Consider the following 115343-nt stretch of genomic DNA (forward strand, 5'->3'; position numbering starts at 1 on the left):
GGCAAAAGCAGTTCCGAATCCAAAGCACACGGCAATGATCACAGCGATATCACAACCCTGATTTCCGGTGGAACCGAAATAGAAGGTGATATTCGTTTTCGCGGCAATGTTCATGTTGAAGGCACCATCAAAGGCAATATCACTTCCGACAGCGGCATGTTGCAGCTGGTAAAAGGTAGCTCTGTAACCGGCAATATTCGTGCAGCTGATGTTCGTATCGACGGTCTGGTAAACGGCGATGTTTATGCGTCCGAGCGCCTGGAGCTGTCCCGCAACGCTGAAATCAATGGCAACATTTATTACGACGTAATGGAAATGGTAGCTGGTGCTGCCATTAACGGTCGCATGGAGCGCATGCACAAAACCGGTGAACTACTGCCTAAAGGCGATGAGGCAGAAAAAGAAAACACTAAAAAAGTTGGCAAAGAGAAAGTCAAACAGCTGAAAACTGCCTGATTTTACGACGGATGGTGTTCTCTGTCAGAATCGCCTCTGATGATTCACTGAGAGCCCCATCCAATACGCTGATAGTTCTGACCAGTAGAATCTCCCTCTCGGAATTCGCTATAAACACTATACTTACCCACTAATTAACACCTCCAAACATACGTTTTCGTACCAATAAAACCCCAGTTTCAATAATGGATTTATCGCATATAAGTTTTGTTCCAACTATGCAAAAACCAGCTAAATTTCATATTGTCTCAACCTTAATACTCCTGAATTCGTATCATAAGTGCATAACCTCTGTAACCAGAGGATTGTTTCAGAACCTTTGAAGTGAATCAGAACTCAGGGGTATTCTGTAAAGCAACCAAACCATACAGAGGAAGCCAAGGATGGCCTATACACACCTGAGCTCTGAAGAGAGATATTATATCGAAACTGAACTCAAAAATGGGACTTCACAAAACAAAATTGCTAAAAAGCTTGGCCGTTCACAGCCTACCGTGTCGCGAGAAGTAAACCGCAATAAAGGGCAAAGAGGGTACAGGCACCAACAGGCTAATCGCACAGCTCGGCAGCGGCACAAAGATAAGCCAAAAGCTATTAAGCTGACAGACGACATTAAACAACGTATTTCAAACGATATCCGTTCAGATTGGAGTCCTGAACAAGTGGCTGGAAGGCTTGAAAAGGACGGTGTAATCAAGCTGCATCATGAGACGATTTATCAATTTGTAGCGGATGATAAACGGCGCGGAGGCTCGCTCTATAAGCACTTGAGGCACCAGAAAAAAACTTATCGAAAGCGATACGGTTCAGCTCATAACCGAACCGGTATACCAAATCGGGTTGGCATTGAAGAACGCCCCGAAGTGGTCAACAACAGAGAGCGAGTTGGTGACTGGGAAGCTGATACTGTAATAGGTAAAAATCATAAAGGAGCCATCGCTACATTAGATGAACGAAAAACCAAGCTTCGCCTTGCTGTCCCTCTACCAGGCAAGAAGGCAAAAGCGGTTAAACAGGGAATAATTGACGTACTCAAGCCTCTGAAAAGGTTTGTAAAGACAATAACATACGACAATGGAAAGGAGTTTGTTCAGCATGAATCAATTGCCAAAGCTTTAAAATGTGACAGCTACTTTGCTGCCCCCTACCATTCTTGGGAAAGAGGCCAGAATGAGAATGCTAATGGTTTGCTAAGGCAGTATTTCCCCAAGTCGATGGAGCTTAATGGCGTGACAGAAAAAGATGTCATCATTGCAGTGGATAAGCTGAACAACAGGCCAAGAAAGTGCCTGGGCTACAAGACTCCTTATGAGGCATTTAAAGAGTCAACTGGAATAGATGCAAGAAAAGTCATGGGTTATGCACTTATGACTTGAATTCAGGACTTAATAGATAGTTGGACTTATAATGAAAGTTATCAACCAGTTCCTAATCGCTTTAGTTGTTGTTCCGTTGTCGTTTTTTCCAAAAAATCTCTACGCGGGAGATCAATATTTCTGGCTGGCGCGGGTACTGCCAAACTTGAGAACTATCGCAACAGCACTGGTTAGAGTTTCTCCCCAGGATTTACAGTCAGCCACTTCGCTTCAAGCCAGAGCTTTTTATCTGAATGGTATGCAAACAGCCTCAAGATCACCTGGTTCAGTCGGTCGAGTCCTGGGAATAAATGATTTAGTGCGTCAGGACTGGTCAGTACTTCCGCAACAGAGCATAGATGTTAATTCGGAGACTGGACGTACTTCTTCAAACTACTTTACCCCTCAACAACCAGTGAACCATTTCAGCACATCACTGGCTGGTAGCCTTTTCAGCATAATAGGAAGTAACTTACCCCATCAACCATTACTATTTGGTGCCGGTGTGCACAGCGTCCCTTTTTCTACAGTGCTACCCATCAGACCATTATTTGATCAGCCAAGGATGTTAGAACTCACTCCCCCGGGTACTAACCACCCAATCATCGTGGATTTACAACCTTTAACTGATAATTCTGCTCGTTTACGTCCACAATCATCATTGGCCGAGGCAATCGAACACGCCTTACCTTCCAGGGCTGAAAGTTCGCATCAAGCTGCTACAAACAACCGTCACGCTTTGTTAAGCAATTTGTTGATGCAACTTAGCACTGGAGGAACATCTGGAGGTACATCTGGAGGTACATCTGGAGGTACAAATGGTCTGCTGTACTTCTCCCGCCCCCATGGGGCTTACCTGCACTCGCCGAATCACGGTCAACATTTATCCGTCCTTGTGCCCCACGATACAGTAATCAGTCTCGGCCTGATTAATGGTGCAACAGGAGACAACACAAGGCATCTAGAACCTGATCACTGGGGCGAACCGGATTAACGCGCCCTTTTCTTTCCTGACCGACGAGAAGTTGGTTGTGCCGCAGAGGATTTTCCGGAAGGCCGGTGACATGATTGACATCCTCCTCGCCGTAAAGAGGGTGTCTTAAAGTAAGGGGTTTTACGTTTAAAGTGATAAATCCCCAGCTTATATAATGGATTTATCGCATATAAGTTTTGTTCCAACTGTGGAAAAATCCACCTATCCTTCATATCTCCACTCAAAAACAGAGGAGCCGATTTGAACGCTTATACCCAGGCTGAACAGTTAATTGCGTCTTCCAACACCGACGCAGCGCGTCCGTATACCGTTTACACCGAACGTAATATTGACATGATCGAGCAGTTCCGTCAGTTGCCTGAAGCCATGCAGTTCGAAATCAAGGTTGTGGCCAGTGTTATGCCGTTCCGCGTAAACGAATATGTTGTGAACGAACTGATCGACTGGAACGATATCCCTGACGATCCGGTTTTCCGCCTGATGTTCCCGCAGAAGGAAATGCTGAAAGCAGGCGATTTTGATCTGATGGCAGAGCTGCACGCTGCAGAAGCCAGCCGTGCAACCATCAAAAAAGCAGCCCACGAAATTCAGCTGAGCATGAACCCGCACCCTGCCGGTCAGATGGCTATGAACGCTCCTATGGTTGACGGCAAGCCGGTTCAGGGCATGCAGCACAAGTATCGTGAAACCGCACTGTACTTCCCAAGTCAGGGCCAGACCTGCCATAGCTACTGTACTTTCTGCTTCCGCTGGGCGCAGTTCATTGGTGACAGCGACCTGAAAATGGCTGCGACCGAAGCGTCCACCATGCACGCTTACCTGAAAGAACACAAAGAATTGACCGACCTGCTGTTCACCGGTGGTGATCCGCTGGTTATGAAGACCAAGCTGGTAAAAGAATACCTGGAGCCTCTGCTGCAGCCAGAATTCGACCACATCAAAAATATCCGTATCGGTTCCAAGACACTGACCTTCTGGCCATACCGCTTTACCACTGACGACGATGCACAAGAGTTGCTGGCGCTGTTCAAAAAGATGGTAGACGGCGGTAAGCACCTGGCGTTTATGGCGCACTTTGACCACTACGCAGAGCTGAAAACCGACGTATGTAAAGAAGCCGTTAAACGAATCCGTGCCACTGGCGTCAACATTCGCGCCCAGGCTCCCCTGACCCGCCACATTAACGACAATTCTGATGTATGGGTTCAGAACTGGCAGACTCAGCTGTCCATGGGCATTATTCCTTACTACTTCTTTGTAGCCCGTGACACCGGTGCCAAGCATTACTTCGAAATTCCACTGTACAAAGCGTACGAAATCTTTCAGGCAGCCATCATCCGCATGTCTGGCCTGGGTCGTACTGTTCGTGGGCCATCCATGAGTGCGGGTCCTGGTAAAGTAGAGATCACCGGCATCACTGAAATCAACGGAGAGAAAGTATTCGTTCTGCGCTTCCTGCAGGGGCGTAACTCAGAGTGGTGCTACCGCCCGTTCTTTGCTAAATACGACGAAGAAGCGACCTGGCTGGACGACCTGAAGCCAGCCTTCGGCGAAGAAAAATTCTTCTTTGAAGATGAATACAAAGCAATGTGTAAGGCTCGCGGCGTCTAATAAAGTCGTAAGGGGAGCGGCAATAAAAAGATTACCAACCATTTGTCATTCCCACGAAAGTGGGAATCCACCACGAGCAGTGGATCCCCGCCTGCGCGGGGATGACGTTGGGATGTTCTACGTTGCTACTCCCCTTACCGGTGATTCAGGCCGTATGAATTACCGGGGGTTAAAGCAGCTGTGAAATAACAAAACCTATGATGACCAGTGTACCAACCCCAAGTGCAAACAGGTCCCAGAAGGGCTTGCGATATTGCTCAAGCTGTTTAACCCGGTAAAGGCCCGCGATAGGCAGGAAGAAGATAATAATGGCCATCATCGGAGCAACGACAGCTTCCATAATGCCCAGAATGCTCCAGTTCCCCACGCCAGCCACCCAGCAACTTAAAGCAATGATAAACAGGCTGATTCTGTGAACATGACCTACTGATACTACCTTGCCAAGACGAAAAGACCGGAATCCCTGGCTTAACAGGCCATTCATAAGCTCTATCACACCCAGAAAAAAGCCGAAGAACGAGGTCATAATCGCAACAAAGGCAATCAATGGTGTGACCGTTGAAAAAAACCGGTTACCCGGCTGGTTAGCCAGAATAGAAAGCGTTGGAAGGTTTTCAGCCTTCGCCTGTGCCAGTTGTTCAGGCGTCAATGCCATTACACAGGAAAAAACAAAGAACAGGGCAATAGCCAGAAGTATGGATGCACTGCGCATGTGAATGCTGTCGGTCTTGCGAATACAGGCATGAAGGTCAGGATTTTTCTGCCGGTATGACCGGGCAAAAGTAGAGCAAACCGGAGCATGATAAAACGAGAAGACCAGTACCGGGAGTGCCAGCAGGAAGGTTTCCGCCCCTTTTTGCAGAGAAACCGGCTGCATCAGATAATCCATTCGCCATTGTGGAATGAGATAAACCGCAATACCAAGCAGCACAATGGTTAATGGTAATACCATTCGCCGGAACAGGCTCAGCAGTCTCTGCTCAGTTCCCAGTAAGGCTCCCACCATGGCAACCACCAGAATAAACACTGTCAGGGAGCGTGAAGGTTCAGCCCAGTTCAGCTGGTTGACCAGAAAGCTGACCGTCACATTACTGATACCGATGGTATAGAGCAGCAAAACCGGGAACATCGACAAGAAACAAACCAGCATCAACCATTTCGCGACGGACGAACCAAAAGTGTCTTCAACATGAGCTGAAAAGTCATTGCCTGATTGTCTGGAGGCCAGACAGAACCGGGTCAGGGTGCGATGCGTCAAATACACCATTGGTCCACTGATCAGAGCCATCAGCAGCAGGGGCCAGAAGCCGCCAATGCCTGCATTAATAGGAAGGTACAGCAAGCCAGCGCCAATGCCGGTGCCCACATGGCTGAACATCCAGCCAGTATCTTTCGCTGTCCAGCGCAGGTGTTCATCTGGCTCGCCAACAGGCGATTCAAGACTTTGATCAGACATAGGCCTCCCGGCATCTATCGACAAATACCGGAACAGTATAGACAGTCTTGATGGATGAATGGTTATTAAAAAAACGGACAAATCCAATATTCGCTAATAAGACTTATGCAGACACCATTGACAATCAGCTTCAACCTTATTTCTTTAATAGCGTTCCTGAGGGTGATAAGAGCAAAAACCAACGCATAAGCAGGGGTATCAAAATAAATAAATATATTACTTTTATTTTAGAAAAATAATTCCATGCAAATCTTTTAAAAAAAAATTCCACTAATTTTAAATAGTCAACTATAAAAATATTGTTACATGAAACCAATATGTTTTAGTAATGAATCAATTTATCAGAACCTGTACTCTTTTTTATACGACATATTACAAATACAAGATGCACCTATTTCAACAATAAAGCCTTTGTTTTTCAATTTAGGAGACGTCCACATGAAAACAAATTTTTTTGCTGCTTCTTTTGCAACGTGCATTCTTGCTGGAATGATTGGAGATATCCATGCAAACCCTGCTCCCTATGAGAGTAGTGGAGACCCTGCCCCCTATGACAGTAGTGGAGATAAAGAAGAAAAGAAATTTACTGAAGAGTTTGAGTATCTGAACAATTTAGGATTAGCCAAGAAGAAAAAAATCAATGACTTGAACGATTATGACCATGAGGCTATCCGGCAGATGCTTTTATCCTCAGAATCTCTTGAGCCTGAGCTTGTATTTGTCGAGCCTGAAATGATCAGAGGAGTTCTGAACGATGTTATCAACAAGCATAAATCCAAGCCCAAGGGTGTTCTGCTGTTGTTGAAAGGGCCGGAATATAATATAGATGATCAGATTTTATTGAGTAATACATTTGGTATTGTTGGACTTACTTCATTTCAAGATGAATACTACCAGGCACCTGTAAAACTCAGAGTTCACCAAGGCGATATGACTGACAATGCTTATCCTTTGTTTACTTTTGATAACAGCAGTGGCATTTTCTACGCTGATTATATTGAGATAGAGTCAATATATACCAGAAGTCGTTCAATAAACCAGGAACATTCAGGCTTAATTCGTATTAATGCAGCAAAAGGTGTCTATTTAAGGTACAGTAACTTGACATCAACCAGTGCGCATCATGAATTACTGGATATAGACTGCGGCATTGGTAATGGATCTACAGACATCGGTATTTACTCAAATTATTTTGATATGGAAGGCTATGATATGGCGTCCATATCCGTTGGGTGTGAAAAAAACACTCACACATTTAATAACATCTTAATTAATAATACGTTTATTGTTAACTACAAGGATATTCCAACTCTCAATCCAACTTCACGTAATTCAACAAGCCCTTTTCCAACAACGAGCACTTCAACAACCCCACATACAACCGAACATCATCACGATGAAATTCATGAGTTGGATGTTGCTTATGTTGCAAGTGGCAATGCACAATTATCATTCAAAGACAGCGTTTGCAACAATATAGTTTATAGCGAAAATGGAGACTTATATGAAAGTGATGCAGTGTCTTCTCATGGTCTGAGGCTGATAGGCAACGCAAAAATTATTGGTGATAATTTTTTCACATTGCAATTTAATCATCACCAGGTAATGGCTTATTCACAATGCCCTTCATTTGTCTATAGTATTCCAAGAGAATGTCCGGAAGGTGGTATGCATACAGATATTCCAAAACCTTATGATCAGTTCTTACCAGATAAAACCACTCACACAAATGAATGGTTTGCTAGTTGTAAAGCGGCTCCAAATACCCAACCCCGTAGTAGTTCTGGTAGAAGTTATTCATCGTTGGCGATGGGACTAAGCAATACTTTTTCATTCCTTGCCGGAATCGCAGCTACAATGATTACTCAATTTGTTATCTATAAAGCCAGAAGCCACACAACGGCAAGTGATGGCAACGCCCAACTTATTGATCAAACCTCAATCGGCGGGAGTCGTGCAGATCTATAAATGCTAAACAACTGTCCTGCGCAATAGTGCAGGATAGTATTTATATCCCTGACAGGTCTGATACAAAAGATATGGAGAAGGCTCTCCTCCTCCATATCCGTCGATTCGCTGGTCAATGTATGAAAACGTCACCACTCAGGCATTCACAGACCACCCTCAAACCCCTGCTGACGCCAGGCTTCATAACTGACAATCGCCACTGAATTGGAAAGGTTTAAACTGCGGTTTTCCGGACACATGGGAATTCGCAGCATGTTTTCCTGCTGCAATCGGGCTCTGACGTCATCGGTCAGACCGTGGGTTTCTGCACCAAACAGCAATACGTCACCGGGCTGATAGTCAACCTGATGGTAGTGCCGCTTTCCTTTTGTCGTGATCGCCAGTATACGGCGCTCGCCCATCGCTTCAGCAAACGCATCAAAGTCACTGTGAAGGGTAATGCGCTCCATATCACGATAATCCAGTCCGGCACGTCTGAGCTTTTTTTCTTCAAGGTCGAAACCCAGTGGTTCAATCAGGTGCAGTTGACAGCCATTATTCGAAACCAGCCGGATGATATTGCCGGTATTCTGCGCTATTCGGGGTTCAAAGAGTGCTATATGGAACATGTGGATAGTATGTCACTGACTAAAAAGGGAAGCTTAAATGATAACGCCGCTATAAGCAGCCTCGATCCGATAAGCTGCCCGATAGGCAGCCTTGAACAGATGAAAAATTTCATGGCATTAGGTAAGGCGGGGCTATTGCCCCGTCCTTCCCACAGAACCGTGCGTACGGACCTCGTACACGGCTCCTGCACTCTCTATCCCTTAACAATAAGGGGCAAGAACGCCCGTTTTAACGCCTTCCAAATTGAACAACTTTATCTCATTGAACCAGTTGTTCGGCATGGCTAAATGCGACAGGGGACTGCACGCATTTCTCCATGAACGCATTTTGATGTACTTAAATGGTGGCTTGTAACCCAGTTGCTTCAGCCGACGATGCAGCTTCGCTGGTTTCTTCCACTGTTTCAGTTGTAAACATCTCAGCCTGCGCCTCATCCATCCTGTCAGCCGTTTTAATTCACGACTACAGTTCGCTATCCTGAAGTAATTAGCAAATCCTCGTATCACAGGGTTCAGTTCTCGGATTACTCCTTCAAGGTTCGTTCCCCGATTCCTTTTCGTGATTCGCTTTACCTTTGCTTTCAGTGCGTTGAGCTTCTTTTCCTGTATGCGCGTATAGCTGCTCAGGATTTCAACTCCCAGAAATTTCACACCCTCGCCGCTATGGGCTATGTGTGTTTTATTCTGGTTGACCGTCAGTTTCAGGTCTTGCTCCAGTACTTTGGTCGCCACTTTCAGAGCGTTTTCTGCCGCTGCTTTGGAGCCACACAGAATCAGGATATCGTCCGCATAGCGGACAATCCTGTGCTTGCGTCGCATCATTTCCTGATCAAACGCATCAAGATAGACGTTTGAGATTAAGGGACTGATCACTCCGCCCTGTGGACTGCCTGTTTCCGTGGCTTCCAGTTGATAGCCAACCATCACCCCGCTTTTCAGGAACATTCTGATCAGGTTCAGGATGCTTCCATCTGCCACTTTGTGCCTGAACGCCTTGAGAATTAACTCGTGGTCGAGTCGGTCAAAGCATTTGGACAAGTCCATGTCCACCACCCAGCGTCTGTCGTACTTCCGTATGAACAGGGTCGCCTTGGTAATGGCTTGATGGCAGCTTCGATTCGGTCTGTACCCATAGCTGGACGGGTGGAAGTCCGGATCAAAGATCGGGGTCAGGATATTTAGAAGTGCTTGTTGGACGATTCGGTCTTTTACTGCGGGGATTCCCAGCAGACGCTTTCCACCGTCTTCTTTGTCGATTTCTACACGCTTTACCGGTAGCGGTTTGTAGCGCTTTTCCCGCAATTCAAGCAGTAACTGTTCAAGATTACCACGCAGATTCGAGGCGTAGTCGCTCAGGCTCTGCCCATCTATTCCGGCCGCACCTTTCGCTTTCCATACCTTTTTGAATCCGTTGTAAAGCGCTTCCATCGTCAGCAAGCGCCCATACAGGCTATAATATACTCTCATCAGTTACTGTCTCACGACAGACAGATTGCGCCATCCTTCTACTGTGGCCGGATTCTTCATGGACATTCACAGGCGTTCTGGCTCAAGGCAATCTACCTGCTACCTGTCCTTTACTCCCGAGCGCGGCTCTTTCTTTTAGCAGGATTGTTCCCAACCTCACCAGCCGAAGATGTCCTGCCTCGTCAGGCAGCTTGTGCGCTCACAGTGTCATTCCTGCGGTCTGACTGTTCTTTAAGAATGCTTCACCCCTTCGCAACATCTGCCGCTTTTGACGACACATGCCCTACAGTCACTCTGGCTGTAGTCATTCCGGTTTTGCCCTCCGAACGGTTACCCGCCTTCACAGGCCGGAATTTCATCACTACTACAGGATCATCTGCCACCTCACACCACTGTTACCCTTGAGTTTCCTCTTGCGATAACAGCCCCTGAGATTCAGAGATTGATGCCAGGCTTCCCCAGTTACTAAACGGTTCCCTGTCAGAAATGCCACCCTCAAGCACAGAGTTGGGACTGACTGAGTATCGGGCTTTGCGCTATTTCGCACGCTTGCCGCTCCCAACCTGCCGAATCAGGTTCGCTTGCGCTGTGTACCTCTGACTTCCTATGGCTTCCTTCAGACCCAACCGTTGGCCAGTTACGCCCTTGCCATTCAGATTGCCTTCCCCTCAGTCGGGGCGGCTCAGGCTTCTTTCAGCCTGACGGGTTTGCCCGCTTCGCTGGGCAAACATTAGGTAAGGCGGGGCTATTGCCCCGTCCTTCCCACAGAACCGTGCGTACGGACCTCGTACACGGCTCCTGCACTCTCTATCCCTTAACAATAAGGGGCAAGAACGCCCGTTTTAACGCCTTCCAAATTGAACAACTTTATCTCATTGAACCAGTTGTTCGGCATGGCTAAATGCGACAGGGGACTGCACGCATTTCTCCATGAACGCATTTTGATGTACTTAAATGGTGGCTTGTAACCCAGTTGCTTCAGCCGACGATGCAGCTTCGCTGGTTTCTTCCACTGTTTCAGTTGTAAACATCTCAGCCTGCGCCTCATCCATCCTGTCAGCCGTTTTAATTCACGACTACAGTTCGCTATCCTGAAGTAATTAGCAAATCCTCGTATCACAGGGTTCAGTTCTCGGATTACTCCTTCAAGGTTCGTTCCCCGATTCCTTTTCGTGATTCGCTTTACCTTTGCTTTCAGTGCGTTGAGCTTCTTTTCCTGTATGCGCGTATAGCTGCTCAGGATTTCAACTCCCAGAAATTTCACACCCTCGCCGCTATGGGCTATGTGTGTTTTATTCTGGTTGACCGTCAGTTTCAGGTCTTGCTCCAGTACTTTGGTCGCCACTTTCAGAGCGTTTTCTGCCGCTGCTTTGGAGCCACACAGAATCAGGATATCGTCCGCATAGCGGACAATCCTGTGCTTGCGTCGCATCATTTCCTGATCAAACGCATCAAGATAGACGTTTGAGATTAAGGGACTGATCACTCCGCCCTGTGGACTGCCTGTTTCCGTGGCTTCCAGTTGATAGCCAACCATCACCCCGCTTTTCAGGAACATTCTGATCAGGTTCAGGATGCTTCCATCTGCCACTTTGTGCCTGAACGCCTTGAGAATTAACTCGTGGTCGAGTCGGTCAAAGCATTTGGACAAGTCCATGTCCACCACCCAGCGTCTGTCGTACTTCCGTATGAACAGGGTCGCCTTGGTAATGGCTTGATGGCAGCTTCGATTCGGTCTGTACCCATAGCTGGACGGGTGGAAGTCCGGATCAAAGATCGGGGTCAGGATATTTAGAAGTGCTTGTTGGACGATTCGGTCTTTTACTGCGGGGATTCCCAGCAGACGCTTTCCACCGTCTTCTTTGTCGATTTCTACACGCTTTACCGGTAGCGGTTTGTAGCGCTTTTCCCGCAATTCAAGCAGTAACTGTTCAAGATTACCACGCAGATTCGAGGCGTAGTCGCTCAGGCTCTGCCCATCTATTCCGGCCGCACCTTTCGCTTTCCATACCTTTTTGAATCCGTTGTAAAGCGCTTCCATCGTCAGCAAGCGCCCATACAGGCTATAATATACTCTCATCAGTTACTGTCTCACGACAGACAGATTGCGCCATCCTTCTACTGTGGCCGGATTCTTCATGGACATTCACAGGCGTTCTGGCTCAAGGCAATCTACCTGCTACCTGTCCTTTACTCCCGAGCGCGGCTCTTTCTTTTAGCAGGATTGTTCCCAACCTCACCAGCCGAAGATGTCCTGCCTCGTCAGGCAGCTTGTGCGCTCACAGTGTCATTCCTGCGGTCTGACTGTTCTTTAAGAATGCTTCACCCCTTCGCAACATCTGCCGCTTTTGACGACACATGCCCTACAGTCACTCTGGCTGTAGTCATTCCGGTTTTGCCCTCCGAACGGTTACCCGCCTTCACAGGCCGGAATTTCATCACTACTACAGGATCATCTGCCACCTCACACCACTGTTACCCTTGAGTTTCCTCTTGCGATAACAGCCCCTGAGATTCAGAGATTGATGCCAGGCTTCCCCAGTTACTAAACGGTTCCCTGTCAGAAATGCCACCCTCAAGCACAGAGTTGGGACTGACTGAGTATCGGGCTTTGCGCTATTTCGCACGCTTGCCGCTCCCAACCTGCCGAATCAGGTTCGCTTGCGCTGTGTACCTCTGACTTCCTATGGCTTCCTTCAGACCCAACCGTTGGCCAGTTACGCCCTTGCCATTCAGATTGCCTTCCCCTCAGTCGGGGCGGCTCAGGCTTCTTTCAGCCTGACGGGTTTGCCCGCTTCGCTGGGCAAACAAAAAAGTAAGGAGGCACAAGGCCTCCTCACACAGCAAACGCTGTTATTTATTTAGAACGGCTGGCACGCTTACGCTCATGCTCCTTCAGGAACTTCTTGCGCAAACGAATGTGGTTAGGTGTTACCTCTACCAGTTCATCGTCATCAATGAACTCCAGAGCCTGCTCCAGAGAGTGACGAATCGGTGGCGTCAGCTGAATGTTTTCATCAGAGCCGGAGGCACGGACGTTAGTCAGCTGCTTACCTTTAGTCGGGTTAACCACCAGATCGTTATCACGGTTATGCAGACCAATAATCTGGCCCTCATACACGTCAACATTAGGCGGCAGGAATAAACGACCACGGTCTTGTAGATTCCACAGGGCATAACCCAGCACCTTGCCGTTGACCATGGAAACCAGCACACCGTTCTGGCGATGAGTCACTTCACCGTCTTTTACGACACCGTAGTGATCAAAGACATTGGTCAGGATACCGCTACCGGACGTCATGGTCAGGAACTGGGAACGGAAACCGATCAGGCCACGGGCTGGCATGACGAATTCCAGACGTACACGACCTTTGCCGTCTGGTACCATATTGGTCAGTTCAGCTTTACGCAGACCCATCTCTTCCATCAGGGAACCCTGATGTTCTTCTTCGATGTCAATCACCACCTGTTCGTATGGCTCCTGTTTGACACCGTCGATTTCGCGTACCACTACTTCAGGGCGGGAAACACCCAGTTCGAAGCCTTCACGACGCATGGTTTCAATCAGAACAGACAGGTGCAGCTCACCACGACCCGATACTTTGAACTTGTCGGCGCTGTCGCCTTGTTCTACCCGCAGGGCAACGTTGTGCAGCAGTTCCTGCTCCAGACGATCCTTAATATTACGGGAAGTCACATACTTGCCATCCTGACCAGCAAACGGAGAGTCGTTAACCTGGAAGGTCATGCTAACGGTTGGCTCATCCACAGTCAGTGGTGGCAGCGCTTCAACATTATCCGGGTGGCACAGGGTGTCAGAGATATTCAGTTTGTCGATACCGGTCACGCAGACGATATCACCCGCACGGGCCTCTTCTACATCAACACGCTCCAGACCAAGATGGCCCATCACTTTCAGAATTTTGGCGCTGCGTACCTTGCCATCTGCACCAATCAGCTTGATCGGAGTGGAAGGCTTCAGAGTACCACGGGTGATACGACCCACACCGATAACACCCAGGAAGCTGCTGTAATCCAGGGCAGACACCTGCATCTGGAAAGGTGCGTCAACATCCACCTTGGGCGCCGGTACGTTGCGGGTAATCATTTCGAACAGTGGCGTCATGTCTTCCGCCATATTCTCAGGGTCATCACCGGCAATACCGTTCAGGGCAGAAGCGTAAATGATCGGGAAATCCAGCTGCTCTTCAGTTGCACCCAGACGGTCAAACAGGTCAAACACTTCATCCATTACCCAGTCAGGACGGGCGCCCGGACGGTCAATCTTGTTGATGACCACAATTGGGCGCAGTCCCTGCTCAAACGCCTTCTGGGTCACAAAACGCGTCTGGGGCATTGGGCCATCTACGGCGTCGACCAGCAGCAATACGGAGTCCACCATGGAGATAACCCGTTCGACTTCACCACCGAAGTCGGCGTGTCCCGGCGTGTCCACAATATTGATGTGGAAATCCTGCCAGTTGATCGCCGTATTTTTCGCCAGGATGGTAATGCCGCGCTCTTTTTCCTGATCGTTGGAATCCATGATGCGCTCAGCACCCTGATCCTTGCGACCCAGAGTACCGGACTGTTGTAGCAGTTTGTCTACCAGCGTCGTTTTACCGTGGTCAACGTGCGCTATGATGGCTATATTGCGAAGTTTTTCTATCACTTTCTTTCTCTCATCAAATCTCGTTTACAGTTCCTGCCTGAATAACACGGGCCACTTCTTCAGCGTCTATATTATTGGCCTGTTCCGCATACACCGAGGGGAAGGTGTTATTTTCAAGCAGGTAAGCCACATCGACCTCGTAACGGGCCATGTGACAGAAATTCCTTAAGCACAACTCTTTTTTCAGAGCGCCGAAGCTAAAGCGCATATCGGCAATATCGATCAACCCGAGAGTACCATCGGGCTGCTGCACAATATTGCCCAGGTGTGCTGAGCGAAAATACACGCCCAGCCTGTGCATTCTGGCGATCAGTCGGGCATTGTCTGCCAGTAACTGCTGTCTCTGCTGTTCGCTGACCAGAGGCAGCGCCTGCCGCAGGGTCTTGCCCGGCAACGGCTGATAATGCACTGCGGTTCTTGCAATAGACGGTATACGGTAGCAGTTAATTATCTTTACCGTCGGAATATTCAGTTGATGCAGCCTGTCGGCATTTCGTGCAAAACGAACAGAATAGGGCAGGAACCGGGCAGAACTGAACCGGCTTTTTACCATAAACAGTTTCAGGAACGAGCCATCGTTCAGACGCAGGACTTTATCACCATCCCCATCGCGCTCGATAACTTCTGCGCCCTTGCGCAAGGTCTGAAAATCCCTGTCAGAAAGTCGCTTGCCAAACAGCCGCCGCATCACCTGATATTTACCTGCAATCACCGGGGAAATTAAAAAGCGCTGAATATTAACGCATACCGATGAAAAATGCTCATTACAATCGTTATGAAAGCGTTAAAATGGATTTGCCTGGCAGCTGGGTACGCCTGCAGGCGCCGTAGTCACCCCCTCCCATCCCCATTGCACATTTGTGCTAATATTCCCCGCTTGCGGCTTTTTCATAGTCTTGACTCGGTTTGCATTGAGCAATGCTATGACTTCATCCACAATAGCGAACTCGTTAACTGATTGATTTTTAATGGCCATGTCAGAACCAGCCAAGGCCAGTGGCCTGCAGATTTATCTGCGGCTATTGTCCTATGTAAAGCCCTACACCGGCTTCTTTGTTATCAGCCTGCTCGGCTACGCCCTGTTTGCATTAAGCCAGCCCGCCTTTGCCCGGCTGCTGGAATACTTTGTAGAAGCCCTGGAAGGCAGCCATGCCACCATCAGCAAAGACCTGAGTGGATTTGTACCCATTGAAGTGTTTGCTTCGGCAGCACTGATACCAGCCGTTATGACCGTTATTGCGATTTTGCGCGGTATCGGCTCTTTTATGGGTAACTACTACCTCGCAAAAGTGGGTATGAATATCGTTCATGACCTGCGCTGTCTGATGTTCAACCACATGATGCAGCTGCCTAATGAATATTTCGACAACAATAACTCCGGTCATCTCATAGCCCGTATCACTTACAATGTTGGCATGGTGACCACTGCCGCCACTGACGCCATCAAGGTGGTGGTTCGTGAAGGCTTGACCGTGGTTTTCCTGATTTTGTACCTGTTGATGACAAACTGGAAGCTGACGCTGGTATTCTTTGCTGTGGGTCCTCTGATTGCATTGGTCGTGACAACGGCCAGCAAGCGTTTCCGTAAGCTGAGTTCAAAAATTCAGGACTCTATGGGTGACCTGACTCATGTCAGCTCTGAAAGCATTAATGGCTACAGAGTTGTACGGGGCTTTGGTGGCGAAGACTACGAAAGAGATCGTTTTAGAGGAGCCAGTACCAAAAACACCCGACAAAGCCTCAAAATGACCAAGGCTTCGGCTATTCACACGCCAACCCTGCAACTGCTGGTTAATTCTGCCCTTGCGATCCTGTTCTTTCTGGTACTCTGGCTGAAGGGTGATGCAACCACTGCCTCTCTGGTCAGTTTTGTGACCGCAGCTGCCCTGCTTCCGAAACCGATTCGTCAGCTCAGTGAAGTCAATGCCAATATCCAAAGGGGTATTGCCGCTGCTGAAAGTATATTTAAAATGGCGGATGAAACGCCTGAGCCTGACCACGGCTCCTTCACCTCAGAGAAAATTGAAGGCCGCCTGGAATTCAAAAACGTTACCTTCCAGTACCCGAATGCTGACCGCCCTGCGTTGGACAATATCAGCTTTACCGTAGAACCCGGTCAGACCATAGCTCTGGTGGGTCGATCCGGTTCGGGCAAAACCACTCTGGCTAATCTGGTACCCCGCTTTTACAATCACGGGCAGGGGCAGATTCTGCTGGATGGCACCGATGTCGAAGACTTTTCCCTGAGAAACCTGCGCAGCCATATCGCCCTGGTTGACCAGAATGTCACCCTGTTTAACGACACGGTCAGCCAGAACATCGCCTATGGCTTGCTAGATAAAACCAGTGAAACCGACATTAAAGCGGCTGCCGATGCGGCTTATGCCAGCGAGTTTGTGGCTAACATGCCAGAAGGTTTTGATACTCTGGTCGGTGAAGACGGTGTACTGCTCTCCGGTGGTCAGCGTCAGCGGCTGGCGATTGCCCGGGCGATTTTGAAAGACGCCCCGGTGCTTATTCTTGATGAAGCAACCTCGGCGCTGGATACTGAGTCCGAACGCCATATACAGGCAGCGCTGGAAGAAGTGATGAAAGGGCGAACCACGCTGGTCATTGCCCACCGCCTGTCCACCATTGAAAACGCCGACCGGATCCTGGTGATGGATAAGGGCCAGATTGTCGAAACCGGCAACCATGCCGAACTGCTGGCCCAAGGTGGTCACTACGCCAAGCTGCACAAACTGCAGTTTAAAGAAGATCAGGAAGCCCTGCTGGAAGCGCTGTAATTACATACGCCAGCCTGATACTGTTTTAACCTTGTTCGATATATGGGAGCTGGTCAATACGATCAGCCCCTCGCCTTTCAAAGGCAAAAATGAAAGTGGAATACACTGAATGAAATTGACTCTGCCCCGTTTCGACCAGGCCCGGGTCCTGGTGGTTGGCGACGTAATGCTGGACCGCTACTGGCATGGTGCGACTTCACGAATCTCTCCGGAAGCACCAGTACCGGTTGTCCGTATTGGTCAGGAGGAAGACCGTCCGGGTGGCGCGGGTAACGTTGCCCTGAACATTGCCTCTCTGGGAGCCCCTGCATGGCTGATTGCAGCCACCGGTGATGACGAAGCGGCTGATGCCCTGCAAACCCGGCTGAAAGCAGCGGGCGTTTTCTGTGACTTTGCCCGTATACCGGATGCCCGGACCATCACCAAACTGCGCGTTATCAGCCAGCACCAGCAGCTGATTCGCCTGGATCATGAAGAAGCGTTTCACAGCCTGAGCAGCGACATTCTGGAAGAGAAAACCGCAGCCCTGCTGGATAACATAGATGCTGTGGTACTGTCTGATTACAACAAAGGCACACTGCAAAACCACCAGCAACTGATTTGCACAGCTCGCACCCGCAACATTCCGGTTCTGGTTGACCCTAAAGGTACTGACTTTGAGCGTTATCGCGGAGCCACTGTGATTACGCCCAACCTGCAAGAGTTTGAGACGGTGGTCGGTCACTGCAAAGACGAACAGGAGCTGGTCGACAAAGGTCACAAGCTGATGCAGGAGCTGGAGCTGGAAGCCATGCTGATCACCCGCAGTGAGCACGGTATGACCCTGATCTGCAAAGATCGTCAGGAAGTTCACCTGCCTGCCCGAGCCCGGGAAGTGTTCGATGTGACCGGTGCTGGCGACACGGTTATTTCTACTCTGGCGGCAGCGCTGGCAGCGGGTTCCGAGCTGCCTCAGGCTGCGGCCATTGCCAACATTGCGGCAGGCATTGTGGTGGGCAAACTCGGTACGGCCACCATCAGCATGCCCGAGCTGCGTCGTGAAGTGAACCGGGAGTTAGGTGCAGAACGCGGCATTGTCACCACAGACCAGCTGATGATTGCCATTGAAGATGCCCGCGCCCACGGTGAAAAAATCGTCTTTACCAATGGTTGTTTCGATATCATCCATGCCGGACATGTGGGTTATCTGGAACAGGCACGCAAGCAGGGTGACCGTCTGGTGCTGGCCATCAACAGTGATGACTCTGTTAAGCGTCTGAAAGGCGAAGGGCGTCCAATTAATACCGAAGATCGTCGTATGGCGGTGCTGGCAGGCCTCGAAGCGGTAGACTGGGTCGTTAGTTTCAATGAAGACACTCCGGAAAACCTGCTGCGCATAGTCAAACCCGATGTACTGGTAAAAGGTGGAGACTACAGCATTGACGAAGTGGTCGGCGCAGACATCGTTTATGAATACGGCGGCGATGTAAAAGTGCTGGCGTTTCTGGATAACTGTTCAACAACCGCTATTGTTGAAAAAATCCGTACGGATCAGTCAGTAGAAGAAACGGCATAAACTGATAGCGGGAAGATAACGGATCTTCCCGCTACTCGAAAGCAGAACGGTTCTCACTGCCCGGGGGGCAATCACAACCCTCTTCTCTTGTTTCCCGGTGATCATTACCCATTGTTTCTAAAGGTATATCTCCCAAGACAACCTCACCGGCAGGCACAAGGCTCAACCTTTGGGCTGGAACAAACGCTACTGCAGAGTCCTGCCGCTGAGCAGATATGAATACAGGATGCCACTCCCTTGCCCAGGTCATGAAGCTGGTCGATAAGTTTATGTTTTGAACCAGCTGACGCGTACCTCTTTTTTGATCAATGTCGTTTATATAGCTCACCAGCATAAAGTTTATTCGGGTGCGTGCTTCGTCTCGTTCATCTTCTATGTTGATAAATCTGAGTTCCAGAGATAAATCTGAGGCAGCAATACGATTTCTGAGCATCTCAAAATCTCTGATCATCTTAATTATCCAGTAAGGCCCTCTATTAGGGCGAAAGAGTGCAGAGCTGATTAAAAAGTACCGAGGGGTGGTGCAGTTTTGCCTGTCGAAATTGGCGTTCCTGTATACTGTTGCAAGATTATGACTGAGCAGAATCTCGATTATCTGCCAATACTCACCGGACAAATAACCGGAGTATTCGTCACTTGGCCGCTGCGTGCTTCTTGTTGCTCTATTTGATTCAACATCCTCAGAAACACTATCGATCCTCCGACTTATGATTTGATTCGAGAAAAGACGCACAGTACCAGCATCGTATGACATTCTTACATTTTCATGTACAAGATCATTCAGGTTTATATAAACTCCCTGAGAATAACCAACCTGAAAAACCAGAGTGTTACAGCCGTTCCAGCCTGCCTCTAAAAATCGGGTAAGAAGAATTTGCAGTCTGCCCCTTCTGTAACTGTTGCTGTCTGAATAACGCTGACTACCCTGAGTACTGCACTCCTGTTGAGATATTTCGCCCTCAGGGTCTGAGCTGTCGGGGGCGAACAGGCCTGAAAACACGAGAGTTAACATATTTTCTACAGGCCGCCTTATGCTTCGGGACTGGTGTCGCCAACCACTGATAACACCCTCTGCCAGCAGACTGTCTGCCAGAGAACAGGCGTTGTCTATTGTTGAGGCGTCAGGGGTTGAAAGGCTTGTGATAAAGTGAACGTACAGGTCAAACTGATTGCCTTCATTCACGTAATTTACCCCAGATACCCCAGATACCCCAGATACCCCAGATACCCCAGATACCCCGGATACCCCGGAAATTTCCTGAATACTGGAGCGGGCCAGCTCCCCTTCAATCAGTTGCAGTGCAGGCAGCACTGTTCTGGCTAGCTCGACACCAGGGTCGACCCTGTACACACCATTACTATTGGGTTCACGGTCTGTTCCTGCGGACTCGTTCGGATTGTGGAGATACAGAGTACTCATCTCCGGACCGCCCAGAATATTGAATACAAAATGCCCCAGTGTGTCTGCTGCCTCAACGGGCTCTACCGTGTATCTTGGCAGCCCCACCACAGTAAAAGAACCAAACGACAAAAAAGTGGAGTGCTGTTGTAACCAAACCCTATTGAGGTGAACTTCCCTGCCTTCTATAAAAGCATGGGTTTTTATGTAAAAGCTAACTCTTTCACCCGATGTGCTGGTATAGGATATTCTGTAGTAAAACGCATAAAGAGAGCTTGAGATCAAGCAGGGCAGGATAAGCCAGATCAGCCTGTAAATTGCTTTTTTTATTTTTCCTGAGCGCAACATCCGAAATGAGCCCTCGAAAAAAGATGATTAACCAAACCTGCCAAAACAGTGGTTGCCGAAGGTAGTTGAAATTTCCGGCCTATATCAGAATTTCTAATCTGACACCGGCCGGAAAATCGTTTAAAAACCGCGAACTCTATTTCTCAAAACTCTGGCACAGGTTTCAACATTTTCCCTAAGGTGTTTGGGATTAATCGTTCCGATAATCGCCGAAGCAACTGCCGGATGACCAAACACCAGCTCCATGCTTTTCTCAACCGGGTCTTCACCTTCCAGGCAGGCATGCCCACTGGCCAGTGCCTTTTTGACCAGAATGCCTTTGTCGTGTTTTGCGGCATAGTCCAGAACCGGCTTTTCAGCCTGTTCATTAAGGTTATAAGTCACCATGGCCATATCGGACTGCTCCAGTGCCATAATACCGCCGTCTATTGTTTTGGTGGACATTCCGGTGGCACGAATCAGACCCTCTTTCTTCAGGTCTGACAGCACTTCCAGACAACCATACTGCTGAATAATATTGACATCATCGCCACTGGAATGAACCAGTACCATATCAATATAATCGGTCTTCAGTCGTTTAAGGCTGCGCTCAATACTGAAGCGAATGTACTCCGGTGAAAAGTCAAAGCGGGACTCACCCTCAATAAACTCTTCACCCACCTTGCTGCAAATCACCCAGTCCTGACGCTGGCCTTTCAACAGTTTGCCCAGTCTTTCTTCACTGGTGCCGTAGGCTGGTGCCGTATCCAGCAGATTAATGCCCAGGGACCGGGCCAGAGCCAGCAAATCGCTGGCTGCGTGGTCGTCAGGAATCTTAAACCCTCTCGGGTATTTCACCTGCTGGTCACGTCCCAGCTTGACGGTGCCAAAGCCAAGAGGCGACACCGCAATATCAGTACCGGCCACAGGCCGGACTGGTAACAGGGGGTCAGTCAAAATGCTTGCTCCAGAACTGTTCACAGACTTGAGGATGTTTCAGGTTTGCTGGCAGTGCAAATTCCTCATTGCCTGAAGGTTGAATACTGTCTGCACCAAGAAGATGACCGACTTCGTCCGCAAGGTTCGGAGCCAGCGCCAGCTTGGTCGGCCAGGTGACAATGCCATTGCCCATCGGTTGACAGAAGGCGGCATCCGGACGCAGCAACCTGGACTGTTTAGGCTCTGCACGATTAACCCGCAAGGTCGACCACTGGGCGTTATCGAAGTTTACCCAGGGCAGGATATCTGCCAGTTCCCGACGTGCCACACGAATCTGTTCTTCCGGGGTACGCTTTACACCATCTTCAGCAATCTCACCGCCCAGATACCAGACCCACTGGCCGTCTTCTGTCGGATGGCTGGTCACGGTCATCCGTGGCACAGTTTTGATACCCAGGCAGTGGGCATAAAGAGGATCAGGATGAGTGTGCTTCACCATGACCATGTGCAAAGGACGGAGTTGCATTTCAGGTTCGCTGATGCCCCAGCGTCCCATCAGGGTACGTGCACCTTCACCGGCAGTCAGTACAAATTTGCGGGCATGGATTCGATAGGTCACATTGCCCTGAGTATGCTCAATAAAGGCAATTTCACCATTATCCGTCACAAGACGTGAGTCGCCACTGTCAGAGGTCCAGTCAACCTTCAGAGTGCGGGACTCCAGCCCTCTGACCAGACTTTTCACCACCGTCTGAATATCCAGAACAATCTCGTTCAGCTGATAAACCGTGCCACGAAAACTGTCGTTACGGAAAATCGCTGGCAGACTTTCACGCTCTTTGACCTGATTCACACGTCCGCGTAATGCCTTGCTGGCAAAGAAGGAGGTCATGCGTGACGCAATATCACCCGGAGACCACAGATAATGGTATTCAGACAACACTCTGGCATCGCTCAGGTCAACATTCCCCTGTCCGGCCAGGGCATCACGCCAGCGCTGCGGCATACCGGCAATACACTCCGCAGCCTTGGTCAGATTGCCAGACAGTGTGTACTTGGTTCCGCCATGAACAATGCCCTGGGACTTGATCGTCTGTTCGCCCCCCAGGGTTTCATTTTCCAGCAGCAGTGCCTTATAGCCCTGTTTGTTCAGGGTATTAAACAGCCAGAGCCCGGCAATACCGCCACCGATGACCACAACATCTGCGTTAATATCGGTCATGTTGCCTGTTTCTACGGTTTGGTTCATAAGTATGATTAGTTAAGGTTAAGTGCGGCAAGTATAAGTAGTTAGCATCAAGAATTCACGCCCTGAAAGCCCTCAGCAGAGACATTCACACTTGCTTTTGCAGCACCTCTGGTGCATTTTGTGCCTCCCTTGAATATTTACTGATGAAGGTTGTTCTCATGCGAGTTGCTATGCAAGCTACTAAGAAAGCTGCCAGTACATTGAAAGCCCTGCTGTTCCCGTTTTTCACCCTGACATTAATAAGCTTGCCCGCCTTTGCCGAGCTAAACAGCACTCTCAAACTACCCGCCAAAGCAGAGCTGCTTGTGCTTGACGGCAAGGCTGCCAATGACCTTGACCTGGACAGAGACGAGTCCATCAAACTGACTAAAAAGCGCCACCAGGTGGTCTTTGAACTGAAAGAAACCCTCGGCTCTGGTGATAATATGGAACAGTTTACTTCCAGACCTTTTGTGATCAGTTTTCACCCGCTGGACGGTCATCACTATCTGATTGAAGCGCCACGATTGATTAATAAACGACAGGCTGATGCCATCAACCGCGACCCCGCCAGTAAAATCACCGTGGTGGATGAACAACAGAAAGAAGTTCCCTTTGAGATTGCGATCCTGCCTTCCCGTGGTATTCAGATTGGTCGCAACTATGCTGCCGATGTTCGCAAATTTAACCAGAGCGATAACGCAGCAGCCTTGCCGGAACTGGCTGGTGTTCAGATGGATGAGTTTGCCAACGGTTTTGCCAATGCCCGGCAGGATAGCTCGGTTTATTCCGGCGCCAACAACAATACGCCGGATGAAAACATTATGGCTGAACGCATGCTGAAATACTGGTACATGGAAGCTGACAACGCGACTCGCAAAAGCTTTCTGGACTGGGCTGCAAAGCAGAAGTAACCATGCGCCTTGATAAATATTTGTGTGAAAGCACTGAGCTCAGCCGGGCAGAAGCCAAACGGCTGCTGCGTGGTGGAGAAGTCACCTGCAATGGCAAGGTGATCAAAACCGGCAGTTTCAAAGTACCGGAAGGGGCAGAGGTTCGAATTGAAGGCAACCTGTTGTCTTTACGTGGCCTACGCTACATCATGCTGAACAAGCCGGTTGACTTTATCAGCTCTACCGCAGACGACGATTACCCTTCCGTCCTGAACCTGCTGGATATTGATAAAGTCAGCACCCTGCATATTGCCGGTCGACTGGATGTGGATACCACCGGACTGTTGCTGATCACTGACGATGGACAGTGGTCGCATAAACTGATGTCGCCTAAAAAAGTATGCGGTAAACGTTATCGTGTCGAATTAGCGGATCCCATTCAGGACAGTGCCATTGAAGCTTTCGCCAAAGGTGTTGAGTTACGTAACGAAAAAACCGTTACAAAACCGGCAACACTGGAAATACTGTCGCCCACTGAAGTGCTGCTTACCATTACCGAGGGTAAATACCATCAGGTTAAACGGATGTTTGCTGCACTGGGTAACAAGGTAGTAGGGCTGCACCGGGAACAGGTTGGTCAGATAGAGCTGGACAAAAAGCTGGCTCCCGGCGAGTGGCGTTATTTGACTGAAGTTGAAATTGATTCAGTTAAATAGCTAAGGCTCCCGGTGGGAACCGTTATTATGCGCAAGTTATCTGGAAGCAAGGTTATTAACGATCTGGATAAGTAGCTCTTCTATTTTGTCCAGCCGTCGATCTTGCTGTTTAAGGTGCTGATCAACTTTCTTAAATTTGTCTCGTTGCTCATTTAAGATAAGTGCGATAGTACCTTCAACACCAGCAAGTACCTGATCCCAATGAACATGGTTCTCTTCAAGCGCTTTGACTCTAGCTTCAAGACTCATACTGCATACCTTTCTTGTTGCTTATAAATTGTGCGGAAACTGAGCATAGCAGAAATTGAGCCACGTATAGCATGGAAATCAGGCACTCTGGAGAATAGCCCGATAAATCTGTTTGGCAGTCACCATGCGGGTTTTCTCCGGATCTGCACCACGCAGAAGGGCAACCGACGAGCGAGTTTCATGCAGAGCCTGCATTGCTTCCAGCAAAGTAGCATCAGGCTCCAGCCAGGCGACCTGTCTGGCCAGCTCGCTTACCTTTTTATCGTAATGCCCACGAATCAAACTGCTGGTTAAGTGCCGGTAGAGAACGACGCCAGTCGTTTTACCATTATCGACCACCAGATAACGCTTATAAGGCTGGTCCAGAACCCGCTCCTGAACATTACCCAGAGTTGCCTCCGCTTTAAGGCAAACCGTTGGCCCCGTATCTTCCAGAAAACTGCCCAGCGTCGTTCGGTTAGAAGTCAATGCCTGCTCCAGCATCTTGCGTTCACCTCTGGCAATAATGCCAGTCTTGCCGTAGTGGCGAATAATGCCTTTCAACTCATCAAGGGTTGGCTTTCTCTTGTCCTCAATGCCAAACAGCCGTGTCCACACCAGGGTAAAGCGAATAACCGGCCGCAACAGGAAGGCCACAAAGCGGACAAAGGGCGCTGTGTAATCCAGTACCTGATCGGCGACCTGTACGGCATACAGTTTGGGAAGAATCTTTGCGAACACCAGCATGCAATAAGTCAGCAGTACAGTAAAAACTGCCAGACCAAGGTCGTTAAACTCACGGGCGGCAATTGCGCCAATAACAGAGCTTCCGGCAATACTGATTAACGTAATCAGTACCACCATAGACGACAAATGCCTGTCTTTTTGTTGAATGACGTATTTGATATCGTCCCGGTTTTTTGGCTTGTTTTTCGAACTGTTTCTCAGAATGGTCGCCAGTCTCAATTCATCAACATATATAATGGCAGATTCAATCACAGATAAGGCAGCGGTCAGCAAAACAATCAAAGCGGCAACAACTACTACAAGAAGCATCCTTGCTCCTCCTCAGGGTCGGTTCTGGTGAAGTGGTCAGAACTGTTAACTATCGGCTTCTCCCGTATTTTCTTAGCCCTTTATATTTAACATACGTGCAAAACTTCCGTTTGTCCCGGCTTATAACATGGAAAGCTCCTCAAGAATGGTGTAGGAGCCTGAATAAATCCCATTCCATACAGGCCAGCCTGATTCATCTTGAGAGGGCGGATTGTTAATTTTGATATCCATCTCTGGTCGATGTTCATCGCGGGAGCTTTCAGAAACCTCTATTGTTGTCCAGGTTCTTGTTTTCTGCAATTGCGTATGAATACCTCGTGGAAGACCTATTGGAAGACCTATTGGAAGACTAAAGATAAAAGGTAAGTTATTTGAAGTATCTGATGATGTGGAAGCTGCAGAAAAGTACTCAGCCGTGGTTACTACAGCTTTGAAATAATTGGCTAATGGTCCAGGATAAACGGGGAAATAATAAGCGTATAAATAACGACTGCCATTTTCCGTTTCTACATAAAAACGTGTATATTTTGTCAGCTTGACGGCTGCAATATAATTGACTCGTCCTATAGCCGGATCAAGGTTTATGTCAATTGTCTGGTCATCGTGAACATACTGAAAACGGTGGCTATAGCCTTCCAGCCTGGTTAACTGTGCCAAAGCTGCTTCAGATATCACCAGCCATGAAAGCTGGAAAACAATGAATAGTAAGCTTTTGGCTCTTCACTTGTTTGAGTGGGCGATTTTCAACGATTCACTCCGCTTGGATACAAGTCTAATCCTCCGAGATGAAAGTAGATCGCTGTATTGTATCGTTCCCGGCTTCTGTACCCGCAAGCGCGGCTCTTCAGACTTTGGATTTTGCTGTTGATACCTTCCGCACGCCCATTGTTTGCATTGAGAACAATAGCATTCACTATCCCCCACAAATGCTCCTTGACCATTCTGTCAACCTCCTTGATCGGCTCGAGACGACAGCGTTGCGCCCAACTCAACCAGCGCTTCCAGGCTTTGACTGCCCAAGCTCTCGACCTGTAATCCCATAACGACATAGCCATCTCCCGCATAGCCAAGGCTCGGGCGGTTTTCAACGTCGAGTTCCTCAGTGGTTCAAAGGCTTCCCATTTTTCCTCAGACATGTTTTCAGGGTTCGTCAGCCAGTCAAAGCGAGTTCCTTTGAGAAGTTCTACACCCTGTGTCAGTAGAGTTTTATTCTCTTGTATGCGTACCTGATTAACGGCTTTGCCAAGCGACTGTGCAACATGAAATTTGTCGAATGCTATCCGTAGCTCAGCCTCGGGAACATTTTTCCTGACCGACTTGATGTAAGCCTTAGACATGTCCATTGATACACACTCAATCCCGTTTTTCTGCTCTTCAGGCAAGGTATCAAAGTACTCATTGAGGCTGTCACTCTTACTGTCATCGGCAACATGTACCACAACGCCTTCAAGATGATCCGTGATGACAGTGACATATTCATGCCGTTTCTGAAAAGAGGTTACATCGACCGCTATCGCTTCGGTGGCTTTGCCTCCCTGCGCTCCAGTCCACGCTTTACAGCGCGTTGCTGAATACCGTCTATGGCAGTCCAACTAAGCTTCATCTGTTGTGCAACTGCTTGGGTTGTAGCCTCTTTCAACCAGTCAATAACCAGTGCTTCAAACAGCGCAGTATAACGAGAGCCAGCTTCAGCCCATGGAACTCGTGTCGCCAGCACACCATGCTCAGGACACTTGGTACGGGGAACATTGGCAACAAGGATGGTTTGAAACTGGCATGTATCAAGGTGACGCCACTTCTGGACAACGTGATCACAACCTGGGCAGGGTTTGCCACAACGACTACATTTGCAGGACTTTTTGCTATTATGCTCAATGTGAACTTCTACTGACTGTCCTTAACAGAAAGCTCTACATTAGACACTGACCAAGGGCTTTGAATACCCAGTATCTGAGAGTACAGTTGCTTGCCACGCATCTCGGCCCCCTTGCATTGAGTGGTTCTGACTATGCTAAATCACCCACTTAAATTAAGGAAGAACCAAGCTTTTCCTGAACATGCTCCTCTCCTGATATGAATTTTTATTGCCAAAGCAATATAGATCAATATTTATTGATGCAGCAGGTTGAAAAGCTCGCAACGCCCCGATAACAATAGCGAAAATGAAAATGGAGCCTGCTAATGACCCCTCTTGCACTCGAAACAAACCTGATTGAACGGATCGCCCTTGGCGACCTGTTGCGACGGCGATCCCGTGATACTGCCAATAAAACGGCTATGGTTAGCTACAGCGAGCACGGCCGCAGCACAGTGACTTATAAGGAACTGAATCAGCTCAGTAACCAGCTGGTCAGAGGGCTACGAGAACAGGGCATGGTGCAGGGGGATTCATTAGCCTTGCTGGCTACCAACAGTATTGAATTTTTTGCGGTACTGTTTGCCTGCTACAAAGGTGGGTTTATCGCCATACCCATTAATTTTTTACAGGCTGTGACAGACATCCATTACAACCTGTCAAAAGCTAATGTAAAAGCTGTCGTGTGTGAGCCGCGCTTTGCACCATTAACGGTTGACGACTCCTTAACCAACATTAGTATCCGGGTATCCATTGGTGACAGTGAAGGTCTGACACTGGCTCAGCTGGCAGCCGGTCAGGACAGTCATGATATCGACGATATTATCATTCATGACCGTGACACAGCTCATATTATCTTTTCAAGCGGCACTACCTCAAAACCAAAGGGAGTAGAAACCTCGCACCTGTCAATGTACATGGCCAGTTTGAGTAACCCGCTCAGCTTTGGTTTCAATAAATACGACAGCCAACTGGCTGTTTTACCCACCTTCCATTGCGCATCACTTTCTATATGCATAATGACACTGCAACTGGGTGGCAAGCTGGTTCTGTTACCACAGTTTGAACCACTGAACGTCGCCCGGGTTTTAGAAGCTGAACAGATACAAAGTACAGCGCTATTACCCGTTATGTGGCAGGCGCTGCTGGCATTACCCAACCTGAAACAGTTTGATTTCAGCCAGCTCACCACAGGGCTGTATGGTATGGCTCCCATGCCAGCGTCCAGTAGGCGACAGCTGAAAGCCGCATTTAAAAACTGTCGATTCCATCTGGTCAGCGGTCAGTCTGAGTTCACGCCATTCTCCTGTACCTTTTATGATGACAGTGATACTGAGTTTGATGACGCGAATTATTGGGGTGTTCCATCCATGATTACCGACCAGGCGATTCTGGATGAACAGGGTAACGAGTTACCACCCGGTCAGCAGGGAGAAATATGCTGGCGTGGTCCACTGGTCATGAACCGGTATCTGGACGATGTAGACGCGTCACGAAAAATCCGTGAGCATGGCTGGCATCATACTGGCGATCTTGGCTTTATAGACAACTGTGGTCAGCTGGTTTTTGTTGACCGGAAGAAAGACATGATTAAATCCGGTGGTGAAAATGTAGCGTCAGTAAAGGTTGAGCAGGTTCTGCTTTCGGCACCCAGTGTCGTTCAGGTGGCCGTTTTTGGCGTCCCTCACGCACGCTGGAGCGAAGCGGTGTGTGCTGCTGTGCAAATCGCCCCCGGCCAGCCTTTTAATGAAGCCGATATAATCCAATATTGCAAAGCCCGGTTAGCCGGATTTGAAGTACCCAAACGAATAGTGTCTGTCGAAACCTTCCCTGTCACGGCAACCGGTAAGATTCAGAAAAGCACGTTAAAGTCGCAGTACGAAGCGTTGTTTGATGAGTAAGTTAAGGCTTATAAACCGGGAAATGCCTTGTCTCTGGAAGCGTTAGGGGCAAACCGTCCCCTTAATACCAAAAGGGGGGCGGTTTGACGGGTCCTGAATTCAAGTAATAAGTGCAAAACCCTGAAAGGCATAAAGGTGCAACGACGGGAGCATAGCAAGCTATGTGACCAGAGTTGCAACGCAGGAACAGACCGAGAGCGCCTGAGCAATAAGTCAGAAAATATGACTTCATAGGGTTGAGGCTTTATTCAAGGTTTAATGAAAAACTAATGTGTCCTGAATTCGTATCATAAGTGCATAACCTCTGTAACCAGAGGATTGTTTCAGAACCTTTGAAGTGAATCAGAACTCAGGGGTATTCTGTAAAGCAACCAAACCATACAGAGGAAGCCAAGGATGGCCTATACACACCTGAGCTCTGAAGAGAGATATTATATCGAAACTGAACTCAAAAATGGGACTTCACAAAACAAAATTGCTAAAAAGCTTGGCCGTTCACAGCCTACCGTGTCGCGAGAAGTAAACCGCAATAAAGGGCAAAGAGGGTACAGGCACCAACAGGCTAATCGCACAGCTCGGCAGCGGCACAAAGATAAGCCAAAAGCTATTAAGCTGACAGACGACATTAAACAACGTATTTCAAACGATATCCGTTCAGATTGGAGTCCTGAACAAGTGGCTGGAAGGCTTGAAAAGGACGGTGTAATCAAGCTGCATCATGAGACGATTTATCAATTTGTAGCGGATGATAAACGGCGCGGAGGCTCGCTCTATAAGCACTTGAGGCACCAGAAAAAAACTTATCGAAAGCGATACGGTTCAGCTCATAACCGAACCGGTATACCAAATCGGGTTGGCATTGAAGAACGCCCCGAAGTGGTCAACAACAGAGAGCGAGTTGGTGACTGGGAAGCTGATACTGTAATAGGTAAAAATCATAAAGGAGCCATCGCTACATTAGATGAACGAAAAACCAAGCTTCGCCTTGCTGTCCCTCTACCAGGCAAGAAGGCAAAAGCGGTTAAACAGGGAATAATTGACGTACTCAAGCCTCTGAAAAGGTTTGTAAAGACAATAACATACGACAATGGAAAGGAGTTTGTTCAGCATGAATCAATTGCCAAAGCTTTAAAATGTGACAGCTACTTTGCTGCCCCCTACCATTCTTGGGAAAGAGGCCAGAATGAGAATGCTAATGGTTTGCTAAGGCAGTATTTCCCCAAGTCGATGGAGCTTAATGGCGTGACAGAAAAAGATGTCATCATTGCAGTGGATAAGCTGAACAACAGGCCAAGAAAGTGCCTGGGCTACAAGACTCCTTATGAGGCATTTAAAGAGTCAACTGGAATAGATGCAAGAAAAGTCATGGGTTATGCACTTATGACTTGAATTCAGGTGTTTTACTTTCCATCATAGTTCTATCTTTGTCGAGTTCAGCCTGTAACTTTTCGAACTCTGCCATTAGCCTATTTTGTATTTTCTTCCATTCCCTATGCTTCTTAATTTTTTTGATTTCCTTACTATCACCCTGGAAAGCTTCATTGAGAATGTCATTAATAAAAATATTTTTAACTTTATTTATATTTATATTTACTTCTCCTGCTGGCAAATGGCTTTTAACATTTTCCAAACGGTTTCGAGTTGCATGTACCAATAAAGATATCAACAACGCCTTACCCCCTTCACTCAGACCATGACCTTCAGGCAAGTCAACCTTACTGTGATCCGTCTCACTGAATAGCGGGTTTTTTATTTTTAAAATAGCGGGCTTTTCATTGGATAAAAGACCGGGAGTGACAAGTCTGATGACAACGCCTTCAGCATTTTCCTGGGCACCCGGTCTTCTCTCTACACCTTCATTAAGGAGGTTACTTTTAAAAACCGGAGAAACTTCCAGAGCATCTTCAAATGAATCTACCACACTGACCGTCGGTACGGTGAGGATATTAAACCCGGAAGCCCAATTTATAAATTTAAAATAATCTATTTCTTTATCATCAACAGAAATTTCAAAAGCAACAAACCGTAGCTCTTGACCATAGTCAATATTTTTTTTCGTTATGCTCCCTCCGAAAAGTTCCCCTCTAATGGTTAGTGTTTGCCCTTCACTACAATGTTCTTCAAACATTTTCAGAATTTTCTTCTTGATTTCTTCAAGAACCTCACCAGAGTGGTAAAATTGACTGGTATCATCAATATTGCGAGAGCGACTCATGAGTTGCACTTTGTTTCCATCCGTGACTACAGCACAATGGGCTCCATCAACTTTTTCAGATACAACCCAGCGTTGATCTATTTCTGGATTGTCTTTTAAAAAGCTTCGTATAAGCTCTACCGTTTTTTTGTTATCTCTATTTTTTATTTCGGGATATGCTACAAACCTTATCTCAGAAGTAGAAGCTGATGCCTCCGGCTCCTCCGGCTGATTCATAGGTGTTGACACAGCAGCATAGCCAGACGTCGATGGGCTGATCATAGCACTGGCTGTGCTGTGATCACTTGCTGGTGTTGATCTGGTAACAGCTTGCTGTCGGTTCCGGTCAACCTGTTTTTTTTCATTATCTGGTGCCTGAACCATTATTTTTTCAAAAAAAGCCACGTCCTGATGACCATTTGTTCCAGCTGGGTAAATCCGTATGATATCGTCGCTTTCAAATTCAAAATCAACAGACTTACCATCTTGTGAAATTGAAGACGAAGGAGGCATCATAGGAATGGAAGCTGTTGCATAAAGCGTTTTTTCATCACCTTTTAAAAGGTTGATTTCGGATGTAGAAATGACTTCAGTATTGTACTGAGTATAAGAAGTTTCGAGTAAAGGTGTTGCTGACACCACCGTGGATACCAGCTTAATAGTGGTAGTATTCAGCATTTGCAGCCCAGCGGTGCTGTCAATTTCTGGAAAACCTGTCGCGGTTGGTGTTGGCTCAATGAATGCCGGGAGCTTAACAATATACGGTACTTTATTCTGGTCTGGATAAATGGCGATTTGATCTCGCCATACCTTGACCTTCTCAATTCCCTTGCTGTTCATTAATGCGCTAAGCCCGGAATCCTGAACGTCAGGTAATGTCTGTTTTTTTAGTGAAACACTGTCTCCCTGAACTTCTATTTTCACACCGTCTATTCGACCTGCAAAAGTGGTACCGATGGCCTGAGCCTGGCTTGCCGGTATCAAGCTTGTCGTAAGACTGCACAGTAATATGGCTTTTAATGGCATTTTTAAACTCAACTAATAATCAGGAAAATGGAGAATAGTTGAGAAAAAAGAAAAATCTACAAACGGTCAGCCGGTTCTACAGAGCCGACTGTTCATAGATAAACGGGTAGCAGAGTTCGCGGATGTCTTTGGATTTTTTGAGAGCCATAAAAGCATCCTTTGTGAAACCAAACTAAAGAATGTGAAAGTGTTCCCACAGCAACGAGGGAACAGCCAGACAATCAAAGCGATCTAAATCTCTGGAGACCAGATAAATGTTACAAAAACACCTCGGGGCTCATCACGATAACCTAAAGCAGAGGAGTAATCTTTATCCATTAAGTTGGTCAACTTAATCTCTGTTCTAAGCTCTTTAGAGACCTGCACCCCAGCTCGCAAATCCACAGTAGCAAACCCTGAAAGGCGATTAACCGTTCCAGCGTAGTCATTATACTCATAAGAATGCCCCTGAGCCCGAAGTGTGGAGCCCAGGCTATATTGACCAAACTGTTTATCAACATACAGGTTAAACAACTGCTTTGCTCGTCGACCCAAAGTTCTTTTCGCCTTAAGATCTTCAGGATCAACAAAGGTCAGATTTGAATTAATCAACCAACCTTGCCATTCTGTAACGTAAACAAATTCGACACCTCGAATGCGAGCTTTATCAGCATTCTCCATCCGTCCGAAGCTACCAAGGCCATTATTCCATACCAACAAGTCATCAATTTCATTTTGATAAATTGAAACCGACCAGTTAGTCGTATGATTGATCTTGCCTTTAAGCTCTACCTCAAAATTTTCCGATGACTCAGGCTTCAGGTTTGGTGCTTCAGCACCTGGATAGTACAAATCCAAAAAGGTAGGAGCCCTGAACGCTGTTCCATAGGACGTGATCAAGCGATAATTATTTGAAAGATCAATACCCCAAGCAATATTGCCAGTTGTGTTGTAACCATAAGCTTCATTCTTGTCCCGTCGTAAGCCCAGCTGTAAATCACTTCCATCAAAGGTCGTGTGGTTTTGGGCAAAAACACCGACATTATATCTGGAGTCCACTGCATAATTGGAGCTACTATCCATATGCTCTTTGGAATAATCAATACCCGCCGTTAAAAGCTGATTTTCTGACCAGCCAATATCATTCAGCCAGCTGGCAGTATACCGTTTGGATTTACCATAACTAGTAACAACTGGCTTAGGGCTGCCACCTTCTTCAAAGCGTTTGATATTTTCATAGCTATAGCCCAGATTAAGCGCTGCGCTCCAGTCTTCATGAATATTAGCCTTCGCAAAGGTGCTGATATTTGTCAGTTCAAAGTCACTGTATGGCTTGGTATTCGTATTACCAAAGGTTGAGTTATGATCGTACTCTGACTTACCCTGAAAGTGAGAAACCGATGCTCCTACTTCAAAAGTATCGTTAAACACCCGTGAAACCGTCATTCAGCACTTAATCTGAGAATTTCCTAAAACCATCTAAAATGTAAAAAATTTTCAGACTGAGCATATGCCATGCAACCTCATCAATTTCACATTCAACGCATCGACCATACGGGGTTGGTGGCCGGTATGTGCAAAGAGCTCGGGATCGCTAACCTCTTGGATTCTCTGGTTCCCAACCAATCTGAAACCAGAAAGATTTCCTTCGGAGAAACCGTTGTCTCAATGCTGCTTAACGGACTGGGCTTCACTGCTCGCACACTCCACATGTTCCCTGAGTTTCACGCCGACAAACCACTGGATAAACTTATTCGGCCGGGTATAGAGCCGGAACATATCAACGAAAGTGTACTCGGCAGAGCCTTGGATCAAATTTTTGAACTGGGTGTAAGTGAGGTCTATTTATCACTGGCTGTCAAGGCCGTTAATGTCTTGAAACTGCCGTGTAATGCTCTGAATCTTGATTCAACCAGCTTTCATGTGGACGGTCGTTATAACAGTGAGTCTGAAGTCGATGAAGAAGATCTGAACTGCATTAAAATCTGTCGTGGATACAGCAGAGATCACCGACCTGAATTAAATCAGGCGATACTGCTCCTAATGACTGAAAATCAGGCGGGTATTCCCGTATTCATGGCCGCATCCAGTGGCAATATAAACGACAACACTAATTTTAAAAAAGTCATCAGCAAGCATTTGAAATGCTACAAAGAGGCGCTGAATAATCGTTACCTGATCGGCGATGCTGCACTTTATACAACAGACAATGTACAGATATTGCATCAGCAAAAGCAACAGTTCATCACCCGGGTTCCGGCTAAAATAAAATCCGCAAGAGAGCTTGTGGACAGTGTCGCTTCTTGTGCGATGACACCGGTTGAAGATGCCGAAGGTTATGAGAGCTGCGAAGTACTGTCCGACTATGCGGATGTATCTCAACGGTGGGTTCTGATTCGCAGTGAACAGGCTCGGAAAAGCGAACAGAAAACACTGCTCAAAAAACTGTTGAAAAAGTCAGAAAAAGAAGCGGAAGCACTGACCAGCAAGCTGGCGAAGAAACCGTTCAAGTGTGAAACGGACGCATTGCGTGCGTTCAATGAGTGGCAATCAAAAAGCAATTATTGTCAGGCAGAACCTGTAATTACGACAAAACCATGCTATACCAAAGTGGGACGTCCGGAGAAAGACAGCAAACCAGATAGCGTGGAGTATTATGTCAGCGGTCATCCTTGGGTATCCGTTGACTGTCGTAAAGTAGCAGAGGCTTCCCTGGGGTGCTTTGTGTTGGCAACAAATGATCTGGACAGGAGCCGGCTAAGTTCAGCAGAAGTGTTGAGCACTTATAAATCACAGCAGTCGGTGGAGCGTGGATTTCGGTTTCTTAAAAGCCCTGAATTTCTGGTCTCCTCGCTGTTTTTAAAGAAGCCGGAACGTATAGAAGCGTTGCTTATGGTGATGACGCTTTGCCTGTTAGTCTACGCAGCGATACAGCATCGAATCAGGCATGAATTAAAGCGTCAGAGTAGGTTCTTTCCGGATATGAAGCGAAAGCCCTATCAGAATCCGACTGCACGCTGGGTATTTTTTTGCTTTCAGGGAATTAATGTTTTATTGGTCGATGGTCATGAAAAACATGTCGTTGGCTTGCAGGAGAGGCAATTAACCATCATTTCAATTCTTGGTCGACCGTACCAAGAGATTTATTCCTGATATAGGTGCTGAATGACGGGTGAAACACTGGCTGCTATGGATTTATTCCGATACCCGTCGTCATCACCATCCCGCCCTAAAGTAGAATCCGTATGGTCGTAGCCTGCTGTTTCAAAAAATTTACCACTGATATCAAAGCGGGTTCCATCGACTTCTCCACCGTACTTCAAGCCTAATTCGCTAGTACCACGACTCCCTGCCCCGGCTTTAACCTGAAAGAGGGGCTTACCTTTACCTTTGCGAGTAAAAATTTGAATAACACCACCCACCGCATCCGCCCCATAAAGGCTGGAACGCGGGCCGCGCACAATCTCAATGCGTTCAATCTGGTCAGGATCAATGTATTCCAACGGGGCTTCATTACCGTTTGGAGAGTTGAATCGGTGACCATCAATCAAAACCAGTGTTTGTGCGGTTCGTGTGCCTCGTAACATTACGCCTGCTTTACTACCCAGCCCTCCATTAGTCGCTATCTGCAAACCGGGTGTACGTTGCAGGAGTTCAGTCACTGAACTCGCCTGGCTCCTCTCAATCTCCTCACGGGTAATCACCGTCACCGGTGCCAGCGCCTGATCGACGGTCTGAGCGGTTCGCGAAGCAGTGACCACCACATCATCCAGACGATACACATCGTCAGCAGCGACGGAAGTATTAACAAAACCGGCTATAGCCACCCCAATGGCTGCCTGCAATTTATACGACATTTATTGTTTTCCTTGTGCTGTGCTGTTTTCAGCGTTCGACACAGGTGTCAGCTCAGACTTTTTCTTGAAAGCCCTGACATCCTGTAATTGTTGACAAAGAACTTCGGCACCCTTCAGGACTCTGGGGCTTGCACGGGTAATCAGGTCGCCGGGAATTGTGAACAGAAAGCCATTTTTGACGGCTTTTATCTGCGGGTATTTTTGCCAGCGACTTTGGATGTCGTGTCCGCCCTGCACATTTTTCGAGCTGACGATGGCATCGGGATTTTGTGCCAGCACCGCCTCGATGCCCACCTTGGGAACCCTGGGGCGAGCCGTGGCAAAAACATTGACGCCTCCGCATAACTCAATCACCTGACTGATAATCTGATCACCATTGACCGTCATCAACGGGTTATTCCAGATTTCAAAAAACACATTCACAGGCTCAGCGTCGCTGAACTGTTTTCTGATCGACTCATACTGTTTATAGAAGACATCGGCATTCTTTTCAGCCACAGCCTCTGTGCCCATGATTTTCCCCATGCGTCGTATAACCGACGCAATACCATCAAAATCAATGGGGTCAGCATAGAAGACATTCAGTCCGATGTTTTCCAGCTGAGCAGATAACCGTGAATCATTGCCTCCTGACCAGATCATCACCAGGTCAGGCTTCTTTGACAGAATCGCCTCAACACTGGTGTTCGGATAACCACCCACTCTGGGCAGTGCCTGGACAGCCTCCGGGTAGTCACTGTGATCATCAACGGCTATCACTTTTTCGCCACCACCAGCAGCATACACCAGTTCTGTGACACTTGGGGCCAGAGAGATGATGCGCTGTATGGGTTTGTCAGTACACACTTGCCGGCTCAGGTCATCCTGAACACAGCGGGGCGATTCTGCCGCAGAAACCTGATCGGTAAAACCAGTGACTGAAAGAAGAGATAAAGCCAGAAAGAAAGCAATGCGTTTCATGACTTCCCTGAGGTTGGTCGAAGTTACTTCCCCCGTCTTTCAGGGGGCGCACATCATAACGAAACTATGGTTTTTATGCACCGGGGTTTTTATGCACCGGGGTTTTTATGCACCGGGGTTTTTATGCACCGGGAAAAATTTATAGTTTGCTTTTAGGTGACGCCTGCCATAACACTTCCCCGTCATTCTGCCTCGCACAATGCCGGGACAATACATACATCACATCAGACAAACGATTCAGGTAAGTCAGCAAGGGGGCATTAATCTCTACACCAGACTCCTGCAGTCGTACAACACAGCGCTCTGACCGCCGGGCAACAGTTCGAACCATGTGACAATGACAGGCCGTTGTGCCACCACCAGGCAGAGTAAAATTGGTTAGTGGCGGTAAAGGTCCATTCAATTCATCGATCAGGCGTTCCAGGGCTTTGGTGTGTTCTTCCTGTATCAGCTGATAGCCGGGCATCGCCAGTTCGCCCCCCACATCAAACAGTCGGTGCAGAATCTGCTCAATGGTCGACAACTGCTCCGCTGTCACATCGCCACCGGGTCTTAAGCTGTTTAACAACATACCCATCCAGCTGTTCAGCTCATCCACTGTGCCTATGGCTTCAAAGCGCGCATCGCTTTTGGAAAATACCTGCCCATCGCCCAGTCTGCTGGTGCCTTTGTCGCCAGTGCGGGTATAAATTCGGGTTAAGCGATAGCCTTGTTTTTTATCAGTCATTGTCTAACCCCGTACGAAAGTCCCTGATCCAGATGAAAGAACATTCTATGCCTGTTAGCGGGGGTGGCAAAAGACAAAACCCTGTTTTTCCTTCAGTGGCGCAGACTGGGAAGAGCATAAATACCTGCTTTTTCCCAACCTGCAAACCACTCACCTCAGGGAGATATTACTTCAGAGCGTCCAGCAACGTTGGTACCACATCCATGAAGATCATGGCTACAGTGCGAGTCGCCTGCATTTCGTCCTGCCCACCCGTGGTGGCAACAACGATGCCTGTTGATGGTTCGCCAACCACTACCTGACCGTGGATACCAACAAATGTCATGAAACGATGGTCGCCTACATTAAGAACGCGAATCTGATCTTTGTACCAGGCGTCAGCCAGCAGCTTAGCGAATCCGTCATGTTTCCATGCGCTCTTCACTTCATCGTTACCGTTCATCAGGTTGTCGATGAACGCTTTGGAAACAATCTGCTCACCTTTACGGTTCTTACCGCCGTTGACCATAACGTCCATCATGATAGCTACGTCACGGGTGGTCGCGTTCAGGCCACCAGAGCCAACCCCTTCACCCTGAGAGTTGGATTGCAGGTAAGCGTTATTCTCAAAACCAACACGTTGCCAGAGCTTTTCTTCCATCGCCTCAGCCAGAGACTTGCCAGTGACACGAGTAATCAGCATACCCAGCATTTCAGTGTTAGCACACTGATAATCAAACGCCTCACCGGTTTCTACATCGGTGCGCTTACCAAGGGATTTACCAAAGTCGAGAACAGACTTCAGTTCCGGATAATTGTTCTTGCCATTCCACTCCTGAACATTGGTCATACGTTCATCCCAAATTTTGCCCGGCGTAAACTCGATCTTGATGCCGGAACGCATATCCGCCACCTGTTGTACGGTCGCTACTGCGTAAGCCGGTGATGCTTTCAGCTCAGGAAGATATTGGGTGATCGGCGCATTCATATCCACCAGCCCTTCATCAACCAGTGTCTGCAAAGTCAGCATGGTGAAAGACTTGGTCACACTCATCATCAGGTGGGTATGGTCTTTGTTCATACCAGACCAGTAGTATTCATCAACCAGCTCGCCATTCTTCAGCAGAACCAGTGACTCCATGTTCAGGCGGTCACGCAGAATAACGGACAGTGGATGTTCACCGTCTACGTCAGTGGCACTGACAGAGTCCAGGTCGAAGCCTTTTGCTTTACCCAGATCATGAGTCCAGTCGCCTTTGGACATTTCTACGCTATGGGTGAACTTGTAAGCATTCTTCATGGTCACTTTGGCAGAGCGACCACTGTCCCAGTTCTCCTGGGTAATTCCAACCATTGCCGCATTGTTAATAAACTCTGCATCGGGTTTATGAAACGTTGTCGCCTGTGCGCCAACGGCTGTGGTCAATGCAATAAGGGTAGAAATTACTGTCTTTTTCATACCTGACTTCCTTTTTTACTGCTTACTCCGGAACGTCACTATTTACAGGCCATAGTGCGATCAGCATCAGAGCGATCACATTATGGCTATTAGTGAGTTGGGGATTCGGAGGATATTACTAAATGGAATCAGGCACAATGTCGTAATTATTCAGAACTGCAAGCAGCAAGACAGCCCTGCTGCATGCCTTGATTTATGCTCCTGATGGAAGGCCTCCACGCTTCAGCCAAATATTGGTGATTTGGGTAGTGGGGCAAGGATTACCTACTACCAACCTTTTCATGCTTCGGGGTAGCCAGTTACCGGCCAGGAACGCGTACTATAGGACGATCAACCCACGGCTCATTAATTTGTCCAGTAGCCTCGAGATAAACATACGCAGCTCCTCCCGTATCCTCATAATCAACCATTTTGTCCGCAGGCAGCAAATGTTTAACAGGCGGAAGGAAATTAATTTCATGTAAAAAAGAATCTGGCCTGTAATGGCCACTATTATTATCCCAGGCAAACATGCTGTCATTCTCAAGGACTACCTGTCCTGCGTACAAAACCGGACTGTTGCGGGTGATAGACGTGTGCCCCATTAGAAGCTCAGGAGAATAATCCATTGTGTTGACCTCATCAATGGTGCGCTGGATAATTTGCTGAACGCAGAATACCTTAGTGGGATATGATGGAAGAACCACAAAAATAAATACTTCGGGGCGGGTTACATGGAGTATTTTGTCATCACAAGTTCTTCGTAAATAATAGGTTTCTCCAGATCGACATAATTCGCATAGATACTGTTTAGGTGCGGTTCTATACAATGTCCTGGCGCCATTTATTATCATATTCGGACAGCCACTTTCTATTATGAAAAGTTGAGAGCGAAAGTTCAAAACTTGTTCAAGTGTTAACACTCTAAACGCCTCCCGGGAAGACACTGGCGTCAGTCCTCCCTCATAAAAGTTTATGCCAAATGTAATCTCATGCGGAACTCCAGAAACGTCAAAACCTTAGCCGATGCCAGACAAATCGTTGAAGAACGCAAACCTCGAGTAATGACTATTGGCCTGCTGCTTTGTGACGATGTACAGACTCAGTTTCAATCAGAACACGGGCATTACCCTGATATGTTTCAAGCCCTGCTTGAGCAACATGACCCGACTCTGCAAATCACCACCTATCGTGCGCTTGACGGGCAGCTGCCTGAAAATACAAACGACTGCGATGGCTGGATCATCTCTGGTAGCCGCCATAGCGTTAACGACCCTTTTCCATGGATTTCAGCCCTGGAAGCCTTCGTAAAGCAACTCTACACTGACGGGCAAAAAACAGTCGGCATCTGCTTTGGGCATCAACTGATGGCGAAAGCACTGGGCGGAACAGTCGCCGAATCGGACAAAGGCTGGGGAATTGGCGTATCTGTAAATACATTATTGCAGCAGCCTGACTGGATGCATCCCGCACCTGAATCGCCGGGTACCCTGAGACTGCTGGTCAGCCATCAGGAGCAGGTCAGGTATTTACCAGAATCGGCAAGCCTTCTGGCATCCAGTGACTTCTGCCCTTATTACATGGTGACCTACAGCGATCACTTTCTGAGTATCCAGGGACACCCGGAATTCACGAAAGCTTATATGGAAGCCTTGATTCACAGCCGAAAAAAGGTAATGCCCCGCTCTGTCACACAAAAAGGTATTGAATCCATTAAGCAGCCTGTCGACAGCTCGGTTACTGGACAGTGGCTACTGAATTATCTGGGCGTTTCCTGAGCACTACCTGAACACTACTTTCAGGCTGAAAAACTCGCAGCTTAACCGAGCCAATAACGTCTGGTCGCTGATTCTTTTTCATATTAGAGAAGACCTGGAATGGTAATGTAGCCATTTTGAACTATGCTTTCTGACCTTATATTCAACTTATGAACAATTCAGAGGACAGGCTGATCCGTGAAGTACACTCTTGCATTTTGCCACTACTCTTACACTTATGTTCTGATAGCAATTTTTCTTATAGCTTTTTTTTTGGCACCTATGTCTGAAGCTGCTTCAGTTAATCGCATGTTTAATATTTATAAACTCAACTCTGTTGACAGTAACTTATTTAAAGGTAAAGGAAAAAAGAAATCACAAAAGCAAAATAAGTCTAAACATAAAAAAAATGAAGTTACTGCAATTAACGGCAATGATTCAGTTATTCAGGAAATCAGGCCCGTCTTCCAGAACCAATATCTTTTAACTGAAAACAGGGTAGACCAGGATCATTCTGAATTACGGATACGTACAATTCCAGAGGCTCAGGCTGGACAGAGAGAATGCTGGAGCAATCATTTAATCGCTTCACTGACATCCCACAGAAACTATCTGCTATATAACATTCCTACTGTTAATGGAGAAGATTTACCTCTGCAGAATTCAGTCCTTAGCCATCATTTTAGTGACCTTATTTTATCTTACTCCCCTTCTACTGAAATCCTGAGGAATGATAACACTGGAGAATCGCAACCAATATCACCCCGGTATGTTAGCAGGGAACCGGGGATTAACCCTGTACCTTCCATAGACCCATTGCTGGATGCTCTGGTTTATATACAAAGTCGATTGGGTGACCCATATCAACAGAGGCACTCTGTGACAGACATTATGCGTCACGCTCAACAGTACATGCGTGGCTTATCGGATTATGCAAACCGGATATTGAACATTGATCATCGTTTTCAGGTTTATGCCCTGACCGGTACGCGATCTTCTGAATCATCGGCTTCTGATCCCCTGGACAGGTTTAACCTGAATGAACCCTCCAACCGCACGGCAGGTCCTGCATTACTTGGCTTTGTTATTTTGCGGTCTGATGAATCAGGATCGATTACTGACAGTTATTTACTGGAACTGGCTTTTGACACCGGAAATGCCAATGAACCTACCTTCAGGCAAAGAACCAATTATGGTGACAACGATAATCAAGCTGTTGTAGAAACTTTTAATAACCCATTATGCCTGAGGAGTAGTACTACCAGCGAAAGTCATAGCCCAATCCTCAGCCTGGACAGTCCTGATCTGGAGTCTGCCGTTAGAGACTTCATTCGTGACAATAGTCACCGCGGCTCAAGAAGAAGTAGTGATTCCCGATCTCGATCCAGCTCGATGGCCTCCAGCTCAAGTGGGGGAAGCTATTATAGTGGAGACTATGAAGTACCTGTTGGTAGCAACTTTATTCAAAGAGAGGGTTCCATTTCACAACCCATTAATATTCCAGCGCGAACCGGTGATAACCCCAATCGTAATGCTCGACGTAAAGAAAATTATGGCCAATGGTCTGCCAGCAGCAGTGCGCATTCCTCTCTACCTGACGGGCATTATGATTATGCCTACGGTTTCCTGCCAGAAGGGACTTTTCAGGACACCCGTTCGGGATCTACAACGGAAAACCTCTATTCAGAAGTTTCCGACCAGAATCAGGAGGCATCGGGCAAAAGAAAAAAAGAAAAGTGGCCTGGTATTCTGAATAGGTTGCAAAAGGCAAACAAAGCCGATACCAAAGCGGCAAACAAAAAAACCACCTGGCATTTGCGCAACCCAAGATCCCCTTTACCAATGCCTCCCGTACCCACTCCAGACCAGCTATCAGCAGAGCTTCCCATCCCCGCCTGCCAGAGAAGGTCTGAATCGGACTGCATCTTGTACGAGCCTGCAGCCCCGGCTGGCAATGGCACTGAACAACAACAAAATCCAAATCCGCCTGCAGTAAACGGTCAGGAGAATCTATATGATCCCGTAATTATTGTTGATACTCAGTGGCAGTAAACAACAGTCAGTCTGAAAAGCACCAAAACCTGTTATGATAAAAGGCTTTTAACCCTATGGATAAGTCACACCAACACAGGCATGAATCGCTTTATCTACTCTGCACTTCTCTATCTGGCGACGCCTCTGGTCATGCTGAGGCTCTTTCTTCGTGCCCGAAAAGCCCCGGCGTACCGTCAGCGATGGAGAGAACGGTTTGGTTTTTTTCCCGGTTTGCCAGAAGATAAACCGACTATCTGGGTACATTCGGTATCGGTTGGTGAGACCATTGCCAGCGCGCCACTGGTCAGGGAACTGCTGGAACGTTATTCACAGCATCGGATTCTGATCACCACCATGACACCTACGGGCTCAGACCGTGTGAAAGCTCTTTACGGCGATCTGCTGGGTCACCGGGTTGAGCATGTCTACTGCCCCTACGACCTGCCCGATGTACAGAATCGGTTTCTGAACAGGGTAAAGCCGGAGCTGGCACTGATTATTGATACCGAGCTATGGCCTAACACCATTGCAGCCTGCCACAAACGCAATATTCCGCTCATCATCGTCAATGCGCGACTGTCAGAACGATCAGCCAGAGGCTACGCCCGCCTGAAAGGACTGGTCAGGAATATGCTCAAACAGATAACCACGGTCGCTTGTCAGAATAAAGACGATGGAGATCGTTTTATTCGTTTGGGCCTGCCACCACAAAAACTGACCATTACCGGCAGTGTCAAGTTTGATCTTTCTGTCAGTCCGGAATTAACGGAGCATGGAAGACACTTAAAAAACCGCTGGGAAGAAGGGTTAGGCTACGATCCCATCGTTATCACGGCAGCCAGTACCCATGAAGGTGAGGATCAACAGATTCTTGAGGCTTTCAGCAGTCTGCGAAAACAACACGACAACTTGCTTCTGGTACTGGTACCCAGGCACCCTGAACGCTTTACTTCCGTTTACGAGCTGATTAAAAGCAATCAGTACAACGTTGTTCGACACAGCGAGAAGCAGCCTTTGAGACCATCCACTCAGGTGGTACTGGGCGATACGATGGGTGAAGTGATGACATTCCTTGCTGCGTCCGACATCGCGTTTATTGGTGGTTCATTGATTGAGCATGGCGGTCACAATATGCTGGAACCGGCAGTGCTGGGGCTCCCGGTTCTGTCGGGCAGACATGTGTTTAATTTTCAGGACATCAGTGACTCCCTGATCAGGGCTGGCGGTATGCAGCTGGTCGACTCTCCAAAACAGTTGGCTGAAGCCATTGCCCGGCTCATTACCGACAAACCGCACTATAAGGAGATGAGCCAGAACGCTGCCCGCTTTGTCGCCTCTAACCGTGGCGCACTGGAAAAAACGTTAAGTCTGATTAATCATCAACTACCTGTCAGTGACGTTTCGGATCACATCGATTAATGAATAAACAAAAGCGTACCGAAATTTTTACCCGTTTAAGGGATCAGAACCCAAACCCGACCACTGAGTTAAACTACAGCTCACCGTTTGAGTTGCTGATTGCCGTCATCCTGTCGGCACAGGCCACCGATGTTGGCGTCAACAAAGCCACCGACAGGCTCTACCCGGTGGCGAATACGCCGCAGGCGATTCTGGATCTTGGGCTGGAGGGATTGAAAAGCTATGTAAAAACCATTGGCCTGTATAACGCCAAAGCTGAAAACATTATCAAGACCTGTGAGATGCTGCTGACACTGCACAATGGTGAAGTTCCCGATAACCGCGAAGCCCTGGAAGCACTGCCCGGCGTTGGCAGAAAAACCGCCAACGTCGTCCTCAACACCGCATTCGGACAACCGACCATGGCGGTCGATACCCATATTTTCCGGGTCTCCAACCGCACCGGCATTGCTCCCGGAAAAAATGTGCTGGAGGTTGAAAAGCGACTGCTGAGGCTGGTGCCAAAAGAGTTTCTGGTGGACGCCCACCACTGGCTGATCCTTCACGGTCGTTATGTCTGCAAAGCCCGAAAGCCCCAATGTGGCAGCTGTATTATTGAAGACCTCTGCGAATTCTCTCCATCAAAAAAAAATGTAAAGAAAAAGAAGTAAAAAACCTCAATATTACTCAAAGACTCTAGATGAGTCTTTTTTTTGCCTTTACAAAAGTCACGAAAGTGTTCGCAAACAGGTCAAGAAACAAAACTAGTGTCGTTTATTCGGATATGGGCAGGTCATATGCATCATTCGATCCTATAATGCAAAGCTATATCTTTACGTAAGTACAGAGCTGCCTGACCATTTTATGGCTCAGGCCGTGTTTCTCTTCGACAGGTAAACCCCGCTATGAAAGCTCACATCGCCTTCATCCTGGCAATACTTATCTATCACACCTCAGCTTACGCTGAATATTATTTATACTTCATGAATAATACTTATGGCGAGATAACCCTGCGCAACACCTGTGACCATCGATTAGACAGCCCGTACTGTAGAGCTCTCAACACTGGCAAGCTCGATGCCTTCAAGCGGGTTGAGAGCCATTCAATAAACTATGACTCTGGAATTGACGAAGGTGAGGACTACACCCTGAAAAGCTTCTTTTCAATACCAGGTAGCGAAAATACAGCGGACAATAATTATTTCTCCACGACATTCCATGGTGATTTCTGGGGTAGCCATATCACCGAAGTCAGCGTTTATGTTGATGGAATCCAGCACGTACTGCTTAACAAGAGTTCAGATAACAAGAGTTCAGGTAACAAGAGTTCAGGTAACAAGAGTTCAGGTAACAAGAGTTCAGGTAACAAGAGTTCAGGTAACAAGAGTTCAGGTAATGAGGTTTTACCCGATGAAGTTGGTTCTGTAGCGATTCGTCATTCTGATGGAAACACCTACACTTTTTACGTTAACGCTCAGAAAGATATGGCTTCGATACAGACAATCGACCACCTGTTTTACGCCATTGATAAAAAGCCCACGCTCCTGTCATCGGAAAGTGATAATGAACTGACTGTGATCACCTACAACATTAAAGCTTTTCCAGACTATATTGGCCTGGTCCTGGACTTGAATAAAGTGGATTCAAGAGTCCGTTACCTGTCTCAGGCAGACGCTTTGAGAAAGGCCGATGTTCTGGTGTTTCAGGAGGCCTGGGATAGCTATAGCCGCGATACACTGAAAAAAAAGCTTCATGATATATATCCTCACAGCTACGATCCAATACCAGAAAGCTACCATCTAAGGCCTTTAGGCAGTGGCTTGCTGGCTTTAAGCCGATACCCAATCACAAACACCACCTTTGTTAATTACCAGGATTACCAGGACCTGCAAGGTGATGATGATTATTCCAACAAAGGCGCAGCGTACTTTAAAATAGATAAAAATGGTAAAGCTTATAATCTTATTACCACGCATGCACAGGCAGGCGGTGGTAATAACTCTATAGCCGCCAGACGAGAAGAGTTCAGAATAATCAAGAGGGAAATCATAGACAGTAAGGCACTGGCTATACCCAATCATGAACCCTTATTAGTTCTTGGTGATTTCAACACCGACTTTTACGATAAAAAGCAGTTTGGCCACCTGCAATCAATTCTTAACCTGAACTCAGAAAACGTGTTGAACAACCTGTTCAAGACACCAAAATTCAGCGCCGACTCAGACTTGAACCTGATGATAGCCCCCGAAGACCGCTCACATTCAATACTCGATATGGTATTGCCTGTGAAAGACTTCTTACAACCAGTAAGCAGCCTCTCTCAAATAACCCCGCTCAGGGCATTAGACGACAATCGTATGTATCAACGATCCTATAATGCGAAGCTCTATCATTACGGAAATGTTGAGTTATCTGATCATTTTATGGTTCAGGCGAAATTTACTTTCGCTGAATAACCAAACGCTAAAAACCAGCCTGCACAGTCTTATGCTGTTGTGTCTGCTGATTGCAGGCGTGAGCGCCCGGACCCTGGGAGCAGATTGAGTAGCTTCCACAATAAACATGGAACCAGTGCTACAATCGACGCTTAATAAATCATAAAGACTGAAGAATCTGCATGACTTCTGAAACCCTGAAACTCGCCATGGATTTGATCAGCCGTGCTTCCGTCACACCGGAAGATAAAGGCTGTCAGGAACTGATGATCAGCCGGCTGGAACCTTTAGGGTTCAAAGTAGAGCGATTACGCTTTGGCGAGGTGGATAATATCTGGCTGCGCAAAGGCGACACTGGCCCTGTACTCGCCTTTGCCGGCCATACCGATGTGGTTCCCACAGGTTCTGAAGACAAATGGGGCAATCCACCCTTTTCCCCCATCATTGACGACGAAGGCATGCTGCACGGTCGTGGTGCTGCCGATATGAAAGGCAGCCTTGCCGCTATGGTCACTGCCTGTGAAGCATTTCTTCAGGAATCTCCCGACCACGAAGGTTCCATCGCTTTTCTGATCACCAGCGACGAAGAAGGGCCAGCGAAACACGGCACCGTCAAGGTAATTGAGCATCTGGAAGCCCGTCACGAAAAAATTGACTGGTGTATCGTTGGGGAACCTTCCAGTACCAGTCTGGTTGGTGATGTAATTAAAAACGGTCGTCGCGGCTCCATGCACGGTCATCTGGTGATCAAGGGTATTCAGGGACACGTGGCTTATCCGCACCTGGCCAGAAATCCGGTACATGAAGTAGCATTGGCACTGTCTGAGCTGACTGGCGAAGTCTGGGACAATGGCAACGAGTACTTTCCGCCCACCAGTTTCCAGATCTGGCATATTCAGGCGGGTGAAGGTGCCAGCAATGTTATTCCGGGCAAATGCGAGGTAAACTTCAACTTCCGCTTTTCCCCGGAAGTCACTGCCGAACAGCTGCAACAACGCGTTCTGACCATTCTGGACGCCCACAAACTGAGCTATGACATTGAATGGCATATCAGTGGACAACCGTTCCTGACCCAACCCGGCGCCCTGGTTAATGCCACCCGTGAAGCTATCAGGGCGATTACCGGCAGGGCTACCGAGCTGTCGACTTCCGGCGGAACATCCGATGGTCGATTTATTGCGCCAACAGGTACTCAGGTCGTTGAGCTGGGACCTGTGAACGCCACCATTCACAAAGTCAATGAGTGTGTTAAAGCGTCTGACCTTGATGATCTGAGCCAGATTTATCAGGGCATTCTGACCCACTTGCTGACCGATAAGCATTAACTGCTGACAACTGATATGACAACGCCTGATACGATTCAAGACATCGAAATTTACGCCAAAAACCTCAAGCTGGCTGATATTCAGAGCTGGCTTGAAAGCTGTTTTTCTTCCATTGAAACCGTGCAGAGCGGTAAGGTGATTCACGATTTCGTCCTGAACGGGCATATTCCCCTGATGATCGTCGAGAATGCTGTGGGCAAAGCCTGGACCAGCATCTGGTTCAAATCACCTCAAACACCCTGGTCTGATGACCGGGAGTGCGCCCGAAGCCTGCAGGCGTTTGCCCGGTGTCGGGTTCGTGCCAATGCGGCACCCTGGTCAGATGGTGAAGATATGGATGAGTGGTGGCAGATCACAGAGTCCGGAGAAGAGGGCACCCTGTCCTGGCCGAATGCCGGGTAAATACATAATACAAACTGCTATGAGGGGGAAAAGCGGCTTTCTTCACCACCGGTGATGAAAATTATATTTCTATAGAGAAAAAACTGACTACACTTCCAGCTTCCTGAAAGCTCTGTCATACAAATAGCAGAAAGGAGCTGAAAGTGTTAAATGGAAAAATACCTGGTTTCCGAAGCTGTTTAATTCTGCTGTTGGCGCTTTTCTGTCCGTTCTTTCAGCCTTTGCTTTTTGCAGAGCTATCTACGACCACTGCTGTCCCTCACCTGCCCTTCAATCGTATTGAAGCTTCATGTCTGACAACAACATTGCCACCTGAACTCACTGACCAAAAGCTGTCCACCCTCTTTTCTCATTACCCGTTTCATATTGAAGACCAGGGATTCGGTTACACACTTCATAAGTGCAGATTTCACTTTTATTTTCCGGGGGTCAGAAGTGCTGTTGCCACGATTCCGTCTTCTGGCTTGCTCTCTGGCGAAAGCTATTCAGCGACGTGGCAGACGATCAGGCAGGTTTCATTGATGTTGATGACTTGGGTGTTTTACCAGAAGCCATCCCGAATGGATCAGTCGGATCAGGAAACCCTGTTGTTTCCCGAATATGAGCAGACCGCTGTCACCCAGCCTACTGACATGACCACTCAGCACCCGCCAGGCCACGCCTATTGCTATTCCGGCGAATCAGACTCAACCTGCCCTGCCGGCCATTGCCCACTGGTATCTCTGTGCCTCAGACACCCCTGTCATCACGATGACGGTGACGATAATGACCCGACCTCTGACCACACCTATAATCCGACAGAATATTGCCCCAAATGCGGTACGACGCCTTGCCAGAAAGCCTACCCCGACAACTGGGGTACCTTGCTTGATTTTGATTATGAATGGTTGTTCAAAGAAGAGGAGGAGGAGATTATTGATGTAGTGTCCATTCAGGCGCTTTCCACATCTGCTGATCTTAGTGTATCCACGCATTTTGAGCTTGAGTCACTGTTTTGCACAGAGGAAGAGTCTGGCAGTACTGAGTCCATGGACATACTTCCTGACTGTGAGTCATTCATAAATTTTGAAAGTAACCCTGTTGAATCAGCTTACGCCAGTGGAGAAACCAGCAGCAGTGAGGAACCCTGCGACAGTGAAGATACCAGCATCAGTGAAGATGCCAGCGACAGTGAAGATACCAGCGACAGTGAAGATACCAGCGACAGTGAAGATGCCAGCGACAGTGAAGATACCAGCGACAGTGAAGATGCCAGCGACAGTGAAGATACCCGGGACGATGATAACTATCGCCCCAGATTGCTTTTGCTCCCTTTTTTATGGCACCTCGTTGATAGCGGTGAACATCCGGATATTATTGAATGGTGCAATAAAGATACAGGGCTGTTCCGTATTCTCAGCACTCCCGGGTTGGTCAGGCTATGGAATATTAATAAAGGGTACAAGGGAAACAAGGTATCTTATGACAATCTGTCCAGAGCAATGCGCAATCTGCAGAGATGTAGTAAAGGACTTGTCCCCCTGAAAGAGCCGAAAATGTGTCATTTCCAGTTTGACTTGAAGCATCCGAAGGTTTCAAACCTACAGTCCCAGTCCCGCCAGGCATCACATCAAGACTAAAGTCAGAACAAACAGACATAAATGCATTTTCATGATAACTACCCACAAAGGAATTGATCTGCCACTTTGCGTCATCAAACACAATCAAGCTAAAATCACGCCATTTGCAAAGGTGTGCGACTTGACCACCTTTTACCCGACCAAATTCATCTGTTTTGCAGGCTATAGCCATTCCATGCATAAACCCATTACACTCAGCCGCTATGTTTTTCACAGTTTGCGTAAACTGCTCGCACTGGTGACAAGGCCTACGGTTCAAAACAATAGCGCTGAAGCCCTTGGCCTTCAGCCTGACAAGCCGGTTTGTTACGTTCTGCGCAACCGTTCCCTGTCTGACTTGCTGATGCTTGAGAACGTCTGCCGGAAAGCCGGTCTGCCTCGCCCTTACGCTTACATTGATGCCGATGCCCGGGAGGGCGACCGGGCTCACTTCTTTCTGACCCGGCAGGAAGGCCTTATTTTACAACGGGAACGCCCAAAGCACTCCAACACTCTGGAAAACCTGCTGAAGCGGGTAGAAGAACAGGAAGGCAGTGACGTTCAGCTGGTTCCCGTCAGCGTGTTCTGGGGGAGAGCCCCGGACAAAGAACATTCAGCCCTAAAACTTCTCTTCGACTGGAATTTCAGCCTGGGTGGCCGGTTTCGCAAGTTTATTGCCATCCTGCTGCATGGTCGCCACTCCATGGTGCATTTCAATCCAGCCATGTCTCTGCGCGAGATTGTTGATGAAGGTCAGGATCACCCGCGAACCCTGCGCAAAGTTGGTCGGATACTAAGAGTACATTTTCGCCAGCTGCGCGAGTCGGTAATAGGCCCCGACCTGTCCCACCGTCGCAATCTGGTCAATACCCTGATCCATACGCCACAGATTCGTCAAGCTATTGAAGCCGAAGCCGCAGCCCACGACATCACACTGGTAGAGGCAGAGCAGAAAGCCCGCTCCTATGCCAACGAAATCGCGTCGGACTATTCTTACCCGGTGCTGCGCTTTCTGGATATCGTGCTGACCTGGTTCTGGAACAAACAATACGACGGCGTTTCTATTAACAATGTCGAACAAATCCGCGACCTGGCCCAGACCCACAGCATTGTGTATGTTCCCTGTCATCGCAGCCATATCGACTACCTGCTGCTGTCGTATGTTTTGTACTATGAAGGTCTGACACCTCCACATGTTGCCGCAGGCATCAACCTGAATATGCCGGTGGTCGGCACTATTTTGCGCAAAGGCGGTGTCTTCTTTATGCGCCGGACCTTCCGTGGCAATCCGCTATACAGCAATGTGTTCCATGAATACATGCACACTCTGTCGACCAGAGGCTTCCCGATTGAATACTTCGTGGAAGGTGGCCGTTCCCGCACCGGGCGAACCCTGAATCCGAAAACCGGTATGCTGTCGATCAGTATGCGCAGCTATGTTCGTGACAGCCGCAAGCCAGTAACCTTTGTACCGGTGTATATCGGTTACGAAAAACTGCTGGAAGTGAAAACCTATCTTGGAGAGTTGCGTGGCAAGTCCAAGAAAAAAGAATCCCCTCTGGACGTTTTCAGTACCCTTGCCGCGCTCAAGGATCAGTTCGGTAAAGCCTGGCTGAACTTTGGCGAACCCATTGACCTGGGAACCCTGCTGGACAAGCAGGTGCCGGACTGGGAAGACCACACTTCTGTCAACGAAAAACCAGCCTGGCTGAAAGACGCCACCAATCAGCTGGCTTTTAATATCGCCAGTGGTATCAACTCCGCAGCCGTTCTGAACCCAATCAACCTGGTGGCGATGGCATTGCTGTCCTCCCCCCGGCATGCGCTGGGCGAGCAGGAACTGGTTCTGCTGCTGGATACTTACTGCCGAATCATGAGCCAGTGTCCATACAGTTCACAAACCGTAATGACCGACCTCGACGGTCATGCCATGCTGCGTTATGCGGAAAAGCTGAATGTTGTCACCAAAATCAGCGACTCTCTGGGTGATGTGTACAGTCTGGACGAAAAAACCGCTGTCGCCATGACCTATTATCGCAACAACGTATTGCATATGTTCGCCGTGCCATCGTTGCTGTGCTGCCTGTTTGTCAACAACGACTGTCTGACTCTGCGTGAAATTTACCGCGTCTGTACGATTCTGTACCCCTACCTGAAAGCGGAATTGTTCCTGCACTGGAGTGAGCAGGGCTTTATGCGAGTCGTGCGCAAGTGGTTAAACACTCTGGTGGACGAAGGGCTGATTACCGTTGACAGTGACAGGGTCTACTACCAGCCAGAACAGAGTTCATCCAAATATGTGATGCTGACGGTTCTGTCCCGTGCTATTTCCCAGACCATTGAGCGTTTCTACATGGTCATCAGTTTGCTGATCAGTAATGGCACTGGCTCCATTGAGCAGGAGACTCTGGAAAACCAGAGCCGTGACCTGGCTCAGCGCCTGTCCATCATTCACGGCCTGAATGCTCCGGAATTCTTTGATAAAGCCCTGTTCAAAGGCTTTATCGGGCAGCTACGCCTGAACGGTGTACTGGACATCTGTCAGACCAACAAGCTGAACTTTGGCGAAGACGTTGTGATGGTGGCTGAAGAAGCCTTCAAGGTGCTGACCAGCGAAGTACGCCACAGTATTCTGCAAACCACGAAAAGTCAGCCGGTGCCTGTTTTGGAACCGGATCAGCAGTGAATCACTGCAAGGCCGCCGCCCTGTACGACACAGGGCGTTGCAGCAGTCTGTTACTGTTATCGCACTTTTATTTATCTTTACCAAATGCTTTGAAGGCATAAATATCATAACGGCAGGCTTTGCCTTCCAGACGATACGTTGGTTCTTTGCCAGAAAGGTCTGGCGCATGCTTCGGGCGTTTAACCACCACCCGGTATGCTGCCAGAGCTTCTGCCGGTGCCAGCAGCTCATCGGCATCAGGGTCACCGCTCAGCAAATCCTGAAAAATGCGCATCTCTTTTTTCACCAGTGCCGACTTTTCCCGGTGGGGAAACATCGGGTCAAGATAAACGACATCAAACTGTTGACCTTCGGCAACCATGGTCTGCATAGCCTGACGACTGTCTTCGTTTATCAGTTTCATACGGTTGGCAATAGCGGCCACCTCCGGGGCCAGTCTTGCTCGATCAATACCGTCCTGTAGCAGAGCCGCAATCACCGGCGAACGTTCAATCAGAGTCACTGAACAACCCAGAGTGGCCAGCACAAACGCATCACGCCCCAGCCCTCCTGTACCATCAAGCACATGAGGGGTTACGCCTTTATTCAAACCGACTGCTTTGGCAATATCCTGCCCTTTACCACCACCAAACTTGCGGCGATGCCCTGCCTTACCACCAACAAAGTCAACAAATACCGGTTTTTCCTTATCACCCGCACGACGCAGACAGAGTACATCCTCCTCAAAGCCCAGGATTAATGAGCCTTTAGGCAAGCTTCTGGTATCAGTCACCCATTCAGAGCATGGTACTTTATCATGCAGCTTTTTAAGGCAATGATATTTTTCCAGCCCTTCAACCAGACCGGAACAATCAATATAAAGAGAAAAGGACATCCGCAGCTTTCTCATTCAAACAGACATAAGCGAAAAAATGGGAGTTTAGCAGTTAAGGGGGGCGGAGCGTACCGCTCAGCCCAGCATCACCCAAAGCAGGACAGCACCAAGACAGAACCGGTAAATAACAAACGGCATCAGCCCGATACGGTTAATAAATGCCAGAAAGTAATGAATACAGACCCAGGCGCTGACAGCCGCAACCACTGCACCACTCAACAGTACTGACCAGTCAACCGGAGCAGCATCCTTAACCAGATCCAGAGTGAGCAGAGAGCCTGCCCCAAGGATGACCGGAATGGATAACAGAAAAGAAAAGCGGGCAGCAGCTTCTCTGGTCAATCCCAGCATTAAACCGGCGGTCATGGTGATACCGGAACGGGAAGTCCCAGGAATCAGGGCAATGGCCTGAGCAAAGCCTATGATCATAGCCTGCCTGAATGTCAGCTTTTCCAGAGGTTGAATACGCTTGCCTTTAAGGTCTGCCCAGCCAAGTAGCGCACCAAAAATCAGAGTGGTTCCGGCAATGACACCAATTGTCCGCATGGCTTCATCAAGCCCAATGGCTTTCAGGGCAAAGCCAAATGCCACAGCGGGAATGGTGGCAAAAATCAGGTACCACCCCAGACGGCTGTTAAAGGTTGAACCTCTGCCCACCAGTGAACCCAGCCAGTCGATGGCTATTTTGAGGATATCGTTGCGGAAATATCCAATGACAGCAGCCAGCGTACCGATATGTACCGCCACATCAAACGCCAGCCCCTGGTCACTCCAGCCCAACAACTGTGCCGGAAGAATAAGATGCCCCGAGCTGGAAACCGGCAGAAACTCGGTAATACCCTGTATCAGCGCAAGAACAATAATCTGCAAAAAATCCATGAGGGTGCTCCTGAATCCGTTTGTAACGTTATACAGTATGTCGCCCACCGCAGTGCTATCTCAAGCCTGTTTTGGCTGTTTTCTCAGATTGGTAGTCTCCCAATAGATAGTCTCCCAATAAATTGCAATCACAACTCTGTGTTAATGAGGAAATGTTCAAACAACATCCGCAAAAATCGCTAGTATTTTCAATTGTGTCTCTTAATCACCCCTGAGAAGTAACACTATGAAGATCTGGATTACCTCAGTGTTCAGTTTTTTAACACTGTTTTTTTCAGCAGCGCATTCAGCGCCTTTTGAAGAATATTCATCCAATGATTTAACCAGTTATGCACCTCAATACACAGAGCTTGAGTTCCAACAGTTCCTGGAACAATTTAAACAACCCTCAGAAAGGCCAAAACGCGGCACCTCGGAATACGAAACCCGCAAAGCTACTTTTTTTGAAAATATGGCTGACGCCATGAAATACAACGCCAAAAGTACAGCCGAAGGAAGGTATCCAACGGCAGGCATAAACAGCCTGTTTGATATTGGTGTCGATGACTTTGAAAAAAATCATTTTGGTTATGACAAATCAGGTTTCAAACATAAAAAGGCATCAACCAGTTTTACCAAAACGATAGTTTCATCTTTTAAATACAGCGGTAAAACATTGCCCAGTGCCATTGACTGGAGGACAAAAGGAGCGGTGACTCCGGTCAAAAATCAAGGACAGTGCGGAAGCTGCTGGCTCTTTGGCACCACAGGTGCATTGGAAGGCTACTATAAGCGCCTGGGAAATCCTTTGACATCCTTTAGTGAACAGTACTTTGGCTCCTGCAATGGAGCAAATCCTGCGTGCCAGGGAGGTACTGCACTTGATGTTTATGCTTATCTGAATGCCAATAACTACACCTTATGCACTGAAGAAAGCTGCCCCTACACCTCTGGCTCTGGAATCGATTACCCTTGCACTCTGGAAATGATGAACAAATGCAAACAAATTCAAATCCCAAATGGTTTAAAAATCAGGACAATAGAGCCAGGAGATGATTTGGCTGTCATGGAAGCATTACTGGATGGTCCGGTTTCAGTGGCCATTAAAGCCTATTTAAAAAGTTTTATGCTCTACAAAGAAGGCATTTATGATGATCCGGAGTGCTTAAAAAACAGAGTAAACTCCCTCGACCACGAAGTGCTGTTAGTGGGCTATGGTGTAAATGAACAAAATGTGCCTTACTGGATCGTGAAAAACAGCTGGGGAGATCAATGGGGCGAAGGGGGATATGTCATGATGAGGAGGGGGAAAACAGGTGAGATAAACGACCAATATAACGATTTTTGCGGCATTACACTGGATGCTGTTCAACCCATCTCCCCGGGAAAATAAACCCTTACGCTATCGTTCACTCTTCTTGAGTGCAACTTTGTCCCGCAGGTAAACGGGCATCGCCTGTTCCGCTGAAACAGCGTGTCCGTTACCGTAATGATCAGCCGCTAATGTCGCAATGTCTCCGGCACGCGGGTAACTGTCAACAAACTCAAGTCTTTTCTGGCTGAGTCAGGCAGGCTGTGATATTTGCAGAACTTCAGACTATTTAGAACTGAATGGAGGGTTGTGATAACCAGGTCTGTAATACTGGCTCTCTGCTCCGTATATGCTGCGACAGAACATGCAGTGGATTTGCGGGTAGGGATGGCCTGTGTGGTAAAGCACATTGAGAACTTCCTCCAGGGAAATGCCTTTGGAACCGGATGGTTCTGTAGTGACAACGTCGTAGACTCTGAACGGGTGCTGAGCAAAGGATGGGGTAAAATCATATCGGCCATCAATGAGGTCTATATAGATAGCCTCGTCCTTTAAAGAAAAATCCTTACTATCAAAGAACAGCTCATAGTTGGGTGTCTTTTCATTGGGCAATACAGCCTCCAGGGGGGGGTATTTTCCTCTCATTAACTTACTTAAACTGTTGTTAGTAAAAAGTACAAAGCCAGCAGGCGCATAAAAAAACAAGGTTGTCCATACGGGAATGGTAATATGTCGACTCACCTTGAGAGCATTAGATTTTTTTATTCCTCCATGGGCTAGAATAATCAGGTTCTGGACATTCTCTTTATGCCAGTTCAAACCAAACAGGTTGAGTTTTCCATCCAGTAACTGCTTGTGCATTTCCGGGGCAGGGTGTGAAACAGTACTCGGATTCATTTTATTAGGTTTGCATATAATTGAAGGCTAATAACAGAAACACTATAGCATCCATTTTCTTCAACGAAGCTTGCGAAGTCCGTTAAGCCACTGTCAAACGTGGGCTGTCAGGTGTCAGCCCTGCAAAGGTTAACACAAACAGGAACCACTGCTAGCTGCCTGTGTGGGTTGCCACCTTGACACCAAAAGCTACCAGAACACCACCGACTAATTTTTCAATGGTATTTTTAGACTTCTTAAACGCTTTAAGCAGTTTTGGTTGAGTCAAAAAAATTGCCACGCAAGTAAACCAAACCAAATGAGTAAAAGATATGATTGCCCCGTACATTATTTGTATGGCTATTGGGGTTTCTGGTTTAACAACTTGAGTAAATATGCTGAGAAAAAAGACAGTGGCTTTAGGGTTTAATGCATTGGTTATAAACCCAGTTTTAAATGCTGAGAATGAACTCATTAAGCCTGTTGTTCCGCATATTTCAATATCACTTTTAGATTTAAATGTCTGCCAGCCTACAAAAATCAGATACGCTGCCCCCAAATATTTTATTATGGAAAAAAGTAAGATCGATTTTGAAATTATTACGGCAAGCCCTGCTATTGAATAGGTAATATGTAGCCAAAGAGCAGCACTCACACCCAAAGATGAAAATATTCCAGCTTTTCGGCTAAAAAAAATACTGTTCCGGGTGATCATTACAAAGTCAGCTCCCGGAATGATCGCCATGAAAATAGCAATCATCGATACAGAAACTAATTCAGGAATATATTCAGCGAAGTTTATTATTTCCATTTTTACTCCGATGTTGAAGTTTATTGCAGCTGACAATCATTAGACATGCTCACCCACACTACTGTCAAACTACCCAGCAGCTGAAGCAGCCAGAGTGGGAGCTGAAAGGGTGAGAGTTTGAAGGACTGTGATAAACCTCTGGGTCATGAGGCATTGTTAGAAGGGTATGGCAAAACTGACAGACATACCCCCCTACAATTAACGCTCACTCTTCTTGAGTGCAACTTTGTCCCGCAGGTAAACGGGCATCGCCTGTTCTGCTGAAACAGCGTGTCCGTTACCGTAATGATTAGCCGCTAATGTCGCAATGTCTCCGGCACGCGGGTAACTGTCAGTATGACAGTCCCGTACCGACGCGGCTGTTTTCTCACGAAAAACCCAGCCAGTCCCCATGCCCAGCCACTGGTCATCACCTTCTGGCACCATCACTTTTTCCGGAACAATGACCACTTCATCCTGAAGCGGCTGCATTAAGCCATTCTGTTCCCTGAACGCACCCCAGTAGACCTCATTCATGCGGGCATCAATAGATGACAGCACGGATGTTGCTCCGAAACGACGCAAGCCTTCCTGTGCCAGCGCCGCCAGTGTGGAGATACCAATCACCGGCTTATCCACAGCAAATGCCAGTCCCTGTACCATGGCGGTTGCAACCCGCAAACCCGTAAATGCTCCCGGTCCCCGACCAAAAGCCAGGGCATCAATCTGGCTTAATGTGAGACCTGCATCTCCCAGAATTTGCTCAACCATCGACAGCAATTCACGGCTGTGACGACGAGGCAACATCTGAAAGTTTTCAATTATTTCACCATCGAGGTTCAGTGCGACAGAGCAGGCCTCGGTGGCAGTATCCAGCGCCAGTAACTTCATGAGTTTCTCTGGGTTGTTGTCTTCAAGTGGGTTTTCTTTAACATAAAAAGGACGCATCAAGCGTCCCTTTTATCAGTTTCGACTGACTCAGCTCAGGTTGTTTATACAACAACTTATGCTTATGCAGTCACCGGCTTCAGCGTAACCAGCACTTTGCCTTTAATGTCGTCAACGCTGCCAACACCTTCTACACAGGTGTAACGGGTTTCACCTTCAATATTCTTGTAGAAGTCCACCAGCGGAGCAGTCTGTTCGTGGTATACACCCAGACGGTGACGTACGGTTTCTTCTACATCGTCTTTACGCTGGATCAGGTCTTCGCCGGTTACGTCATCCTTACCTTCAACCTTCGGCGGGTTGTAAACGACGTGGTATGTGCGACCGCTGCCGGGGTGTACGCGACGACCACCCATGCGCTGAACAATTTCTTCGTCTTCAACGGCAATTTCAACCACGTGGTCAATTTCAACACCGGCATCGCGCAGCGCTTCTGCCTGAGGAATAGTACGAGGGAAACCGTCAAACAGGAACCCGCTGGCGCAGTCGGCTTCAGCAATACGCTCTTTCACCAGGGCAATAATGATGTCGTCAGAAACCAGGGAACCGGAATCCATGACTTCTTTCACTTTTTTGCCCAGTTCTGTGCCATTCTTGATCGCGGCACGCAGCATATCGCCAGTAGAAATCTGGGGAATACCGAATTCTTCCATGATGAACTGGGCTTGTGTACCTTTACCTGCGCCCGGGGCACCCAACAGAATCACTCGCATGAATAATGCTCCTGTCTAAAACCTGCCTCAGGGTAAACATACCCGGAAGCCTGTTTCGTTTGACCTATGTCTAAAAAGGCACACAGCATATACACACCCGCAGTGTGATACAAGTTCAGCCCTGAATTTCAGAAAGGGAAGTAGTGAATTGCTCAAATTCTCCTGCAATTCTTGCTGTGCATACTACTCTTGCTTCAGCTTTCTGAAAATACATAATTAACACCCTGCATCAGCCTGGTTATTTCTAAGCATGTTTTTGTTTTAGCTTTCCCGTTAATGCGCCCGATAAGAGTTCTTAAGCCTCAACTGTACGGGAGATTCGAAGCAAATTGTAAGATATCCGGATGATGCAACAATCGTACATGAGAAAATTTATGGCCGGTAATCATAATTCACGTTATTTCGTTCTGATTGTTGCCTTACTTTTCATTATTATCTTTCCTTTTCATAAAGCCTTTCCGGGCGGACTTGGCATCAGCCACATTGGGTCTATACTGCCAAACGGCTATTTGGCGCTGCAGTATGCACACAAAGAAAACAAAGGTGCCGAACCTTATCCAGTATTTGAATCCGGTAGTCCTGAGTGCCTTATGCGTACAGAAAGAGTAACCGGGCAGTCCATTGATGCACCATTTAAAAAAAATATCGGTCTCCCGGGTATCTTCCGGCCTGTTCCTGTGAAGCGACTGGAAGTCCTCATTCGCTCCGCAAAGAACTTTCAAACATTGCAAGACACCTCATTTATTACGATGGCTGATGCCCGGGCAAAGCCCTACAACCATCCACCAGAGCACGATTTAGAGTTGCTTATAGGCGTTGATGCCGGTTATTGGGTTTTCTATATCGTCGAGACAACCCCATCAGGAAAGCCTGTCGCTGTGCGAAAAGTCAATACAGGACAATATTATTTTGCATTAGAGTACCAGTCGCTTTGGCAATGGTTGAATGACTTGAGTTCAATCAGGATTAAATCCAAATGCAATGAGTGGCAAAAATTACTTTATGAATTCAGGTTCGCATCAAACGCCGAGCCTGATCCGACCAGGTTGGCGCTCTTCAAAAAGCAGCTTATGGAGCTGGTACACAGCATTATCATGACTCCCCCCCAAAACACTGACAATAGCAAGGCTGATAAAAAACCCGTGCTTTACTCCCTTCCTAAAACACCACCTTCGTCTTCCTCCCCGCAACCAGACTCTGATGATCAACCGTCCACCTCAGGAGCAACCGGGCAAGAAGGCACATCCAGTGGATTTCACAAAAAGCCACTATCCAGATGTGATCAGGAATTAGAGGATGCCCTGCACCTGCTTGGCTTAGAAATGGATGCCCTGAAGCAACCCGACGCCGCTGAGGTGATTAAGAGTCATTTTCGAAAAGCCGCACGTAAGTATCATCCTGACAAGGGGGGAACTCATGAACAATTTCTGAAGCTAAAGAGCGCCGCTGAATGTCTTGGAAATCATTTAGGCCATCGTGGCCTGATTTCTATAGTGGATGACATAACTGATCTGCTCCGCGATTATGAAAAACAGTCAAACAAAGTTTTTGACTCTATGCATGAAAGGTTAGATAAAATGCGCTCTGACGTTAAAGAGCTGAGCAATTGGATGAACTCGCTTCATCCTGAACCCAGCCACAACGATCATCCACGCTCTAAAAAAGCTCGTCGATAACGCCGTATACAGCTGACTAAGAAAGCATCTGCCAAAATTCGTAATGCAGACCTGGTCAGACATTGGCAACGACGGCAGAACCTTCAGGCATTTTGAATGCTTACAGTCCAACTAATTATGCCGATAGGTTATTTAAGATTTAGCTAACAGGGACGTAGCTATGCACAGTCATTGGCTCAGGACTCAACTCAAAGCAGTCTTGCTATCTGTGTTTTTTTCAGTATTAACTCTGCTGCCTTTAACTGCACAGAGTATTCCCAACAGCCGTATTAAAGGCTATCCCTGGCTGCTGTCCGCCATCAGAAATAATAACCTGCCCAGCGGCTATCTGGATCTTGCCAAATGTCGCATGACGAAAAATATCAGCGATATGAAGGCAGATCGTCGCACTTATGGGGTCAGGTTCACTGATAACTTCTCCTTCAACCCGGACAACGGAGAAATTGTCACGATCATGAATATCCTTTACCTGCAGACCAAAGACCTGAACGGAACACCTGTATTAATGAACCGCCCGGCCACCACCATTCTGTCAGGCAAACCACAGAATGACTTTCTCAACTACCAGATTGTTATGAGTTTTGATGGCAAAACGTTGATGCAGCTTTATCAGTGTCCCTGGGACAAAGCGGTTTTTCTATGGAGATGATCAGGCTTCCGTAACGGTATACCGAAGCCTGATACAAGCTGGACTCAAACAATACAGATCTATTCAATCAGCCCGGGGTGGCTTCATTTGAATCTTCAACATCCAGCTCCTCAAACTGAGTGTCTTAATCAGGTGTTGCTATGTTTTAGGGCTTCTTAAACTTAACAAAAAGCTTGGGCATTTTTCCCATGACAGGGATTCCAAGCAGAGCTTTGGCATTGTAAGCCAGAACGAAGTGGGCAGGTTCAAGGTCATAAATCTTATTGAAAGCTTCGATCATCCACCAGAGATTGCCATGTTGATTCTCAGCATAAATTATTTGCATGCTGCTAAGAGAGTACCCCATCTCTTTATACATCAGAAAGACCATCAGCCCCTCCAGAACATGCTCAATACCCGAGTCGCTTTCGGCCAGTTTCTCCAGGTTCGTTTTGTAGCCAGCGTAAGGAACCGAGTCAGGGAGTAACGCTTCGGCCACAGACATAAAACCCTTGACACTACCCATGGCCAGCTCCGTTAACTTCTTGTTTTCTTCCTTAATTTTCTTGATTGCGACCTGAGCAAAAAGCCTCACTGTCGCATCGGTCACCGCCTGACCAGTAGGCATCCGGGCATCCAGCAGTGTCATACCAGCATACCGCTTAACATCAATATCTGTTTTAGGGTGATAGATGACCACCCCCATGTCTTTTTGATTAGCGTATGTCAGCAAGCTTGCAAAAGATACCTTCTGCTCTTCAGACAGTTGCAAATATTTCCTGATAACACCGCTGAGTTCATCAGATATTTTTTTAGGGTTAACACCATTTATCTGTGCAAGTGCCTGGTCATGAATCACTTTGATATCCATTTCAAATTTGACCAGCTCAGTACCCGAAACACCTTTGGCTTCGCGTTCTTTCTGTATCTTATTTTCAAGCTGCGCGACTTCACCTTCAGTGAAAGACTGGCAGTTTTCAAATTGCTGATCGGGATATCTTTCTTGCAGACTGGACTCAGGTTGATTGTAGTGAGTGTAACCAAGTCCCTCTGTATTATGAGTCCCCGCCAGGTTGTTGTAACGCTTATAGGACAGCCCCAGCTTTCTCAGATGTTTGGTTTTCTCTACTGCCCTCTGTCCTTCAACAAATAAATTCCATTCTTTTTCTGTGAATTCAATGGGCTTTCTCACTGGAGACTGTTGATTGTCTGTATTTCTGAGAGCCACTGCGGACTCACCTTGTACCGTTACTGCCTGTTTCACAACAGGCATCTTCACCTGTTCACCGGTGTTCTCTGATGACGCAGGGGGCAGAGGAGTACCTGGTCTTATCCTGACGGTTACATAATCATCAGTCTGTTTTGGTGTCCCATAACAGTCTGGCTGATAAAGCGAAGGGCTGAGAAACGCTTCAGGCCCCTGATTTGGATCATCCGGCAAAGCAGGTAACAGAGGCTCAATGTAATCGCCGGTTTTTGTATCAAGAATGCCAGCCAACAACTCACGATCCAGTTCAAATTCGCCAGATTCCGATACTTTAAATGTAAATACTTTTTTTCCTGTATTAAATTTAAGTACTTCTGATCCATCTTCCAGCTCTTCTTTATAGCCAGATATTTTATCGTCAGCAAATGCTGTATGGATGAATGACAGGCTCAGCGCTGGTATTAAAAGAGCCAATCGAAAGGCTGGTTTCATTGTAATTCCTCACCATTATTTTTCATCAAAAGGTCCATATACACTGGATCTGTAATATTGTTAGTTAATATCCAGAACAGCCAAGTATAGACCTCATTGACAAATGTGCTTTCGACCAGCGGGTTGGAATTCACCCTTAAAACATAAATTGATACTTATTCACTCTGGCTATACTAATAAATCCAAGGACAATAAAAGGATGTACCGTCATGAGTAAAAAGAAAGACGTCCTGGTACTTTGCAAAGACGATAAAGCCAGCATTAAAAGCCCTGTTGAAGAATATTTCGCCTATCAGCTTGATTTTGAAGCTTTCAGGAAATGGCGGGAAGGTAAGAATAAATGGCCAAATGGCATCATTATCAAAGGTACTGGAAAACCACTTTACAAAGGTGCTGTTTTTCCATTTACACAAAGTAAAGGCAAACCCGTTACCGCTGATTTAAGCGAATGGAAAGAATTTGCCAATAATTCTCCGGATTTAAACCCGAATCCAAGAGTCATTAATCCCGATTCTTTATAAATATTTATTTTTAAATTACAGCAGTTATAAAAAAGCCCGAATGCCTTTTAGCATTCGGGCTTTTTTATGGCGATGAGAAAGCTGCCTCATTCAATGCAGGAGCTGGGTGAGCTTCTTAAATCCCGACGGAATTAAGGCAGCCAGTCATCATCCACAATCCGCTCAAACGACCAGGGGCATTCCTCGGGAAAACTATTCTGGTTCAGTCGTTTCTTTTCAGAGCGAATGTATTTGTTCAGTTCCGCGACAGCCTTGTTTTTGGCACGGGGATACGCTGCCTGCAATACCCGGGCTGTTTTGTTTTTCAAATGCGGGTTTTTGCTGGTCAGCAGCTCGATTTCGGTTCTTGGGTTGTTGATACTGGGTATCCAGGTATGAATAACCTTATCCTGAATCCACGGGTCTTGCAGCACCCGCATCTGGTAATCGTACTTGAGCAGGTGCAGGAGCAGGATGATTAAATGGGATTCCAGCTCGTTGACTGCATCACCCATTCGTTGCTCCATTGCCTCAAGTAAATTCGGAATATCAAGCCTGTCAAATTGACCATTAGCCAGAAGGTGTCGTTGCTGGTTCAACCACTCTGGATAATCAGTATGGTAAAGGTTGTCCATAATTACGCCTCCGTTTGCACTCCACTTTAGACTCCCTTTTTTATTACCTCAACATCAAAGCAGCAAAAAACTGGCCGGTGAAAGCCCCGTAAATCTACGGGGCGTAACAGACGGCTAACCATCAGCCAGTATTCCGCATTCCGGCGGCTATACCTGCCACAGTAATCATCAGTGCCTGCTCCAGATTCTCACACTCTTTATCTTCCTCCAGGTGGCGGAGGCGATAGAGCAATTCAGCCTGCAGAACATTCAATGGATCAATGTAGGGGTTACGCAGCGTAATACCTTGCTTATTCATAGGATGAGCAGACATCAGATCACTGCCACCTTTCAGCTCAAGCACGCTGTTAATAGCACTGTCGAGAAGCATCCGCAGCTTATCACCAAGATGCTGCAGCCCCGTTGGCACCAGACGATCCTCATAATATTCAGCCAGCTTTGGGTCGGTCTTCATAAAGACCATTTCCAGCATTTCCAGACGCGCTTTGAAGAATGGCCACTGCTTCATCATTTCTTTCAGGGTATCGCTCTGCTTTTTATCCAGTGCATTCTTCAGTGCCACACCGCAACCCAGCCAGGTCGGCAGCATCAGACGAGTCTGAGTCCAGGCAAAAATCCATGGAATAGCACGCAGGCTCTCTACACCACCATCAGGCTTACGCTTGGCAGGGCGAGAGCCCAAAGGCAACTTGGCCAGCTCCTGTTCAGGGGTAACGGCCCGGAAGTAAGGCACAAACTCAGGTTCGCCCCGAACCATGCCTCGATAAACTTCCAGAGAGTCACGGGACAGCTGATCCATCATATCGCGCCAGCTCTGTTCAGGAGCCGGAGGTGGCAGCAAGGTGGCTTCCATAGTCGCACTGGCGTAAAGCATCAGGCTCTTTCTGGCCACATCCGGGAAACCAAACTTGAAACGAATCATCTCACCCTGTTCAGTAACACGCAGATGACCATTCACAGAACCCGGTGGCTGGGACAGAATCGCAGAGTGAGCCGGACCACCCCCACGACCAATGGTGCCGCCACGACCATGGAAAAAGGTCAGGTTTACATTGCGTTTCTTACACACCTCAGTGACTTCTTCCATGGCACGGTACTGCGCCCAGCCTGCAGCCATCCAGCCAGCATCTTTGGCGGAGTCTGAGTACCCGATCATGACCATCTGGCCATCGGCACTGTAACCACGGTACCAGGGCAAGCTCAGCAGTTTTTCGATACAGTCTGCCGCACCGTCCAGAGCCGTCAGTGTTTCAAACAGAGGCGAAATCGGCATTGGGAAATCAACACCGCACTCTTTCAACAGCAGCGCGACTGCCAGAACATCAGATGGGTTGTATGCCATGGATATCACGTAAGCTCGCAGGGCTTTTTCCCCTTCGCGGGCAATCACACGACAAGTATCAACAACCTCTTTCACATCCGGACTTGGCTGCCAGTTATTGGGCAGCAGTGGGCGAGGATTCTGCAGTTCACGCAGCAGGAAAGTCTGACGATCATTCTCATCCCAGCTGGCATAGTCGCCCATCCCCAGGGCGCGGGTCAGTTCGCTCAGAACTTCCGTGTGACGATCTGCTTCCTGACGGATATCCAGCTTGATCAGAGTCAGCCCAAAGCTGTGGGCGCGCCGGATCATATCCAGCAGAGGACCATCGGCAATCACACCCAGTCCCACCTCTTTCAGAGAGCGGTAGCACAATTCCAGAGGTTCAATCAGCTCCTGGTTGTCGGTCATGATGTCGGCAGCGTCAGCCATCTCTACCAGTGAACGCTCACACCAGCTGCGGGTATGACGCAGACGCTCACGCAGTTTCTTCAGAACCGCGCGGTAAGGCTCACGGCATACGCCCATTACCTGCTTCATCTCTTCGCTGCACGCGGTCATGGACAGCTCGCCAATCAGAGGCTTCAGGTCTCGCAGATACAGGTCAGCCGCCACCCAGCGACTCAGCAGCAATACTTCCTGGGTCACTTTGGAGGTCACAAACGGGTTACCGTCACGGTCCCCACCCATCCAGGAAGAGAAACGAACCGGTACGGCATCAATAGGCAGACGAATGCCGGTATGCTCTTCCATTCGCTCATCCATAGAGCGCACAAAAGCAGGAATGGCTTCCCACAAAGAGTGTTCAATGGTGGCATAACCCGCTTTGGCTTCATCAATAGGAGTCGGGCGCTGGGTACGGAATTCCAGTGTGTGCCATGCCTGTGACACCAACTGCTGCAGACGATTCTCCAGGCGTGCCTTGCGGCGCTGGCTCAGGCAGGTGTTTTCCAGTTCAGTCAGGCACTCAAAAATCGATTCCTGTTTCTGAATCAGTGTACGACGGCTTACTTCTGTAGGGTGGGCGGTCAGCACCAGCTCCATATCCAGCTGGCTGATGCTGCTGGCAATCTGTTCGTTGGTCAGGCCCTTGTCTTTCAGGCGTACCATCAGCTCATCAAAGTGATCAGGAACATCAAAGGCTTCTTCACACTCTTTGGAAACACCATGAAACTGTTCGGCCAGATTCGCCAAATTCAGAAAGTGGCTGAATGAACGGGTTACCGGCACCAGCTCATCATCCGACAGACCTTTCAGCTGGTCCAGAAGAACTTCACGATCTTCTTCATTACCAGCGCGGGCTGCTTTAGCCAGCTGGCGGATGTTTTCAATTTTGTTAAAAAATTCTTCACCATGCTGATCCTTGATGGTTTGTCCCAGCAAAGACCCTAATACGTTGACATTTCGTCGCAGGCTGGCCTGACTGTCTGCCATAGTGTTTATCCCTGAATAGTTTTAAATGAAAAAGTATCTGCCTATACATTCTGAAAATAAGTGACCAGGAGCCTGTCGGACTTAAGCGTACGTAGCGAGGATTGCAAGAAATTGAGGATAAAAATTTCTGATTTTGAGGCGAATAGCGAGCTATTCAACAAGAAAGCAGGAATTTTTAGACCAATTTATTGCAAACGCAGTAGGACAGTCTTAAGTCCAACAGGCTCATAGGTGAATGAAATGGCTCATTTCAATCAAAGCGATCACTTCAGAACCCATAAACCGATACTTTTCATACTGGTTAATACCCGAACAGCCACTTCGGAAGTTCCGAGCCTATAACAGAATTTCCGAATTTTAAAGCATTATCCACTTCGCCCATACAGCAACAAAATCAAACAATTACGCAATTCGGTTCGTGATTTTTGTTGACGCCTTTTGTTAACATATTAATAAAATACGCAGAACAGAAAATAAATCTAGGTGGGGCAGTAATTGATGTAGATATTAACTGTATAAATTCTTCGCAATTCCCCGATAGGCGACACATTAAAGGCTCTCTATCCTCCTTGACGGATTCTTTTTAGTACTAACGTTCTTTAAATAGAAAGAATTCAACACTCCAACACAACATCCAATGAGTTTTATAATGAGCGCTACTGACGATCAGAAAGTCACGCTCGGAAACTATCTTGCGCTGGCTTTCGCCGTCGTATTTTTTTCCGGCTTACTGCAATCTAGTGAATGGTACGGTGTATTCGACTTCACTACCCTGAACGGTACATTCGGTTCTATGGCCGACGGTGTTATGTTCCGTGGTAAAGGTGGCAGCGGTGCCCGTGACGGTTTCCTGTTCGCCCTGACCCTGGTGCCTACCTGCATGTTCGCCCTGGGTATGATTAACGTTCTGGAACACTACGGTGCCCTGAAAGCTGCTCGTAAGCTGCTGTCTCCTCTGCTGCGTCCTCTGATGGGTCTGCCTGGCTCTGCGGGTCTGGCTATGATTGGCTCCCTGCAAAACACCGATACCGGTGCCGGCCTGACCAAAAACCTGATTGAAGATGGCGAACTGAACCAGGAAGAAGCTGAAATCTTCACCGCTTTCCAGTTCTCTGCCGGTGCGACCATCGTTAACTTTTTCAGCTCCGGCGCGGTGCTGTTTACCCTGACTAACGCTGACGGCTCTATGGCGGTACCGACTTCCATCGGTCTGACTGTCGCCATCATGTTCGTCTTCAAAATCATTGGTGCAAACATCCTGCGTCTGGTTCTGAAGGCTCAAGGCAAGAAAGTTAACACACAGACGAAGGCGGCATAATCATGGCTCAAGCTAGCAAAAAGATGATCACTGACGTCTTTGTTGAAGGCGCGCGCAAGGGTTGGAACATCTGTGCGATGAGTACCATCCCTAACGTAATGATGGCTTTCATCATCATCAAAGCCCTCAATATCACTGGCGCCCTGGGCGCTCTGGGTAATCTATTTGAGCCGCTGATGGTACTGGTAGGCCTGCCCGGTGAAGGCGCTGCGGTTATCATGGGTGCGATCATGTCCATGGGCGGTGCGGTGGGTATCGTGATGGGTCTGTTTTCTGAAGGCATCCTGACTGGTGAACACATTGCCATTCTGGCTCCGGCTATCTACCTGTGTGGTTCCACTATCCAGTACGCAGGTCGTATTCTGGGTGTAATCGGTACACGCGGTAACCTGTACCCGATCATGTTCGCGATCTGTATCGCTAACAGCTTTATGGCGATGTTTGTAATGAACCTGTTTTTCGTTTAAAACGGCTGTCAAACTGACAACCACGCCATATTGATGCGTTGAGCCCATATCCGGAACTCAACGCATCATCACTCTGATTCAAACCATTACCGCGTTGATTGTTTTAATAACCAGGCTGGATAAAACTTCATACTGGCAGCCGCTCTGGCATGGCTCTTCTTATTGCGAAACTGATAAGTCTCAAGTTTGACAGCAGTTGCAGGATTTTTCTTTAAAAGTCTCTTCAGAGCCAAGGCACTACGCAAGTCAATGACATTATCGTCATACATTATTTCAAAACCGATTCTTTTAGGCCCTTGTGAATGGGGAGTTATCTTGTCCATATAGTGTATTCCATCCAGAACAAATCCATCCTGCATCATGGCCAGAAAAACAGCTTCTTTTTGTTCATTAAATGTCTTAGGAACGATCATGCGGCGGAAAAAACCAAGATCAGTCCCTAAAGTAAACATCTGCCCTATATTGACCCCACCCGTTTTAAAATACGCGCTTTTTACATTACCTCTCGCTACAGCCAGCTGCCCCACTATTGCTCCCAGGCTTATACCGAGATAGCTGACTCTTTGCTGGTCAAAATCAGCTTTACCATTTTCTGGAAATAAATCCAGTGAACTCAGGGTTGTACCCAAAGCATGAGACAGCGAAAGCATATCAGCCGTCCCCTGATTGAACAGGTACAATATGCTTTCAAGATCAACCCCCAACACCCCCCTGTTACCGTGGTAAGGAAGATCTATACCAATAACGGCATAACCCTTTTTCAAAGCAGGGTAAATGTATTTCATGCTATCATCAACAGAGCCATTTAATGGAGGAGCAAACAATAATACCGGCCCCGGATCTTTGTAGAAGCGAGGGTAAAAAACGGAAAACTGTACACAGTTGTATCGTGTTTTATCTTCTGAAATTAACCAGCCTTTTTTTTTGTTGAAAAATTTACGAAATGCGAGCTTACCGGTAGCTTTGTGGTACCGTAATGATTTTTCAGTATGCATCGTCGTCATTTCAGCCAGCATTTTAGAGGCGTCACTATCACCACAGAAACTGGGAACAGATGACTGTATTTTACTCACTATTGAATTAACGGGTTGCAGGTAAGCATCTTTCGAGGCAACGGTAAACGTCTTCAAATCGATAAGGTTATCAACCGGAATCCCCCGCTCAGACAGGAATGCAGTAACGTCAGAACGCTTCGAATTTACATCCATAAAAGGTGAAGTTTCAACAGGTACACCACCACTTATCAAATCCTTTGTAATTAAGGCGACATGCCTGCCTGACGCAAATTTACTTTCAGGGTAGATATAAAGAATACTGACGTCATCAGTCGCCCGAACACTGGTAACCGATGTATTAACTTCTTCACCGGTTGTCATGTTATAGATTTTGACAGGGTTAGCGCTTTCGCCTCCTCCACGAGCAGGCAATGAACCTTCATCCGGGTGGGCTGCCACCTCAAACAACACCGGCCCTGCTGGTGAAAACCCATTCCTGCCATTGGTATTCTTGATATTCAACCCTTCAAGAGAGATTTTATTTGAGAAACGACTCTTTCTGAAATCCACGACCAGTCCGGTTTCCGATTCAGGTTTCCGCCTGGTGTACAGGTCATCATCAGGAAAACGCGCCAACACCGAATCAGGATTAATACTCGTTATTATTTCGTCTGACACTGACGGTTTTTCTGACGTTAATGGCTTTGCATCAACCGGCGAAAACCATGGCCCCGCCAGCCCCAGGAAAATGAAGCTGGAAATGGCACCTCGCCACAACCGGGATACCCTCCTTACCCGACAATACGAAAAACGCGATGTATCGATGATAGTAAAATGATTCTCAGGATGCCTCACAATACAACTCTCCCAAAAGCTCCGGGGTCTCCAGCATGTGTCGTCTGCTTTGTGAAAAACAACATGAACAACACCGACTAAACCTAGTACAACCTCTTATTTTTTGCTCATAGGAGCCTGTCCCCAATCCTGTTCAGGATCTGTATCGCAAACGGTTTCATGGCAATGTTCGTGATGAACCTGCTGGTTTAACGGTTTCCGCTTACCGAGGTTTGGTATAAGATGACTCCGCCCCGTGAGGCTCCATTAGGCTCCTTGAGACTGGACAGGCGCAATGCTGACAGCTAACCGACTCTGTCTGATTCTCTGCCATAACAAAACTAAAAGCCGGGCCAACTGCCCGGTTTTTTTATGAGGTACGTTCATGAAAGATACCGGCGATTACGAAAGCGTTGCCTGCAACTGCGTTGAGGTTGGCACACTGATCCGGGAAGACGACACCCTTCTGACACTGAACTTCTGCGACAATGACCAGATGTCTGCCCGAGAACAGTTCACCCGGATGGAAAAAGATGCCCGATCCGTTGGCTCCGGCAACTGCCAGATTAAGTCAGAAGTCATAGAAGAAGGCGGCAAGCCTTATATTCGTGCCATGTTTGACTTTGACTGTACGGCAGAAAAGCTGATCTTCCAGATGAAGCATAAGTAAGGGAAGAAGCTGACAAGACTATACCCTCGTCATTCCCACCTTCGAGGCTGGGAATGACGTTATTCCGGCTTTACAACAGACAGAACCCATGCCTGCTTCTGAGTTCATTTCTGCAACTATTCCTGCAACTATTCCTGCAAAAGACGCACAACTGCAGTTCTGGTCAGAGGCATTAGCGCCTGCTGAATCCAGAAAATACTTTGACGACCTGATCGCCAGTACGCCGTGGCGGCAGGATAAAATCCGGCTGTTTGGCCGACACGTTGCCATTCCCAGGTTACAGGCATGGTATGGTGATACGCACTGCCACTACAGTTATTCAGGGTTGCGCCTCGCCCCTCTGCCCTGGGCACCTCAGCTCCTGCAACTCAAAGCAAGGGTTGAGCAACTGTGTCAACACAGGTTCAACTGCGTCCTGCTCAACCTGTACCGGAGCGGAAGTGACAGTAACGGCTGGCACAGCGACGATGAACCGGAACTGGGGCTGCAACCCGTCATTGCTTCCCTGAGCCTTGGTGCTACCCGCCGGTTTAAACTACGGCACAAATACGACAACACCGTAGCAGGCATTACGATCGACTTGAGCAATGGCTCACTGCTGGTTATGTCTGGACATTCCCAGTCACACTGGCAACATTGCCTCCCGAAAACGGCTCGCCAGATTGAGCCTCGTATCAACCTGACCTTCAGGAATATCCTGCATGGCCCGAATTGAGTGTCCTCGCTGCCTTCGCCCCTTATCTGCCTGTTACTGCAAAGGGCTGGAGCCAGAAAAAGCCTGTATCGACCTGCTGATCGTGCAACACCCTTCCGAAACCCGCCACCCCATTAACAGCGCCCGCATTGCCAGCCTCGGGATCAGTAATTGCACTATTCTGATCGGTGAAGACTTTACTGCATCTAAAGTGCTGGAAAAACAATTGGCAAACCGGCACGCCTGTCTGCTGTTTCCTTCAGAGAACGCCGTTGCCGTTAACACCTACACAGCAACCCATGCAAAACCGGAGCTGTGTGTAATTCTGGATGGCACCTGGCGTAAGGCGAAAAAAATCTATTACCTGAACCCTGTTCTACAAAAGCTGCCCGCGCTCACCCTCTCAGAAACGCACACATCGGCTTACACCATCAGAAAAACACCGGGAAAAGGCGCCCTTTCCACCATAGAAGCAACGGTTGCCCTGTTAAGGGAGACCAGCCAGAAGCCTGATGAGCATCAGAACTGTCTGGATGCCTTCAACCGGATGATCAATGCCCAGATTACTGCCATGGGAAAGGATACCTTTAAAAAAAACTATGCCAATAGAATCAGCCGTCCTGAGCGGTAAAATGCAGTTTTGTCACCACTGGTGATGAAAATTGCATTATTGTAGAAAAAAGTCGCGACGAATAAGTCAGAATTGTTCAAACTGTGAATTAACAGAAAAATAAGACTCTTATACAGTCTGAGTGGACTAATCTAAATCGTACTCAGGCACAGGGAGCAATAACAAGAATGACCCCAGACAGTCACCCTTCAAAAAAACTCTGGCTCTACGGTACGGTCATTATTGCCGTCGCCCTTATTATGCGTCTACTGTCGCTGGGAACCTATCCGCTGATGGATACCAGCGAAGCCCGCTACGCCGAAATGGTGCGCCTGATGGTCGAGACCAATGACTGGATCACCCCCTACTTCGATTACGATGTGCCATTCTGGGGCAAACCGCCCCTGTTTATCTGGATGTCTGCCATCAGCTTCAAACTCTTCGGTATCAACGAGTTTGCCGCCCGCCTCCCTTCCCTGCTCGTCAGCATTGGTACCCTTTGGCTCACCTGGAAGCTAACGTCCTTTCAACTCAGTCGGCAGGCTGGAAAGCTGGCCATTCTGATTCTGACCACCAGCGCCATGTTTCTGGTTCTGTCCGGTGCACTGCTGGCAGATCCGGTTATGGTCTTCAGCATTACTCTGTGCCTGACCGGTTTATGGATAGGCTTTCACAGCAACAACCCAACACAGGCCAGACGCTGGAGCTACCTGTTCTTTACCGGGTCAGCTCTGACGCTGCTGTCAAAAAGCCTTGCCGGACTGGTACTGGCAGGGCTGCCCATCTTTTTATGGTGCCTGCTGCGAAAACAGTTTTTGCAACTCTGGCAGCGCCTGCCCTGGATCAGTGGCAGCCTGCTGGCGGCCATTATCGCTCTGCCATGGTTTATTGCAGCCGAGCTAAAGACTCCGGGTATGCTGGAATACATGATCATCGGAGAACACTTCAGCCGCTACCTGGACAGTGGCTGGGAAGGTGATAATTATGGCACAGCCCATATTCGCCCTGTTGGCATGATCTGGCCTTACTTTATTGCGGGTGGCTTTCCCTGGTCTTTAATTCTTGCCGGTTATGCCTGCCAGTCATTATGGTTAAAACTCAGGCACAGGCGACCTCTGATACTCTCTGAATGGGGGTGGTTCCTGCTGTGCTGGCTAATTTCCCTGCTGCTGTTTTTTACCTTTGCCCGCAATATGATCTGGACTTACGCCTTGCCCCTGATGCCACCTTTAGCCATGGCACTGGCAACCATCTGGCATAATCACCTGATTCCCGCCCTGCATCGTCGCGTTGTCGCAGGCGCATGCATCACACCCGTGCTGATGGCTATCACCATCTATACACTCATAAACGACGGAGGCAAAAAATCCCAGAAAACCATGATTCAAGCCATGCACGCTGAAAAAGTCAGCGACCCGGGAGAGCTGCTCTATTTTAATAAGCGTCCTTTTTCTTCACGCTTTTATTCCCATGGAAAGTCTGTACTGGTTGATACCGCAGATGAGATAAATGCCCTGATTAATAATGGTAAAACTGATTTTCTGGCAACAAGAAAAGGTGATTTTGAATACCTGCCAGCTTATTTGAAGAAGCGCTTCATCGCTATTTATCATTACCGGGAATGGACACTGTGGAAAGAAAAACCAGAGCATTAAAGCAATAAATGTTCACGGTAAAAAATAACTGCTACATTGGAGTGACACGTTTTTAAATCAATAGCGTAATGGGAAGACATTCTAATTTTGAGAAAGAAACCGTACTGAAAAATGCTCTGGCCTTATTCTGGTCAAGAGGTTTTACTGCGACGTCCCTTCGACAGCTTGAGGAAGTAACCGAACTGCACCCGGGAAGCCTGTACCATCATTTTAAAAATAAAGAAGGCTTATATATCAGTGTGCTGAAGTACTATCTGGAACATGATATGCAGATTCGCATCAACCGATATTTAACCGGCGATTCCCCACTAGACGGAATTCGTCGTTTTTTAACCACCCGTTATCGAAATCATCAGGAAGAACACTATCGCAACTGTTGTTTTCTCGCCTGTTCGAGCGTCGAACTCCACCAGTTACCTCAGGAAGCCCGTGATCTGGTAAATAAAGGCATTACAGACATTCAGTCCGCCTTTGAAAAACAGCTCAGTCAACTCGCTGATAAAGGCTATAATTCTCTCCCAGAAGACTCTTTCCCAGAAGACTCTCTCTCAAAAGGCTCTCTCTCAAAAGACACTGCAGAAAAGGCAAGACAACTCACCTGCCTGTTTCTGGGATTACAATTGTTTGCTCGAATCAGACCCAATCAGCACCAGCTCGATACGATGGTCAAAAGTAGCCTTCAGCGTATTTTAATGCCAGATAACCACTGAACAACAATCTAGAAAAAACCATGGATGCCTACACTGTTATTTCCAGCCTGCAGCAACACCTCGCTTTCATGGATGGTTCATTAAGAGCCTTATCCAGCTACGGTTACTCATACCATTATTTACTCATCGCTGCCGTCATATACTGGAGCGGCTATACCCGTATCGGTGGCAGGCTGGCAATGGGCACAATGATCAGCAGCATTGCATTTGGTAGTTGTCGTCAGTTTTTTACTTCACCCCGCCCATACTGGAGCCATCCTGAACTATTTAACGGAATGGTAGAAAAGTCTTACGGAATGCCATCAGGCCATACCCAGAATGCAACCCTGTTCTGGGGGTTGAGCGCCTACAGTCTTAAAAACAAGTGGGCATGGTTTGTTGCAGGTCTATTGATTCTGTCTGTTGGCCTTTCCAGGCTTTATCTTGGGGTTCATTATCCCGCACAGGTAGCCTTTGGGCTGCTACTCGGCTTAATTCTGCTTTTTCTGTTCATTACTTTTGAGCAACGGGTTATCGATTATTTAAAACCGCTGGCAGGCTGGAAAAAAATAGCCCTGACAGTATTCACCACACTCCTGCCGCTTATTTTTATCCTCATTTGCCGGGAAGTCCTTCATATAGACCCTGTCAGCAACCATCAGCACCCTTACAGTACATTCCTGAAATTCAATGGGGTACTGACCGGAGGAGCCGTTGGCTTGCTGTTTACTATTCAGGCTACCCCATCTTTTCGCCTGTTTTTCACCCGGGCAGTTCCTGGTGCTATCAGCGTCATTGCCATCTGGCACTACCTGCCCGACCTGAGCGAACTACAGAGTGAGCCGTTACTTTACTACTCTACCCGCTTCGGCTTATTCGCCGCTCTGGCTCTCTGGGTAACCTGGCTGTGGCCCTTGCTACATAAACGGTTACACAAGCGGCTTGCACAAGCAGTTAGATAAACAGCTATGCTCCCGTTTCAACTGACTGTAACATTAACCGATTACTGAACGTCGATTTCAAAATACCCCATGGCTATAAAACAGATCCTTGTACATCAGCTGGAACAAAATCCAGAAAGCAATGCCCTGACCACAACGACGGGCCATCTATTGCCACCCACACCGGCTCTGGAAGCCATGCTGGACGACCTGCTGCAAACCTATAACAAGAAACAGGACAAACGGTATGGCCAGTTTTCAGAAGAGCCAGAAAGCTCATTTCCGTCAGAGCTGAACCAGTACCTGAATGACGAGCTGACCTTTGAAGAAATGACCGTTCATACCCTCAGCCAGATCAGTGACAAGCTGGGAGAAGCAGGTGCCCTTGGCGGTGGCTATGTCCTGTTTGCTGACTATCAACAGGGGCTAACCCGCTACCTGATACTCTGTATGCTGAACAGCAATATCAGTGTCACTGTCACTGAAGACCTTTCAATACAGGACTGCGCCTACCTCGACACCGGTAAAATGTCACTGGCCTGTCGCATCAATGTGACCGAATGGCAGGGCAACACGAACAGTGGTCGCTATCTGTCCTTTTTGCGACCTCGTGGCGGTCGACGCCTCAGTGATGTTTTCCAGGAAGCACTGGGGTGCAGCGAAACCAGTGGCAGCAAGGAAGAGGCAGATACTCTGGTGAAAGCCGTTAAAGACTTTGCCAGCGAAGCACCGTCGCTGGAAAACCACAAAGAAGTAAGCCGTCAGGTATACGATTTCTGTCAGACAAAAGTGGATGAGGGCGATGCCCTGACACTTGAAGAGTTAACTGGCTACCTGAGCGAATCCGGGTCTGATGAATTTGCCCGATTCGTTAATACCCGCGACTACGACATGACAACGCCAATGGCTCCCGAGAAACGCACCCTGACCAAACTGGTTCGATATACCGGACGAAGCAAGGGATTAACCCTGGCATTTGATGCAGAACTTCTCGGCACGCAGGTGCATTACGATGAAACCAGTGACCAGCTGGTTATTAAAGGTGTACCGGAAAAGCTGAAAGAACAACTGAAAGGTCAATAAAAAACGATTTAAAAAGCGGTGGCAGGGAAAATGGCTTTTCTCTGTTGCCAATACTTCCCCTATGCTGAATCGCCGCGCTATTCATGCGATGATGATTAAGTTCGCCCTGAGTGATCCGATACAACAGGCATCAGTCGAATAAATACACCCATGCCGGAGCGACCTGTTTTGCAGCCACTCTATTCCATACTCCTGTCCTTCCTTCTATTAAGCGCACCAGCCAGGGCTTTTACCGAAACAAGAGGAGCAACGCCCCTGACCGCAGAACACATTCTGCACCAGGAACTCCTTCTTAATCAGCTTATTGTCAATATCTACCTGCTGCAGCTCGATTTTCTCAACAGTGACGCCCGAGAAAAAATACAAGACAACCTGACTCTGCTCGACACAACTATTCCCAATCTTCCCACTCAGGGTAAAGATGGAGAAACCAGCGGCCTGCTGGTCACCACCAAAGCACTCTGGCCAGTCATCAGTCGCCATACGACCTGGATGGGCAATCTGCCCAAACAGTCACGCCCACCGGAAGCAGACAGCTTGCTGATGGCTCTGACGAAACTGGATCGCCAATTACTACTGCTGAGACAGAAGCTGATGACCCAGACGCCCAGACAAAAGCCTGAGCTGAATATACTCGAACAGGCATTATTGATGCAGAGACTCTCCAAAGAGTATTTAGCACTGGCCATTTATGACCAGTCATCCGATATTGCCCGATCCAGCCGGCAGCAACTCCAGACACTGGCCAGACACTTTGATGAACGCATGAACCGACTGAACGACCAGTACCAGAAGCACCCCTATGCGGGTAAGCCTATTCGTCAGGCACAGACGACCTGGCTGTTTATCGCCAACAGCATCCAGAGCCACCGGCAAAAAGCGATCCCGGAAATGGTGGCAATTTATAGTGATCGCATTGTCGGCAAACTGACCTCTGTTCATAAAATGTTCTGACCACTGATAACTTCCTGAACATAAACGTCTGCCCTGCCCCACGGAAAACAAACTTCAAACTGGTCTACCAGGGCAAAGACCGGCCGCTCAATATAAGGCTGCAGAGGATAACTAACGGTGACAATGCGGGTACCCAATGGCAGGGCTGCTAACCGTTCCGCCAGCTCATTAACGATCAAATCATCCAGATTGGAAGCAAACAGATAGATAACCGTTGCGTTTTCAAGAGATGCCTTCAGGTAGTCCTCACAACGTACTTCAATACCCGAAAGCTTTAAGACCCTGACAACCCAGTTCAATCGATACACAAAACCAGGCACCCACTCAATAGCGGTCACCCTGCATCCTTTTACCAGACTGAGCCAGAGAGCAGTAAAGCCACTGCCAGCCCCCAGCTCAAACACATGATCTTCTGCATGAATGCCAGTACGATCTGCTATCTCTGCCAGAGACGTCAGAGGCGTTTCACCGTAGCTGTATACATCGTCAGCATTAATCCACTTCAAATAACGACGACTGACAGTGTAAGGGCTGGAAAAAAGATAGAGAGCGGCAAGCAGGCAGTAGCCTGATAAAAATGTCTGACAGGATCGAAACCGCCACAGCACATAGACAAACTCCCTGCACTCCTGCCATTTAACCTTAAGACCGAGCCATATCAGTTTCAGCACACAGTTTACCGGTTATGTTCCAGCTTTTATTAAATCAGCCCGGAAGCACTATTCCAACCGCGTCATTTTGATCCGACACTACAAATAAAAACAGAGGTTTTACAGCCTGTCCTGACACAAGGTATGGTTAGATTGTATGCGTAAGAAATATGTACTACCTTACCAGACAGTTAGGGGATTTTAATGATGGACAGAACCCAGACCCGACTGAAGCCGGAAGATCAGGCAAAAGTAGATGCCTTCCTGAAACAGGGCATAAACGCCACAGAACGCAGTCGCTTCAAGCCCTTTAAGCTCATGCTCTGGCTGGCAGCTGTTATTCTTGTGCTGGGTCTGCTCAGCAGGGCTATAGGTGTTTTTATTCTGGGATAAAGCCTTATCAGACAGCCATTAACCGTGTGATAATCAAGTGAATAATGTAAATAACAATGACCTTTTACACCGGATTGTAATTGTCGGCGGTGGTGCCGGAGGACTGGAACTGGCAACCCTGCTTGGAAAATCTCTTGGCAAAAGGAATAAAGCCTCCATAACGCTGATTGATGCTCAACGCACCCATTTCTGGAAACCGTTACTGCACGAAGTGGCGGCGGGTTCTCTCAATGCCTTTGAAGATGAACTCTGCTATTTAGCGCAGGCCAAATGGAACCACTTTCACTTTCTGCTCGGGCGAATGACCAACCTGGACAGGGACAGTAAAACCATTGAGCTGGCTCCTATCTGCGACGATTACGGCGACGAAGTGGTGGCCAGTCGCACGCTGGAATACGATACTCTGGTACTGTCGGTAGGCAGTACCGCCAACGACTTTGATACACCTGGCGCACCGGAAAACTGCCTGTTTCTGGACAATCGCGAGCAGGCCGAACGCATTCACACGACTCTACTCAATCATTACCTGCATGCCCAGGCTTCAGGCAGCCATCAGTCTGAATTGAATATTGCCATCATTGGTGCAGGCGCAACAGGCGTTGAACTATCAGCGGAGTTGCACAATGCTGCGATAGAGCTGGTTCACTACGGATTAGACGCGATATCCCCGAAAAATGTAAAAATCACCCTGATCGAAGGCGCTTCCCGCATCCTGCCGGTTCTGCCAGAGCGAATCAGCAGCAGTGTGCATAAACAGCTGGAAAACATGGGGATTAACATTATGACCGGGCAGCTGGTGAGCGAAATTCATCCGGGCTCGCTGGTTACCCGCAGCAAAACAATCCTCAAGTCAGACCTCAGTATCTGGGCCGCAGGCATAAAAGCACCTGTTTTTCTGGGAAAACTGGCGCTTGAAACCAATCATATTAATCAGTTGGTCGTTCGTCCTACATTACAAACGACACAAGATGATCATATCTATGCGTTTGGCGACTGTTCCAGCTGTACCGTGACCCTGAAAAATGGCGATAGCACCACCATTCCTCCCCGCGCACAGGCTGCCCACCAGCAGGCATCACTTCTGGCAAAGAGTTTGAAAAGGGTTGTGGCAGGAAACAAGCCCATGAACTTCACCTACAAGGACTACGGCTCTTTGATTTCACTGAGTCGCTTCAGTGCTGTTGGCAATCTTATGGGGGCTGTCACCGGTGATATGATGGTGGAAGGCGCTCTGGCCAAGTTGTTTTATATCAGCCTTTACCGCATGCACCAGACAACCCTGTTCGGAAAAGCCCGAACCGGAGCGTTAATGCTGAAAGATGCCCTGGGAAAAACAACACGGCCGCATCTGAAGTTGCACTGAGGCCAGTATCTGCAACGATTTTTAAATTGGCAATCATGATAAATCTGAAAAGCACCGGAACTTAACCGACGAGTACCGGTCAAAGTTTCTGCATTTAGTACTTTCCTACTGCCGGTAACAGACCAACACTGTAAAAAAGGCTGGAGATAAAACAACTATGCAATAATAATTTATTGGCTGTTAAAGGGAGAATTAATAATATGGATATTTCAGGTAGCGTCAGCCCGACAAATAGTAGCATATCTTTTTATTCGGACGAGAAAAACTCAGAGCTAAACATTAGAATTGGTTCAGCTAAAACAAACAATTACTTACCTTCATCATCTTCATCTGAAGGATTTATTGAACACCACACTCTTTCTGACTTCAAAATTTCAACAGGCACTGCACCGAATGTAGAAACATCTATTCAGGCAATTAAAAAACTGTCTATAAAACTTGTTGGTTATATAAATGAAAAATATAAAGCTAAGACTGAATTTTTTTTCGAATTAGAGCGGGATGACGAAGAAAGACCTTTGACCCTGAAAAAAGCCATGGCAACAAAATATGCCTCTAAATATATTCGTGAAAACTACCATAGACTAGCTTCTAAGTTCATTGACACCTCGAATGAAAGCAAAATTGTAAATCAATTCTTGAAAGCTGCCAACGATGAAGACAGGATAACGTTTTTTAGTCGCGCACTCGCTGAATCCTCTGTGCGTACCGCCACCGTTGAGAGCTTTCACAACAAAATGCTTTATGGCGATCCTGAACATAAAGGCGCTACTGATTACCTGTCAAAAGCTTACCAAAGACTTTATTCGGATAAGACAGGAAGAAAAAATATCCCAGAGGGTGGTAGGGTTCATGATACAGTTCCCGTTAATTTTATCTGGCTGGGTGGTTTATTACCAGATCGTTATCTGGAAAACGTTAAATCTGTAGCCTCAGCAACTCCACAACGGGAAGTGGTTATATGGATTGATCGGAAGTGGATGACCCGCGATGAGTATTCTCAAATGATGGCCTTGCCAGAATTACCAGAGTTAAATGGGCTTAAATGTAAAGTTCTGGATATTAATGATGCTGGTTTAACTGGTATTATTCCAAAGCGTAAGTCTGAATTCAAAGACGCCTTAAAATTTATAAGAGAAAAGTGTGACCATAAAGCAATGGCAAGTGATTTAATCCGCTATGCTCTGCTTGCAAAAGGTACTAAAGCTATAGATGAAGCCAGTCATTCAAAAACTAAGCATGCTACAAAAGGCATGATCTATATGGACACAGACAGAGGTCCAACAAGCTCTACTCCTTCTGAGTGGGGTGATATGGAGGCACCAGCAGGTCTATTGTTTCCAAAAGACGGCAATGATGTACTGGCTACAACCTTTAAAGAACACCCGGTTTTTTTATCAGCACTGAATATGGCTATTGATCGTTTACACAAAAATAAAGAACAGCTTACAGGAGATGATCCTATTCGTTCAGTTCTGAACACTACCGGTCCTGGTCTATTTTTAGACGCAGTATCACAATTCACAAACTGTGATACACCTTCTTTTTTCGCAAAACACCTTGAGCTTGACTCTCCTGTTGCAGGCTCATTCCAAAGTGATAAAACGTGGGTACCCGATGCTAAAAAAGTCGACCTATCTGCAAGCTGGATGTCAAAACTACCTGAACAAAGAAACCAGCGAAACGACTCAACACGGTCTTGCTGTTTAATATCATAATCAATTAAAGCCCTTATGAGCTGAGGGCCTGGTACATATCTTCAGCAACAAAAAAAGCCGTCCTGACGAATCAGAACGGCTTGAAAAATGGTGGGTCGTGTAGGATTCGAACCTACGACCAATTGGTTAAAAGCCAACTGCTCTACCAACTGAGCTAACGACCCACAAGTTACCAATCACGCAAACTGCCAACTTCAAATTGCTCTCTATCTCTCTTGTTGAGAAATAACTCTCTGAGAAATAAAGAGTGGTGGGTCGTGTAGGATTCGAACCTACGACCAATTGGTTAAAAGCCAACTGCTCTACCAACTGAGCTAACGACCCACGCCGCTTGATGGATACGCAATCCAACAAACAGATTAACAACTCATCCTGAAACAGGAAAGTTGTTAAAAATGACTCCTCGTTCACAACTCGCTGCGAACCAGAGCGGCGCTAATATTATCCATACCCCACCACCTTGTAAAGCCCCGGCTGATAACTTCTTTGTCAGTAAAAACCGTAGTTTAGTAACAAAACCATCGTTTCTTCAAAGACATAGCGTTTGATGAAGTAACAGTCGCACTGACCGTGGACTGCGTCGTGACAGACTGCGAGCCTTTTAAGATGCAGGCAGAAATGGTCGTTGTTAGTTGCTGGCTACTGACCGTCTTTCAACCAGACAGGATTTCAACGTCTGAATGCCGGGTTCAAGGTTTGGATCTTCAATCCGGTCAATCAGCGTATTAGCCGCCAGTTTTCCCAGCGCTCCCTTGGGCTGGTGAAAGGTCGTTAGTGGAGGCGAGGTGTAAGCGGCCAGTTCAATATTGTCGTAACCGACCACAGAAATATCACCAGGTACGTTGTAACCCTCACTTTGAAGAGCGCAGATGATTCCCATTGCCATCAAATCATTACCGACAAATAAAGCCGTAGGCAGTTCACCGTTATTCAGCAATTTATTCAGCAATGCCTCAGCCGCCTGATAACCGCTTTCAGCCGTCAGATGTCCTTCTATAACCCATCGCCTGTCGGGTAAGATTCCTGCTTCTTTCAGCGCCCGGTAATAACCGGAAAGCCGCTGACTGCTGGGGGAAAGGTCTTTCGGCCCGGAAATACAGCCAATGCGGGTATGCCCCTTTGCCAGAAGATAACGGGTTGCATCGTAGCCGCCCTGTTCAGGGGCTTCCATGATGATATCCGCATTCAGGTTGGGTACATGGCAATCCAGTACAGCCAAGGGTACAGAACAATGGCTTTTCAGCAGCTCAAAAAAATCCGGAGTGCTGTGTCCAGACATGACCAGCAAGCCATCAATGCGTTTCGTCGCCAGCGTTTTCAGATAGGAAGCCTGTTTCGACAGGTTGTTTTCGGAATTACACAGTATCAGGTGATAACCCCGGTCATAACAGCCTGCTTCAACACCGTGAATCACTTCCGCAAAAAAAGGGTTGGTGTTTGAAGCCGTGAGCATTCCCAGGGTATAGGTTCGACTGGTTTTAAGACTTCGGGCCAGGGCGCTGGGTTTATAGTCCAGCGTCTTAACCGCCGTTCGCACTTTCAGGGCTTTGTCTTCACTGACAAACCGGGTGCCGTTTAAAACGTGGGAAACGGTCGAAATAGAGACACCGGCGTGTCGTGCAACATCCTTGATGGTACTCATTTTGATCGCGCATCCTGTCAGTCATTCAGGAACTGGTCGGTCTCGGCCCTGGTGGGTATGGAAGCCTGAGCGCCATTTCGGGTGACGGATAATGCCGCAGCACCATTGGCAAAGCAAGCCGCTTCATCGATTGGAAATCCTTCAGCCAGAGCCACAACCATCGCACCATTAAAGGTGTCACCTGCGGCGGTGGTATCCACTGCCGTCACCTTAACACTGTCAATCATTCGTGTGCCTGAGTGATCTGAAATAAAAGCACCCTGTGAGCCCATAGTAATCACAACCGTACCAATGCCTTTACCGTGAAGTACACTGGCCGCCTGTTCGGCACTAGAGAAGTTGTGTACAGCCACGCCGGTCAGCACTTCAGCTTCCGTCTGGTTAGGGGTAATAATGTCGATGCAACCCAGCAGGTCATCCGACAATGGTTGTGCAGGTGCCGGATTTAATACCACCGTCGTATGGTTATTCCGGGCAATTTCTGCGGCGGCGAAAACGCCGTCAAGCGGTGTTTCAAGAGACACCAGCAGAAAACCGGCTGCCGCAATATCCGCCTCTCGGCTCTTTACTTTTTCCGCAGTCAGTCTGGCGTTGGCTTCAGCTGAAATGCCGATGCAATTTTCACCCTGCTGATCCACAAAAATAAGGGCTATGCCCGTATTGCAGCCGTCAATCTGTTCAATGAGGGAAGTATCTATTCCGGTTTCCCTGAACGACTGAACGAGACTGTCACTGAACGCATCGCTGCCCATACAGGCCATGAAACGGGTTTTGCCCGCTAGCCTGGCGCAGGCTACTGCCTGATTGGCTCCCTTGCCCCCGGGGAAAATACTATAGCCCTGTCCGGAAATGGTTTCGCCGGGGCGGGGAAGAGCTGGCGTATTCAATACATGGTCAATATTGACACTGCCCAGCACAAAAATCGGATTCTTCATAAATTGCTCAAACGGCTCTGAAAGGGAGAATCAGATCCTGACTGAAGCTGAGATAACCCAGCTTCGATCAGGGACATTGTGATCAACCACTGGTTACCAGTCGCAGCTCAACCGGCGTGTAGGCTTCAACCGGTTTTTCACTGAGAGCCTGTCTGGCTATTTCAATGCCTATCTCTCCGATCATTCCAGCCTGCTGGGCGACAGTTGCCGCCAGGTCACCGGATTCAACGGCTTTGATACCTTCATCAGTCCCATCAAAGCCGACCACAATAATGTCTCTTTGCGCCGCTTTTACCGCAGTGATAGCACCCAGGGCCATTTCATCATTCTGGGCAAATATTGCTTTAACATTGGGATGAGCCTGCAACAGATTTTCAGTGACGTTTAATGCTCGTGTACGATCAAAATCGGCTGGCTGACTGGCTACCAGAGTCATGTTGTGGGTGGTGACTGATTTCATGAAGCCCTCACCACGGTCACGGGCAGCGGATGTTCCGGCAACCCCTTCGAGCTGCATAACTTCCCCGCCTGCAAAACCTTTCTTCTTCAGCTGTTCGGCAATAAAGTCACCAGCCAGTTCACCACCTGCAACGTTATCGGATGCCACATGGGACAGCACTTCGCCCCCTTCAGCACCCCGGTCCAGAGTAATCACTGGAATATTCGCACGATTGGCAGCTCGAACGGTGTTACCGGCTGCAGAAGAGTCTGCCGGATTCAGCAAAATGGCACTGACCCCGCGAACCGCCAGATCTTCAACATTGGTCATTTCCCGGGCTGAATCGTTCTGGGAATCCAGCACCATCAGGTTGTAGCCGAACTCGTCAGCTTTTTTTTCTGCGCCTTCTTTAAGGGTGACAAAGAAAGGGTTGTTCAGGGTCGAGACCACCAGAGCAAGAGATGGCTGGTCTGAGTCAACAGCCGCATCATCGTTCTTGCTGCAACCGGTCAGAGCCAGACTTGCTGTGAGTGCAGCAGCCAGCAATTTCCTTGGAGACATTATTGTTGAAAAGTTCACGGACACATCCTCATGGTTTTGTTTTAAAAGGCCGGTAAAAACCGACTCACAGTTATTTTTGTCCGGACTGCTTATTTGGCAGATCGGGTATCCACCAGAACCGCCAGCAAAATAACCAGAGCTTTGGCAATAAGCTGATAGTAAGACGACACGTTCAGTAGGTTCAGTGCGTTATTCAAAATCCCGATGATCAGGACACCCACCAGAGTACCCATAACCTTTCCCTTGCCACCGGTCAGGCTGGTGCCACCGAGTACTACCGCTGCAATCGCATCCAGCTCATAACTGGTTCCTGCCGTGGGCTGTGCTGACGCCAGACGACTGGTAACAATTAAGCCTGCCAGGGCCGACAAAGCACCGCTGATGGAATAAACCGCCAGTTTGATCCGGTCCACATTAATACCGGATAGCCGGGTTGCCGATTCGTTACCGCCGAGTGCGTAAACATAGCGACCGATGCGTGTGTGGTTGAGTACGAACCAGGCAATGGCGAATACCAGGGCCATCAGGTAGACAGGAACAGGGATGCCAAACAGATAGCCACTGCCAATAGTGGCGAACGCTTCTGAGGCTGCCCCGTTAGTGGCGGAAACAGGTCGTCCGTCGGTGAAAACCATGGTGGTGCCTCGCAGCAGTGTCATGGTGACAAGCGTGGCAATAAACGGCTGAACCTTGCCCTTGGCAATGACCAGCCCACTCAGGCAACCCATTGCGGCACCAGCTGCCAGAGTGAGCGACACGATAGCGAGGATGTTAAAGTCCATGCCTACCATAGTCGCAGCCAGTGCGCCGGTCATTGCCAGAACCGACCCTACTGACAGGTCAATACCACTGGTGAGAATGACAAAGGTCATGCCAACAGCAATAACAGCATTAATAGAGGTCTGCCGTAAAATATTCAGCAGATTGCCAGTGCTGAAAAAACTGTCGCTGATGAGAGAAATAATCAGCATGAACCCCATCAAGGCAATCACCGATTTATACTCAAACAGCCATTCACGGCTAATATGGAACGACTTCTTTTGTCCCGGATGTTGAAGAGTTGGCTGTGTCATCATCATTATTCCTTCTATGCCGCCTTGCCGACTGCACAACGCATCAGTTTTTCCTGAGTAGCTTCTTTGCGGCTGAACTCGCCGGTTATTCTGCCTTCGTGCATAACCATGATGCGGTCGCTCATTCCCAGAACCTCAGGCATATCGGAAGAAACCAGTAAAATGCTCATTCCCCGTTTCTTAAACTCGTTAATTAACAGATAAATCTCTTTCTTCGCCCCCACATCGACACCCCGGGTCGGCTCGTCAAGAATAAGTACTTTCGGGCTGGTCATCAGGCCTTTGGCAATGGATACCTTTTGCTGGTTGCCGCCACTCAGGTTCCCGATTAACTGATGCTCAGAAGGGGTTTTGATATTGAAGCGGTTGATAAAATCTTTAACACTGTCGTGTTCTTTACCGCTGTCAATTTTTCCTGACGGAGCGGTAAACTGACTCAGGCTGCACAAACTCATGTTGTCGCGGACAGAAAGCCCGGAGATTAGCCCATCACCCTTACGGTCTTCAGAGATATAGGCAATGCCACAGGCAAGTCCCTCGGAAGGGGTTCGGATGCTGATTGCCTCTCCTGCTACTTCAATACACCCACTGGTTGCCCTATTGTCACCGTACAGAGCTTTCATAAGCTCGGTTCGACCCGCTCCCATCAAACCTGAAACGCCGAGAATTTCCCCCTCGCGAAGGGTGAAGCTAATGTCATGAATGCCCGGAGCATTGAGCTGACTCACTTTCAGAGTCAGGCTGCCGGGGCTGGAATCTATTGCGGGATATTGTTCTTCCAGCGAACGTCCCACCATTTGCTCAATAATCCGATCCTCGGTTAATTCAGATACCAGTGCCTGCTCAATAAAGCGACCATCCCGCATAATCGTGGCGTCATCACAGATCTGGAAAACTTCCTGAAGTCGGTGAGAGATATAAACGATGCCTTTACCGTCAGAACGCAACTGGCGAATAACCCTGAATAGGCTATCGGTTTCTTTGTCTGTCAGGGCATCAGTTGGCTCATCCATAACAATGACTTTTGAAGAAAACGACAGTGCTTTTGCAATTTCCACCATTTGCTGAACACCGATGCTGAGTTTTCCTACCGGTGTCGAGGGTGGGTAATCCACTTCCAGCATGGTCAGAAGCCTGCTGGCTTCTTTCATCATTCTGTTCCAGTCAATGCAGCCAAAACGACCTGTGGGCTCTCGCCCAAGAAATATATTTTCTGCAATGGACAGCTCAGGTATCAGGTTGAGTTCCTGGTGAATGATACTGATGCCCTGCTGCTGAGAATCCCGGGTGTTTTTAAATTCAGTGTCTTTGCCGAGGTATTTCAGTGAGCCGCTGTCCTTTTCATAAATACCGGTCATCACTTTCATCAACGTCGATTTTCCGGCACCGTTTTCACCCAGAAGCGCCATAACCCGCCCCGGGTACACGATCAGACTGGCATGATCAAGCGCACGAACGCCCGGAAAGGTTTTGATAATGCCACTCATTTCAAGAAGCGGTTTAACCGATGGGGAGTTGGACAAGGCTTTTTCTCCTAGCCAGTGAATAGTCAGAAAGCCACACCAGACTTCAGGATCACGTTGGCATAAGGCGTACATTCACCCGTACGGACAACTGCAAGACTCTGGTCAGATAATTGCTTGAATTGCTCATGGCTGACCTCAATCAGCTCTACGGCTTTTCCCTGTTCGGATTCCAGCTGATGGATGCGTTCAATAAAACGGTTGTGAGTTTCAGGGCTGATCTGCAAAAACTCTTTTGCAATGATGATTTGCTCAACCACGGTTTCCGAGAGAACGACATCTAGCGTCTCCAGAAAGCCCGGTATTCCATGAGTCAGTGCCAGGTCAATACGGTCAACATCCGTGCTAATCGGTAAGCCGCAGTCGGCAATGGTGAGTCCTTGTCCGTGGCCAAGGCTGGCAACGACTTTGGATAGCTGAGGGTGTAAAAGTTTGTTTTTCTTCATTCAGTAGTACCAGTGGGCAACAGTATGCAGTCGCAACGAAACGTTTGCGCAAACGTTTTTCTGGGCTGAATGTAACAAACCAGGCATTAATAACTATTGATAAGGATCAAGAGTTATCAAATCCCATCAACAAATTTCACCAATTATTCTCATGTCGTTATAAAGTCTGACAACGCCCGTCAGGTAAAAACATCCGTTTATGAGAGGCAGGAAAACGTGCTGTTGCGCTCAACGAAAGTCGGAATCAGAACATGTTCGCAGGCAAGTAAAGATTGATCAGGTTCACCCTTGCCAGTCAGTTGAAGTGACAGCCTGGTGGCTTGCTCCGCCATGGCTGCTGCAGGATAGCGTACGGTAGAAAGCTTTGGATTCAGATAGCCAGCGATAATCAGGTCGTCAAATCCAACCACAGAAACATTTTCCGGGCATTTAATCCCGTTTTCCGCCAGTGCCGACAGAGCCCCTGCTGCCATCATATCGTTGTACGTGACAATCGCGGTAAGAGATAGCTTCTTGGCAAGCAGATTATAAGTCCCCAGCCTTCCACCCTCCTCGGAAGGGTAGCAGGTAGTAATAAACTGTTCATTAATACCAAGCCCGAACTCAGCCAGAGCCTTTTTATAACCCATTAACCGGTGAACGGCGTCATCAATATCCTGTTCTGAACATAAATAGCCAATGCTCCGATGACCCCGGTTCAGCAAATGTCGGGTTGCAATATAACCACCGTGGATATTGTCGAGGGCAACACAGCGGTGTCGGATTGATTTGATGTAGCGATTGATCAGTACCAGACCAGGCACCTGGTTAGCGTATTCTATCAGTTCATCATCTTGCAGCCATTTGCTGTGAATAATGGCATGGTCGCAGTGACTCAATAATTGGTTTATGGTCTGTCGCTCTGTTTCAGCACTGTATTGACTGCTCAGGGCGAGAAGCCGCTTGTCGTTTTTTCTGGCAACCGTTTCGACGCCTTTGAGTATTTGACCAAAAAAAGGCTCTGATACATCTGAAACCATGACGCCAATCAGGCTTGCCGAGTGTTTGTTGCCGCTCGTCTTGTAACCCAGTCTGGCGATAGCCTCATGAACGGCTTTAGTGACTGCCTGGCTTGTATTTGACTGGCGATTGATAACCCTTGATACGGTTGCCGTAGACACATTGGCTTCTCTGGCAACATCCTTTATCGAAACCATACTTTTTCATTAACCATTCGTTTTTCAGTACCTGTTTAGTTAACCAGTCAGAAACGACCGGGCTTCATCTGATTCAGTGTTTTATACCTTTTGAGGTATCTGGTTGCAAACTAATGCTGATTATATAAACGACAACTTTTCAGCTTCTTAATACGCCTCCGGCTTGTTAAACGATGTGTCTTGTTGTAGCGGAGCGCATGTCCGACGGTAGATCGATCCACAACAGAAAATGTAACGGTTACATCTTTTGTTGCATAAGTATAGGGCACCTTACGGAATTCTTACTTAGTGTTTGCAACTGTTACATAAAATTGATCTGTATCACAATGTTCACAGCCCCTTAAGTGTATGATCGCTTTTGAAAAGCTATGAGCGTTTTGGAGCAGCGTTGTTTGTGCATTGTTGATGTACTTGCCTGAAACGGCTTCGACCAGAATATTTGTAACGTTACATACAGCGACTGATTACAGGGTAAATAATGAGTTTGTTGATTCGCCGGGATTGGGAAAATCCAGAAGTAACCTCCTGGAACCGTTTGAAAGCGCATTCGCCTTTGCAAAGCTGGTCTTCAGAAGTTTCAGCATTGAACGGTGTCGTCAGTGACAGAAAAATCATTTTGGATGGCGACTGGGATTTTGGTTTATTTTCTTCGCCCGAATCGGTGCCAGCCAGTTTTCCTGAAAAGGGTGTAACAGAATCCCAAACCACGATAAAGGTTCCCGGTAACTGGCAAACCCAGGGGCACGACAAGCCCATTTATACCAATGTCAAATACCCTTTCCCATGCAAGCCTCCATTTGTCCCTGAAGACAACCCCACCGGTTGTTACTCAACCACCTTCCAGCTGCCAGAAAACTGGGAAGCCGACAGTCAGACCCGCATTATTTTTGATGGCGTAAACAGTGCATTTTATCTCTGGTGTAATGGTGAAATGGTCGGCTACTCGCAGGACAGCCGTCTGGCTGCGGCATTTGACCTGACGCCTTATCTGCAATCCGGAGAAAATCGCCTGTGTGTGATGGTCATTCGCTGGTCCGATGGCAGCTATCTGGAAGATCAGGATATGTGGTGGCTCAGTGGTATTTATCGCTCAGTCACCTTGCTGAACAAGCCTGCCTGCCATATTGCTGATGTACGAATCACGCCGGATCTGGATCATTACTATAACAATGGTTCTCTGAACATTGTCGTCGATACCTGTCAGGGGCAAAACCTGTCGGTTCGAAGTACCCTGTACTTCGGCGAGACCGTTATTGATTCGAAAACTCAAACGGTCGGAATCCCGCTGGTGGATGAAAAGGGTGGTTACGATGATCGCTGTGCGATCGACTTTGATGTTACTGCTCCAAAATTATGGAGTGCTGAAGAACCCAACCTTTATCGTCTGACTGTTACCCTGATTGATACTGACAGCGGTAAAGCGTTTGAAACGGAAGCTTATGATGTAGGGTTCCGTAAAGTTGAAATTAAAAATGGCCTGCTAACCCTGAATGGTTCACCGCTGATGATTCGGGGAGTGAACAAGCATGAACATAACCCTGCCACTGGCCACTTTGAAACCGTCGAAGACGTAAGAGAGCACCTGCTGCTGATAAAGCAGAGCAACTTCAATGCCGTACGCTGTTCTCATTACCCACATCAGCCTGCCTTTTACCAGTTATGCGACGAACTGGGTCTTTATGTTGTGGATGAAGCCAACATTGAAACCCACGGCATGACCCCAATGAGTAAGCTGGCGGATGATCCCCGCTGGCTGAGTGCGTTTATGGAGCGAACGACTCGCATGGTCGCCCGGGACTTTAACCATCCGTCCATTATTCTCTGGTCGCTGGGTAATGAGTCGGGTTACGGTGCCGCCCATGACGCTATGTACCAGTGGATTAAACGAACCGACCCTTCACGCCCTGTGCAGTATGAAGGTGGTGGTTCCAATACCGCCGCGACAGACATCATCTGTCCAATGTATGCCCGAACGGATCAGGACCTGCCGCAGCCGTGGTATGACGCACCGAAGTGGGCATTGAACAAGTGGGTGGGAGAGCCCGGCGTAAATCGTCCCATCATTTTGTGCGAATACGCCCATGCCATGGGTAACAGTCTGGGTGGCTTTGCCGAGTACTGGGAAGCATTCCGCAAGCATGAGCGTTTGCAGGGCGGCTTTATCTGGGACTGGGTTGATCAGGGTCTGGATAAGTACGACGAGAACGGCAAACACTACTGGGCTTATGGCGGTGACTTCGGCGATGAAATCAATGACCGTCAATTCTGTATTAATGGTCTGGTGTTCCCTGACAAGACCCCGCATCCAACGCTTCATGAAGCCAAACGAGCGCAGCAGCCTTTCACCTTTGAATTAATTGAAGGTGATCGCCTGATGCTGATGGTAACCAGCGAATACAACTTCATTAAAACAGAGAATCACCGAATCAGCTGGGAACTTATCGCTGATCAGGAGGCTGCTGGTGCAGAGCGTCTGACAACCGGTGAAGCGAAGCTGAATATCGCTCCGGGGGAATGCCAGCAGATCATTATTGAACTGCCTGATACTGAACTGGGGGCGCTGCCACGTCTGGATATCGCCATTACCCAACCTGAGGCAACCACCTGGTCAGCAGCGGGTCATGAAGTGGCTCGTCAACAATTTATGCTGCGTGAGCCTCTTATGGTTAACAAGCGGTCTTCCAGCCGAAAAGCTGCCGTGATTCGTGAATCTGAAACGGATTACTCCATTTCTGCAGGCAACAACCAGTGGCTGTTAAACAAGAATAAAGGTCAGCTGACCAGCTGGATTAAAAACGACAAAGAACAGTTACTAGAACCTCTGGAAGATAACTTCTTCCGGGCACCGCTGGATAATGATATCGGCGTCAGTGAAGTTGACCGGCCTGATCCAAACGCCTGGATGGCGCGCTGGCAGAGAGCCGGATTATTTAATCTGGTGCATCGCTGCGTTGCTATAGAGTGTGACCATGAGCAGGGCATCGTCACGGCTCATCACGAATATTTTGCAGCAGAGCAGGCTGAACAACCGATTATCAAAACACTGTGGACTTATCGGTTCTCGGCGGATGGTGAAATGGAGATTGCGGTTGAAGCTCAGCTTGACCCATCGTTGCCACCACTCCCGCGTGTGGGTGCCAGCCTGCGATTGAAGCACAAGCCTGAGACGGTCACCTGGCTGGGGCGTGGCCCTCATGAAAACTATCCGGATCGCAAGTTAAGTGCGGATATTGGGCAATGGACAGAAGCAACCGATGCTCTGCATACGCCTTATATTTTCCCGAGTGAAAACGGCCTGCGCTGTGATACCCGCAACCTGTCGTTAGGAGATGTCACCGTGAAAGGTGATTTCCACTTCGGTGTCAGCCCTTATGGTCAGGCACAACTGGCCAGGGCGCTACACACCAATGAACTGAAAGAAGGCAAAGGCCTGTTTGTTTATCTGGACGGTTTCCATATGGGAATCGGTGGCGATGATTCCTGGTCACCGAGTATTCGTCCGGAATACCAGCTGAAAGATTCCTCCTACCAATGGTCGTTTGAATTGTCCTGAGTTGTGTGGGATCGGGGTCACCGCTTCAGGTGGCCCCCGGTCGCATTGAACGCTCACGATTGCAAGTTACGAATAAAAAGATTTTCTTCACCGTTTTGGGTAAGTACTAACCATGAATTATCGATAGATTTGTTCCGTTTCGTTAACTTCGTATTGATATAAATCATTATTTCTCACTCCTTGTTCACTTAGTATCAAAAGTGACCATCGGGTTGCACAGGCTCCCCCTCTTAACAGACATCAGTTACTCTGCGTCTGTTAAGAGGGGGAGCCTGTGCCTGTTTAAGAAAAACGAGATTAAAATGAAAAAAGCAAAAGTACTGGCCGGGGTGTTGACAGGGTTGGCGATGACCGGCGCTGTCCAGGCAGCAACATTGGGTGTAACCGTTTACCGCTATGACGATAATTTTATGTCCGTTGTTCGTCGGGCTCTTGAACAGGAAGCAAATGAAGAGGGTGTTGGTCGTTTGATGATGAACGACTCACAAAATAACCAGTCCATGCAAAATGACCAGATTGACATCATGCTGGCTCGTGGTGTGGACGCACTGGCCATTAATCTGGTCGACCCGGCTGCTGCACCGGTTATTATCAGCAAAGCGAAAATGGATGGCGTACCGGTTGTCTTCTATAACAAGGAACCGACGGCTGAAGAATTAAAGAGCTATGAGTATGCCTATTATGTGGGTACAGACTCTGCGGAATCAGGCATTATTCAGGGTGAGCTGATTGCCAGTCACTGGGATGTCAATCCACAATGGGACCTGAATAAAGATGGCGTGATTCAGTATGTTCTGCTGAAAGGCGAGCCAGGTCATCCGGATGCCGAAGCACGTTCCTCCTATGTTATCTCTACCCTGAATGACATGGGCTATGAAACCGAAAAGCTGCATCTTGACACCGCTATGTGGGATACCGCTATGGCTAAGGACAAGATGGATGCCTGGATTTCCGGCCCGAATGCCGAGAAGATCGAAGTGGTTATTTCCAATAATGACGCCATGGCGATGGGAGCCATCGAGTCTCTGCGCGCTGCCGGACGATCTGATATTCCTGTATACGGCGTTGACGCCCTGACAGAAGCCGTTGCTTTGATTAAAAGCGGTGAAATGCAGGGTACCGTTCTTAATGACGGCATTAATCAGGCGAAGGCAACACTTCAACTGACTCACAACCTGGCTCAGGGCAAGGCTGCCGGAGAAGGTACTGACTGGGTGATCAAAGATAAGGTGGTTCGTATACCTTATGTGGGTGTAGACCGCGAGACTCTGAAGCAACAGTAATCTGTCGTTTTTAGCTTTAATACACTGTCGTACAAAACGGGTTAGGGACTCAGGCTGTCTTCTGATTTGGATGGCAGAAAGCTCTCTGCCCGTTTTTGCGCCTATACGCCTATATAAGAACGAAGCTTATGTCCAATAATGAAAAGCAGTTCCTTCTTGAAATGACTGCTATCAGCAAGGAGTTTCCCGGGGTCAAGGCACTTGACCGGGTTGATCTCAAAGTTCGTCCGCACTCTATTCACGCACTGATGGGGGAAAATGGTGCAGGCAAGTCCACACTCCTGAAATGCCTGTTTGGTATTTATGAGAAAGACGAGGGTGAAATCGTCTTTCTCGGAAAACACGTCCATTTCAGCTCATCCAGAGAAGCGCTTGATAACGGTATCTCGATGGTGCATCAGGAGCTGAACCAGGTACTGCAAAGCTCAGTCATGGATAACATGTGGCTGGGGAGGTATCCGAAAAAAGGTGGCTTTGTTGATTACTCAAAAATGTACAACGATACCAAAGCCATTTTTGAAGAGCTTGATATTGATGTAGACCCCAAAGACAGGGTTGCAAAGCTTTCTGTATCCCAGCGGCAAATGGTCGAAATTGCCAAAGCCTTCTCTTACAACGCACGTATTGTCATTATGGACGAGCCAACCTCGTCCCTCACCGAGAAAGAAATCAAACACCTCTTTACTATCATTCGCAAGCTGAAAGACCGAGGCTGTGGGATTGTTTATATCTCCCACAAGATGGAAGAGATTTTTGAACTGTGTGATGAAATTACCATTCTGCGTGACGGTCAGTGGGTCAGTACCCAGCCACTGGAAGGCCTTACCATGGATGAAATTATCAACATGATGGTAGGGCGTGAGCTGACTCAGCGTTTCCCTGAAAGAGATAACACGCCTGGTGAGGTCATTTTAAAAGTCAGCGGTCTGACTGCCAAAAACCAGCCTTCTATAAACGACATCAGTTTTGAATTGCGTAAGGGGGAGGTGTTAGGTATTGCCGGTCTTGTGGGAGCCAAGCGTACAGATATTGTAGAAACTATTTTCGGTGTCCGGGAAAAGGCAGGCGGCACTATTCTGCTGAACGATCAGGAAGTGAGCAACAAAGATGCCCACGAAGCTATAAAGAATGGCTTTTCACTGGTCACTGAAGAACGACGGGCGACGGGTATTTACGCCAAGCTGGATATTACCTTTAACTCCCTTGTTGCCAATATTGAAAACTACAAAGGCAAGTTCGGTCTGCTTTGCAACAAGGAGATGGGCAAGGACACGCAGTGGGTCATTGACTCCATGCGGGTAAAGACACCGGGGCATCACACTCATATCGGTTCGTTATCCGGCGGTAATCAGCAGAAAGTCGTTATTGGGCGCTGGCTGCTGACTCAACCTGAAATTCTGATGATGGACGAACCCACCCGGGGTATTGATGTAGGCGCCAAGTATGAAATCTACCAGCTGATTCTGGATCTGGCGAAAAAGGGTAAGGGTGTGATTATGATTTCCTCGGAAATGCCCGAGCTACTTGGTACGACAGACCGTATTCTGGTAATGAGCAATGGGCGAGTCGCAGGTATTGTTAATACCAGAGAAACCACACAGAACGAAATTCTAGAACTGGCATCACGCTACCTGTAATTGAAGGAGTATTCTCATGGGCAATGCAACAAGCCTTAACCGAAAAGGCTTTAACGCAATGCAGATGATCAAGGAAGGTGGTATTTATGCCGTACTTCTGATTCTGCTGGCTGTTATCATTATTCAAGAACCGTCGTTTGTTAGTCTGAGAAACCTGAGTAATATTCTTACCCAGTCGTCAGTACGGATTATTATTGCTCTGGGTGTTGCAAGCCTGATTGTGACCCAGGGAACCGACCTTTCTGCCGGTCGTCAGGTCGGACTGGCAGCCGTGATTTCTGCCACTATGTTGCAGGCACTGACCAATGCCAACAAAGTGTTCCCGGAACTGGGTGCTATTCCCATCCCTGTGGTTATCCTTCTGGTCTGCTCTATCGGTGCCATCATCGGGCTGTTAAATGGCTTTGTGGTCGCTTATCTGAAAGTGACCCCGTTTATTGCCACGCTGGGCACGATGATCATCGTCTACGGTATTAACTCCCTGTACTTCGATATGGTGGGAGCCTCGCCCGTTGCGGGTTTTGACCCCCGGTTTTCAGAGTTTACCCAGGGTTTTATCCGGCTAGGTAGTTTCAGGTTGTCGTATATTACGTTTTATGCCGCCATTGCTATTGTTATCAGCTGGGTGATGTGGAACAAAACGGTCTTTGGCAAAAATATCTTTGCCATCGGTGGTAACCCCGAAGCCGCTAAAGTGTCCGGTGTCAACGTGACTTTGACGTTGCTGAAAGTGTACGCATTGTCTGGTGTTTTCTATGCATTTGCCGGTCTGCTGGAAGCGGGTCGAATCGGCAGTGCCACGAACAACCTTGGCTTTATGTACGAACTGGATGCGATTGCAGCCTGCGTGGTGGGTGGAGTGTCCTTTGCCGGTGGTGTGGGCAGTATTGCCGGCGTGGCAACAGGCGTATTAATTTTTACCCTGATCAACTACGGCATGACTTATATCGGCGTAAGCCCTTACTGGCAATACGTCATTAAAGGTTCCATTATCATCTTTGCGGTGGCTCTGGACTCAATGAAGTACGCTGAGAAGAAGTAAGGAGAAAGGCAGACAGGAATGAGGAAAACGCCCTTGTCTGCCGCTTCGAACTATAGACGTACTCAGGCTGAAAAGGTTGTCTGCAATCTCAACACTGGTCTTGCTGTAGGCCTGAGAGCTTTAGAAGTAAAGAAGTCGAAGGACTGACGCTGGATTTGAAATTAGCGATGCGATGATCGACGAGATTTTGATATACGATGGGGAGATCAGGATATTCTATGATCCCGCTGTGACTATCGACTCAACAGCTCGACTCAACAGCGGTTCATAGTAGAAGAAAATGGCTCCCCGAGCTGGACTCGAACCAGCGACCAATAGATTAACAGTCTACTGCTCTACCAACTGAGCTATCGGGGAACAAAGATGGTGGGTCGTGTAGGATTCGAACCTACGACCAATTGGTTAAAAGCCAACTGCTCTACCAACTGAGCTAACGACCCACAGACAACCAGCTACGCAAGCTGATCATTCAAAAGTGGCTCCCCGAGCTGGACTCGAACCAGCGACCAATAGATTAACAGTCTACTGCTCTACCAACTGAGCTATCGGGGAATAAGGCCAGACAACTTAACACATAAACGCGAGAGAAGGAATGGTGGGTCGTGTAGGATTCGAACCTACGACCAATTGGTTAAAAGCCAACTGCTCTACCAACTGAGCTAACGACCCATGCCGCTCATCAGATACGCAACCTGACAAACCCTGCCGCACCTCAACCGATCAAAATCTAACCAGAAAGAAGTGGCTCCCCGAGCTGGACTCGAACCAGCGACCAATAGATTAACAGTCTACTGCTCTACCAACTGAGCTATCGGGGAATCGCGTTTGGTGATGCGTTGTCATCATCACCTGACGGCAGCGAATATTAATGAGATTTCCGGCTGAGTCAACCCTTAATCCAAAACAATGTGTAAAAAAGGCTCAAAAAATTTTTTTGAGATAACAATGAGATATATCAGAACCCTGCGCCACCAGCCGGTAAAGTTTCCAGACCTGATGCCGGAGTAGGGCTGCAGAGTCAGTGTGACTGCTTTTAGGTTATTTTATCTATTTTGTTCACGCAGAGAGCTTTTCATTATTGCCCTGAATCAATGCCTTACTCATCAAACTCAACCACTATGCCCGGCAATCATCCAGGGGCTTTGACAAACCTCCGTCATGACTCCCTGGGCAAAGGCCAGAAAGAGTGAGTCAAATGCTGTTTGAACAGGATCGTATCGAAATCATTACTGCCCGGAAAAAAACACAGGTTGAGGAGTTCCTGAAGGTCAGGGGGTTAACCCTTGAATCAGACATTGAACTGACCATCGGCCTGTTCCGTGACAAAACCCTGATCGGAACCGGCTCCATCGCGGGCAATATAATAAAGTGTGTCGCAGTATCCTGTAAGGTGACGGGTGAAGGCATTGGTTTGAAACTGGTGTCCGAACTGGTTAATCACGCTTACAGCATGGGCCGCAGAAAACTGTATGTTTATACCAAACCCCAATATCGCCCTATCTTCAGCGGTGCGGGTTTCTCACCTCTGGCGGAAGTTCCCGAAACTGTGACATTACTGGAAAACAGCAGCAGTCGTCTGGCTACCTATATAAAGGAACTTGAGCAATACCGGAAAACGGGTACCAATATCGCTGGTATCGTCATGAATGCCAACCCGTTTACACTGGGTCATCGCTACCTTGTGGAAAAAGCCTGTCAGGAAAACGACTGGGTTCACCTGTTTGTGGTGAAGGAAGATGCGTCAGAATTTTCTTACGATGTGAGACTTCGTTTAATACTGGACGGTCTCGAACATCTGCACAACGTCACCGTTCACGAAGGCAGCGATTACATTATTTCAAAAGTGACCTTCCCCACTTACTTTATTAAGGACAAACAGATCGTCGAGGACGCCCACGCCCGGCTGGACTTAACCCTGTTCAGAAACCACATTGCCCCGGCACTGGGCATCAACCGTCGCTACGTAGGCAGTGAACCTTTCTGCATAGTCACCAGCCATTACAACCGCGTTATGAAAGAAGTGTTTGATGATAGCGCCCTGCCCTGTCCGGTCATTGAAGTGAAGGAAGTTAGACGACACGAGCAGTCAGGGCATGCCGTCTCCGCCTCCAGAGTCAGGGAGCTGATCGGTTCAGTTGAGCTGGATAAACTGTCAGCACTGGTTCCGGCCTCCACCCTCAGTTACATCAACAAAGAGCACGTCAGTAAGGGGCACACTAATAAAGGGCACACTAATAAAGTGTACCCGGCGAACCCGTTTTACACGATGAACTGAAGGCTGGTTGTGTTCATTCTGATCATAAGTTTTTTTTTGCCAGACAGCGCCAATGATGTGTATCAAAAAAGACTCGACTTCATTTCAATAGGGTTGACGTTGATTTCATGAGTCCTGTTCTGCAGGATGCAACTATTTTGAAACCTATTTTGAAACCTATTTTGAAACCTATCATGGCGGGTTGTCACACAGTGAAAATTACAGAGTCTGCATTTGCAGGGTCACTGGAATCCAGTGACCTGCTGGTTCAAATTGAACCGAATAATGAGGGTGGCCTTTTTATAGACCTTGAGAGTTCTGTAGAAAAACAGTTTGGTCAGGCTATTCGCAAAACCGCACTGGACACTCTGGAAAAAATGGGTGTCACGTCTGCCCGACTGACCCTGCAGGACAAAGGCGCTCTTGATGGTGTTATACGAGCCCGTATTCAGGCAGCCGTGCTGCGCTCCACCGGTGAAGAAACGATTGACTGGAGTCGTCTGTAATGAGTGAATCCATGCAACTGCGCAGAAGCATGCTGTTTGTTCCCGGCCATAATGCCGCCATGCTGGCAACGGCGCATATCTACAAACCCGATACCATTATGTTCGATCTGGAAGACTCTGTTGCACTTCGGGAGAAAGACACCACCCGCCTGATGGTGTTCCACGCCCTTCAGAACCCGCTTTATAAAGACATTGAAACAACGGTTCGCGTTAACCCTCTCTACACGCCCTACGGTCATAAAGATATTGAAGCGGTGGTTCGTGCCGGTGTTGATGTTGTCCGTTTGCCGATGGTGTCCACCGTCGAGCAGGTCCTTGAGGGCGACCGGCTGATTACCGAGATAGAACAGTCCTGTGGCCGTGCCGTTGGCAGCACGAAGCTAATGGCCGCCATTGAGTCGGCAGCAGGCATCGCCAATGTTTTTGAAATAGCAAAATGCTGCCCACGCCTGATGGGCATTGCCCTGGCTGCGGAAGACTATGTCACCGACCTGAAAACCACCCGCTCAGCCACCGGCGAAGAACTGTTTCTTGCCCGCAGCCGTATTGTTGTGGCGGCGCGTGCTGCCGGCATTGCCTGTTACGATGCGGTGCACTCTGACGTGAACGATGAAGAAGGCTTTATTACCCAGGCCCGGCTGGCGAAACAGATGGGCTTTGACGGCAAGAGCCTGGTCAACCCGCGCCAGATTGATTTGCTTCACGGTGTCTACGCACCAACAGAAGACGAAGTCGACCACGCCATTACGATTGTTGAAGCAGCTACCGAAGCGGCAAACAGAGGCATTGGTGTGGTCTCGCTGAATGGGAAGATGGTAGACGGCCCCATTATTACTCGTGCCGAGCGCACGATCGCATTAGCCAGAGCCTGTGGAATGAAAGTGGAGCTGTAAGGGATATGAACAAGAATTCTATTGGCCGTGAAATACCGGTATCAGGCGTTGAGCTGTTTGGCGGGCCTTTCCAGAAAACCCCCTACCTGCCCCGTGAAAGCGGCATTCCGTCCCATAACCGCAATGGCAAAATTGTCGACTCCCTGGAACAGGCGATCATTAACAGCGGCCTTAAGGATGGGATGACCATCTCCTTCCACCACCATTTCCGTGGCGGTGACAAGGTACTTAACACGGTCATGGCAATCATTGCCGATATGGGCATAAAAGACCTGACCATTGCGCCGAGTTCTTTGCTCGATCACCATTCGCCGGTTATTGAGCATGTAAAGAACGGTGTCATTAGCAAAATATACACCTCCGGCATGCGTGGTGAGATTGGTCAGTTCATCTCTGAAGGCGGGATGGAAGAACCGGTCATCATTCACTCCCACGGTGGCCGGGCGCGAATGATTGAGTCCGGTGAGCTGACCATTGACGTGGCTTTTCTTGGTGCGTCAACGTCCGATATTTTTGGCAACGCCAACGGCCAGAGCGGCAAGACCCGCTGCGGTTCCCTCGGCTACGCCAAGGTGGATTCAGCCCACGCCACTCACACCATACTGCTGACCGAGCAGATCACGGGTTTTCCAAACATCCCCAACAGCATTCCCCAGGATCACGTGAACAGCATTGTGGTTCTGGATGAAATTGGCGATTCATCCAAAATCAGCCAGGGGGCGGTGCGGATGACTAAAAACCCCCAGGAACTGCTTATTGCCCGACAGACTGCCCGGGTCATTGAACACTCCGGCTTTTTCAAAGACGGCTTTTCATTCCAGACCGGTTCCGGTGGTTCATCACTGGCGGTTGCCCGTTTCCTGAAAGACATTATGGATCGCCATAACGTTAAAGGCGGCGTGGCGCTGGGTGGCATCACCACTCCACTGGTTCAGCTTCATGAGGAAGGTTATTTCCCCAAGCTGATGGATACCCAGTCTTTCGACGGTGACGCGGTGGAATCCATTGCCCGCAACCCGGACCATCTGGAAATTTCCGCCTCCCAGTACGCCAGCCTGCACACCGGAAGCTGCTCCGTGAATATGCTGGACTTTGTGGTGCTGAGCGCTCTGGAAGTGGATACCGACTTCAATGTTAATGTTATGACCGGCTCCGACGGTGTGCTCCGGGGAGCTTCCGGCGGGCATTGCGATACGGCGGCCGGAGCCAATGTCACCATTCTGGTAATGCCACTGGTGCGTGGGCGCATCCCCTGTGTGGTGGATGCCGTTAACACCGTGGTCACACCCGGTTCTACTGTCGATGTACTGGTTACAGACCAGGGCATTGCCGTGAATCCGGCCCGAAAAGAATTACAGGAACGACTGCGGGCGGCAGGCTTACCCGTGGTCAGCATTGAGTACCTGCACGAGCGAGCCATCAGCATTACCGGCAAGCCTCAGCCTATCGACTATAACGACCGTGTTGTCGCCCTGGTTCAATACCGTGACGGCACCATTATCGACGTGGTTCGTCAGGTGGCTTCCTGAGTGTGCGGCCAGTGACCATGAGCAGGGTAACACTTCAGGATATGCTTCAGGCACGGGACTGGCGGCGTGAGCAGCAACAGCGACTGTTAACACAGCACGGCGGCTCTCTGATCTCCTTCACCATTAATATGCCCGGTGACGTGAAAGACTGTTATGCCAGCCGGGTTGCCTTTGACCAGGGGCTGAAAGCAGTGCAGACGCTGTTGCGCAAAAAAAACTGGCACTGTGTGGTTACCCTGACGGAGCGAAAAGCCACAGGGCCATTGGCACTGGTGGCTTTGGCACAGCCGGATGCAACAGCGGTCAAGCAGGCAATGATCGAGCTGGAAAATGAACACCCGCTGGGGAGACTGTTTGATCTTGATGTTCTTGACCGGGACGGACGAATTCTTTCCCGGAAAGAATTTGGGGCTCCGGTGCGTAAATGCCTTGTGTGTCATCTTGATGCGGTTATTTGTGCCCGTTCACAACAGCACGACATTCAGCAGCTTCGCGCTCATATTCATGAGCTGGTTGTGTTACAACAAACGACTGTTGACGAATAATTAACTGTCTCGCCTTTTCTGAAAAATTCAGGAAAGGCGAGCTTTCCAAGTAGCCTCTCATGATCGAATCCCTTCTTGAAAAACCCTCAGAAAACTTCTGTTCTGACCCGTCTGACCCGGCGCATTTTATTGCCGGACTCGCCTACGAGGCGATGCTGCTGGAAGTATTAACCACCCCAAAACCCGGACTGGTTGACCAGGCTAACAGTGGTTCACATAAGGATATGAACCTCTCAACGTTTATTGACAGCGCCGGGGCTATTCAGCCATGGCTTAATCATTTTGTGTCGGCTGGAATGAAAACGGCCCATGCACCGGCAGAAACAGTGCTTGCCAGTATCAGGCCTCAGGGTATCGCCTGTGAGCAGGCCATGTTTAGTGCCACAAACGGGGTTAACACCCATAAGGGCATGATTTTTTCCATGGCTATCGTCCTTGCAGCAGCGGGTCGACAGCTGACACTGGAAGGGAAAGAAGGACTGAACAGCGAAAAGCTCTGTGACCAGGTCGCCGCAATGACAGCAGGGCTGATTGAAAGAGAACTGTCGTCTGTCCTGAAACCCCGGACTGCCGGTGAACGTTTGTTCCAACAGTTCGGACTTACCGGCATCCGGGGAGAAGTGGAGTCCGGGTTTGCAACCGTTCGGCAGCACGCCCTGCCGGTGTTAACCTCTCTGCTAAAACACGGCCCCCGAAATATTGCACTGCTACAGACACTGCTACACCTGATGGCCCACAACAACGACACCAATATCGTTTCCCGTGGGGGAATGCTGGCTTTGAAATACACTCAGAAACGGGCTCGCTCTTTGCTGAAAGAAGGGGGCGTACTGGCAGACAATGGCCTGGCCAGCTTGCACGCGTTTGACAGGGACATGATCGCCAGAAACCTGAGCCCTGGTGGCAGTGCCGACCTTCTGGCTCTGACGTGGCTGATGCACAGGCTTGAAACGATCAGCAGCCCATTGAGCAATTATTGACCAATCTCATGGTTTACTCAGCATAAGCACTATATGATCATCAGCACCATGGACTCTTATAAAACGTGAACGGCCTTGCTCGACAAGATAAAACCCATACTGAACTGGTTTTCAGGTTCAAAGTTTCAGCACCGTATCTTTCTTATCCTTCTGTTAACCAGTCTGTTTGAAATTGTCACGGTCAGTCAGGGAGCCTCATCCCTGATAGACGACATCATTGCAGAACAGGCCAGCCATAAGGCATTGAGTCAGGCAAAAATAATAGCCCGCATTCCCCTCATAAAGAGAGCGCTTCAGGAACAATCTCCGGAGTTAATTCAAGACCTGATGCGTGACATTCAACGTTCTTCAGACACCGCTTTTATTGTTGTTGGCGATTTACAGAGTGTACGGTACTTTCATCCAAACCCTGGTAAAGTTGGCCTGACCATGACAGGCGGTGACAATAACTGGGAAAAGCTAAGCCTTGGACAACCCTATAGCTCGATCAGTACCGGCAGTATGGGGCTTTCGGTCCGGGGCAAAGCCCCTGTGATGGACGAACAGGGTCGTCTGGTGGGCATTGTCTCGGTCGGGTATATGGTGAGCCAGATCGACAGCCGTATTGCCTCAGATGCTGCCCCTGTTATTTACCTGACCTTCTTTGTTGTGCTGCTGGCGCTCTTTATCGCGTTTGTTATCTCATGCTATCTGAAAAAGCAGCTTCTGGGCATGGAGCCCGAGAGTATTGCAAGACGCCTGCAGGAACGTACCGCAATCATGCGGTCACTCTATGAAGGCTTTGTGGCTGTAGACGACAAAGGCATAATTACCGCTGCCAACCCATCGGCCCGGGAAGCCCTGTCCCAGGGTGAAACCCCGCTGCGGGGGAGGAATATCCGTGAGTTCCCGCAATTTATGGAGCTGGTACAACGGAAAGAACTCTGTCAGGAAAAAGATCTGCACATTACCATCGACGACACCATGCTCATTTGCAATGCCACACGCTACGGAACCCCGGGTACTCCTTACGGAACGGTGATCAGCTTCCGCAAACAGGAAGATATTGAATTACTGACCCGGCAGCTGTCACAGGTCAGGCAGTATGTGGAAACCCTCAGAGTGCAGGCTCACGAGTACGCCAACAAGCTCTCTGTCATTGGCGGCATGATTTATATGCAGGATTATGACCGGGCACTTGCCTATATAGAAAGCCAGAGTCGTTCACACCAGCAAACCATTGACTTTATGAATCAGAACATCTGTTTCCCTAAACTTCGGGGGTTACTGATGGGCAAGTACCATCAGGCTCAGGAACTGGGAATAGAATTTATTATGGACGACGGCTGTTGTCTTAATAAGCTACCAGAGACGACGACCGAGGAACAGGTGATTGCCATTGTCGGTAATTTACTCAGTAATGCTTTCGAGGCAGTACAACGCCGTGTCACCGGAGAAAGACAGGTAACGCTTCTTATTACGGATGTCGGTGACGATCTTGTTATAGAGGTCGAGGATAATGGCCCGGGCATACCGGATGATAAAATCCCTGACATTATCCGCAAAGGCGTGACTTCCAAAAAGGGAATAAACCATGGTGTCGGGCTGTTCCTTGTCAACAGCATTATCAATCAGGCCAATGGTCACTTGCTGTTTGAACCGGCACAGCCATCAGGGGTCGTTGTCACTGCCGTTATTCCGGGGCATTCAACCCGTTGTCGGAATGGCTCTGAACATTCAGTTTCTTACCAATAAAGCTTTTTTATGGAACGTATTAACACTCTTATCGTTGAAGATGACCTGAATATTGCGCGGCTGAACAGCTTTTGTGTAGAACAGATGTTCCGCTTTAAAGAGGCGGGTATCGCATCCAATACCGAAGAGGCCAGAAATATGATTAACATATTGAAGCCTGATCTGGTTCTGCTGGATAACTACCTGCCCGATGGCCTTGGCATTGACCTGGTCAAAGAGCTGGGTAGCAAGGAAGAAAAGCCCGACATTATTCTCATCACCGCCGCACGGGACGTAGAAACCATTCAGGCAGCCATGCGCAATGGCGTGTTTGATTACGTTATCAAGCCCATCGCCTACAGCCGACTGCAGGAGTCATTGCAGCGATATCTTGATTTCAAGCTTGCCAGAGGTGAGACAACCCTGACCCAGAATGCGATAGATAACCTGTTTGGGCATACCTCCCACAGCAACACGGGTAAGGAGTACCCCAAAGGTATTGACCCTATTTCACTGGAGAAGGTACGACAGGCGCTGGACAACAGTGAGACGTTCTCAGCAACTCAGCTGAGTCAGCTGATTGGTGTCAGCCGAACCACTGCCCGCCGCTATCTCGAATATTCTGTCAGTGTTGGTATGGCGACAGTAGCGGTTTCTCATGGTCATGTAGGAAGGCCGGAAAGGCTGTATAAAAAAGCCCGGAGGTAATAATAGCCCTGCCCCGTCACCACAGCCCGGCAAGGGGAATGGAGACAGGGCAGAAAAAGTCAGACAGAGCGATACTACAAATCCTGTTTCCAACCTCTTGGATCAAGAGCTTTATTTACTTCTCTATTAACGGCAGTTGTATTTTTGTTCCAGCTTTCAATGGCTTCATTCTTTTGAGAAGATGGCTCCCTGCCATGGTAAAGGGGGTTTTCGACTGAATAAGAAAAACTTCTATTTTTAAAACCCAATATTCCATTTACACGAAATCTATTCGCATAAACTGCTCCTGCAAAAGATTGATAAATATTTCTATCTCCATAATTACCCAAAACAAAAAACTTTCCCAGAACGTTAGACTCCAAACCTTTTACCGCAATGAGTGATATAGGTGATCCGAACATTGTCAGGCTGCCATTTTCCCTAACCATTGTACTAATTAATTTACCGTCACCTGCGTCAACGCCAATTTCATTTTTAAAAACCTGATCTCCTGAAAACTGGACCGGCTTATAGTCAAGATCAAAGTAAATGGCCTAATGAGGACAATTTGTTAGTTTTTTCGCACTGGCTTTCATAGCTGATTCAATAGCACTACAGCTATTACGAAGAATATTAATTCTAAAAAAGTTAACTTTCTGGCCTAAGTCCTGATCATTCTTATCGCCAAAATCGATTTCAGATTGAATGGTCGACGTATGAAATTCATTTTCATAAACATTGTAGTTATTAATTTTACTACCACGCCAATCAATTTTTTTGACATCCAAAACATTAACATTATCAAGACCATACGATTGTAGTGTACGTTCAAAGTCCTGGTACTGAGAAATAGCTTCTTCACTCAAACCATAGGAGTCATACCATAAAAACACCTGTTTATCAGGGTTGTAAAAAGCCCAGTCATAAATCGTTTGCTGGTGCGGCAGAAGATCGGTGTTAGGTATTTCGTGTCCCCAGCTTGTTTTGCGCCCGGTCAGCCTGAACCAGATCAGGTGGATAGATACGTCACTATTATTTTTCGACTGTTCATTTTTATTTTTTTTCCCGGATAGCACATAGGCAAAATCTTTCCGCACAGAACTAACAGCATCAAAAATATCATCGTCTGTATTCTTTTCAATGACGACAGAGAGCAGCCTCACCATTGCATCAATAATATAAGGGGTATCACCATCTTCCAGAAACCTTCGTTTTCCTTTTTTTGACAGGCTATTTTTTATTTCATCCAGAAGACTTTCCTCAACATCCAGTTCTGAAAAAACTTTATACCATTTACTGTCTTCAGTACTAAAGTGCAAAACCAGATCTGTAACAGCTTCTCTTGATAATCTATTCTCATCACTGTATTGCGAATTTTCTATAAGGCTATCGTGGCTAAAATATTTATCAATACTCACATTTATTGCTTCGTACAGATGAGTATCTTCAAATTTTATTGAGTGAATACTGTTATCTGAAAAAGACAGTGAAGAAAAAAACAGACAGCAAAGAAAAACAGTAATACCGTTTCGCACTTTTGCTGTCAGTATACATCGAACAAATTTCATTTATTTTGCCTGTATAGAAGATTTATTAATAAGCACTCTGACAGTTACTTTTTCTTATTAGTTCCACACAGGGGCAGCATTTTTTGGAAAAATATAAAAGAGCCTTAACCTTTTTCTCTGCCCCGTCACCACAGCCCGGCAAGGGGAATGGAGACAGGGCAGAAAAGTCAGGCAGAACGGCACAGTTTCAGCCGATCAAGCCAGAATACCAAAGGCGACAGAAGCAATAACGAGAACAATCCCGCCACCGAGGCGTGATGAAATCTGGGCATAGGAGATCAGGTGCATTCGCTTGGATGCAGCCATCACTTCCAGGTCGCCGGAGCCACCACGGTTAGCCATACACAAACCGGCGGTAATAGCGGTTTCAATCTCATAGAAACCAGCCACTCGCCCGCCCAGGGCACCTCCGATAACAGCACCCAGCACAATCATGGTTGCCATGATAATGTTGGTCAGGGAAATCGCCGCAATGATTTCGCCAAGATCGGTATAAGCAACACCCACACCCACCATCAGAACCCAAAGCATCTGCTTACTGAAAAACTGGGACATTTTCTGGGCACCGATTTTCAGTTCCACAGGAACAATGCCAGACATATTCATCACCGCCACAACGATGACCATGTAGGCGTACCTGTGAATACTGACACCCGCAAAAGACGGTACTATTTTGGACAGAATGTGACCAAGGGTATAAGCCGTACAAGCCAGCAGCAAACCAACGGCGAGATCCCGTGGGGTAATTTTACGACCAGGCTTGTCGTCTTCAGGAATCTTGAACTTACCCTTGCGAACCAGCTCACCATCACCGGTCAGGTTTGAGTACTTTTTACCCAGACGGTCCAGAATGGAAGCAGCAGCAATAGCAATGATATTGGCAATGGTCAGAATGGAAATCGCTACAGAGTAGTAAGCTTCGGCAGAATTTCCGGTGGCCTGCTGATAAATCTCTGCCAGCGGAACAGCGCCAGCACCATTGCCTCCCCCCATAATGGGCAGGACATACAGCATAATCGTTTCACCGGGTGAAATGCCGAACATCATTCCGCAGGCAATCCCAAGGGCGGCAGCACCGGCAACCGCAAACAAAATGGAAGGAATATACCCAACCAGAGAACGACGGAGCAAAACGCGGTTTACCGACAAAATACTGCCCGTAATCAATACGGCAATGAACAGGTCAATAAACTTATAGTTTTTGATGAAGTCCGTAATCACCGCCACTTCGCGCTCTGACATCAGGCCAGCGTACACAAGCCAGGCCGTACCCAGAAAAATCAATACCGGGGCACCACCAATGTAGCGGTTCCAGAAAGGAAGCCGCTTGCCAATCTCCCCAAAAACGGCCCCGATGACAAAACTGATTGACAGGCCGCCCACCAACCCCCCAGGCAGGACATCAAAGGCGTGCGCCACAAGAATGACGGTGGCCGCTGCGGCAAACAGGTGAATAGACATCCCGAACACTTCAAGGTTCATCAGTTTATCGGGTAAGGACTCACGGGACGCAGCGTTAAAATGCTGATTGGTTTGTGTACTCATTAGAATTCGACCAGTAATTATCAATTATCCGGCATTCATCCTAAGGAAAAAAAATCAGCACTTATTGATAGATATCAACGATAAAACAGGCACAAAATAGGCTCATTGAACACAATGAATTAAATTAAAAAATATTATTTAAAAATAAGGCGCTACCAACTGATGGCAACGCCTTTACGTTCTTCAAAAAAGCTTATCAGGCTGGATTCAAAAAACTTACAACTCTTCCGCGCTTTCAGACAGATAGCTGGCTACACCGTCAGGAGAAGCATTCATCCCCTTGTCGCCCTTATTCCAGCCAGCGGGACACACTTCACCGTGCTCTTCATGGAACTGAAGTGCATCAACCAGACGGATCAGCTCGTCCATATTACGACCCAGTGGCAGGTCATTAATGATCTGGGAGCGTACAACACCTTTGTCGTCAATCAGGAAAGCACCACGGAAAGCCACACCGCCTTCGGACTCAACATCATAGTCCTTGCAGATCTGATGAGTCATATCCGCAGCCAGGGTATACTTCACCGGACCAATACCGCCCTCGTTAACGGGCGTATTGCGCCAGGCGTTGTGAGTAAAGTGAGAGTCGATAGAAACACCAATCACTTCAACTTTACGTTCTTTGAATGCGTCTATACGATGATCCAGGGCAATCAGCTCCGATGGACAAACGAAAGTAAAGTCCAGCGGGTAGAAGAACAGAATACCGTATTTTCCACGAATGGCTTCCGAGAGGGAAAATTCATCAACGATAGTACCATCACCCAGAACCGCTGGAACGGTAAAATCAGGAGCCTTCTTGCCTACCAGTACGCCCATTTATTCATCTCCGGTTAGTTAACTATGTCCAACAACACGTTCAACAACACGCAGATTCAACCTGTCCGCGTTGGCTGATACGTCTGCGTTGGCTGATACGTCTGCGTTGGCTGATACAGAGCCTCAATGTTCTGAAGCCGTTGCCAATCATACACGGCATGAGTATTCCTGCCTACTTGCACAGTAAAAATAACCACAAACCCTACCATCCATTGACACAACTCATGCCGGACATAGGGATTATTTACCTGGCAACCACAAAAATGCACCTATACTTCTGTTCCTGAAAGGCAGATGCAGGGCAAGGCTATGTCACAGCCAGAAAAGCTCTACCACAAAATGGCACACAGGGCAGGTGTGGCATTCTCCGCTACCAACCCACTGATTGACCACTGGCTGGGCAGTTGGAACCATAGCAACCCCTTGCTGGATATTGGTTGTGGTAACTGTCACAACAGCCTGGTAGCCATCAACAATGGTGCCAGAGTCTATGCCACCGAGATTGACGAGGGCAGCCTGCAGTTGCTTCAGCAGGAGCATCATGACAAAGCCGAACGGCTCAGTTTTCATCTGGCTAAACTACCTGACAGCATGCCCCTGCCTGATAATTATTTTTCAGGCATACTCTGTTCGGAGGTCTTCCACTTTCTAAACCACGAAGAAACCCTTGCTGCAATACAACAACTTCGACGTTTATTAATTCCCGATGGGAAGGTTGTATTAACCTGTGGCTGTGAAGACTCGCAAATGTTTAAAAAAGTTAACCTGAAAGGAATAAAAGTCGCTCAGCGGAAAAAGCACCCTGACCGCCTTGACCCTGTTGATGGTATTCTCAGTCTCATTGACGAGGCGTTGAGTCATTACGAACCTGATCCTGAAGCCAGAGAATTGAGAGACTTAGCCTACTCAATAATGCCCAGAAGCTATTTCAATTTTTTTAATCCCGACCAGCTGGCTCATGCTTTTTCTGATGCGGGTTTCAGTATTGACCTGATCACAACAGGCCCGGCACTTCATTATCCTGCACTGGAACATGGAGATCACGATCAGGTAAGACTCGTGGCTGGCAAACTTTAAAATCGCCTGAATTCAAGTCATAAGTGCATAACCCATGACTTTTCTTGCATCTATTCCAGTTGACTCTTTAAATGCCTCATAAGGAGTCTTGTAGCCCAGGCACTTTCTTGGCCTGTTGTTCAGCTTATCCACTGCAATGATGACATCTTTTTCTGTCACGCCATTAAGCTCCATCGACTTGGGGAAATACTGCCTTAGCAAACCATTAGCATTCTCATTCTGGCCTCTTTCCCAAGAATGGTAGGGGGCAGCAAAGTAGCTGTCACATTTTAAAGCTTTGGCAATTGATTCATGCTGAACAAACTCCTTTCCATTGTCGTATGTTATTGTCTTTACAAACCTTTTCAGAGGCTTGAGTACGTCAATTATTCCCTGTTTAACCGCTTTTGCCTTCTTGCCTGGTAGAGGGACAGCAAGGCGAAGCTTGGTTTTTCGTTCATCTAATGTAGCGATGGCTCCTTTATGATTTTTACCTATTACAGTATCAGCTTCCCAGTCACCAACTCGCTCTCTGTTGTTGACCACTTCGGGGCGTTCTTCAATGCCAACCCGATTTGGTATACCGGTTCGGTTATGAGCTGAACCGTATCGCTTTCGATAAGTTTTTTTCTGGTGCCTCAAGTGCTTATAGAGCGAGCCTCCGCGCCGTTTATCATCCGCTACAAATTGATAAATCGTCTCATGATGCAGCTTGATTACACCGTCCTTTTCAAGCCTTCCAGCCACTTGTTCAGGACTCCAATCTGAACGGATATCGTTTGAAATACGTTGTTTAATGTCGTCTGTCAGCTTAATAGCTTTTGGCTTATCTTTGTGCCGCTGCCGAGCTGTGCGATTAGCCTGTTGGTGCCTGTACCCTCTTTGCCCTTTATTGCGGTTTACTTCTCGCGACACGGTAGGCTGTGAACGGCCAAGCTTTTTAGCAATTTTGTTTTGTGAAGTCCCATTTTTGAGTTCAGTTTCGATATAATATCTCTCTTCAGAGCTCAGGTGTGTATAGGCCATCCTTGGCTTCCTCTGTATGGTTTGGTTGCTTTACAGAATACCCCTGAGTTCTGATTCACTTCAAAGGTTCTGAAACAATCCTCTGGTTACAGAGGTTATGCACTTATGATACGAATTCAGGTCGTTTTAAATTAAGCTCTGAATTAATTAGTGCCTGTCCGAAAACCCTCAAGCCCTTGAAAAACACAGCCTGAGGCCAAATATAATACTCGAAGATTTTCCCAGACAGGCTGTTTTCGAGTTTATGCGTCAAACCATTAATCCACAAATGCAGTTGGGCGAGGTTGATATCTCCGCCATCACATTCAACCCCAAGTCCAGAGATGATATTCCCCGGCTTTTGCGGGGCTTGCAGCACATATGGGTTACACCTGATCTGAGAGAGCAGGTCTTTCAAGTTCTTGAAAGTATGATTCCTGCCAGCAGTAATAATGGTCGTCCCGGTATGGATCTCTGGAACATACTGGTGTTTGGCACCCTGCGGCTGGTCACTAACTGTGATTATGACCGTCTTCAGGAGCTGGCCAATGAACACGGCACGCTACGGAAAATGCTTGGGCACGGTCCTTACTGCACGCACTCTTATCATATCCAGACATTGCAGGATAATATCAGCCTGTTCACGCCCGAAATACTGGACCAGGTAAACCAGATTGTCGTGGCAGCAGGCCATCAACTGGTTAAAAAAAAGATGAGCCGCTATATGGCCGTGCCGATTCGTTTGTAGTCAAGACCGATGTTCATTTTCCCACAGACATCAGCCTGTTAAACGATGCCTGTCGTAAGGCTATTGAGTTTGCGTCCACCCTGGCTGGCCAGTACCAGTTACCAGCGTGGCGTCAGCGGGAATACCTGAAAAAACAGCATCGAAAGCGCTATCACAAGGTGCGGAATCTGAAACATTCCGTTGCTGCCTGCGAGTTTAAACAGCGGTCACGTCAGCACGATATTGAAACGGCACACCTTGAATACATTAAGTACAGTCTCGACATTATCCGCAAGGCAGAAAGCACAGCTGCCCTGGTAGAAAAAAGCGCCCCCGATGAGTCTGCGCTGGAGAATCTCAAATACTACATTGCCCACAGTCGTCACCAGATTAATCTGATTTATCGTCGGGTGATCGAGCATCAGCAGATTCCTCACAGCGACAAGGTGTTCTCGATTTTTGAACCCCACACAGAATGGATCAGCAAGGGTAAAGCCGGAGTTCCTGTAGAGTTGGGGTTGCGGGTATGCGTACTGCAAGACCAGTTTGGCTTCACGCTGAATCACCATGTGATGCAAAAGCAGACAGACGATCAGGTTGCAGTGCCTATCGCAAAAGGAGCAAAACAACGCTTTCCCATGCTGAGCCAGGTCAGTTATGACAAAGGGTTCTGGAGCCCCGCCAACCTTGAGGAACTTGATGGCTTTCTGGAACGAACCATTCTGCCGAAGAAAGGCAGGCTTTCCGCAGAAGACAAAAAACGAGAGCACCACCTTGAGTTTACCCGGGCAAAAAGAAAGCATTCCGCCGTAGAGTCTGACATTAATGCTCTGGAAGCCAATGGCCTCGATAAATGTCCGGACAAGGGCATTGATGCCTTCAAGCGCTATGTTGCCCTTGCGGTTGTGGGTGGCAACCTGAAGCGCTTGGGCAGGATTTTACAAGAACGGGATTTTTAGCCCTACTGACAGCAGTCTTTTGCCGTCCGAAATTTGATCATGGGTGCATGAGGGTTCTGCACGTTCGTAAAATGGCAGTTTTGGCTATTTTGCAAGCACTTTGATCAAGAAGTGCCCTATAAGCGAGACTCTGATAATGCTTGCGGAGCAGTTCTACTGTTTGATGAATGTCAGTGACTCAATTTTCATAGGTTTTCTGACAGGCACTAATTAGTGCTTTAATTCAAAACACCAAATACAAATGATAAATATTATTGTTATCTTTCAACAAGATAGCATTGAAAAATAGTTTTTGACAGATGGTGATGTCACATCATACTTGATAAGCGTATGGGTAACCCTTTCCTATTTTTCCTCTAACGGATATCTATCATGACTGGTGACCAAACTGTTATCGAACACCTGAACAAGGCGTTGATGAATGAGCTGACAGCCATTAACCAGTATTACCTGCATTCCAGCATGCTGAAAAACTGGGGCGTTAAAAAGCTGGGCAAAGAAGTCTACAAAGAATCCATTGAAGAAATGTGGCATGCCGACTGGCTAATAGAACGAATATTATTTCTGGAAGGGATGCCGGACTTTAAAAATCTGGACAAACCCATTCTCTCTAATTCGGTTCAGGGCATTCTTGAGTCGGACATGCAACAGGAAAAGAAAGCCA

Annotated in this window: 101 protein-coding genes and 7 tRNA genes (2 of these 108 only partly in view); 57 read left to right on the top strand and 51 right to left on the bottom strand. The window is 47.9% G+C overall.

Annotated elements, in window-relative coordinates; genetic code table 11:
• The 4 genes from NX722_RS18645 to NX722_RS18660 all read left to right on the top strand — a co-directional run.
• A protein-coding gene (locus NX722_RS18645; protein ID WP_262564350.1) for a bactofilin family protein crosses the window boundary here: on the top strand, nt 1–456 show its 3' portion. 6 nt of this gene lie to the left of the window's left edge; the window shows 456 of its 462 coding nt (coding positions 7–462); the start codon falls outside the window, past its left edge; its stop codon occupies nt 454–456.
• Between the two features lie 383 nt (nt 457–839).
• Entirely contained in the window at nt 840–1832 is a 993-nt protein-coding gene (locus tag NX722_RS18650) for an IS30 family transposase (protein ID WP_262563592.1), read from the top strand.
• A gap of 31 nt (nt 1833–1863) precedes the next feature.
• The gene (locus tag NX722_RS18655) at nt 1864–2805 is read left to right on the top strand and encodes a hypothetical protein (protein ID WP_262564351.1); all 942 of its coding nucleotides are present in this window, start codon (nt 1864–1866) and stop codon (nt 2803–2805) included.
• 240 nt (nt 2806–3045) lie between these two features.
• Nucleotides 3046–4416, top strand: a complete 1371-nt coding sequence (locus NX722_RS18660; protein ID WP_262564352.1) for a KamA family radical SAM protein — start codon at nt 3046–3048, stop codon at nt 4414–4416.
• Nucleotides 4417–4585: 169 nt separating this feature from the next.
• Here the strand turns inward: NX722_RS18660 and NX722_RS18665 are convergent, their stop codons facing one another.
• On the bottom strand, nt 4586–5872 hold the full coding sequence (locus NX722_RS18665; protein WP_262564353.1) for an amino acid permease: 1287 nt from the start codon (nt 5870–5872) through the stop codon (nt 4586–4588).
• Nucleotides 5873–5922: 50 nt separating this feature from the next.
• Between NX722_RS18665 and NX722_RS18670 the strand changes: the two genes are divergently transcribed.
• Both NX722_RS18670 and NX722_RS18675 read left to right on the top strand, forming a co-directional pair.
• Nucleotides 5923–6111, top strand: a complete 189-nt coding sequence (locus NX722_RS18670; RefSeq protein WP_262564354.1) for a hypothetical protein — start codon at nt 5923–5925, stop codon at nt 6109–6111.
• 199 nt (nt 6112–6310) lie between these two features.
• Nucleotides 6311–7840 (top strand): hypothetical protein, encoded by a 1530-nt coding sequence (locus NX722_RS18675; protein ID WP_262564355.1) that lies wholly within the window; start codon nt 6311–6313, stop codon nt 7838–7840.
• Nucleotides 7841–7983: 143 nt separating this feature from the next.
• Here NX722_RS18675 and NX722_RS18680 read toward each other — a convergent pair whose 3' ends face one another.
• Nucleotides 7984–8448, bottom strand: a complete 465-nt coding sequence (locus NX722_RS18680) for a tRNA (cytidine(34)-2'-O)-methyltransferase (RefSeq protein WP_262564356.1) — start codon at nt 8446–8448, stop codon at nt 7984–7986.
• A gap of 201 nt (nt 8449–8649) precedes the next feature.
• Nucleotides 8650–9915 carry a group II intron reverse transcriptase/maturase gene (ltrA, locus tag NX722_RS18685; RefSeq protein WP_262563619.1) on the bottom strand — a complete coding sequence of 422 codons (1266 nt, stop codon included), beginning with the start codon at nt 9913–9915 and terminating at the stop codon, nt 8650–8652.
• 581 nt (nt 9916–10496) lie between these two features.
• Between ltrA (NX722_RS18685) and NX722_RS18690 the strand changes: the two genes are divergently transcribed.
• Nucleotides 10497–10649 (top strand): hypothetical protein, encoded by a 153-nt coding sequence (locus NX722_RS18690; protein ID WP_262564358.1) that lies wholly within the window; start codon nt 10497–10499, stop codon nt 10647–10649.
• A gap of 80 nt (nt 10650–10729) precedes the next feature.
• Here the strand turns inward: NX722_RS18690 and ltrA (NX722_RS18695) are convergent, their stop codons facing one another.
• On the bottom strand, nt 10730–11995 hold the full coding sequence (gene ltrA, locus NX722_RS18695) for a group II intron reverse transcriptase/maturase (protein WP_262563619.1): 1266 nt from the start codon (nt 11993–11995) through the stop codon (nt 10730–10732).
• Between the two features lie 581 nt (nt 11996–12576).
• Here ltrA (NX722_RS18695) and NX722_RS18700 point away from each other — a divergent pair.
• Nucleotides 12577–12780, top strand: a complete 204-nt coding sequence (locus NX722_RS18700) for a hypothetical protein (RefSeq protein WP_265442368.1) — start codon at nt 12577–12579, stop codon at nt 12778–12780.
• Here the strand turns inward: NX722_RS18700 and typA are convergent.
• Both typA and NX722_RS18710 read right to left on the bottom strand, forming a co-directional pair.
• Nucleotides 12773–14587 carry a translational GTPase TypA gene (gene typA, locus NX722_RS18705; RefSeq protein ID WP_262564359.1) on the bottom strand — a complete coding sequence of 605 codons (1815 nt, stop codon included), beginning with the start codon at nt 14585–14587 and terminating at the stop codon, nt 12773–12775. The genes NX722_RS18700 and typA overlap by 8 nt on opposite strands.
• A gap of 13 nt (nt 14588–14600) precedes the next feature.
• Nucleotides 14601–15275, bottom strand: coding sequence for a protein kinase family protein (locus NX722_RS18710; RefSeq protein WP_262564360.1), 675 nt, complete (start codon nt 15273–15275; stop codon nt 14601–14603).
• A gap of 280 nt (nt 15276–15555) precedes the next feature.
• Between NX722_RS18710 and msbA the strand changes: the two genes are divergently transcribed.
• Together msbA and hldE are read left to right on the top strand one after the other, a co-directional pair.
• Nucleotides 15556–17373 carry a lipid A export permease/ATP-binding protein MsbA gene (gene msbA / locus NX722_RS18715; protein WP_322740939.1) on the top strand — a complete coding sequence of 606 codons (1818 nt, stop codon included), beginning with the start codon at nt 15556–15558 and terminating at the stop codon, nt 17371–17373.
• Between the two features lie 109 nt (nt 17374–17482).
• On the top strand, nt 17483–18928 hold the full coding sequence (gene hldE / locus NX722_RS18720) for a bifunctional D-glycero-beta-D-manno-heptose-7-phosphate kinase/D-glycero-beta-D-manno-heptose 1-phosphate adenylyltransferase HldE (RefSeq protein WP_262564361.1): 1446 nt from the start codon (nt 17483–17485) through the stop codon (nt 18926–18928).
• Between the two features lie 31 nt (nt 18929–18959).
• Here the strand turns inward: hldE and NX722_RS18725 are convergent, their stop codons facing one another.
• The 3 genes from NX722_RS18725 to NX722_RS18735 all read right to left on the bottom strand — a co-directional run bounded on the left by NX722_RS18725 (nt 18960) and on the right by NX722_RS18735 (nt 22842).
• Entirely contained in the window at nt 18960–20459 is a 1500-nt protein-coding gene (locus NX722_RS18725) for a hypothetical protein (protein WP_262564362.1), read from the bottom strand.
• Between the two features lie 336 nt (nt 20460–20795).
• The gene (locus NX722_RS18730) at nt 20796–21611 is read right to left on the bottom strand and encodes an aldo/keto reductase (protein WP_262564363.1); all 816 of its coding nucleotides are present in this window, start codon (nt 21609–21611) and stop codon (nt 20796–20798) included.
• Nucleotides 21604–22842, bottom strand: coding sequence for an NAD(P)/FAD-dependent oxidoreductase (locus tag NX722_RS18735; protein ID WP_262564364.1), 1239 nt, complete (start codon nt 22840–22842; stop codon nt 21604–21606). The genes NX722_RS18730 and NX722_RS18735 overlap by 8 nt, the downstream gene beginning before the upstream one ends.
• Before the next feature lie 158 nt (nt 22843–23000).
• Between NX722_RS18735 and NX722_RS18740 the strand changes: the two genes are divergently transcribed.
• The gene (locus tag NX722_RS18740) at nt 23001–23735 is read left to right on the top strand and encodes a YccT family protein (protein WP_262564365.1); all 735 of its coding nucleotides are present in this window, start codon (nt 23001–23003) and stop codon (nt 23733–23735) included.
• Nucleotides 23736–23737: 2 nt separating this feature from the next.
• A complete protein-coding gene (rsuA, locus tag NX722_RS18745; protein ID WP_262564366.1) occupies nt 23738–24430 on the top strand; it encodes a 16S rRNA pseudouridine(516) synthase RsuA in 693 nt (230 codons plus the stop codon).
• A gap of 36 nt (nt 24431–24466) precedes the next feature.
• On the opposite strand, the gene NX722_RS18750 is transcribed toward rsuA, so the two are convergent.
• The 5 genes from NX722_RS18750 to NX722_RS28960 all read right to left on the bottom strand — a co-directional run bounded on the left by NX722_RS18750 (nt 24467) and on the right by NX722_RS28960 (nt 27590).
• Nucleotides 24467–24679 (bottom strand): hypothetical protein, encoded by a 213-nt coding sequence (locus tag NX722_RS18750; protein WP_262564367.1) that lies wholly within the window; start codon nt 24677–24679, stop codon nt 24467–24469.
• A 78-nt stretch (nt 24680–24757) separates the two neighbouring features.
• Complete coding sequence (locus NX722_RS18755; protein ID WP_262564368.1) at nt 24758–25714, bottom strand: CNNM domain-containing protein; 957 nt, start codon at nt 25712–25714, stop codon at nt 24758–24760.
• A gap of 120 nt (nt 25715–25834) precedes the next feature.
• Nucleotides 25835–26389 carry a hypothetical protein gene (locus NX722_RS18760; protein ID WP_262564369.1) on the bottom strand — a complete coding sequence of 185 codons (555 nt, stop codon included), beginning with the start codon at nt 26387–26389 and terminating at the stop codon, nt 25835–25837.
• 68 nt (nt 26390–26457) lie between these two features.
• Complete coding sequence (locus NX722_RS18765; protein WP_262564371.1) at nt 26458–27306, bottom strand: ISL3 family transposase; 849 nt, start codon at nt 27304–27306, stop codon at nt 26458–26460.
• Nucleotides 27225–27590: a helix-turn-helix domain-containing protein gene (locus NX722_RS28960; RefSeq protein WP_407648078.1), complete on the bottom strand. Its 366-nt coding sequence runs from the start codon at nt 27588–27590 to the stop codon at nt 27225–27227. Before NX722_RS28960 ends, NX722_RS18765 begins: the two co-directional genes overlap by 82 nt.
• Before the next feature lie 305 nt (nt 27591–27895).
• On the opposite strand from NX722_RS28960, the gene NX722_RS18775 reads away from it, so the two are divergent.
• Both NX722_RS18775 and NX722_RS18780 read left to right on the top strand, forming a co-directional pair.
• Nucleotides 27896–29470 (top strand): class I adenylate-forming enzyme family protein, encoded by a 1575-nt coding sequence (locus NX722_RS18775; protein ID WP_262564373.1) that lies wholly within the window; start codon nt 27896–27898, stop codon nt 29468–29470.
• Between the two features lie 396 nt (nt 29471–29866).
• Nucleotides 29867–30859 carry an IS30 family transposase gene (locus tag NX722_RS18780; protein WP_262563592.1) on the top strand — a complete coding sequence of 331 codons (993 nt, stop codon included), beginning with the start codon at nt 29867–29869 and terminating at the stop codon, nt 30857–30859.
• Here NX722_RS18780 and NX722_RS18785 read toward each other — a convergent pair.
• Together NX722_RS18785 and NX722_RS18790 are read right to left on the bottom strand one after the other, a co-directional pair.
• The gene (locus NX722_RS18785) at nt 30849–32690 is read right to left on the bottom strand and encodes an RNA ligase family protein (RefSeq protein ID WP_262564374.1); all 1842 of its coding nucleotides are present in this window, start codon (nt 32688–32690) and stop codon (nt 30849–30851) included. The two genes, NX722_RS18780 and NX722_RS18785, sit on opposite strands and share 11 nt — an antisense overlap.
• Nucleotides 32691–32921: 231 nt before the next feature.
• The gene (locus NX722_RS18790) at nt 32922–34100 is read right to left on the bottom strand and encodes a TonB-dependent receptor domain-containing protein (RefSeq protein ID WP_262564375.1); all 1179 of its coding nucleotides are present in this window, start codon (nt 34098–34100) and stop codon (nt 32922–32924) included.
• Nucleotides 34101–34184: 84 nt separating this feature from the next.
• On the opposite strand from NX722_RS18790, the gene NX722_RS18795 reads away from it, so the two are divergent.
• Nucleotides 34185–35822, top strand: coding sequence for an IS1634 family transposase (locus NX722_RS18795; protein ID WP_262564376.1), 1638 nt, complete (start codon nt 34185–34187; stop codon nt 35820–35822).
• On the opposite strand, the gene NX722_RS18800 is transcribed toward NX722_RS18795, so the two are convergent.
• The 5 genes from NX722_RS18800 to NX722_RS18820 form a co-directional block, all read right to left on the bottom strand.
• Nucleotides 35813–36526, bottom strand: coding sequence for a TonB-dependent receptor (locus tag NX722_RS18800; protein ID WP_262564377.1), 714 nt, complete (start codon nt 36524–36526; stop codon nt 35813–35815). The two genes, NX722_RS18795 and NX722_RS18800, sit on opposite strands and share 10 nt — an antisense overlap.
• On the bottom strand, nt 36527–37486 hold the full coding sequence (locus tag NX722_RS18805) for a cobalamin-binding protein (RefSeq protein ID WP_262564378.1): 960 nt from the start codon (nt 37484–37486) through the stop codon (nt 36527–36529). It abuts the gene before it with no gap.
• A gap of 139 nt (nt 37487–37625) precedes the next feature.
• Nucleotides 37626–38213: a cob(I)yrinic acid a,c-diamide adenosyltransferase gene (locus tag NX722_RS18810; RefSeq protein WP_262564379.1), complete on the bottom strand. Its 588-nt coding sequence runs from the start codon at nt 38211–38213 to the stop codon at nt 37626–37628.
• Nucleotides 38214–38379: 166 nt separating this feature from the next.
• On the bottom strand, nt 38380–39651 hold the full coding sequence (locus NX722_RS18815; RefSeq protein ID WP_262564380.1) for a serine hydrolase domain-containing protein: 1272 nt from the start codon (nt 39649–39651) through the stop codon (nt 38380–38382).
• Between the two features lie 299 nt (nt 39652–39950).
• Entirely contained in the window at nt 39951–40553 is a 603-nt protein-coding gene (locus NX722_RS18820) for a hypothetical protein (RefSeq protein WP_262564381.1), read from the bottom strand.
• Between the two features lie 69 nt (nt 40554–40622).
• On the opposite strand from NX722_RS18820, the gene NX722_RS18825 reads away from it, so the two are divergent.
• From NX722_RS18825 to plsB, 9 genes are all read left to right on the top strand, one after another.
• Nucleotides 40623–41408, top strand: a complete 786-nt coding sequence (locus tag NX722_RS18825) for a type 1 glutamine amidotransferase (protein WP_262564383.1) — start codon at nt 40623–40625, stop codon at nt 41406–41408.
• A gap of 870 nt (nt 41409–42278) precedes the next feature.
• Entirely contained in the window at nt 42279–43439 is a 1161-nt protein-coding gene (locus NX722_RS18830) for a hypothetical protein (RefSeq protein WP_262564385.1), read from the top strand.
• 81 nt (nt 43440–43520) lie between these two features.
• On the top strand, nt 43521–44840 hold the full coding sequence (waaA, locus tag NX722_RS18835; RefSeq protein WP_262564387.1) for a lipid IV(A) 3-deoxy-D-manno-octulosonic acid transferase: 1320 nt from the start codon (nt 43521–43523) through the stop codon (nt 44838–44840).
• A complete protein-coding gene (gene nth / locus NX722_RS18840) occupies nt 44840–45490 on the top strand; it encodes an endonuclease III (RefSeq protein WP_262564389.1) in 651 nt (216 codons plus the stop codon). The genes waaA and nth overlap by 1 nt, the downstream gene beginning before the upstream one ends.
• A 234-nt stretch (nt 45491–45724) precedes the next feature.
• Nucleotides 45725–47275: an endonuclease/exonuclease/phosphatase family protein gene (locus NX722_RS18845; RefSeq protein WP_262564391.1), complete on the top strand. Its 1551-nt coding sequence runs from the start codon at nt 45725–45727 to the stop codon at nt 47273–47275.
• Between the two features lie 161 nt (nt 47276–47436).
• Entirely contained in the window at nt 47437–48579 is a 1143-nt protein-coding gene (gene dapE / locus NX722_RS18850; protein WP_262564393.1) for a succinyl-diaminopimelate desuccinylase, read from the top strand.
• 15 nt (nt 48580–48594) lie between these two features.
• Nucleotides 48595–48981: a hypothetical protein gene (locus NX722_RS18855; RefSeq protein ID WP_262564394.1), complete on the top strand. Its 387-nt coding sequence runs from the start codon at nt 48595–48597 to the stop codon at nt 48979–48981.
• 521 nt (nt 48982–49502) lie between these two features.
• Nucleotides 49503–50600 carry an ETS domain-containing protein gene (locus tag NX722_RS18860; protein WP_262564395.1) on the top strand — a complete coding sequence of 366 codons (1098 nt, stop codon included), beginning with the start codon at nt 49503–49505 and terminating at the stop codon, nt 50598–50600.
• A 121-nt stretch (nt 50601–50721) separates the two neighbouring features.
• A complete protein-coding gene (gene plsB, locus NX722_RS18865) occupies nt 50722–53265 on the top strand; it encodes a glycerol-3-phosphate 1-O-acyltransferase PlsB (protein ID WP_262564397.1) in 2544 nt (847 codons plus the stop codon).
• A gap of 67 nt (nt 53266–53332) precedes the next feature.
• On the opposite strand, the gene NX722_RS18870 is transcribed toward plsB, so the two are convergent.
• Together NX722_RS18870 and NX722_RS18875 are read right to left on the bottom strand one after the other, a co-directional pair.
• Nucleotides 53333–54139 carry a class I SAM-dependent methyltransferase gene (locus tag NX722_RS18870; protein ID WP_262564398.1) on the bottom strand — a complete coding sequence of 269 codons (807 nt, stop codon included), beginning with the start codon at nt 54137–54139 and terminating at the stop codon, nt 53333–53335.
• Between the two features lie 75 nt (nt 54140–54214).
• Entirely contained in the window at nt 54215–55018 is an 804-nt protein-coding gene (locus NX722_RS18875) for an undecaprenyl-diphosphate phosphatase (protein WP_262564400.1), read from the bottom strand.
• A 226-nt stretch (nt 55019–55244) separates the two neighbouring features.
• On the opposite strand from NX722_RS18875, the gene NX722_RS18880 reads away from it, so the two are divergent.
• Nucleotides 55245–56390, top strand: coding sequence for a C1 family peptidase (locus NX722_RS18880; protein WP_262564401.1), 1146 nt, complete (start codon nt 55245–55247; stop codon nt 56388–56390).
• Nucleotides 56391–56594: 204 nt separating this feature from the next.
• Here the strand turns inward: NX722_RS18880 and NX722_RS18885 are convergent, their stop codons facing one another.
• From NX722_RS18885 to adk, 4 genes are all read right to left on the bottom strand, one after another.
• Nucleotides 56595–57206: a putative adhesin gene (locus tag NX722_RS18885; RefSeq protein WP_262564403.1), complete on the bottom strand. Its 612-nt coding sequence runs from the start codon at nt 57204–57206 to the stop codon at nt 56595–56597.
• Nucleotides 57207–57357: 151 nt separating this feature from the next.
• Nucleotides 57358–57996 carry a LysE family translocator gene (locus NX722_RS18890; RefSeq protein ID WP_262564405.1) on the bottom strand — a complete coding sequence of 213 codons (639 nt, stop codon included), beginning with the start codon at nt 57994–57996 and terminating at the stop codon, nt 57358–57360.
• A 198-nt stretch (nt 57997–58194) separates the two neighbouring features.
• Complete coding sequence (gene tsaB / locus NX722_RS18895) at nt 58195–58923, bottom strand: tRNA (adenosine(37)-N6)-threonylcarbamoyltransferase complex dimerization subunit type 1 TsaB (RefSeq protein WP_262564406.1); 729 nt, start codon at nt 58921–58923, stop codon at nt 58195–58197.
• Nucleotides 58924–58985: 62 nt separating this feature from the next.
• The gene (adk, locus tag NX722_RS18900; RefSeq protein WP_262564407.1) at nt 58986–59636 is read right to left on the bottom strand and encodes an adenylate kinase; all 651 of its coding nucleotides are present in this window, start codon (nt 59634–59636) and stop codon (nt 58986–58988) included.
• A 362-nt stretch (nt 59637–59998) separates the two neighbouring features.
• Here adk and NX722_RS18905 point away from each other — a divergent pair, with 362 nt between their 5' ends.
• Both NX722_RS18905 and NX722_RS18910 read left to right on the top strand, forming a co-directional pair.
• On the top strand, nt 59999–61312 hold the full coding sequence (locus NX722_RS18905; RefSeq protein ID WP_262564408.1) for a J domain-containing protein: 1314 nt from the start codon (nt 59999–60001) through the stop codon (nt 61310–61312).
• A gap of 160 nt (nt 61313–61472) precedes the next feature.
• Complete coding sequence (locus NX722_RS18910; protein WP_262564409.1) at nt 61473–61961, top strand: hypothetical protein; 489 nt, start codon at nt 61473–61475, stop codon at nt 61959–61961.
• Between the two features lie 145 nt (nt 61962–62106).
• Here NX722_RS18910 and NX722_RS18915 read toward each other — a convergent pair whose 3' ends face one another.
• Complete coding sequence (locus tag NX722_RS18915; protein WP_262564410.1) at nt 62107–63639, bottom strand: hypothetical protein; 1533 nt, start codon at nt 63637–63639, stop codon at nt 62107–62109.
• Nucleotides 63640–63848: 209 nt separating this feature from the next.
• On the opposite strand from NX722_RS18915, the gene NX722_RS18920 reads away from it, so the two are divergent.
• Nucleotides 63849–64160 (top strand): hypothetical protein, encoded by a 312-nt coding sequence (locus tag NX722_RS18920; RefSeq protein WP_262564411.1) that lies wholly within the window; start codon nt 63849–63851, stop codon nt 64158–64160.
• A 131-nt stretch (nt 64161–64291) separates the two neighbouring features.
• Here the strand turns inward: NX722_RS18920 and NX722_RS18925 are convergent, their stop codons facing one another.
• Together NX722_RS18925 and ppc are read right to left on the bottom strand one after the other, a co-directional pair.
• Nucleotides 64292–64774 carry a DUF29 domain-containing protein gene (locus tag NX722_RS18925; protein ID WP_262564412.1) on the bottom strand — a complete coding sequence of 161 codons (483 nt, stop codon included), beginning with the start codon at nt 64772–64774 and terminating at the stop codon, nt 64292–64294.
• A 121-nt stretch (nt 64775–64895) separates the two neighbouring features.
• Nucleotides 64896–67529, bottom strand: a complete 2634-nt coding sequence (ppc, locus tag NX722_RS18930) for a phosphoenolpyruvate carboxylase (RefSeq protein ID WP_262564413.1) — start codon at nt 67527–67529, stop codon at nt 64896–64898.
• 649 nt (nt 67530–68178) lie between these two features.
• Here ppc and NX722_RS18935 point away from each other — a divergent pair.
• Entirely contained in the window at nt 68179–68847 is a 669-nt protein-coding gene (locus NX722_RS18935) for a nucleoside recognition domain-containing protein (RefSeq protein WP_262564414.1), read from the top strand.
• Between the two features lie 2 nt (nt 68848–68849).
• Nucleotides 68850–69314, top strand: coding sequence for a YjiG family protein (locus NX722_RS18940; RefSeq protein WP_262564415.1), 465 nt, complete (start codon nt 68850–68852; stop codon nt 69312–69314).
• An 86-nt stretch (nt 69315–69400) separates the two neighbouring features.
• Here NX722_RS18940 and NX722_RS18945 read toward each other — a convergent pair whose 3' ends face one another.
• A complete protein-coding gene (locus NX722_RS18945; protein ID WP_262564416.1) occupies nt 69401–70879 on the bottom strand; it encodes an alpha/beta fold hydrolase in 1479 nt (492 codons plus the stop codon).
• Nucleotides 70880–70913: 34 nt separating this feature from the next.
• On the opposite strand from NX722_RS18945, the gene NX722_RS18950 reads away from it, so the two are divergent.
• The 9 genes from NX722_RS18950 to NX722_RS18990 all read left to right on the top strand — a co-directional run bounded on the left by NX722_RS18950 (nt 70914) and on the right by NX722_RS18990 (nt 78439).
• Nucleotides 70914–71147 carry a hypothetical protein gene (locus tag NX722_RS18950; protein ID WP_262564418.1) on the top strand — a complete coding sequence of 78 codons (234 nt, stop codon included), beginning with the start codon at nt 70914–70916 and terminating at the stop codon, nt 71145–71147.
• A gap of 381 nt (nt 71148–71528) precedes the next feature.
• Nucleotides 71529–71813, top strand: a complete 285-nt coding sequence (locus tag NX722_RS18955) for a YfcZ/YiiS family protein (RefSeq protein WP_262564420.1) — start codon at nt 71529–71531, stop codon at nt 71811–71813.
• An 88-nt stretch (nt 71814–71901) separates the two neighbouring features.
• Nucleotides 71902–72528: an alpha-ketoglutarate-dependent dioxygenase AlkB family protein gene (locus tag NX722_RS18960; protein ID WP_262564421.1), complete on the top strand. Its 627-nt coding sequence runs from the start codon at nt 71902–71904 to the stop codon at nt 72526–72528.
• Nucleotides 72515–73138 carry a tRNA-uridine aminocarboxypropyltransferase gene (locus NX722_RS18965; protein ID WP_262564423.1) on the top strand — a complete coding sequence of 208 codons (624 nt, stop codon included), beginning with the start codon at nt 72515–72517 and terminating at the stop codon, nt 73136–73138. The genes NX722_RS18960 and NX722_RS18965 overlap by 14 nt, the downstream gene beginning before the upstream one ends.
• A gap of 167 nt (nt 73139–73305) precedes the next feature.
• Nucleotides 73306–74772: an ArnT family glycosyltransferase gene (locus tag NX722_RS18970; protein WP_262564424.1), complete on the top strand. Its 1467-nt coding sequence runs from the start codon at nt 73306–73308 to the stop codon at nt 74770–74772.
• Nucleotides 74773–74840: 68 nt separating this feature from the next.
• Nucleotides 74841–75482, top strand: a complete 642-nt coding sequence (locus NX722_RS18975) for a TetR/AcrR family transcriptional regulator (protein ID WP_262564425.1) — start codon at nt 74841–74843, stop codon at nt 75480–75482.
• 20 nt (nt 75483–75502) lie between these two features.
• The gene (locus NX722_RS18980; RefSeq protein WP_262564426.1) at nt 75503–76423 is read left to right on the top strand and encodes a phosphatase PAP2 family protein; all 921 of its coding nucleotides are present in this window, start codon (nt 75503–75505) and stop codon (nt 76421–76423) included.
• 69 nt (nt 76424–76492) lie between these two features.
• Complete coding sequence (locus tag NX722_RS18985; protein WP_262564427.1) at nt 76493–77485, top strand: nucleoid-associated protein; 993 nt, start codon at nt 76493–76495, stop codon at nt 77483–77485.
• A 150-nt stretch (nt 77486–77635) separates the two neighbouring features.
• Nucleotides 77636–78439 carry a hypothetical protein gene (locus NX722_RS18990; RefSeq protein WP_262564428.1) on the top strand — a complete coding sequence of 268 codons (804 nt, stop codon included), beginning with the start codon at nt 77636–77638 and terminating at the stop codon, nt 78437–78439.
• On the opposite strand, the gene NX722_RS18995 is transcribed toward NX722_RS18990, so the two are convergent.
• Nucleotides 78424–79110 carry an SAM-dependent methyltransferase gene (locus tag NX722_RS18995; protein WP_262564429.1) on the bottom strand — a complete coding sequence of 229 codons (687 nt, stop codon included), beginning with the start codon at nt 79108–79110 and terminating at the stop codon, nt 78424–78426. The two genes, NX722_RS18990 and NX722_RS18995, sit on opposite strands and share 16 nt — an antisense overlap.
• A 183-nt stretch (nt 79111–79293) precedes the next feature.
• On the opposite strand from NX722_RS18995, the gene NX722_RS19000 reads away from it, so the two are divergent.
• From NX722_RS19000 to NX722_RS19010, 3 genes are all read left to right on the top strand, one after another.
• Nucleotides 79294–79482, top strand: a complete 189-nt coding sequence (locus tag NX722_RS19000; protein ID WP_262564430.1) for a DUF3094 family protein — start codon at nt 79294–79296, stop codon at nt 79480–79482.
• Between the two features lie 37 nt (nt 79483–79519).
• A complete protein-coding gene (locus NX722_RS19005; protein WP_262564431.1) occupies nt 79520–80845 on the top strand; it encodes an NAD(P)/FAD-dependent oxidoreductase in 1326 nt (441 codons plus the stop codon).
• Nucleotides 80846–81045: 200 nt separating this feature from the next.
• Nucleotides 81046–82563 carry a hypothetical protein gene (locus tag NX722_RS19010; RefSeq protein WP_262564432.1) on the top strand — a complete coding sequence of 506 codons (1518 nt, stop codon included), beginning with the start codon at nt 81046–81048 and terminating at the stop codon, nt 82561–82563.
• Between the two features lie 88 nt (nt 82564–82651).
• Here the strand turns inward: NX722_RS19010 and NX722_RS19015 are convergent.
• The 9 genes from NX722_RS19015 to NX722_RS19055 form a co-directional block, all read right to left on the bottom strand.
• Nucleotides 82652–82727: transfer RNA gene (locus tag NX722_RS19015), tRNA-Lys, on the bottom strand.
• 84 nt (nt 82728–82811) lie between these two features.
• Nucleotides 82812–82887 (bottom strand) — tRNA-Lys (locus NX722_RS19020).
• 304 nt (nt 82888–83191) lie between these two features.
• Nucleotides 83192–84205, bottom strand: coding sequence for a LacI family DNA-binding transcriptional regulator (locus tag NX722_RS19025; protein WP_262564433.1), 1014 nt, complete (start codon nt 84203–84205; stop codon nt 83192–83194).
• A gap of 17 nt (nt 84206–84222) precedes the next feature.
• The gene (gene rbsK / locus NX722_RS19030) at nt 84223–85140 is read right to left on the bottom strand and encodes a ribokinase (RefSeq protein WP_262564434.1); all 918 of its coding nucleotides are present in this window, start codon (nt 85138–85140) and stop codon (nt 84223–84225) included.
• Nucleotides 85141–85222: 82 nt separating this feature from the next.
• On the bottom strand, nt 85223–86158 hold the full coding sequence (rbsB, locus tag NX722_RS19035; RefSeq protein WP_262564435.1) for a ribose ABC transporter substrate-binding protein RbsB: 936 nt from the start codon (nt 86156–86158) through the stop codon (nt 85223–85225).
• Nucleotides 86159–86229: 71 nt separating this feature from the next.
• Nucleotides 86230–87213, bottom strand: coding sequence for a ribose ABC transporter permease (gene rbsC, locus NX722_RS19040; protein ID WP_265442369.1), 984 nt, complete (start codon nt 87211–87213; stop codon nt 86230–86232).
• A 14-nt stretch (nt 87214–87227) separates the two neighbouring features.
• Nucleotides 87228–88811 carry a ribose ABC transporter ATP-binding protein RbsA gene (rbsA, locus tag NX722_RS19045; protein WP_262564437.1) on the bottom strand — a complete coding sequence of 528 codons (1584 nt, stop codon included), beginning with the start codon at nt 88809–88811 and terminating at the stop codon, nt 87228–87230.
• Nucleotides 88763–89182, bottom strand: coding sequence for a D-ribose pyranase (rbsD, locus tag NX722_RS19050; RefSeq protein ID WP_262564438.1), 420 nt, complete (start codon nt 89180–89182; stop codon nt 88763–88765). Before rbsD ends, rbsA begins: the two co-directional genes overlap by 49 nt.
• Before the next feature lie 197 nt (nt 89183–89379).
• Complete coding sequence (locus NX722_RS19055) at nt 89380–90378, bottom strand: LacI family DNA-binding transcriptional regulator (RefSeq protein WP_262564439.1); 999 nt, start codon at nt 90376–90378, stop codon at nt 89380–89382.
• Between the two features lie 478 nt (nt 90379–90856).
• Between NX722_RS19055 and NX722_RS19060 the strand changes: the two genes are divergently transcribed.
• From NX722_RS19060 to mglC, 4 genes are all read left to right on the top strand, one after another.
• Nucleotides 90857–93931 (top strand): beta-galactosidase, encoded by a 3075-nt coding sequence (locus NX722_RS19060; protein WP_262564440.1) that lies wholly within the window; start codon nt 90857–90859, stop codon nt 93929–93931.
• Nucleotides 93932–94233: 302 nt separating this feature from the next.
• The gene (gene mglB / locus NX722_RS19065; RefSeq protein WP_262564441.1) at nt 94234–95214 is read left to right on the top strand and encodes a galactose/glucose ABC transporter substrate-binding protein MglB; all 981 of its coding nucleotides are present in this window, start codon (nt 94234–94236) and stop codon (nt 95212–95214) included.
• A 128-nt stretch (nt 95215–95342) separates the two neighbouring features.
• Nucleotides 95343–96851: a galactose/methyl galactoside ABC transporter ATP-binding protein MglA gene (gene mglA, locus NX722_RS19070; protein WP_262564442.1), complete on the top strand. Its 1509-nt coding sequence runs from the start codon at nt 95343–95345 to the stop codon at nt 96849–96851.
• Between the two features lie 16 nt (nt 96852–96867).
• On the top strand, nt 96868–97893 hold the full coding sequence (gene mglC, locus NX722_RS19075; protein ID WP_262564443.1) for a galactose/methyl galactoside ABC transporter permease MglC: 1026 nt from the start codon (nt 96868–96870) through the stop codon (nt 97891–97893).
• Nucleotides 97894–98174: 281 nt separating this feature from the next.
• Here the strand turns inward: mglC and NX722_RS19080 are convergent.
• The 5 genes from NX722_RS19080 to NX722_RS19100 form a co-directional block, all read right to left on the bottom strand.
• A tRNA-Asn gene (locus NX722_RS19080) sits at nt 98175–98250 on the bottom strand.
• Nucleotides 98251–98257: 7 nt separating this feature from the next.
• Nucleotides 98258–98333, bottom strand: a tRNA-Lys gene (locus NX722_RS19085).
• Nucleotides 98334–98369: 36 nt separating this feature from the next.
• Nucleotides 98370–98445, bottom strand: a tRNA-Asn gene (locus NX722_RS19090).
• Between the two features lie 41 nt (nt 98446–98486).
• Nucleotides 98487–98562, bottom strand: a tRNA-Lys gene (locus tag NX722_RS19095).
• 73 nt (nt 98563–98635) lie between these two features.
• Nucleotides 98636–98711: transfer RNA gene (locus NX722_RS19100), tRNA-Asn, on the bottom strand.
• Between the two features lie 377 nt (nt 98712–99088).
• Here NX722_RS19100 and citC point away from each other — a divergent pair.
• The 8 genes from citC (at nt 99089) to NX722_RS19140 (ending at nt 107021) form a co-directional block, all read left to right on the top strand.
• Complete coding sequence (citC, locus tag NX722_RS19105) at nt 99089–100168, top strand: [citrate (pro-3S)-lyase] ligase (RefSeq protein ID WP_262564444.1); 1080 nt, start codon at nt 99089–99091, stop codon at nt 100166–100168.
• A gap of 191 nt (nt 100169–100359) precedes the next feature.
• Nucleotides 100360–100653 (top strand): citrate lyase acyl carrier protein, encoded by a 294-nt coding sequence (citD, locus tag NX722_RS19110; RefSeq protein WP_262564445.1) that lies wholly within the window; start codon nt 100360–100362, stop codon nt 100651–100653.
• Nucleotides 100653–101546 carry a citrate (pro-3S)-lyase subunit beta gene (citE, locus tag NX722_RS19115; RefSeq protein WP_262564446.1) on the top strand — a complete coding sequence of 298 codons (894 nt, stop codon included), beginning with the start codon at nt 100653–100655 and terminating at the stop codon, nt 101544–101546. Before citD ends, citE begins: the two co-directional genes overlap by 1 nt.
• A 5-nt stretch (nt 101547–101551) precedes the next feature.
• A complete protein-coding gene (gene citF, locus NX722_RS19120) occupies nt 101552–103075 on the top strand; it encodes a citrate lyase subunit alpha (protein WP_262564448.1) in 1524 nt (507 codons plus the stop codon).
• Nucleotides 103076–103092: 17 nt separating this feature from the next.
• The gene (gene citX, locus NX722_RS19125; RefSeq protein WP_262564450.1) at nt 103093–103620 is read left to right on the top strand and encodes a citrate lyase holo-[acyl-carrier protein] synthase; all 528 of its coding nucleotides are present in this window, start codon (nt 103093–103095) and stop codon (nt 103618–103620) included.
• A 59-nt stretch (nt 103621–103679) separates the two neighbouring features.
• Nucleotides 103680–104600: a triphosphoribosyl-dephospho-CoA synthase CitG gene (citG, locus tag NX722_RS19130; protein WP_262564451.1), complete on the top strand. Its 921-nt coding sequence runs from the start codon at nt 103680–103682 to the stop codon at nt 104598–104600.
• A 75-nt stretch (nt 104601–104675) separates the two neighbouring features.
• Nucleotides 104676–106334: an ATP-binding protein gene (locus NX722_RS19135; RefSeq protein ID WP_262564452.1), complete on the top strand. Its 1659-nt coding sequence runs from the start codon at nt 104676–104678 to the stop codon at nt 106332–106334.
• A gap of 9 nt (nt 106335–106343) precedes the next feature.
• Nucleotides 106344–107021, top strand: a complete 678-nt coding sequence (locus NX722_RS19140; RefSeq protein WP_262564453.1) for a response regulator — start codon at nt 106344–106346, stop codon at nt 107019–107021.
• A 74-nt stretch (nt 107022–107095) separates the two neighbouring features.
• Here NX722_RS19140 and NX722_RS19145 read toward each other — a convergent pair whose 3' ends face one another.
• From NX722_RS19145 to NX722_RS19160, 4 genes are all read right to left on the bottom strand, one after another.
• Nucleotides 107096–107383: a hypothetical protein gene (locus NX722_RS19145; protein WP_262564454.1), complete on the bottom strand. Its 288-nt coding sequence runs from the start codon at nt 107381–107383 to the stop codon at nt 107096–107098.
• A 171-nt stretch (nt 107384–107554) separates the two neighbouring features.
• A complete protein-coding gene (locus tag NX722_RS19150) occupies nt 107555–108568 on the bottom strand; it encodes a hypothetical protein (protein ID WP_262564455.1) in 1014 nt (337 codons plus the stop codon).
• A 195-nt stretch (nt 108569–108763) separates the two neighbouring features.
• Nucleotides 108764–110113: a citrate/sodium symporter CitS gene (citS, locus tag NX722_RS19155; protein ID WP_262564456.1), complete on the bottom strand. Its 1350-nt coding sequence runs from the start codon at nt 110111–110113 to the stop codon at nt 108764–108766.
• Nucleotides 110114–110329: 216 nt separating this feature from the next.
• Entirely contained in the window at nt 110330–110932 is a 603-nt protein-coding gene (locus tag NX722_RS19160; protein ID WP_262564457.1) for a peroxiredoxin, read from the bottom strand.
• Nucleotides 110933–111241: 309 nt separating this feature from the next.
• Between NX722_RS19160 and NX722_RS19165 the strand changes: the two genes are divergently transcribed.
• Entirely contained in the window at nt 111242–112009 is a 768-nt protein-coding gene (locus NX722_RS19165) for a class I SAM-dependent methyltransferase (RefSeq protein WP_262564458.1), read from the top strand.
• 12 nt (nt 112010–112021) lie between these two features.
• Here the strand turns inward: NX722_RS19165 and NX722_RS19170 are convergent, their stop codons facing one another.
• A complete protein-coding gene (locus tag NX722_RS19170; RefSeq protein ID WP_262563592.1) occupies nt 112022–113014 on the bottom strand; it encodes an IS30 family transposase in 993 nt (330 codons plus the stop codon).
• A 244-nt stretch (nt 113015–113258) separates the two neighbouring features.
• Here NX722_RS19170 and NX722_RS19175 point away from each other — a divergent pair.
• Nucleotides 113259–114679, top strand: a protein-coding gene (locus NX722_RS19175) for an ISNCY family transposase (protein WP_262563791.1) whose coding sequence is annotated in 2 segments (ribosomal slippage) — nt 113259–113703 and nt 113703–114679 — 1422 coding nt in all. Because the reading frame shifts where the segments join, the coding sequence is not laid out codon by codon here.
• A 372-nt stretch (nt 114680–115051) separates the two neighbouring features.
• Nucleotides 115052–115343, top strand: partial view of a bacterioferritin gene (bfr, locus tag NX722_RS19180; RefSeq protein WP_262564459.1) — the 5' portion only. Its footprint extends 182 nt past the window's final position; the window shows 292 of its 474 coding nt (coding positions 1–292); its start codon is at nt 115052–115054; the stop codon falls past the right edge of the window.

Source organism: Endozoicomonas gorgoniicola, from assembly GCF_025562715.2.
Lineage (GTDB): Bacteria > Pseudomonadota > Gammaproteobacteria > Pseudomonadales > Endozoicomonadaceae > Endozoicomonas_A > Endozoicomonas_A gorgoniicola.

Coding starts and splice junctions, on each gene's coding strand:
- mglA (WP_262564442.1), top strand. CDS start 95,343: ATGTCCAATAATGAAAAGCAGTTCCTTCTTGAAATGACTGCTATCAGC.
- NX722_RS18860 (WP_262564395.1), top strand. CDS start 49,503: ATGTTGATGACTTGGGTGTTTTACCAGAAGCCATCCCGAATGGATCAG.
- NX722_RS18870 (WP_262564398.1), bottom strand. CDS start 54,139: ATGTCCTTTTCTCTTTATATTGATTGTTCCGGTCTGGTTGAAGGGCTG.
- NX722_RS18980 (WP_262564426.1), top strand. CDS start 75,503: ATGGATGCCTACACTGTTATTTCCAGCCTGCAGCAACACCTCGCTTTC.
- NX722_RS18940 (WP_262564415.1), top strand. CDS start 68,850: ATGGCTCAAGCTAGCAAAAAGATGATCACTGACGTCTTTGTTGAAGGC.
- NX722_RS18875 (WP_262564400.1), bottom strand. CDS start 55,018: ATGGATTTTTTGCAGATTATTGTTCTTGCGCTGATACAGGGTATTACC.
- NX722_RS19150 (WP_262564455.1), bottom strand. CDS start 108,568: ATGAAATTTGTTCGATGTATACTGACAGCAAAAGTGCGAAACGGTATT.
- citF (WP_262564448.1), top strand. CDS start 101,552: ATGAACAAGAATTCTATTGGCCGTGAAATACCGGTATCAGGCGTTGAG.
- NX722_RS18775 (WP_262564373.1), top strand. CDS start 27,896: ATGACCCCTCTTGCACTCGAAACAAACCTGATTGAACGGATCGCCCTT.
- NX722_RS18880 (WP_262564401.1), top strand. CDS start 55,245: ATGAAGATCTGGATTACCTCAGTGTTCAGTTTTTTAACACTGTTTTTT.
- NX722_RS19170 (WP_262563592.1), bottom strand. CDS start 113,014: ATGGCCTATACACACCTGAGCTCTGAAGAGAGATATTATATCGAAACT.
- citG (WP_262564451.1), top strand. CDS start 103,680: ATGATCGAATCCCTTCTTGAAAAACCCTCAGAAAACTTCTGTTCTGAC.
- citX (WP_262564450.1), top strand. CDS start 103,093: ATGAGCAGGGTAACACTTCAGGATATGCTTCAGGCACGGGACTGGCGG.
- NX722_RS18815 (WP_262564380.1), bottom strand. CDS start 39,651: ATGAAAAAGACAGTAATTTCTACCCTTATTGCATTGACCACAGCCGTT.
- NX722_RS18755 (WP_262564368.1), bottom strand. CDS start 25,714: ATGCTTCTTGTAGTAGTTGTTGCCGCTTTGATTGTTTTGCTGACCGCT.
- NX722_RS19060 (WP_262564440.1), top strand. CDS start 90,857: ATGAGTTTGTTGATTCGCCGGGATTGGGAAAATCCAGAAGTAACCTCC.
- rbsD (WP_262564438.1), bottom strand. CDS start 89,182: ATGAAGAAAAACAAACTTTTACACCCTCAGCTATCCAAAGTCGTTGCC.
- msbA (WP_322740939.1), top strand. CDS start 15,556: ATGGCCATGTCAGAACCAGCCAAGGCCAGTGGCCTGCAGATTTATCTG.
- NX722_RS18855 (WP_262564394.1), top strand. CDS start 48,595: ATGACAACGCCTGATACGATTCAAGACATCGAAATTTACGCCAAAAAC.
- citC (WP_262564444.1), top strand. CDS start 99,089: ATGCTGTTTGAACAGGATCGTATCGAAATCATTACTGCCCGGAAAAAA.
- NX722_RS19140 (WP_262564453.1), top strand. CDS start 106,344: ATGGAACGTATTAACACTCTTATCGTTGAAGATGACCTGAATATTGCG.
- NX722_RS18885 (WP_262564403.1), bottom strand. CDS start 57,206: ATGAATCCGAGTACTGTTTCACACCCTGCCCCGGAAATGCACAAGCAG.
- NX722_RS18680 (WP_262564356.1), bottom strand. CDS start 8,448: ATGTTCCATATAGCACTCTTTGAACCCCGAATAGCGCAGAATACCGGC.
- hldE (WP_262564361.1), top strand. CDS start 17,483: ATGAAATTGACTCTGCCCCGTTTCGACCAGGCCCGGGTCCTGGTGGTT.
- NX722_RS18920 (WP_262564411.1), top strand. CDS start 63,849: ATGAGTAAAAAGAAAGACGTCCTGGTACTTTGCAAAGACGATAAAGCC.
- NX722_RS18985 (WP_262564427.1), top strand. CDS start 76,493: ATGGCTATAAAACAGATCCTTGTACATCAGCTGGAACAAAATCCAGAA.
- NX722_RS18935 (WP_262564414.1), top strand. CDS start 68,179: ATGAGCGCTACTGACGATCAGAAAGTCACGCTCGGAAACTATCTTGCG.
- rbsK (WP_262564434.1), bottom strand. CDS start 85,140: ATGAAGAATCCGATTTTTGTGCTGGGCAGTGTCAATATTGACCATGTA.
- NX722_RS18925 (WP_262564412.1), bottom strand. CDS start 64,774: ATGGACAACCTTTACCATACTGATTATCCAGAGTGGTTGAACCAGCAA.
- NX722_RS18665 (WP_262564353.1), bottom strand. CDS start 5,872: ATGTCTGATCAAAGTCTTGAATCGCCTGTTGGCGAGCCAGATGAACAC.
- NX722_RS19160 (WP_262564457.1), bottom strand. CDS start 110,932: ATGGGCGTACTGGTAGGCAAGAAGGCTCCTGATTTTACCGTTCCAGCG.
- NX722_RS18750 (WP_262564367.1), bottom strand. CDS start 24,679: ATGAGTCTTGAAGCTAGAGTCAAAGCGCTTGAAGAGAACCATGTTCAT.
- NX722_RS18800 (WP_262564377.1), bottom strand. CDS start 36,526: ATGTCGTATAAATTGCAGGCAGCCATTGGGGTGGCTATAGCCGGTTTT.
- NX722_RS19055 (WP_262564439.1), bottom strand. CDS start 90,378: ATGGTTTCGATAAAGGATGTTGCCAGAGAAGCCAATGTGTCTACGGCA.
- NX722_RS18710 (WP_262564360.1), bottom strand. CDS start 15,275: ATGCGGCGGCTGTTTGGCAAGCGACTTTCTGACAGGGATTTTCAGACC.
- ltrA (WP_262563619.1), bottom strand. CDS start 11,995: ATGAGAGTATATTATAGCCTGTATGGGCGCTTGCTGACGATGGAAGCG.
- NX722_RS18970 (WP_262564424.1), top strand. CDS start 73,306: ATGACCCCAGACAGTCACCCTTCAAAAAAACTCTGGCTCTACGGTACG.
- NX722_RS18915 (WP_262564410.1), bottom strand. CDS start 63,639: ATGAAACCAGCCTTTCGATTGGCTCTTTTAATACCAGCGCTGAGCCTG.
- NX722_RS18780 (WP_262563592.1), top strand. CDS start 29,867: ATGGCCTATACACACCTGAGCTCTGAAGAGAGATATTATATCGAAACT.
- NX722_RS18890 (WP_262564405.1), bottom strand. CDS start 57,996: ATGGAAATAATAAACTTCGCTGAATATATTCCTGAATTAGTTTCTGTA.
- mglB (WP_262564441.1), top strand. CDS start 94,234: ATGAAAAAAGCAAAAGTACTGGCCGGGGTGTTGACAGGGTTGGCGATG.
- NX722_RS18795 (WP_262564376.1), top strand. CDS start 34,185: ATGCAACCTCATCAATTTCACATTCAACGCATCGACCATACGGGGTTG.
- nth (WP_262564389.1), top strand. CDS start 44,840: ATGAATAAACAAAAGCGTACCGAAATTTTTACCCGTTTAAGGGATCAG.
- NX722_RS18830 (WP_262564385.1), top strand. CDS start 42,279: ATGCGTCACGCTCAACAGTACATGCGTGGCTTATCGGATTATGCAAAC.
- ltrA (WP_262563619.1), bottom strand. CDS start 9,915: ATGAGAGTATATTATAGCCTGTATGGGCGCTTGCTGACGATGGAAGCG.
- NX722_RS18670 (WP_262564354.1), top strand. CDS start 5,923: ATGGATGAATGGTTATTAAAAAAACGGACAAATCCAATATTCGCTAAT.
- NX722_RS18825 (WP_262564383.1), top strand. CDS start 40,623: ATGCGGAACTCCAGAAACGTCAAAACCTTAGCCGATGCCAGACAAATC.
- citS (WP_262564456.1), bottom strand. CDS start 110,113: ATGAGTACACAAACCAATCAGCATTTTAACGCTGCGTCCCGTGAGTCC.
- NX722_RS19025 (WP_262564433.1), bottom strand. CDS start 84,205: ATGAGTACCATCAAGGATGTTGCACGACACGCCGGTGTCTCTATTTCG.
- NX722_RS19000 (WP_262564430.1), top strand. CDS start 79,294: ATGATGGACAGAACCCAGACCCGACTGAAGCCGGAAGATCAGGCAAAA.
- dapE (WP_262564393.1), top strand. CDS start 47,437: ATGACTTCTGAAACCCTGAAACTCGCCATGGATTTGATCAGCCGTGCT.
- NX722_RS18975 (WP_262564425.1), top strand. CDS start 74,841: ATGGGAAGACATTCTAATTTTGAGAAAGAAACCGTACTGAAAAATGCT.
- NX722_RS18805 (WP_262564378.1), bottom strand. CDS start 37,486: ATGAAACGCATTGCTTTCTTTCTGGCTTTATCTCTTCTTTCAGTCACT.
- NX722_RS18905 (WP_262564408.1), top strand. CDS start 59,999: ATGAGAAAATTTATGGCCGGTAATCATAATTCACGTTATTTCGTTCTG.
- waaA (WP_262564387.1), top strand. CDS start 43,521: ATGAATCGCTTTATCTACTCTGCACTTCTCTATCTGGCGACGCCTCTG.
- ppc (WP_262564413.1), bottom strand. CDS start 67,529: ATGGCAGACAGTCAGGCCAGCCTGCGACGAAATGTCAACGTATTAGGG.
- NX722_RS18810 (WP_262564379.1), bottom strand. CDS start 38,213: ATGACTGATAAAAAACAAGGCTATCGCTTAACCCGAATTTATACCCGC.
- NX722_RS18845 (WP_262564391.1), top strand. CDS start 45,725: ATGAAAGCTCACATCGCCTTCATCCTGGCAATACTTATCTATCACACC.
- NX722_RS18740 (WP_262564365.1), top strand. CDS start 23,001: ATGCGAGTTGCTATGCAAGCTACTAAGAAAGCTGCCAGTACATTGAAA.
- NX722_RS18960 (WP_262564421.1), top strand. CDS start 71,902: ATGCCTGCTTCTGAGTTCATTTCTGCAACTATTCCTGCAACTATTCCT.
- rsuA (WP_262564366.1), top strand. CDS start 23,738: ATGCGCCTTGATAAATATTTGTGTGAAAGCACTGAGCTCAGCCGGGCA.
- NX722_RS18990 (WP_262564428.1), top strand. CDS start 77,636: ATGCCGGAGCGACCTGTTTTGCAGCCACTCTATTCCATACTCCTGTCC.
- NX722_RS18655 (WP_262564351.1), top strand. CDS start 1,864: ATGAAAGTTATCAACCAGTTCCTAATCGCTTTAGTTGTTGTTCCGTTG.
- NX722_RS18785 (WP_262564374.1), bottom strand. CDS start 32,690: ATGCCATTAAAAGCCATATTACTGTGCAGTCTTACGACAAGCTTGATA.
- NX722_RS19010 (WP_262564432.1), top strand. CDS start 81,046: ATGGATATTTCAGGTAGCGTCAGCCCGACAAATAGTAGCATATCTTTT.
- rbsA (WP_262564437.1), bottom strand. CDS start 88,811: ATGTACGCCTTATGCCAACGTGATCCTGAAGTCTGGTGTGGCTTTCTG.
- mglC (WP_262564443.1), top strand. CDS start 96,868: ATGGGCAATGCAACAAGCCTTAACCGAAAAGGCTTTAACGCAATGCAG.
- NX722_RS18910 (WP_262564409.1), top strand. CDS start 61,473: ATGCACAGTCATTGGCTCAGGACTCAACTCAAAGCAGTCTTGCTATCT.
- rbsC (WP_265442369.1), bottom strand. CDS start 87,213: ATGACACAGCCAACTCTTCAACATCCGGGACAAAAGAAGTCGTTCCAT.
- NX722_RS18955 (WP_262564420.1), top strand. CDS start 71,529: ATGAAAGATACCGGCGATTACGAAAGCGTTGCCTGCAACTGCGTTGAG.
- NX722_RS19165 (WP_262564458.1), top strand. CDS start 111,242: ATGTCACAGCCAGAAAAGCTCTACCACAAAATGGCACACAGGGCAGGT.
- adk (WP_262564407.1), bottom strand. CDS start 59,636: ATGCGAGTGATTCTGTTGGGTGCCCCGGGCGCAGGTAAAGGTACACAA.
- citE (WP_262564446.1), top strand. CDS start 100,653: ATGAGTGAATCCATGCAACTGCGCAGAAGCATGCTGTTTGTTCCCGGC.
- NX722_RS18965 (WP_262564423.1), top strand. CDS start 72,515: ATGGCCCGAATTGAGTGTCCTCGCTGCCTTCGCCCCTTATCTGCCTGT.
- NX722_RS18735 (WP_262564364.1), bottom strand. CDS start 22,842: ATGAACCAAACCGTAGAAACAGGCAACATGACCGATATTAACGCAGAT.
- tsaB (WP_262564406.1), bottom strand. CDS start 58,923: ATGCGTCCTTTTTATGTTAAAGAAAACCCACTTGAAGACAACAACCCA.
- NX722_RS18675 (WP_262564355.1), top strand. CDS start 6,311: ATGAAAACAAATTTTTTTGCTGCTTCTTTTGCAACGTGCATTCTTGCT.
- NX722_RS18650 (WP_262563592.1), top strand. CDS start 840: ATGGCCTATACACACCTGAGCTCTGAAGAGAGATATTATATCGAAACT.